Here is a 110427-nt window from a genome sequence, read left to right as displayed (position 1 = left end):
CGCTCCCGATACCTTCGCGGGCAAGAAGGTCCGCATCGGCGACCGGGTCTTCTCCTCGGTCGCGACCGCCTCCGGCGCCTTCGTGGTCGCACTCATCGCCGCCATCGGCGTGTTCCTGCTGATCCGTGCCGTCCCGGCGCTGCAGGTCAACCAGGTGAACTTCCTGTTCAGCCGGGAGTGGAACACCGCGAACCCGAGCCACCTGAGCTTCGGCATCATCGACCTGGCCTGGATCACGGTGGCCAGCTCGGTCGTCGCACTGGTCATCGCGATGCCGGTGGCCTGCGGTATCGCGCTGTTCCTCACCCAGTACGCGTCGCGCACCCTGGCCCGCCCGTTCGCCTACATCGTCGACCTGCTGGCCGCGGTGCCGTCGGTGATCTACGGCCTGTGGGGCTACCTGGTGCTGGGGCCGGTGCTCAAGCCGGTCGCGGTGTGGCTGAACGAGAACCTCGGCTGGATCCCGGTCTTCGCCAACGGCAACGCGCCAACCGACTCCGGCGCCAACGTCTTCACCGCCGGCATCGTGCTGGCCGTGATGATCCTCCCGACCATCACCGGGGTGAGCCGCGAAGTGTTCTCGCGGACCCCCACCATGCAGATCGAGGGCGCCCTGGCGCTCGGCGCCACCCAGTGGGAAGTGGTGCGCACGACGGTGTTCCCGTTCGGCCGCAACGGCTTTATCGGCGGTTCCATGCTCGGTCTGGGGCGCGCGCTCGGCGAAACCGTCGCGCTGACGATCATCCTGAGCATGAGCACCGCCCCGCCGAACTACAGCGTCTTCGACGCCGGTGCCACCTTCGCCTCCAAGATCGCGCTCGGCTCCGGGGAGTTCAACAACAACCTGCAGGTCGGCGCCTACATCTCGGCTGGCTTGGTGCTGTTCGTCATCACCTTCGCGGTGAACGCGATCGCCCGCTGGATCGAGAGCACCAGCGGTAAGGGGAAAGCATGAGGACCGACACCGCTGACGTGGAGCAGCTCGCCACCCCACCGGCGTTCCAGCGGATCAGCTTCGGGCGGAAGTTCAAGAACAACCTGGCCACCACGCTGTTCGCCGCGGCGTTCGTGATCGCGGTGGTCCCGCTGCTGTGGGTGCTGTGGACGCTGCTGGAGCGGGGCCTCAAGCCGCTGCTCAGCGTCGACTGGTGGACGCACTCCTTCAACGGGCTGCTGCCCAACGATTTCGGCGGCGGCGTCTACCACGCCCTGACAGGCACCCTGCTGCAGGGACTGGTGTGCGCGGTCATCGCGGTGCCGCTGGGCATCATGGTCGGCGTCTACCTGATCGAGTACGGCCGGGAGTCCCGGCTCGCCCGGATCGCCACCTTCATGGTCGACATCCTCAGCGGGTTGCCGTCGATCGTGGCCGGCCTGTTCATCTACGCGCTGTGGATCACCACCTTCGGCTTCAGCCGCAGCGGCTTCGCGGTGGCGTTGGCGCTGATGCTGCTGATGCTGCCGGTGGTCGTGCGGGTCACCGAGACGATGCTGCTGATCGTGCCGGATGAGCTGCGCGAGGCGTCCTACGCGCTCGGGGTGCCCAAGTGGAAGACCATCGTGCGCATCGTGCTGCCGACCGCGCTGTCCGGCATCCTCACCGGCGTGATGCTAGGTCTCGCCCGCGTGCTGGGCGAGACCGCGCCGCTGCTGATCCTGGTGGGTTACTCCAGCTCCATCAGCTTCAACCTCTTCGGCGGCGAGATGGCGTCGCTGCCGCTGGCGATCTACATGGAGCGCAGCACCGGAACCGTGGCCGGTGACTACCGGATGTGGGGCGCCGCGCTGACCCTCGTGCTCGTCATCATGCTGATCAACCTTGTCGCGTCGCTGCTGTCCAAGCTGTTCGCGATCAAGACCAAGTAGGGACCGAACCTATGGCCAAGCGTCTCGACATCAAGGACCTGAACCTGTTCTACGGCAAGTTCCACGCCGTGCAGGACGTGACCCTGCAGGTCCCAGCCCGAAGCGTCACCGCGTTCATCGGCCCGTCCGGTTGCGGCAAGTCGACAGTGTTGCGCTCGCTGAACCGCATGCACGAGGTCATCCCGGGCTCGCGGGTCGAGGGCAAGGTGCTGCTCGACGGCGAGGACGTCTACGCCGGCGACGTGGACCCGGTGCAGGTCCGCAAGACCATCGGCATGGTCTTCCAGCGGGCCAACCCGTTCCCGACGATGTCCATCCGGGACAACGTGGTGGCCGGGCTGAAGCTGGCGGGCGAGAAGAACAAGAAGAAGCTCGACGACATCGCCGAGCGGGCGCTGCGAGGCGCGAACCTGTGGGACGAGGTCAAGGACCGGCTCGGCAAGCCCGGCGGCGGCCTCTCCGGCGGTCAGCAGCAGCGCCTGTGCATCGCGCGGGCGATCGCGGTGCGCCCGGACGTGCTGCTGATGGACGAGCCGTGCTCGGCGCTGGACCCGATCTCGACGCTGGCGATCGAGGACCTGATCTCGCAGCTGAAGCAGGACTACACGATCGTCATCGTCACCCACAACATGCAGCAGGCGGCGCGGGTGAGCGACCAGACGGCGTTCTTCAACCTGCGCGCGGTCGGCGAGCCGGGCCAGCTGGTGGAGATCGACGAGACGGGCAAGATCTTCTCCAACCCGACCCAGAAGGCGACGGAGGACTACATCTCCGGCCGCTTCGGCTGATCGTTCGAAGCGTGCAGGGCCCCTTTCGCCGAATTGGCCGGAAGGGGCCCTGCACCTGTTTCTGCCGCTCCTCCGCCGACGGGCACGTGAAGCGAACGGCCTGCGAAGCCGACCAAGGAAGTGATTCTGCGGCTCAGCGAACACCTGGACGTTCCGCTGCGGCAGCGCAACAGCCTCCTGCTCGCCGCCGGGTACGCGTTGGTGCCGCTGCGCTTCCGCCACGGCGACCGGGAACTGTCGTTCTTCAGCATGACGGCGGTATCGGCACCCCGCTGGATGTCACGGTCGCGGAACCGGCCATCGATGTGTCGGCAAGCGACACATCGAATCCTTCTTCCCCGCAGACCAGACCACAGTGGACTGCGTCCGCACCCGCACACCGTTTCCGGACGAACCATCCACAGGTTCCGCCGACTTGTCCACAGGGGACTTCAATTTCAATGGAAATCGGACCTTCGATTTCCATTGAAATTGCGGACCTACGGCCGGCCTACGGCGGACCTACGCCGGGGATTCGCCGGACCTACGCCGGGGATTCGTCGGCGATGGCGGAGGTGAAGGCGCTGGAGTCCTTGGGGTTCAGGGCCCGGGTACAGACCTCTTCGAAGGACTTGAGGTAGTCCGCCGTGTCCTCGGCCTTGTCCAGGAACCGGGAGTTCGCCGAGTCGCCCAGGTGCACGACCTGCGGGTCGGCGTCGTCCGGGAACGAGAACACCGCGATCCGGTCGCCCATCAGCGGGTGCCCGCCGCTGAGGAACGGCAGCACCTGGATGGTCACGTTGCGCCGGTAGCCCAGCAGCACCAGGTGCTCAAGCTGCTGGCGCATCACCCCTGGGCCGCCGACCGCGCGCCGCAGCGCGGACTCGTCGAGCACCGCCCACAGCTCCAGCGGGTTCTCCCCGAGCAGCCGCTGCTGCCGGGTGGAGATCACCATCAGCCGCTCCTGCAGCTCGTCCGGGTCGTAGACCTGCGCGCCCGCGGTCAGCAGCGCCCGGCTGTACTCGGCGGTCTGCAGCAGCTCCGGCAGCGGATCCGCGCCGTAGCAGCTCACCGCCTTCGCCGAGGTCTCCAGGCCGAGGTAGGTCTGCAGGCCGGGCCGCTGCGCGGTGCTCGGGTACTGCTGCCACCAGCCGCGCTGCTTGGAATCTTGCGCGAGGTCCACCAGCGCCGAGAGCTGGTCGCTGGTGGCGCCGTAGAACTCGGCCATCAACCGCACGTCGGAGGTGCGCACCGGCACCCGGCCGAGTTCGATCTGGCTGATCTTGCCCTGGGAGCAGTCCAGGTGGGCGGCGACTTCGCGGTGCGTGCGGCCCGCGGATTCGCGCAGCCGCCGCAACTCGCTGCCCAGCCGCCGTCGATGCACGGTAGGACTCTTACGCACCGCACACCCCGCCGGACGCGGTTCGGAACCTTCTCACCCGAACGAGGATCGCACACGATGATCGCAACATCGAGTACTGAGACCGAGTATTAGTACTTCGCCGGTCGAACCGCCCGTCACCTGCGAGAACGGGCTCAGCCGGTCGGCATCTTTCCGGTCACGGTGAACACGACCCGGCGGGCCACCGAGACCGCGTGGTCGGCGAACCGCTCGTAGAACCGGCCCAGCAGCGTCACGTCCACCGCGGCCGCCACCCCGTACGACCACTCCGGGCTCATCAGCACGGTGAACAGGTGCCGGTGCAGGTCGTCCATCTCGTCGTCGTCTTCTTCGAGCCCGCGCGCGGTCTCGACGTCCTGCGTGCGGATCACGGTGCGGACCCGCCCGGCCAGCTTCACGGCGATCCGGCCCATCTCGGCGAAGTACGGCTGCACGTCCTGCGGCAGCACCGCGTTCGGGTGGCGGCGGCGCGCGGTCTTGGCCACGTGCAGCGCCAGGTCGCCCATCCGCTCCAGGTCCTCGGCGGCGTGGATGGTGGAGATCACCGTGCGCAGGTCGCCGGCCACCGGCGCCTGCAGGGCCAGCAGCCCGAAGGCGTGCTCCTCGGCCCGGGCGCGCGCCTCGTCGACCTGAACGTCTTCCTCGATGACCTGCTCTGCGAGCTCCAGGTCGGTCTCCAGGAGAGCCTTCGTGGCGCGCTCCATGGCCGTGCCGACCATGGTCGACATCGAAGCGAGTTCATCGGCGAGCTTGCCGAGCTGTTCCTGGTAGACCTCACGCATGCCGTCCAGGGTACTTCGAGCCGGAATCGGACAGAATGACCCATGGTGAACCAGAGGTGAACGGACCCTTATGAAGCGGTTCGGCCGCCCGCCTGAGCCGGTTCGGCCCCTCGCCGGTCAGCCGCAGATGTCGGTACCCGCGTTCACCGTGGACAGACCGTTCGGGACGGCAGGCGGCTGGTTCGGGTCTGCGGGCTGCCGCCGAACGTCGTTCATCGTCGCCGCGGCACCCCCACCGCTGGGCGTGGTGAGGGCCGCAGGTCCGCCGCTGCCCGACATGATCGGGGCTTCGTCGAGGATCGCCTGGAACAGCGACTTGGTGTCGGCTTCCCGCAGGATCTCCATGCCGTTCTCGTCGGCGTAGCCGGTGGTCGGCACGGTGATGAAGGTGACGCGGCTGGCGTCCAGGCCCTGCATCTGCTGGCCGAGGTCCATCAGCCGGTCCACGCCGATGTTCTCGCCGAAGGTGTTCGCGCTGACCGCCTTGACGAAGTCGCCCAGCTTGCCCGGGTCGAGCAGCACCTGGCTGGACATCGCCTTGCGCAGCAGCGCCGAGAGGAACAGCTGCTGGCGCTGCATCCGGCCGTAGTCCGAGGTGGGGTCGCCCTTGACGTGCCGGGCGCGCACGTAGTTCAGCGCCTGCTCGCCGGTGAGGGTCTGCCGACCCGCCTGGGGCAGCACGGTGCCGAGGGTGGTGTCGATGATCGGCTTATCGGTGCAGATCTCGACGCCCTGCACCGCGTCCACCATCGACTTGAAGCCCTGGAAGTCGATGCCCAGGAAGCTGTTCACGCGCAACCCGGAGATCTGCTGGATGACCTTCGTCGTGCACAGCGGGCCGCCGACGGCGTAGGCCGAGTTCAGCCGCGCGTCCTTGCGTGCCGGAACCCGTTCGCCCGTGTACTTGCCGGTGGTCGAGTCCCAGCGCTCGCAGGCGGGCATGTCGACCTTGAGGTCGCGCGGGAACGACACCAGGACCACGCGGCTCCGGTCGGCCGGGATGTGCGCGATGATCGTGGTGTCCGCGCGAGCCCCCGGCTCGTCCTGCTCGCTGCCGACGCCGTCTTCCGCGCTGGCTCCGGCCCGGGTGTCCGAGCCGACCAGCAGGAAGTTCTGGTCACCGGTCTGCTTGGCGACGTCCTTGATGGCGTCCGAGTTCGGGTCCAGCGCCTGGACGGACGGTGGGCCCCAGATCGTGGTCGCGCCCCAGGCGATGCCGAGGGTCAGGAACACGGTAAGCGAGGCGGCCATCGCCACGGCCATCACGATCAGGTTCGTGCGGCGCTTGCGCTGCTTCTTCTTCCACTCCATCCGGGACTGGCCGTCCCGGCCCTCGACGAAGTCGAACGGGATGTCGGTGCCGAGCTCCGGCTCCCGGCGCCTGCCCAGCAGCCAGGCGTACTTCTTGCGCCGGGCCGCCTCCTCGGCGGCGATCTCGTCGTGAACGGCGGAGAACCGCGCCAGGGTGGCGTCGATCTCCTTTATGTCGTTCTTGCGCTCCTCGACGTCGTCCTCGGCCTCATCGGCGTCGTCCTCGAACTCGTCGAATTGCTCGAACTCGTCGTAGGCGTCGGCGCCGCCGGAGACCGCGGGCGCGACGATGGCGGTCGCTTCGGCGTCCGCGACCGGCGGAGCCACCGGCCTGGCAAAGGTGGTCTTCTCGTCGTCGGCGGGCTTGCGCTTGGGCCGCGCGACGATCGCGGTCTGCTCGGCCTGCTGCGGCCGCGCGACCATCGCGGTCTGCTCGGCCTTCGGCGGCTCGGCGGGAATGGCGGGATGCTGGGTGGTGGCTTCCAGGTCCGCTTCGACGGCCGGTGGCACCTGGCGCGCCGCTGGTGGTCGCGGCGCGAAGTGCGGCGGCTTCGCCGGGGCGGGCTCACCGGTCAGCGCCTGCGCGATCCTGGTCGGCTCGGCAGCTGCCGGTTCGGCGCCGTTGCGCATCGGCGCAGGAGCGCCGTTGCGGGCAGGAGGTTCGAGGAGCGCGCCGTTGCGCATGGGCGGCTCGGTAGGGGCGCCGTTGCGCGCGGCGGCTCCACCGGCGAAGGTCGCGGCGGCACCGGGATTCGGTCGAGCGCGGCCAGCGGAGGCGTCGGCGGGCAGTGCAGGCCCGTCGGGGAGAGCGCGGCGGCGGCCCTGCCGCGGCTTGCCGTTCGGCGCTTGAGCGGAGGGAGGGCCCGCCGCAGGCGGCGCCCAGCCCGGCGGCGTAGCCGGCGGGGTGCTTGGGTGGTTCGGCGGCGCGGAGCGGGAGCGGCGCGGAGCGCCCTCCGGCGCGGTCCAGTCGGACGGCGAAGCCGGCGGCTCGGGCCGGGCGGCCGGGCTGGCGGGGTGCTTGGGCGGTTCGGCGGCGCGGCGGGGTTTCGACGCCCGCGACGCCCGCGACGCCTGGGGCGGCTGCGGTGCCTGGGGGGCCTGCGGGGGTTCCGGTTCGGCGGCGCGTCGGCGGCTGGTGCCGCTGCTTGGGGCCTTGCCGTGCTTGGAGAGCAGGTCGATGACGCGGGTGCCGCCAGTGCCGTCGTCGCTCAACGCGCGCCGACGCCGACCGGTCGATGCGGAGGTGCCGCTATCGGCGGCGTCCTCGTCCGGGCGGGAACGCCGGTGCCCGAATTCACCATGCCGGGGGTCTTGCGGCACGCGTTTTCCCTCCCACCTGCGAAAGCCAACGGTCTACGAGTAAGCCGACGCGCTCGATACCCCCCGACGCGTATCGGTCGGCGCCTCCGAGATAGTACGGCCGATCGCCCGAATTGACGATAGTGAGCGACAATTTCTTCACAATCAGTGCACGATCCTACCTGATGTCTCGTCCAATACGACCATCTGTGCTAAGCCGGTTGACCGGCATAAACGAACTCAAATACACCCAGTGCTCCTGCGCGATCGCGATTAGTAACCGGCGACCGTCCGCGGGATCGTGCCGCGCCGCCCGGCCGCGATTCCGGCCAATCGGACGTCGGACCCCGTTCGATGCGCGACCGCGTTGCGCCCCGATTGCTTCGCGGCGTAGAGCAGCGCATCCGCGCTGATCAACTGCTGCTCGGCCGACACCGGCGCGGAACTGGCCGTGGTGTGCTCGTGCGCGACCCCGGCGCTGATCGTCACCCGCAACCCCGGTGCCATCTGGGCCCACGGGAATCGCTCCACCCGGGAACGGGCCGTCTCGCACACCGCAACCGCGTCCGCCGGCTCGATGTTCGGCAGGACCAGGACGAACTCCTCCCCGCCGTAGCGGGCGCAGAACGCGCCGGTCGGCAGCGCCTCCTGCAGCAGGTCGACGACGCGCTGCAGCACCCGATCGCCGAGCAGGTGCCCGTAGGTGTCGTTGACCTGCTTGAACCAGTCCAGGTCGACCAGCGCCACGGCCAACCCGTCGTTCGTTCCGGCGTGCTCGGCCAGCAGGTCGGCCAGTCGTTCGTCGAGGTAGCGGCGGTTGTAGCTGGCGGTCAGCGTGTCCCGCAGGCTCTGTTCGCGGGCCTCGGCGTGCTCGCGGCGCAGCCGGTTGACCTCGTGCCGCAGCTGCTCCGGCACCCGCGGGGTGTCCGTTGTGGACATCAGGTTCAAGGCCGACCGCAGGTGGTGGTACGCCTGCCGCCACTGGCCCTGCGACGCCAGCAGGCCCGCGATCGACTCGTGCAGCTCCGCCATTCCGGTCCCGTTGGCCAGATCCTGGCGGGTGCGCCGGCCGGGCGGCAGCACGGTTGGCGGGTCGTCGTCACTCAGTGGCTCCGGCCCGGCGAAACCGTTGCGCAGTCCGGTCATCGCACTCACCTCCCGTCCGTGGTGTCGTCGGGTGGGACGGATCGCTTGAGTTGGTCTGACTCGCGCGCCGCCCTAATTCGCTCAACCGGCTGACCCTGGCCTGGTCTGAATTGACGAGCGCCGCTCGAATCTTCAGCTGCCTAGGATGTGTACCGGGCGGAGGGGTGGATGTGGAAGCGAAACGGATCGGACCCACCCGCACGGACGAGCAAACCAGTATGTGTTTTTTATCACCGCATCGCAACTTTATCGGTTTCCCCGCACTTCGCGTTACGAGCCCTTGATCGCGCAACCAGTTTATCTGGTCGGGCGAGTTATCTGGTCGGGCAAGTTATCTGGTCGGGCAAGTTATCTGGTCGGGCAAGGCGCGAAACCGTGCATTCGACCGTCCAGCAGCACTAGGTGTAGCGAACCGATCTGATGTCCTGTGACGCTGCCCGCCGTTCGGGTGGTCACTTCCACTCCGATGGCCCAGATCTCGCCGCGCGGCCGGATTCCCTCCGGGGCGAATTCCGGATCCGGCCGTAGCGTCGGCATTGCCGGATCGATTTCGACGGTCGTCTCCCCGAGTTCGCAGTTCTCGTCCAGGAAATCGGGATGTTGCGTGCGGCGGAAGAACTTCTGTTGCGCTTGAGGTCCTTGTGCAGCAGCGGTGTTGTTGTCCGCGAAGTACTGCTTGGACAGTCGCAGTGGTTCGAATTCGGTTGCCGACGCGGCACATCCGGCCGCGAACAGCACCGCCGACACGCCGATGAGGACGGCCGGGCGGTGGCGAATTCGGCCCGTCGCAACGAGTTGCGGTCTCGCGGTCACTCAGCCGCCGCTGCTGTCGATCTCCGCGCCGGCGGGCACCGTGACATCGTCCGGGTCGTCCAGCCAGCCCTCCGGCAGCACAACCCGACCGGCCGAGCCCTGGCGTCCGCGCGGGCCCTCGCCGTCCGCCGGGAACGGCACGTCGGGGTCGAGTTGGGCCAGCAGGTCGTCGAGCTGGGCCAGGCTGGACACCAGGCCGAACTGGTGGCGCAGGTCGGAGCCGACGGGGAAGCCGCGCAGGTACTGCGCCATGTGCTTGCGCAGGTCGCGTAGCCCCTTCTCCTCGCCCATGTGGTCGGCCAGCAGCTCCGCGTGCCGCCGCAGCACCGCGGCGACCTCGCCCAGCGCCGGGCCGGCCGGGATGGGCTCACCGGCGAAGGCGGCCTGCAGGTCGCGGAACAGCCACGGGCGGCCGAGGCAGCCGCGGCCGACAACGACGCCGTCGCAGCCCGTCTCGGCCATCATCCGCAGCGCGTCGTCGGCGCTGAAGATGTCGCCGTTGCCGAGCACCGGGATGGTGCGGACGTGCTCCTTGAGCCGGGCGATGGCGGACCAGTCCGCGGTGCCCGAGTAGCGCTGGGCGGCGGTGCGGCCGTGCAGCGCGACCGCCGCGGCGCCGTTCTCCTCGGCGAGGCGACCAGCGTCGAGGTAGGTGATGTGGGCGTCGTCGATGCCGATGCGGAACTTCACGGTGACCGGGATGCCCGCCGGCTCGGCGGCGCGGACGGCGGCCGAGACGATGTCGGCGAACAGCCGCCGCTTGTACGGCAGCGCGGAACCGCCGCCCTTGCGGGTCACCTTGGGGACCGGGCAGCCGAAGTTCATGTCGACGTGGTCGGCGAGGTTCTCGTCGACGATCATCTGCACGGCCTTGCCCATGGTCACGGGATCGACGCCGTAGAGCTGCATTGAGCGCGGGTGCTCGTCCGCGTCGAAAGTGATCATCTCCAGCGTCTTCGGGTGCCGCTCGACCAGGGCCCGGCTGGTGATCATCTCGCAGACGTACAACCCGGCGCCGTACTCCCGGCAGAGCCGCCGGAAGGCGACGTTGGTGATCCCGGCCATCGGCGCGAGCACCACCGGCGGATCGACGGCGTAGGGGCCGATCTTCAGCGAGGGCGCGGCCGCGGAGGCCGAGGCGGGAGGCGAATCGAGCGCGGTCATCGCCGCCCATTGTCCCCGACGCCGGGTCCCGGTCGGCCGTGACCTGCGTTGCGGGCGCCGATCCGGGCGCCGAAGAACTGTGACCCCCATCGCATACGATCATCCTCGGCTGCCCGTCCGGCTGCTGACTGGGGAATGCATGGGGAAGTGGCACAACCACAAGTCGATCGACAAGGTGATCGATCAGTTGGTCCGCGTGGGGTGGACGCTGAACAAGCAGGGGCACATGTGGAACTTGTTGTGTCCCTGCGGCGCCGGCCGTATTCGGGTGGACGGGACGCCTCGCAACCCTGAGATGGCCGCGCGAATCATCGCCAGGCAGGCGAAGCGGTGTCCGGACAGGCACGAGCTCGACGGCCGCCCTCGGACCTGAGGTCAATCTCTTGACGTGGCCTGTTTCTATCTTGAAACGGAAGATGTTACGCTTGATCTAGATAGGTTTGCGGGGGCGAGATGGCTGATTTCGAGATCGGTTTCGAGGTTGACGAGTTGTCCGATGCGGCGCTGGTCCAACTTGCCGAACTGTTCGATGTTGTCGCGTCGGAGCATGCCGGAATGGCTCTCGTCACGGTGATCGCGCCTGGCGAGAATGCCGTGGCGGCCGCCAAGGCGGTGGTCGGCGCGCTTGATGATCTGGGGGTCGAAGCGCGACGCAGCCACCTGGATCTGGTGACGCGAGCCGACATCGCGCAAAGGTGCGATGCGACACCGCAGGCGATCGGTCAGTGGATCCGGGGGGAACGAATGCGACAGGTTCGGTTCCCCGCGCCGTTTCACGATGTCGCCGGCGGTGTGTGGCTTTGGGGGGAGGTCAATCGGTGGCTGGCGAAGGTGGGCAAGGACCACGATCCCGTTGGGTGCCCGTCGCGGAATGAGCACGTCGCGATTGATCACTGGCTTGCGAACCGCGTCGGTTCTAAACCGTTGGCGGCTGCGCTCTCTTGGACCCACCACGGGCGGATGGGGGCGACGATTCCGGTGCTGACTGGTGCTCGAACGTCCGGGGGACCTCGTGAATGGCGGGGCACCCGTGGTGTCGAATCTTGCTGGGGGAGGGCATGAAGAACGTCGCCTCGGCTCGTGACCTCCTGGATCGGGTTCGCCTCCGCGAGGTTCAGTTCTACGAGATCCACGCTCGGCTCAACGCAGGGTTCGCTGACGGCGGTGACGACACGGGCGCAGCGACGGAAGGACCCCAGAAGTGGGATTTGCAGCTCCAGTTGCGGGAAACTGATCTTGGGGTGCGATGCCGACTCGATGTCGGGGCACCGGATGCGAACTATGTGGTCGACGCCGCCATCTTCTACGACTTCGACGAGTCGCTGAAGATCGAGCCAGCCGCGCTTGCGGAGTTTGTCAATCGGGCTGCCTTCTTCGCCCTGTACCCCTTCGTCCGCGAGGCGCTGCACAGCGCCGGGCGAAAGATCGGGGCGCAGGCGCCGTTGCTCGGGATGCTCGACCCTGCGGAGAACAGGGTCGAGTTCATTTTTGATGGCACCGGCGAACAGAACTGAATCCGGCGGCACCGGCGGAGCGATCGAACGGCTGCCCCGCATCGCGGACTTTCCCGCTGCTGTGCTCCGGACGGCGTATAGGCGTGGTTGGTCTCCCGGTGCCAGACTGTCGTCGTCCGAGATCGTCTGTTCCTGACTCGGTGGCCGGAACCAGGGGGCCGGCCGGCCGTGGAGGTGCAGGCGTTCCTTCTTCTACGTGGCGAAGGAGGACGCGTGTCGCACGCTGCGGGCGTTTCTCCTCGTCCTTCGAGGGAGAACGCGCCATGTCCCCACTCCTCCAAGCGCTGCTCAGCGCTCCGCTACCCATCGCGACGGTGGCCCTGCTGCTCCGGTACGGGCCGTCGGCGCTGGTCTTCCTGCTCGCCGGGGTCGTCGCGGTGCTGATTCCGGGGAAGCGAGGCGAACGGGCTCTCGCAGTCCTCCGGTTGTTGTGGGCTGTCACGCCGCGGCGGGGCGTTGGGGGCTCGTCCCGCGGATGATCGCGGTCGCGCTCGAAGACCGAGCGGAACAGCGCTCGCTTGTCGGCGAAGTAGCAGAAGACGCTGCCCGAGCCGAGGCCGGCGGCTTTCGCGATCTCCGCTGCTGAGGTGTTCTCGAGCCGCGTTCCGCCAACAGCTTCGCGGCCGCCTGCGTGATCAGAATCGCACAGCGCGAAGGGCGCCCCCGGGTCCGTGCGGTCGGAGGCGCCCTTCGGGGTTGGTCAGAACGTGGCGTTGGTGCAGGCGAGGCGGTCACCCGCCGTGCCCGCCTTGCCGGGCTCGGTGTGCGTGTGCATCGAGTGGATCACAAAGGACTTCGCGTCCTGCCGGGAGTCGAACGACCAGTTGCCCTCAGCTGTGGCCGTGCCGTTGCCTTGGGCGTCGGTGTGGAAGTCCAGCCACACCTCGTTCTGCGGGTTCGCGTAGGCCGGGTCGACCGACGGCTTGACCGGGTCGGCCTTCTCCTGGAAGTGCGGGCCCGCGTCGTCGCCCTTGGGGCCGCAGGGCTTGGTGTGCACGTGGGCGCCGTAGTCGCGGTTCGGCTGCAGGCCTTCGGTCTTGACGGTGATCTTGGTGTGGCCGTTGACGCGCTCCGAGGACAGGTCGATGCGGGACCCGGGCTGCACCTGCGCAGGGTCGTAGGTGATCGCCGTGGCGCCCTCCTTGTAGGGCTCGAAGGTCGCCGAGGTCTGCCTGGCCGCGGCGTGCTGGCCGTGCTCCTGGGAAGCCGGCGGCTGCGGGCTCTGCTGGCCGGGGGCGGGGGTCTGGCCACCGCCACAGCCGGCGAGGAGTGCTGCGGCCGTGCACAGGCCGAAGATCGAACCGGTCAGTCGGGTGCGCTGGTGAGGCATGGGTTATCTGTCCTTCGTGGTGACTGTCTGAATCGACGCCGATTCTGCCGGTTATCACCGATTCGTCGAAACCGGCGTTCGGCGGTGGCCCGGATCGAGCGCATGACCGCGTGGGGGCGGTGTTGTCACGTGAACTGGGATACGACGGCCATTTCGCGCAGGTGTTCGGCGAACTGATCAGGGCGACGTCGTCCGTGGAACCAGTTCCGGGCAGCAGGAGTCCGACGCAAGGTCCACAGTGGATACCGTCGTTCGTGGCGATGTGCCCTCGGGCGACCTTGCCCGTACAGCAGGCATCACCATCCCCGATGACGTCATATCGGCATATCGGCGCGTTGAAAATCTGCCTGCCCAAAGTTCCGAACCCGGGGTGCAGACGGGCACGGCTCTTGTTGGCCACGTAGGCGAGCCATGTCCGTTGGTGCATCCTGCCCGTGCGCCGTCGGGCGGTGCGTGCCTCGGTCTTCCAGGGCGGGAGTCCGTTGGGCTGGACTTCTACCTTAAATCACTATATAACTAGTGAAAACATATTGGTATTCGATGGGGCCCGATGCCGTCCACTGATTCGCCGGGGCTCGTCGCGGGCAACGCGCGCGGGCTCGGCAAGCGGTACCGGCGGGGCTGGGCATCGCGAACCTGTGCGGGCGCCGGGGCGGCACGACAGGAGCCGCAGCTCAAAGACATCGCGCTCGCATACATGCGCACGGATGACATGGAGGTAGTGGTATGACCTGGCTGGCGTGGCGACAGCACCGCGTGCAGTTGTTGCTGATGGCAGCGGTGTTGCTGCTAGGCGCGGTCGCGGTACTTGTGCTGCACACGAGCATGTCGCAGCAGATCCAGGACCAGGGTCTGCAGCGGTGCCTCGCGGTGGGAGTCCGCGGTGCAGGCTGCGCGACCGTGGCGAGTGATTTCCGCGACGAGTGGTTTGACCTGCTCAAAGCCGGCCAACTCGGGATCGTGGTCCTCCCGGTGCTGCTGGGGGTGTTCAGCGCGGCACCGCTGTTCGCCCGCGAGATCGAGCACGGCACGCACGTGCTGGCGTTCACGCAGTCGGTCAGCCGGGTCCGCTGGATGGCGGTCAAGCTGGTGATGCTTCTGGTGCCCTCGTTGGTCGTACTGGTGGTCCTGCAGCTGCTGGTGAGTTCCTGGGTCACGGATGCCGGGCTGATGGGGCCGCTGGTGAGCGGCCCGTTCGCGTTCCTGAACTTCGAGAGCACGGGCTGGATGCCAACCGCACACCTGCTTCTCGGCTACGCGGCGGGCGCGCTGCTGGGGGCGGTGCTGGGGCGGTCGCTGCCGGCGATGATCAGCACCCTGGCCGGGCTGGTGGCGGCGCGCGGGGTCGTCGCAGTGGTGGGACCGTCGCTGGTGCCGTCGCAGCTGCGGACCTCTGACGACCCGATGAGCGCTGCCGCGTCCGGTTTGGACGAAGTTGTCCAGGTGGGTTACCTGGGTGCCGACGGGCGGGCCATACCGGAAGGCGGTTTCGATCCCGCGGTGTGCGGTGTGCGGGGCGGCGGTTCAGCCTCGACCTTCGACCTGGCTCAGTGCTATGCGCAGCACGGGGTGATCGGCAAGTACGCTGAGGTCGTTCCGGCCTCGTATGCCCCGATGCTGCAGCTGATCGAGTTCGGCGTTCTTGGCGCGGTCGCGGTCCTGCTGCTCGGAGGAACCGCGTGGGCGCTGCGCAGGCAGCATTGATAACGCTGCGTAGCTCGCGACTTCGGCGATGGCGGCCCTTATGCTGGGCGGTATGATCGAGTTCCGGATCGACCGTCGCTCCGGGGTCTCCACGTACATGCAGATCGTCCAGCAGGTCACGCAGGCCATGCGGTTGGGCCTGCTGGGGCCCGGTGACCGGTTGCCCACCGCGCGCGAGGTGGTGGAGGCCACGGCGGTCAATCCGAACACGGTGCTGAAGGCGTATCGCGAGTTGGAGCGGGACGGCCTGGTGGAGGCCCGGCGCGGGGTCGGTACCTTCGTGACTCGTTCGCTGGCCAGCGACCGCACCTCGGTCCAGGCCCCGATGCGGCGCGACCTGGCGGACTGGATGAGCCGCGCCAGGAGCGGCGGGCTCATGGTCGAAGAGGTCGATGCGCTCTTCGCTGCCGTCCGTGACGAGTACTTCCCGACCGGAGGACTGGAACGCCCATCATGAGCGCGCTGAGCACCATCGGTTTGTCCAAGCGCTTCGGAGACCGTCGGGGGATCGAGGACTGCACGGTCGAGCTCCCCGAAGGCAAGGTGGTCGCGCTGGTCGGTGCCAACGGTGCGGGCAAGAGCACGTTCCTGGCGTTGGCGGCGGGCCTGGTTGAGCCGTCGTCGGGTGCCGTGCGCGTGTTCGGCGACAGGGTGCGCGGCCGCATCCACCCGGACGCGGCCTACCTGTCGCAGCGTCGCCCGTTGTACGGCAACTTCACGGTCGCGGAGATGGTCCGCGCGGCGGCGAAGATGAACCGCCGCTGGTCGCAGGAGCGCGTCGAGGAGGCGGTGGCCGCATTCGGCGGGCTGGACGTCGGCGCCCGGGTCGACTCGCTGTCCCTGGGCATGCGCTCCAAGCTCGCACTGGCGCTGTGCCTGGGGCGGTTGCCGCGGTTGCTGCTGCTGGACGAACCGCTCGCGGACCTCGATCCGCTGGCCCGGGACGAGACCATCAGGCTGGTGATGGGCGACGTCGCGGACCGCGGGATGACCGTGGTGATCTCCTCGCACCTGCTTGGCGAATTGCGCGAGGTGTGCGACCACCTCCTGCTGCTGCAGGGGGGAGGCGTGGAACTGGACGGCGACGTCGACGAACTTCTCGAGGAGCACCGCGACCTGGTGGGGCCCGCCGATGCGGGGCCCCCGGAGGCCGGGACGGTCGTGCACGCGAGGAAATCCGGTCGGCAGCAGCGGATGCTGGTGCGCGACCCCGGGGTGCTCGCCCCAGGATGGGAGTCGCAACAGCTCGACCTGGAATCGCTCGTGACCGGTTACCTGCGCGCCGATCGCGTACTGCAGTGCCCGTGAGCGGTTTCGGGTGCCATAGCGCCCACAACCGTTCACGGTCCCTGACCAGCCTGAGTACCACTCGCCAACCCCGCTGACCCCGGCGCCGAGCCGGCGGTTGGCGGGGTTTCGCTGTTTTCGGGCATCTGGCGGCAGCTTCGCACGTGTGTTGCCGCGTCGCCCCGTGCGAGAGCCCTTTCGCGCTGCTGACGCGAATCGGCTCGTTCTGCTCTTGGTGAGGCGTCTGCTGGCGTGACGATCCCGTAGGTGCTTTATCCGCCGGATTTCCGGACCCCGGCCTTGCCAGCGATCCGCACCACTGCTACCTTTTAGGTATTCCACTAGATAACTAGTGAAAGATTTTAAGGAGTAGTGGACATGGACTTCACCTTCGGCAAGCGCGGAATGATCGCTGGACTGCTGGCTGCGGGAGCACTGGTCGGCACCGGCGCATTCGCCGCCGCAGCTCCCGCGGCGAATGCGCCGGAACTGCGGATCAGCTCGGCCGACTACGCACTGGAGTACACCGTGCTGAACGGCAACGGCGACGGCTTCTCCTCCGTCCTGGAGGCGAACTCCGCCCGCGAGGTGCAGGCCGAGGGCTTCACGACGGTGCAGTTCTCCGTGAACGGCAAGCTCGTGAGCGCATACGGCCCGCTCGAGGCTGATCGCACGCTGGTCTGCAACGCGGGAGGCACTGTGGCCGCGCCTGCCGTGACCTGCGCCTTCGCCTGACTCGGAACTGCGCGCAGGGCGAGCAGTATCGCTGGCGGAGTCCAAGAGGTGACCGCCACCCGGACTCCGCCAGCAGCGGTCGTTGGCAGTTGAAGGCGGAGCTGGCGGAGCATTTTTCTCAAGCGGCTTAACCGCTTCGCGAGCAACTGTCTCTTTTGGATTGCCACATCGGGTGAGGCCGAAGGCGGCGGATGACGTTGTGTGCGGGTGCCTCGTGAGTTCTTTGGGCGGCTGTAGAGGCTGTTTGAGAACTCGTTCCGCGTGCATTGAGACGGCGGCCCTACGGCAGCGCCCTACGGCAGTGGCGGCGATTTCGCGCGAAATCGCCTCCAGCCACGCCTGCAAGGTGACGATTTCGCGCGAAATCGCCCCCACCCACGCGACCGTCACGCCGTTTCGCCGCGTCGACAGGATCGGCTCGTCCCGAACACATCCCGGCCTCGCCACATCCCTGACTGCTCCCTGACTGGCCCAAAGGCGCCCTTCACCCTTGACCCGACTGGGCTGGGGTCGGGATCTCGCCGGTGTGGCTGTATTCCAGGACCGCGTCGAGATATTCCGTTACGGCGTCCCTGTTCCGGGTCAGGCACCTGATTCGGTCGGTCATCCTGTCGCGTTCGAGTTCCAGGGTGGCGATCATCTCCGGTGTCGCGTCTGGGAAGTAGATAACACGGGGTTTGTCCAGGCACGGCAGGATCTGCTTGATGATGCGGGTCGGCAGCCCGGCGTCGAGCAGCCCGCGGATCTGCAGCACGCGGTCCACGTTGTACTCGTCGTAGTCGCGGTAGCCGTTCGGGGAGCGGTTCGCGACGATCAGGCCCTGCTCCTCGTAGTAGCGCAGCAGTCGGCGGGATGTGTCGGTGCGCTCCGACAGCTCTCCGATGAGCATGTGCTCGACCTCACGTCCAGTCGCTTTGACCTTCACATCAGTGTGATGGTTTGAGCATATGCGGCATGACTGATCGCAGCACGCAACTCCTGGATGCTGGACGACTTCCGCTGCGCGCGCTGCTGGCGCTGGCCACCGCCGCTTTCGTCACGGTCCTGACCGAGGCGCTGCCCGCTGGTGTGCTGCCCGCGATGAGCGCCGGCCTCGGGGTCGGCGAGTCCGCGATGGGGCAGGCAGTGACGATTTACGCGATCGGGACGGCCGTCGCGGCGATCCCGCTTTCCGCGGCCACCGCGGGGTGGCGGCGCAAGCGCCTGCTGCTGGTCGGGGTGGCGGGGTTCGCGGTCGCCAATACGGTCACGGCAGTCTCGACGTACTTCCCGCTGACCATGGCGGGCCGGTTCGTCGCCGGCGTGGCGGCGGGCGTGGTCTGGGCGCTGCTGGCGGGTTATGCGCGCCGCGTGGCGCCGGAACACCTGCGGGGCAAGGCGATTGCGGTGGTGATGGCGGGAATTCCGCTCGCGCTTTCGCTGGGCGTACCGGCCGGGACCTTCCTCGGCGGTTTGCTGGGCTGGCAGGTGACGTTCTCGGTCATGTCGGTGCTCGCAGTCGTCCTGATCGCCTGGATCGTCGCGCTGGTCCCGGATTTCCCCGGGCAGCGGCAGGGCGGCGCGATCCCGATCCTCAGGACCCTCGGCGTCCCCGGCGTGGCACCGATCCTGTTCGTGACCTTGGTCTTCGTGCTGGCCCACACGATCCTCTACACCTACATCGCCACTTTCCTCGCCGGGCTGGGCATGGGCGGCTCCGTCGACCTGGTCCTGCTGATCTTCGGCATCGCATCGATGGTGAGCATCTGGATCGTGGGCGCCCACATCGACCGCCGGCTGCGAACCCTGACGATCGCCAGCACGATCCTGGTTGCGCTCGCGGCCACGTTCCTGGCGCTCATGGCGGAAAACCCAACCCTGGTCTACGTCGCGGTGACGCTGTGGGGCCTGGGCTGGGGAGGCGTCCCGACCCTGCTCCAAACGGCGGCGGGAAACGCCGGAGGGGAAGCGGCGGACGCGGCCCAAGCGATGCTGGTGACCCTCTGGAACGCGGCCATGGCAGCAGGCGGCGTGATCGGCGGCCTCATCCTGGCCGGACTGGGCCCCAAGCCTTCCCCTGGGCGCTCCTGGTCCTCCTGCTGCCGGTACTGGCAACCACGATCGCGGCCCGCACCAACGCCTTCCCGTCCAAAGCCCGGTGAACCTTCCGAGGTGAGGGGCACCCTGCTCAAGGGTGCCCCTCACCTCGGTTCAGGCTCGGGTTCGGCGGGTTTCGGCTGCTTGTTCCAGCAGACGGTCGAAGACCTGCTGCAGCAGTTTCGGCTCAGGGCTGGGCAGGCCGGACAGCGCGCTCAGGTACAGGCCGTCGCCGACCAGGCGGATGGTCTCGGCGAGCACCGGGTCGCCGATGTAGTCCGTGAGCAGCTTCGACCAGTGGGCGAAGACCCTGGCCAGCACCTCGGTGTCCGCCTCGCTGAGCTCTTCGGTGCTGCGCAGAGCCGCTATGACCGACCAGTACAGCGCCATCTCCTCGTCCGAGGCGGGCTGCGAGGCCTCCAGGAAGTACCGGACGACGTCCACGCCGACCCTGCCGGCCTGCTCGAACTCGGCTTCGGCGGATTCGCCGAGCCGCTGCACGAGTCCCTGCAGCATCGCCTGCTTGGAGCGGAAGTGGTAGAGCAGGCCGCCCTTGGACACGCCTGCCTCGGCGGCGACCGATTCGAGGGTCACCGCCCCCGTGCCTTGCCGGACCAGGATCCGCTGGAGCGCGTCGAGGATGCGGTCGCGGGTGTTGGTGGCTGACATGGGTGGTACTGTACCGTCCGGACGGTTACTATACCGTCTGGACGGTATAGATGAACTCGAGCAGAAGATGATCAAACTGAATTCGCCTCGGATTACCCGCAAGCAATGGGCGGCGCTCGGCGCCCTCCTGCTCCCGGTGCTGCTGATCTCGGTTTTCTTCATGACCCAGTACCTGCAGCTCGTGCTGGGCATGAGCCCGCTGCGCGCGGGGTTCGCGCTGCTGCCGGGCATCGCGCTGTCGGTGGTCGGGTCGCTGCTGGCCGTCCGGCTGATCCGCCGGGTCCGGCTGGCCGAGCTGCTGGGTGCGGCGATCCTCGCGACGTCGCTCGGCTACCTGCTGATGGTGCTGCTCCCGGCGCAGGACGGGGTCTGGTTGGTGGTCGTGGCGTTCATGGTCGTCGGCCTGGGCGCGGGCATCACCGAGACCGCGACCAACGACACGATCATGAACAGCGTCGCCCCCGAGAACGCGGGCGCGGCGTCGGCGATCTCGGAGACCGGCTACGAGCTGGGCGCCGCGATGGGCACCGCGATCCTCGGCAGCGTGCTGACCGCCGCCACCGGCGGGAAAGTCGATCTCGCCGGGATCCCGGAATCCATTGTGGACACAGTGCGGGACACCCTGGGCGGAGCGTTGTCGGTGGCGAACGAGCTGCCGGTGGAGCAGGGTATCGCGCTGCAGGAGTCGGCGGCGCACGCCTTCACCTTCGGCGTGCAAGTCACCAGCGTGGTCGGTGCCGCGATCCTCGTTTTCGCCGCCGTGCGGGCGTGGTGGGTGCTGTCCCGGCGCTGAGGCCGTGTCGGTCGGTGCCTGGGGAGGGGGCGCACCGACCGGCCCGCAGGGCTCGTCCGCCGCAGGTCGGAGCATCGGCGTTCGGGCCCGGGGCAGGTGCCGCTAGAGGTGGCGGAGGGCTTCCGGGATGCGGCGCTGGAGTTCCGGGAAGTGCGGTGCTGCAGTGTCCGATGTGGACTTCGACGTTCGACGAATCGCAGAACCGGCGATCACGCTGCGTCGCCTGCACCCCAACCTGATCCGACGGACAAAACGAGGCACCCGCGACGGATCGCCCGGTCGCGGGTGCGCCTCGCTGGTGTCATCGAATCAGAACGCGGTGACGCCCTGGGCGACGGGCTGGAGGGTACCGACCTTCAACGACTTCAGCGGGATCTGGGGATCGACGCTCTTGCCCGCGGTGTCGAGGAAGCTGGCGTCCACCGTGCCAGCGGCACCCGGCACGGTGACCTGGAAGCCGGTGACGGTCACGTCGGCGCCCTTGTCGCCGAGGTTGAGGAGCACTCCGGCGAACGCGGTTTTGCCCGGGGCGAGCTCGAACTGCGTCGGGCCGCCCGGGATCTTGACCTTCTCCACCGGGATCTTGGAGTCCGCGCCGGACATGTTGGTGGGGGTGATGTCCGCCCAGCCGCTGACGTCGCAGGTCTTCTCCGACTTGTTCGTCACGGCCATCAGAAGGACGCCGGGGCGGCTCGGCTGGGTCTGCAGGTCGACCTTCATGTCCGACGCCGTGCAGTCGGGGTTGTCGATCTGATGGCCGCCCGCGTGGGTCCAGGGAGCCGGCTCGTTCGCCGGCGTGCTGCTCGAATCGCCGGCGGGGATTCCAGCGGCCGGAGCGGGCGTGCTGACGCCGCCCGAAGAAGGCACGGGAGCCTGCGTCGACTGACCACATCCGGCGAGTAGGAGCGCCCCGGTGAACAGTCCGGCGATTGCGCCGATCGTCCGAGTCTCGTTGAGTATCATGGTGAATCCCTTCGTAGTGCGCACCGAGCGCTTCGCAATCTCTCATCCCTGAAGACGTGCATGCCATAACGTGGTTGCGAATCAACATATCGACTTGCCCTTTCGGGCAAGTGCGGTGACGCCGAAGGCAGTTTGTGATGTTCATGGTTCGGGCCTGTTTTCGCCGGCAACGAATAATCCATTGTGGACAATGTTGATGTCTTGAGTGGAGCCTAGTCCAGGGCTTCCAGGATGCGGCGCTAAAGTTCCTGCGAGGGCAGGGCTCCTGCAGACACCGGAGTACACCCGCGCTGTCATGGTCGACTGGTCCCCGAGCGAACTCGAAACGCGTGTTGCGATGCGTGCTTCCAGACGAGATATCCTCAGCTCGCGGAAGGCTCCTACCTTTGAGGCCCTGATTTTGGAAAGTGCCTTGACCGCACCAATCGTGGGTCCCGAGGCGATGGCCGACCAGTACCGCCACATGCAGAAGATCGCGGAACTCAGCAACGTGACCATTCGGATCGTCTCGATGCTGCCGCCGCGATGGACGCCAGCGCACAGCGGCCAGTTCATGCTGTTCGAGTTCCCGAAGGCGCCGCCACTGGTGCATCTTGAGCACCTCGGCTTCGCCGCGTTCCTCACCTCACCTGGTGTCGTAACCACCTATTCGGAAGCACTGAGTACCCTCCGGGCTGCATCGATGACTCCCGGCGACTCGATGGAGTTAATCGCTGCATGCACCGTTAGAGCCGAGGAGAACGCACAGTGATGGAACAGCCGACTGGATGGCGCAAGTCCCGTTACTCCAGCAACAACACTGCGTGCTTAGAGGTTGGCCGGATCCAAGACGGCGCGGCGGTCCGGGACAGCAAGGACCGCGCCGCCGGGTACTTCACCGCCGATCGCGCGCAGTGGTCGACGTTCGTCGCTGCCGTCAAGGCCGCCCGGTTCCAGCAGTAAGGTCCTGGCCGTCGCCACGTGCGATGGGGTCGTGAGTGCGAAAACCGGTTCTTGCCGGATCAAGCACTCACGACCCTCAACGGCGTCAGGTGGCTAGCGGTTCAGCGCTTCGATGGTTTCGCCGGTCCAGGCGGTCCAGTCCTCCTTGGGTGCTCCCGGGAGCTTCGGCGGTTCCGATGTCGTCGGGACCGGGGTGTTGGGGCGGGACGGGGATTCGCTCGGGTTCGGGCCGGGCTGGGACGTGTCCTTGTCCCGCCATGGGATGTTCAGGGCTTTGTCCAGGTAGACGCCTGTCGACGTGGAGAACTTCCCGTGCGGGTTGAACGATCCCCTCGCCGCGTCCACCGCTCCGATGAACGCACCGTTCTCCGCGCCGTACACCTCGTCCCCGCTCGCGCCCGATGCGGCGTCCTGCGCTGCCGCTTCCGCCGCGCCGACGGCCGAGCCCCATGCCGCGTGCACCGGCAGGTTGGCTCCGAACCTGGCCGTTGCGCCTTGCCAGGTGTTCGCGGCCGATCCGTCGAACAGGTGCGTTCCGGGTACCTCGCCGCTGAGCGCCTTCGCACCGCTGACCTTGATCGCGTTGCCCAGTGCCCCCGCGCCGACGCCGACCGCTCCACCGACCGCTCCGTTCTGCGCGGCGATCGCCAGCATCCCGCCGTCGAAGCCCTTCCGCTTTCTCTGGCAGATCTGGATGAACTGTGCGAAGAAGGTGACCGCGACCTGGTCGAACACCGAGCTCGCCAGGTGGGCCAGCAACTCGGTGATCGCCTTTCGGAGAACAGTCGTGAGCGTCGTCCGGGTGGCGGCCATCTTCGCCGGGATGAGGGCCATCGAGGCGCCGAAGGTGACCACCGCGGCGGCGATCAGCGCCGCGATATCGATTGCCAGGATGACCAGCAGCTCGATGATGATGATCCGCAGCGTCTCGATCGCCAGCGCCATCCCTTCCAGCGCGTCGGCGAAGCCGGAGGCTGCCAGAATCATTTGCGGCAGGTAGCCGTCATCGCCGAGGAACGGCGCGATGAACGCACGGAACGATTCCGCGGTCTCCCCGGTCAGCGCGAGAGCAACCCGCGCCGCGCCTTTGTTGACGAAATCGACAACGCCGTTCAGGTGCTCGGCGACCTCGCACCAGCTGGTGGCCATCGCACGCAGGTCGTCCGGGTCGCCTTCCGGCCAGTCGTTGCCGACCAGGACCTCCAGCAGGCGTTGGACATTGGGCGGTACCTCAGTTGCGGCCATCGACCTGCGACTTCTGGGCGAGCTCGACGCTCTGCGCTTCGGTTTCGGCGAAGTTCCGCCCGACGGCGGCGAGCCGATCGACGACGCCGTCGAGCAGGTCGGACAGTTCGTCCAGGGCTGTGCAGGCCTGTTCGGCCGGGTCCTGGTAGTTGCTGCCGAACGCTGACCCCAGCGGATCACCTCCCCACGGAGACAGGCCCTGTCCTGCGACCCGCGGCGCCTTTCCGGCTGCGCTTCTGGCAGATGCTGCGGCTGCTTGGAACAACGCGACCGCGCGCCGCAGCTGGGTTCGGTCGAAGGAAAGCACACCACCGGCAGGTGGTGTCCACGCCGACGGCGTTACCGACTCGTACCCGACTCCCGGTGCCGCGGTGGGTGCGTTGCGGTAGCCGCCAGTCGGACCGTCCAATGGGGAAAGTGCCATGCGTCAAGATGAACCGATTCCGCCTGCGTCGCGCCACACCCCGCCCGGAACCCTTGCGAGTTCCGAACACCGAGGCGCGCTTTCGTTGACGCCTGTCCCTGTATTGGGTTACTTGTCCTGCCGCTTGATCTTGACGACGCTCAGTGCAAGGCCTGGTGGCGATCCGCTCCGACTAGACGGCTCCGCAGCGCGAACCGCGCATCCCGACCCGGCGGAAGTGGCTGGCGATGGTGCGGGTGGGAAGACTCAACCGATGGGAAGCGAGAGATGAGCCCGAGCGGCAGCGAAGATCAGCCCACTGACGGTGACCACCCTGCGAAAAGGCCTACGGCGCCAGCGAGAGCAGCGTCGCCTACCTGGCCGAACGCGAGCTGTGGAAATCCAACGCGGACACCGAGATGATGCCCGCCGTCATGGAATTCGCCCTGGCCGAGCCGGTCGCCGACGCCGGGGCCGGCGAGGCCACGGCCGGTCGAGGCGGAAACCGCGACGGCGACCGCGACCAAGACGCAGGCCAAGCCCGTAGCCGCGGCGAAGACCGCCAAGTCCGCCGACGTCCCGGCACGTCCCGGAAACCGGGTGTCCAAGCCGGTCGTGGCCGCCGCGGGCGTGGCGGGTCTGGTGCTGTTGTGCGTCCCGCTGCTGATCGCCGGCCTCCTCCAGAACGACGACGACACTCCTGCGCGGACGGCACCGAGGGCTGGTACATCCGAAACGGCGGCGCAGGCGACCGGTGGCTGCCGGGACACCTTCGACGCGAAGCCCATGTCCTGCCAATGCTGGCACGTCCGACACCGGCACCTTCGCCAAGCGGTCCTTCGACGTGTCGGACAGGGCGACGGTCGGCAGCTGCAAGCCCTCGGTCTACATCCCGAACGACAGCGACCGCCGCAACGTCGGAGCGACCGCCGCGCACACTACTCGAGTCTTCAACTCCTTCGAGCAGGGCGGCGCGAACGTCGTCGGGGTGGAGGACATCAAGCAGGTCGCCAACCGGGGCAAGTGGGTGGACCTCGGGGAGTATGCCATCGACCAGGGCAAGCTGTCGGGCAAGCCGCACAACTGCGGCAAGGACTGGCGGAGCCGACGGCGAGGGCGCCCACATCGCGGCCTCCCAGAGCCGCGCCACCTGTACGGCCGCCTGACCGAAGTGAGGCGCCCCCGGCCGGGCAACTCGACCGAGGGCGCCTCGCACCGTTCGGATCAGTCGAAGACGGTGACGCCCTGGGAGACGGGCTGGAGGGTGCCGACCTTCACCGCCTTGACCGGGAACTCGGCGTAGAGGCTGCCGTTGCCGGTCTGGGTGCCGTCCGTGCCGATGATGTTCGCGTTCACCGGCCCGCCAGCGCCCGGCAGGGTGACGTTGAAGCCGGTCGCGACCACGGTGTCCGGGTCGGCCTTGTCACCCCGCTCGATGAGCACCCCGGCGAAGCCGGTCTGGCCCGGGTTGAGGCTGAACTCCGTCGGACCGCCCGGGATCTCGACCTTCTGGACCGGTACGTCGGTGTGCGGGGCGCCGGACATGTCCACGGGCGCGACGGCCGCCCAGCCGTTGAGCTTGCAAACCTTTTGGGACGTGTTCGACACGGCCATCAGCAAGACGCCGGGCCGGCTGGGCTGGACGTTGAGGTCCACCTTGAAGTCCTTGGCGGAGCACTCGGTGCCGGTGGGCTGACGTGCGCCGTTGGTGCTGGTGGGCTGCCGGTTGGCGTCGGTGCTCGCGGTCTGGCGGCTGTCGTCGCCGTCGGTGCGCTGCTGATCGCTGTGGGTGCTGGTGGAGCCGCCGGCCTGGATCGGTGATCCACCGGGTGCGACCCCGGCGGCCTGGGTGGCGCCGTCCTGCGCAGCCGGGGCCGCTGCCGGCTGACCACATCCGGCGAGCAGAGCACCGCCGAGCAGTCCAGCGATCGCGCCCAACGTCCGAGTCCGGTTGACCAACATGCTGTTCCCTTTCGTCTAGCCCTTGAGCGTTTCTCGCTTTCGTCCTGAAGACGTGCGTCTGGAGCCGAGGTTGCTCCGAGCGATGTGGAGAAAAATCAACCATGTTCTGACCTGCAGATCAGATGCCGACCGATCTCGTTCGGTCGGGTCGGCAGCGCTGTCCGGGGCCTTCGGAGGGCACCGCGCCCCACCCCGCCAGTGGACGATCTGCGACATCAGCCGGGAGTGACTCGCCCGGCGGGTCCGCCGCGCGGAACGGGCGGAGGGAGGGGAAACCCTTACGCGCCGACGGGTGATCCGCCCGCAGTGTGATCTTCATCGGCGAAGAAGCTGCGACCATCACCGCACAAGATCGACCGGACCTTGTAACCTTATACACGCGGGTCGTTAGCTCAACTGGCAGAGCAGCGGACTTTTAATCCGCGGGTTCTGGGTTCGATCCCCAGGCGACCCACCAAAACCCCAGGTCACAGACCTGGGGTTTCTTGTTTGGGGATCGTCCGGTGCACTTTTGGTGCACCTTTCGAGCGGGCCTAGCTCCGGCCTAGCTCTCCAGGGAGCGTTCCAAGACGTCCGCCGTCTGCCTGCTGACGGCCTTCCTGCCCATGTACACATCCTGCGTCATAGACGGCCGCGAGTGCCCGAACTGGTCAGCGATCAGCCGTGCTGACAACCCCGCCTCGTCCAAGATCGTCGCGGCGGTCTTGCGGAACACGTGCGAAGTCACCCGGGCGAAGCCCTCACTGCCTCGGGTCTCACGCAGCACCCGCCGGGTGTTCGACGGGTCACGAAGACCGCCGAGACTGTCCGGGTACACCGGGCCATCCTGTGCACCGGTCTCCGCGAACCGCCGACGCAACATCTCCACAGTCCAGGAGGCCAGCGGTAGCGTTCGCTCCCCGAATCCGGTCTTGGTGGACTTCCTGATCAACCCCTGGCCTTTGACTCGGACGACGGCGTAGTCAACCGAGCACAAACCTGCATCGAGGTCAACATCATGCCAGTAGACCGCCAGCGCCTCACCGATACGCACCCCGGTGGCGAGCATGAAGCGCGACAGATCAGGAAGGTCCCAACCGGAAAGTTTTCTGATCCGATTCGAGCTGAGAGAGCCATTGAACGCGTTCCTCCAAGGTCAACGAACGAGGAGCCTTCTTCCCGATGCGAGCTGTGTCCCGCGTGGGATTGACCTCCAGCGCCCCAACCACCGGGCCGGTGTACAACCACGAGCGCGGACGAGGGAATCGACCCTTCAGCGCTCAAACCTTTCAGCGCTCAAAGTGTTCGGCCCCGTCCCAACTCTCCCGCACGATGTCCTTGGCACGAGCAGCCAGGTCAGGCGGACCCGAGAAAGCGCCCATCGACCGGAAGCACCGACGAGGCTCTGCCACTTCCTCCTAGAGTTCGAGCCACTGCACGAGCAATAGGTGGACTTCTTGCCGCTCGTCGAGGATCAGGTAGATCACCTGGCCCGCTTGGCCGGGGCCGAAGTCCCAGCGCCGAACGGCGCCATCGGGATTGGCCTCGTGCAGTGGCTTGCCGTTCCAGGGAGTGAGCTGCAGGACTTCAAGCACGTCGGCGTAGGCGGCCAAGGCGTCATAGGGCAATGCGGCGACCTGCGCCACTACGGCGCTATCGGGAACGAGTTGATACACCTAGCGGCCCAGCCGTTGCCGGATCACGGCCTGCATGTCCTCCAACGGCGCGGCATCGGGATTCTGGCCGGTACTGGTGATCTGCTCAGATTTGGCCAGCAGCCGAAAGTAGGAGCCAGGGGCAACTTGCTCGGCATGGGCGAGGTGCCGCCACTTGTGCAGCAGCTCAAACACCTCGGTCAGATCGTGTGATTGCTTCGCGCGATCGAGAACGTGCCCCCATTCCGCGTCAAACTCGGCAGCCACTCGTGGCGTCAGGCACGCCCGGATACCCGCAGCGTCAGCTGGCGGCGGAGCCGGGCTCGCGTTCGATGCTGGATGGGGAGCAGCCACGTGACCACCATAGCCGTCGGCGTCAACCAGAAGCCTGCGCCGAGACCACCAGGACTCAGCTCACGTGTGTTTAAACTTTCGCTACTTCATCAAGGCGGCCCCTGCGGGGCCGCCTGCCTGCTGTATGCGAGCCAGGACGAGGCCGCTGACCTTCCTGTATGCGAGCCCGGTCAAGCCGTCGATGGCCGACCGGGTGTGCGGCCCGCTGCGCTCACCGGTCCCGACCGCCCAACGACGGCGGCCTGGCGAGAGCGGAAAGGCCGGCAGCCCCGGCCTGGCGCGAGCGGAAGGCAGGCAGCCCCGCAAAAGCCGCCGACATGGTGATCTGGACCTCGGATGTCCTGACTCCACTGGTCGCCTGGGCGAGCCATTGAGAAACGGTGCTGGGCCCCGCTGCGTGCGTGGTCGCCCGCTTGTGGTTACGTGCGAAGCGCGAGGCAGTCAGTCCATCGGCAATTCGCGCAGCGCAATGTGCCTCGGACGCGCATGGGGCACATCCGGGGCACGCGGGGACCAACACCAACGAAGAACAACGGCAACTAACCGCAAGCGGCACGTCGACCAGCGAAGTTCGATCAGCCGCTGAGGTAGACGAGGCACTTGATCGCCTTTGCAAGGCGGGGGTTAGGTTCAGGGTTAGGTTTCCTTTAGTCGGTTCCACTCCTCAAGGACGCGGGCGCTTACGCTCTTCACGGTCGACGCGCTCGCTGCGCCCGTGACCCGCTCTACAAGCGTCTGAGCCACGTCACGCATGTCCGTACCGGTGTCGTGCGACATCCCGGCGAGCAGCTCGAGTGCGTCGTGGTCATCGAGTCCGAAGGCCAGCTTCAGCATGCCCTTGGCCTGCTCGATCGCCGGATGGCCCTGTAGTGCTGCGTCGAGGTTACCGAGGCTGTCGCATGCCCTAGAGCTTCCCCACGGCTGCTGCTGGTCGGAGGTGCCGCGACCTTGCATAAGGACCACACCCGATCTCTCTGATGTCCAGTATGTCACTTTTTGGGCAAACTGGGACCGACGAAACGATGTCCGGTGCGTGGTCGCGGCATCCGCCACAGCGGGCGCTGGGATTGGGGTGCGAGCGGCTCGTAGGTCGGTGAAACCAGGATGAAAGCCCCGGGAAGAGATCGCGCTCCGGGCGCAGTATGGGCAAGGTAACGATCGGGGTTCCTGGTGAGCCTGGAACCAAGCTTGGAAGTTGAGGGGGCGGCCACGTCTACGAATCGCCGCTACGCGATCTTCGCGCTCGATGCGGACGGCATGGTCACGAGTTGGAACGCGGATGCCGAGCGCATGAAGGGTTACCTGCCCGATGAGATCATCGGTCGGCACTTCTCGGTTTTTTACCCGGCGGATCTGGTCGCTGCCGGGTATCCGCAGGCGGAGCTGGAGCAGGCCGCCGAGGCGAGCTTTTATGTCGATGACGGCTGGCGGGTGCGTAAGGACGGCACCCAGTTCTGGGCGCACGTGGTGATCACAGCCCAGCGCGATGCCCAAGGGGTTCTGACCGGATTCATCAAGGTCACCCGAAACGACAGCGACGTCGGCGGCCTACTCTAAGCGGCACGGTGGCTCCTCTCATGGGGGCGAGGCCGCTGCCGCTGGAGACCGCGGTGGTGGTCGGCTGCGGGGTGCCCAGCGGTTGGGGCACCGCGCGTGGCGGAAGTACACCCGTGAGTGTTTGTGGGTGCTATAGCGCCCACAAACACTCACGGCGTCCTGCGGCGCAACGCCTTGCCTCCCGCCTTCGGAAGCTCCACCCGGGCCACGTGATCAAGGCCGACTAGGAAGATCTCCACGAGTGATGCTCCGCCCGGCAGTGCCGAAGCTCCAGGTGCTGTCCGGGGGCAAGCATCCACTGGGACCCCGTACGTGGTCCTGAACCCGGTTGCCAAGTAATTGGCAAGAATCATCCGCAATCAATGTCAAAATTCAGCAGGCAAAGCAAAGTACGCATCTGAGATTCGTGCAGGTAACCAAAGAGCGTTATTCACGAGCGTTACCACCCAAGGCGGTAGAATTCGAGCGCTGCGATAATGCGGATGATGGTAGGCAGTTCGGCGAGGCGTCCCCGATAGCCGGTGGCGAGTATTTTCCAGTTCTTTACGTGGGCGATGCATCGCTCGACGGCAGACCGTATTGAGGAGATGGTCTTGTTGTTCGCCTTGTCGTTTGTGGAGAGTTCACCGCCCTTGGGTTTCTTGCGTGGAGTGATCGCGTGAGTCCCTTGGTATGCGGGGTCGGCGATAGTAGGGGTGTCCGAGAGGCGATCTTCCCAACCGCACTCGTCGAATGCTTTGCGGTCATGCATCGAGCCGCGCATCGGCGCGGATATTCCCAACAGGTCACCATCGGTATCTGCTGCGATCTGGATGTTGAGGCCTGCGCGGCGGCGCTTGCCGGAGTAGTTGACCTCGTGACCAGCGCGGTTGCCGGTCGGGACATCGGTTCCGTCGACCAGGACGAGTCGGCCACGGATGGCATCCTTGAGATCTGGAATGTGCAGACATAATGCCTCCCCGATCAAGGGAAGAATCCCTCGATAGATCCGCGATACAGTCGGCTGGCTCAGACCGAATAAATCGCCGACAGCTGCCTGGTTTAAATTCTGTCGGACATACACCAAAGTGATCACGATAGCCCGATACAGTCCCACCGTCAGAGGCAGGGCTAAGGCAAGATCGCGCGGAGTGATCAACTCGGCTCGTAGGGTAGCCGGCCGGGTTGGCGTGCTGGGCCGGGAGATGGAGGATGGCCTCCTTCTGGGATCATGGAAATCGCGAAAAACCAAACTCCAGAAGAAGGCCATCCGTTGTCATTTTCTCATGGCTCGTCATGGGCGTCGTTTCCGGGTAGCGCCGACGGTGACGATGCCGATCTGGCGGAACTGATGAAGTTGCTCGGCAAGGTGCCGGATCGCCGTAAGCGGAAGGGCCGTGTGTACAGTTTGGCGTTCCTTCTCGCGGCGTCGTTGATCGCAGTGCTGGCGGGCGCGTCGAATTTCCGGCAGATCGCCGACCAGGTCGCCGATCTGCCGGCGTCGTTACTGCGGAAAATAGGTGGACGATGGTGCTGGTTCCGCGGGTTTTTCCGTGTCCCGGATACGTCCACGATCCGGCGCGCACTGGAAAATGTCGATGTAGCGAAGCTGGAAGGACTGATCGGGCCGTGGCTGCTGCGTCATGCCCGGCCTATCCCGGGCGGCACGTTGCGACTGGCTATCGACCGTACACGAACACTCCCCGTCCTGTCACTCCAAGTTGCGGGGCGCAACACACAGTGATCTTGCCTTTGCCCTGCGTCAGAGGCCACGGTTGCTTGCCGCGACCCTGGACGATCTGCCAGATACGCACGACAAGCTCCTCGATCTGGTCAGCAGCAAGCCCTGTAGTAGACTGATAACGCAACGGCCCTACCTTTAAGTCGTCTTCTTTGGGAGAAAACGATCTTACCTGGTTGGGGTCGTTGCTCTATTTTGGGGTGATCACCCGCTGCCTGAATAACGCTCAAAGATGTTGGCAGACAACGGAAAGCCTTGTAGATCAGGGAAACGAGATCCGCGGGTTCTGGGTTCGATCCCAAGGCACTGCAATGTTGCTCCGCCGGAAGCGGCGTTAGTAAGTGGGTGAGCCGTGACGGAAGCCGTCACAGTGTGAAGTTATACCAGTGGCCGGGGCCATCTCCGTCGGGAGGAAAGTGTTTGAGTGCCGTGGCGGCGCCGAGTGCCACGAGTTCGGGGGCTCCGCGTCCGAACCCAGGGCGGCTGTAGTGCAACGACAGCACACCGAGCGGCTGCGGTCCCCCGTCCAGTAGCGGGTACGAGGCGACGGAGCGGATCCCGGCGTCGAGAATCGGGGCCAGCGTCGGCTGTCCGACGAAGATCGGGCTGCGGGTGACATCGTCGACCAGAACAGGCGTGCGGGTGACCAGTGCCTTGGCGCAGGCGGTGGGATGGCCGGTCGTGATGCTTGCGAAGAAGCTCAGGAACGCGGGCCTGAAGCCGTGCTGTGCCCGGATCCGCAGTGCACCCTCTTGCCGATCGTGTACTTGCAGATCACAGAAGTCAGCACCGCCGACCGTGAGCGCAGCCCGCAGGATCGCTTCCATAACCGTCGGCTTGTCGGCATCGCCCAAGAACTCAGTATCGAACAGGACAGCTGCGTGGTCTCCGCCACGCCGGTATGCTTCGCGCAGCAGCCTCAGGCGGGTGTTCCGGAGCTCGGCAGGGTCTAGCCTTCGGTGACACGGCGCACCGTTCACATTGTGTTGCGTGGCATCAGGCATACGGTACTCATGACGGGTTTGGCCGGTTTGTTACACAAGGGTAACCGACTGAGTGTCATCGCGAGAAGCGCGATGGAGATCGCCTTTAGTCACGATGAACCGAAGCCCGCGCCCGGGTCGCCCACGGCGAGCACTCGAACGCATGTTCAACATGGTGGGTGTTCGGCGGTAGGGGAAGCTGCCAGGCCACTCGGGTTGATCACGAGTACCCCAACGTGATGCGGCCCGCCTCAACGCGCGCGAGTTCCAGCGTCGGAGGCTCGTCGGCGCAGTCTCCTCCTCCGGCGGCCGGTCCGCTGCGGTCACCGGTCGTCCTCGGTGCGGGGAGTCAGTTCGGCGAGCAGGTCGCGGACGCGGCGGTCGATGTCGTCGCGGATTTCGCGGACGTCGTCGACGCCTTTTCCGGCGGGGTCGTCGAGTTGCCAGTCCAGGTAGCGTTTGCCGGGGAAGATCGGGCACGAGTCACCGCAACCCATGGTGATCACCACGTCGGCAGCTTCTACGGCGTCGGTGGTGAGCTTCTTTGGGAACTCCGCCGAAAGGTCGAGACCGAGCTCGCCCATCACTGCGAGAACAGCGGGATTGAGGGTCTGCGCCGGGGCTGATCCGGCCGAACGCACGGCTACTTTGCCCTGGGCGTGGTGCTGCAGCAGGGCGGCGGCCATTTGGGAGCGTCCGGCGTTGTGGACGCAGACGAACAGGACTTCGGGGGTGCGGGACACGATCACTCCAGGATGTTCAGACGGTGCGGGCGCGCTCGGATTCGGTTGGGGCGGTAGGCGTGGTGGTGAACCATCGGCGGGCGGCCAGGGAGACGTAGACCAGGGCGACCAGCACGGGCACTTCGATCAGGGGGCCGACGACCCCGGCGAGGGCTTGGCCGCTGGTGACGCCGAAGGTGGCGATGGCGACCGCGATGGCGAGTTCGAAGTTGTTGCCCGCTGCGGTGAACGACAGCGTCACCGACCGCTCGTAGTTCAAACCGATGGCCTTGCCCAGCGCGAACGATCCGGCCCAGATGATCGCGAAGTAGGCCAGCAGCGGCACGGCAATCCGGGCGACATCGACCGGTCGGCTGGTGATCTGGTCGCCCTGCAGCGCGAAGAGGATCACGATGGTGCACAGCAGCCCGTACAGCGCCACGGGTCCGATCTTGGGCAGGAACCGGGTTTCGTACCAGTCCCGGCCTTTGGCGCGTTCGCAGAGCTTGCGGGTCAGGTACCCGCCGATCAGCGGGATGCCGAGGAAAAGCAGGACGGACTTGGCGATCTGCCACGCCGAGACCTCCAGCCCGACCTGTGGCAGGCCGAGCCAGCCGGGCAGGACCGAGAGGTAGAACCAGCCGAGACCGGCGAACGCGACCACCTGGAACACCGAGTTCAGCGCCACCAGGACGGCGGCGGCTTCCCGGTCGCCGCAGGCGAGGTCGTTCCAGATGATCACCATGGCGATACAGCGCGCCAGGCCGACGATGATCAGCCCGGTGCGGTACTCGGGCAGGTCAGGCAGGAACACCCAGGCCAGCGCGAACATCACCGCCGGGCCCACGACCCAGTTGAGCACCAACGAGGACACCATAAGCCGCTTGTCGCCGGTGACGGTGTCCAGCCGGTCGTAGCGGACCTTGGCCAGCACCGGGTACATCATCACCAGCAGGCCCAGCGCGATCGGCAACGAGATGCCATCGACCTGTACCGAGTCCAGAGCCGGGCCGAGACCGGGGATCCAGCGCCCCGCCAGCAGACCGGCCGCCATGGCTGCGCCGATCCACACCGGCAGCAACCGGTCCAGCGTCGACAAGCGCGCGACCACCGGCGCTTCTGCCGCCCGGGTCACGCGGTGACCGTCCCGGCGTCGGCGGGCACCAGCGCGGACGAGACGGCCCGCAGGGTCTCGGGGCGCACGCGGTAGTAGATCCAGGTCCCGCGTCGTTCGCCCTCGATTACCCCGGCCTCGCGCAGCACCTTGAGGTGGTGCGAGATCGTCGGTCCGGACAGCTCGAACGCCCCGGTCAAATCGCACACGCACGCCTCCCCGCCCGCGTGCGAGGCGATCAGCGACAGCAGCCGCAGCCGCACCGGCTCACCGATCGCCTTGAACACCCGAGCCAGCTCCGCCGACTGATCTGCGGTCAGTGGCTCCCGCATCACCGGCGAGCAGCACAAGGCCGCGTTGTCGACCGGCGTCTCTTGTTTCGACATGCTTCTATCTTGACGCGCATCGAACTAAGAGGGCAAGCTGCGGTCGTCATCTGGTTAGACAAACATCTAAACAAGGGGATGAGATGTCTCGCATGCAACTCGCCCTTCGGGTCGGCGACCTCGAAGGATCGATCACGTTCTACTGGCTTTCCTGAAGATCGTGCGTGCACTTCAGGTGCATAGAACGATCGGGCCTAGCTTTCCAGGACGCGCTCAACGGCGTCGGCGGCCTCCCGGCTCCACGTCCTGAGCAATCGAGGGCTCAACCACAGCGATGACCTCCGCCTCTGCCTTCGCCGCCGGGCGCGATGCTGCACTTCGACCACGGCACCTCGCAGGCAAGGAGGTGGTGGCGACGGCACCCGCGGCGTGGGGCGGGGTAGCTGACTTTCCTCACCTGGAGGTCCGTGCACGCGTTTTCCGAAGCCCCGTTCCCCATCAGGGAGGTCTTTCCATGTCGGACATCGAGTCGACGACCGCCGGGCAGAAGCCACGATCGGACGGGTGGCAGTCGGCGATCACCGTGCTGCAGGAGGCGGAGCCGCCCTTCATCCCGGCGGGTGCGCACGCGATGACCATCGTCGTCGAGTTCCCCCCGGGCGACCCCGGCAACCCTCCGCACCGGCACTCCGGCCCAGCCTTCGGCTACGTGCTGGAGGGCGAGATGGTGTTCGAGCTCGAGGGTGAGCCGGCGCGCGTCGTCCGGGTTGGCGAGGCGTTCTGGGAGCCGGGCGGCGACGTCATCCACTATCAGGACGGCAACAACCGCGCCGACATCCCGGTGCGCTTCACCGTCACCATGCTCTGCGAACCGGGCCAACCCATGCTCACCTTCGTGGACGACGAAGAGCTCGTCCGGCGCGCGGACCGCCGGGCACCGCGCGCGGACTGAACTCGCGCTCAGCCGCACCGCGAGAACAGGGAAGGTCGGAGAAATGAAGATCGCTGTCATCGGTGGGACCGGGCTCATCGGATCGCAGGTGGTCAAGATCCTTAACGCGAGCGGGCACGAGGCGGTGCCGCACTCACCGTCCACCGGTCTGGACCTGCTCAGCGGGCAGGGCCTGCCCGAGGCGCTGGAAGGGGCCGACGTCGTCGTCAACCTGACGAACTCGCCGACCTTCGACGACGCCTCGCTCGAGTTCTTCCAGAAGACCATGGACAACCTGATGGCGGCTGCCAAGGCAGCCGGCGTCGGCCACGCGGTCGTCCTCTCGATCGTGGGGGCCGATCAGGTGCCGGACCTGGTCTACTACCGCGCCAAGGTGCTGCAGGAAGATCTCCTCAAGGCCGGCCCGGTGCCTTACTCGATCGTGCGCGCCACGCAGTTCTTCGAGTTCATCGACGCAGCCCTGTCCTGGACCGCCGACGAGAGCACGGTTCGCCTGCCCACCACGCGCGTCCAGCCCATGGCCGCGGCCGACGTCGCCCAGGCCGTGGCCGACGTCGCCGTGGGTGCTCCGCTGCTGGGCACCCGCAACGTCGCCGGGCCCGAGGTCTTCGCGCTCGACGAGTTGGGCACGATCACCCTCGCCGCCCGTGGTGACCACCGCACCGTCATCACCGACGACAGCGCCGGCATGTTCGCCGCCGCCTCGGGCGACGCCTTGATCGCCAAGGACGACACCGTCATCGCCAAGACCACCTACCGGGACTGGCTCGCGCGCTGACCCGGCTCGACGACGACGCAGATCGGTTACCCGAGTTTCCGAGGGTGCGGGTGCTGACGTGATCGTGGAGGCGGCCAGCCGGCTGTTCTTCGCGCCCGCCTGAGCTGCTTACCGGGATCGCGTTGGAGCGGCTGCTCACCCCGCAGTTGCCGCGCGAACCCGACCGGACCGGGGCCGATCTGCTGCGGGCGACCGTCGGCACCGTGTTCTGCGGGGCGATCCGTTCGGCACACCCCGGCATCGGTGAAGACGGTCCTTCGCCGGAGCAAGATCAGCAATGATCCGCCGAACCCCGCTGCTCGTGCTGGTGCACCCGCGGTGCAGTGCGACCTGGTGGCGGCGACTGGGGACCGGCGGGTGCGGGCGGTGGAGATCACGCCAGCAACAAGTGCCGCAAGCGGAGTCTTGCGGCATGGTCTGCGGCACCGATGATTGGCCGGTTCCTCGAACAGGCGCGGGAAGCGGCGCAAGGCAAGGACGTCCGGCTCGGCGGCGGGGCCACCACCATCCGGCAGTTCCTCGACGCCGGCCTCGTCGACACCATGCACGTGGCGGTCTCGCAGGTGGAGCTCGGATCCGGGGTGCGGCTCTGGGAGTCGCCCGAGGAGCTGCTCGACCGGTTCCACCTCGAGGTCGTGCCCAGCCCGAGCGGCGTGACCCACCACCTGTTCTGGCGAAGGTGACACGAGGGCCCGCTCTGGGCGAAAACCGGCGTCCACAACCGGAATCCGTCGAGGTCACGGCGAAGACCCCGGAAATGGCCGTAAGCGAAGTCTCCCAGATCGGACCCGAATCCTGCCGTGGAGCGAGGCTGACGGACGAGCGGGGGCTGGCCCAGTTCGAGGGCGTGTGCCGCTGGTGGCAGGGCTTCCATTCGTCCAAGCCGGGTGGTGAGCACGGCGACGATAATGCGGTGATGATCAGGAGAATCCTTTCCTACGCCGACGGGGACGATCTCGCCGCGTCGCGCGATTTCTACGTCGGGGTATTCGGTCTCGAGATCGCGATGGAAGATCCCGTCCTCTGCCTGAGGTCGCCGGACAACCCCACGGCTCAAGTGATCATCTCGCCACGCGGCATGGAAACCCCCGCGCCGCGCTTCGGGATCGACGTCGGCGACCCGGCGGCAGTTGATGCGGCGCACGCGGAGTCCGTCCGCCGCGGTTTGCGCGTCGTGTATCCGCTCACCGACGAGCCGTGGGGCGTACGTCGCTTCTTCGTGGAGGACCCCAGCGGCACGGTGGTCAACGTGCTCGCGCACCTGCCCTGACCCGGCGGGCATCCAACATCGTTCGAGCTCAAGCCCGCCGGAAACAACCTAAAGCGGGTGTCCGCGAATCCTGCCGGGGGCGCAAACCGCTGACGAACAAGCGGGGGCTGATTCAGTTCGAGATCAACCCCCGCTCATTCCGGTCGCGTACCCGAACAAGACCGGAAGGCACGGACAGTTCATGGACCAGGGGAGCGGGATCATGCGTTGCCGACCCGCGCGGGTGGCAGCTCTCAGCAGCAGTTGGCAATGTTGATGTGGAAGGCGGAACCGTAGCCGCCACCTCCACCACTGCCGGTGTTGTGCTTTGGCCTCCGCTGCTTTGCCCGGTATTGCCACTCTCGCCGCTATTGCCACCACAGGGTGAGCACGATCCCCCTGGCCGCCCTGCTGGCCGTTGCTGCTCGGGTTCTGATTCCCGTTGTTGTTCGGGTTGTTGTTGCTCTGTTGCTGTTGTTGTTAGGCCAGCGCATCAGCTTGCGCAACAGCCACTCTCGAAGATCGTCCTCGATCACAGTTCGGCAGCCTGGCGCGCGACGGGACGGTTCGAGCGCAGTCAGATTCGCCGGGCAACCGCGGATTCTGCCGCGTCGAGGATCTGGAGCCAGGGGATCTCCTGCTTCTTCCTGGGATCATGCAGGGGCCAGTAGTCGTCGCCGGTCAGGAGTTCCACCCCGGCTTCGCGCAGGGTTTCGGTGTGGGACTTCCACGCCGGGTGGCGGACCTGGGCGATGTTGATCTTCGGGAAAATCACCACCGGGATCTCCGGGGTTCCGATCGCCTCGCCGAGCGTGGTCAGGGCCTGGTTGTCGGCGATGCCGAGGGCGAGTTTGACGACCGTGTTGGCAGTCGCCGGACATGCCAGGTAGCAGTCGATCGGCGGGTGCGGGCGGCCGTCGCCGGGCAAGCGGGACTCGACGCGGCACGGCAGGCCGGTCACCTGCTCGATCCGCTCGGTCTCGCCGAACTCCCGCAGCCACCAGCCCGCGGTCGGAGTCAGCGTCGCGGCGACCCGCCAGCCCCGGGCGATCGCGGGTTCGATCAGCGCCGGGCGGATCTCCTCCACGCCACCGGCCGCCGATCCGATCAGTCCCAGGGTCCGCTCGCTCATCCCGCCAGTATGTCGCGGGAGGGGCGGATTGCCGCCAGGGCATTCGAGAGCCGCCGCGTTCCCGCAGGTCAGGTCTCGTGCATTTTGGGCCGCCATGGCCTCTTGAGTCCGATGAGTTGTGTCATTGGTCATGTCTTCGGTGAGGTGTCGCTTGATCACGCTTTGGTTTGGTGCCATGGCGAGGAAGCAGGCGATGATGCGCCTTGTGGACGCGTTTTCGCCGGCCGCGTACACCTGCCCGGCCGGGATCTTGTACTGCAGCGGCTTCACCCGCTGGCCGGTGGAGGTGGTGCGGGCGCGGCCCTGGCCGAGCACGTCGTAGACGCCGTCGGCGAGTCTGCTCGCCGCTGGCCTGCGGGCTGCCGCTGAGCTCCGCGATCGCTGGGCACCAGCCGAAGGCCTGGGACAAGTGTCCTCTGTGGAGAACCAGGCTTCCCTTACCATTGAACGGGAATCTTGGGGCATTGCTTCCGAGGTGGCAATACCCGGTGTTGGTGAGGGCTGCATGATTGGGCGATCGCTGCCGACCGCGCCGAGACCAGGACAGCGCGCCCGGCTCCCGGCCGAGCACTTCGAGCACCACCCGGATCACGATGCTGGAACACCGCGGGCGGCGGGCGCTCGCGCTTTGTCGGTGCCCGCGCGTACTTTTGGCGCGATAGAGGCCGTTTTGGAATGTGCTGGTGTGGAGCGAACGGACCGTTCGTGCCGTCTAGTGAGGTGTACAGGCCGTTCCCTTCACACCGCTTGGCGAGGCGGCACCAGACCGCTCCCGATGGGGCTGCCGCCGGAACCGCCAGGCAGCACGAGCTCCCAAACAGCCTCTGCACCAACAGGACTGCTCCCGGCAGCTGACCGGCGGAGTTGTAGGAGGGACCATGGGTTTCGCGAAGCAGCGCTTGGCGCGTTTGCACGAGGTGATGAACGGCTACGTGGCCCGGGGCGAGTTGCCGGGCGCGGTGGCCGCGGTGAGCCGAGGCGGCGAGACGCACATCGAGGCGTTCGGCACGCTGGCGGTCGGCGGGACCGAGCCGATGCGCCGGGACGCGATCTTCCGAATCGCCTCGAACACCAAGCCGATCACCGCGGCGGCGGCGTTGATTCTCGTGGAGGAGTGCGTGCTGCGGCTGGACGACCCGGTCGACGAGCTGCTGCCCGAGTTGGCCGACCGCCGGGTGCTGGCCCGGCCCGACGGGCCGCTCGACGAGACGGTGCCCGCGAACCGGCCGATCACCCTGCGCGACCTGCTGACCTTCCGGTTCGGCTTGGGCGTCGTCCTGGGCAACCCACCGATCTTCCGGGCGCTGTCGGAGGCCGGTCTGGCACCAGGACTGGACGTCGTCGACCTGTCGATCGACGAGTGGATGCGCCGCCTCGGCGAACTACCGCTGGCCTACCAGCCGGGCGAGCAGTGGCTCTACCACACCGGATCCGACGTGCTGGGCGTGCTGATCGCCCGGGCCTCCGGGAAGTCGTTGCCGGACTTCCTGCGGGAGCGGATCTTCGAGCCGCTCGGCATGCGCGACACCGGCTTCCACGTGCCCGCCGACCAACTGCACCGGCTCGCGCCGAGCTACCAGGCCGGGCCGGGCGGCGAGCTCGTCCGGCGCGACGATCCCGTGGACAGCCCGCCGAAATTCCCCGGCGGCGGTGGCGGCCTCGTCTCGACCGTCGACGACTATCTGGCCTTCTACCGGATGCTGCTGGACGGCGGGCGCTACGGGCGCGAGCGGATCCTGTCCCGGCCGGCCGTCGCGCTGATGTGCACCGACCAGCTCACCGACCAGCAGAAGGCGGATGCGCGGCCGATCCTCGGCGAGAGCGCGGGCTGGGCGTTCGGCCAAGCCGTCGTCACCCACCGCGTCGACCTGTCGACCACGCCGGGCCAGTTCTGCTGGTCGGGCGGCCTCGGCACGACCGCCTTCGGAGATCCGGCGGAGGACCTGATCGGCATCCTGCTCACCCAGCGCGCGATGGCCTCCGCCGCGCCGTCGCAGCACTTCACCGACTTCCGCACCACCGTCTACCAGGCCCTCTCCGACTGATCCGCGCGATCCGCCGACCGCCCAAGATTGACCACTGTGGACGGTCGGCGGCCAGGCGCGAGATCCCGCCGCGGGAAGCCGGCACGAGCCAGTCGAAAGATCAGTCCTGGCGCCGCCATTCGGATCGCAGGATCGCGTAGACAAACTCCTCGTGCCAGGCACCCTTGATGATCGAGCTCTGCATGAAGTGGGCCTCGCGGCGCATAGCGAGGCGTTCCATCAGCTTCGCCGAGGCGGTGTTCAGGGCGTTGCACCTGCCGACGATCCGGTGCAGGTCGAGCTCCTCGAGGCCCAGGCGGAGGACTGCGCGGGCAGCCTCGGTGGCCAGGCCCTTGCCCTGGTGGTCGGGGTTGAAGACGCTCCGCCGGCCACTGGTCGATACCCGCGAGCAGGGCCAGCCCCGCCGGATTGAGCGCGGCTGGGCTGCGCGATGTGGAGTAGGGCCGCGTGGTGCGACCCGCACCCCACTGGCCGCCACTAGCCGGCATCGGTAAGAACGCGCCGGGTGGATAGCGCACCCAAGCCTCGATTCGTCACTTCGACCTGAGACACCTCGGTCGCTCCGCCGGATCGAGGAGCTCGCGGACCTGGCCGAGCAGGTCGCAGGAGCTGTGCCAGTCGCCGTCCACGGCGAACGCGATCTTCTCGATACCCACCTCGGCATAGGCGGCGAGCTGCTCCGCGACCTGCTCGGGCGTCCCCGCTACGACGTAGTCACGGGCCACATCGACCGGAATCCCGAAGAGCTCCGCCAGATTCCCCGCGCAGCGGTCGAGCAGACCGGCGTCCGGACGTTTGACCAGGCTGCCCTGGATCGCGAGGCCCAGGCGCGGAGCCGGTCGACCGCGCTCCTCGGCGAGCTCGCGCAGCCGCGCGGCCTTGGTGCGGATCCCGTCCGGCCTGTGCATCTCGGCGATCCAGCCGTCGCCGAAGCAAGCCGCGCGGCGCAGCGCGGCAGGCGCGGAGCCGCCGATCCACAGCGGCGGCACGGCGGCAGCCGGGGCGAGCTGCGCGGTAGCGCCGTGCGGCAGCACGGTCGGCTCGCCGGCCAGCAGCGACGGCAGGAGCTGCAGGAACTCGTCGGTGCGTCGGCCGCGCGTAGCGGCGTCGAGGCCCACGGCGGCGTAGCCGCTGTCGTGGTCGCCGACGCCGATGCCGAGGTGCAGGCGGTCGCCGCCGGTGAGGTTTTGCAGCGTCGCGATCTGCTTGGCCGCGCACACGAGTGGCCGCAGCGCGGGGAGATAGACGGCGAAGCCGATGTCGATGCACTCGGTCACGGCGGCCGCCGTGGCCAGGGCCAGCATGCCGTCCAGCGCCGGAACCCCGTTGGCGAGGTGGTCGCCGCTCCAGATGGCGTCCAGCTCGGCGTCCACGGCATGGTAGGCCGCCTCGCGGATCTCGGCCTCCGCCGCGCTGGGCAAGAAGATTCCGACTTCGACCGGCATGGTTCGCTCCCGAGGTCTGCGGGATCAGTGCTGGTCCCAAGCATCGAACCTCCAGCGCGCTGGAGGTCAAGCCGCCGCGGTCGGTGTTGACCTCCACAACGGCTGGCCGACGGCGTTCGCGGACGGCGCCCTCACCTACCGGCAGCGGATCTCCCACGACCCGGAGCCGGTGTCCCCGGCGGTGGAAAAGGTGACGGGCCACCCACCAAGAACCTTCCGGGAATGGGTAGAAGACCTCGCCACGCCTTCCGCTGACCCCGCCACGCCTTCCGCTGACCCGCCGCAGACTTCCGCTGACCACTCCGTCTTCCGCTGACCACTCCGATTTCAATGGAAATCGAAGACCATCGGCGTGTCGGGTCACGACACACCGATGGCTGTGGACAACTTCCGCAATTTCAATGGAAATCGGACCTCTGATTTCCATTGAAATTGCGGTCAGAACGCCGGGTCCAGGCGCTGGGTCCAGGCGCTGGGTCCAGGTGCTGGGTGATGGGAGCAGGTGCTGGGTGATGGGAGCAGGTGCTGGGTGATGGGAGCAGGTGCTGGGGTCAGGGGCGGGTGCAGATCGACGGGATCGCCCGGGTCAGGCCGAGCTGGTGCAGGCAGTTCAGCCGCAGGTCGGTCCGGGTGTGTTGGAAGGCGCTGGTCAGCCGGCCGCCGCAGGCCGGGCGTTCGCGCAGTTGCCGGGTATCGCGCAGTTCCAGCAGGATCTCGTCGTTAAGCCGGTCGATGATCGGCCGGATCTCACCCAGGTCGGGGCGTTCGGCCGGCCGCTCGTCGGGGTGCGCCGCCCAGCGCTCGTGCAGGGCGCGTTGGACAAGCTTGCTGGCCTCGATCTGGTCCCGGAAGACCCGCTTCGCCTCCTCCGGGTCGGTGCCCAGTTCCAGCGACTTGCGCGCGACGGCGTCAAGCACCTGCTGCTCCCGGCCCGGGTCGTCGATCGGCTGGCCGGTGCCCCACTTGGCCTTCGCCACCGTGTCCGATGTGGTGACGCGCTCGGCGGCCGACCGGAGCAGCAGATCCAGCGACTCCCGTTCGCTGGCGTGGGCCGGGGATGCGAGCGTGGCGATGATGGTGCTGACGAGGAGAAGTGAACGCACGACTGCCTCCTAGTCGATGATCCGGCCGAGTCAGGGTACGCGCACCAACCGCCGAAAAGCGGGCAAAGACAGCAACTTTCAACCGCCTCACCGCACATGTCCACACCGTCGCGCAACCCGGGATCACGATCCGTAGCCAACGGGGCGGCCGTCGGGGTCACCCGATGCTGCGTCGATTTCGCGCGAGATCGCGCCACCCGGATGTCGGGATTCTGCCGAAAGTAAGGGTGACAGGACGAGCCACCACAGCACGTCCCGTTTCGGCGCCTTCACCGCATCGATGCTATCGGCTGGTCGGTAATGTCGGATTGGTGCGGAGTCTGCTGGAGCTGAGCGCGGAGTGGTACCGGGCGATCGCGGAGTGGGCGATTTCGACACCGCACTGGGTGCACGCCTTCGCGCTGTTCGGCACCCAGGCGCTGCTGGCGGTGTTCGCTCTACTGACGCTGGTCGCGTGGTGGCGGGCGGACCGGCGGCTGGCGGTGCTGGTCGCACCGCTGCTGGCGGGCGGGGCCGCGTGGGTGGCCGCCGGGTTGGTCAAGGACGTCTTCCAGCAGGACCGGCCGTGCCGGGCGATGACGATCCCGGGCGGCACGATCGAGAACTGCGCCGACGTGAGCATCTGGTCCTTGCCGAGCGGCCACTCGGCGACGGCCGCGGCCTTCGCGGTGGCGCTGGCGATGCTGTGGCACCGCATCACGGCGATCGTGGTGCTTCTCGCGCTGTTCGAAGGGTTCTCGCGGATCTTCATCGGCGTCCACTACCCGCACGACGTCTTGGCGGGGTACCTCCTCGGCGCGGTCCTGGGAGCGGTGAGCGTCTTCGCCTGCAACGCCCCGCTATTCCAACGGAACTCGGCGGAGATGTGACTCGGGCGGTCGGCAGCGTCGCAGCGCAAGGTTGGCCTGGTCACCCCGGCCTTGGTCTTTTGGTTGCTATGGCTGCAGGTTGCTATGGCTGCCCGCAGACTCACGGCCCCACCCGGACTTCGGCCCGCGTCGAGGTGAGCCGCGGCGCTGGTACTCCGTGACGCATCCGGCGCACTGGGGATCGGGACGGTGGGACGTTAGCCGTGTCTCGGGGGCTTGGGTGCGGTTAATTGCTGCTGTGAAGGTGGACCGCTTCCGTAGCTGACGGACGTTTTGGCTGGTCAGGGCCCGTGAGTACTTTGTGTTGCTATAGCACCCAAAACCACTCACGGGGATCTGTCACCGAGGTCTCGATGGTCTACGTCCATGGCTCGCTTCAAACTCGCGCCTATTCCCGGGCGATCTTCGAGGTCGGCAGCAAGACCATGACTGAGATCGATGAAGCCGTGAACGTTCGACCGGCGCGGCAAGAAGTGCTCTACAAGTCAGAACCCGCAAAGTTGGCAGTGCTCCTGGACGAAGGGGTGCTGGCTCGGCCAGTGGGTGGGCCGCAGGTGGCCGCAGAGCAGTTTCGGCACGTGCTCAAAGCGATCGAGCTGCCGAACATCACGGTCCGTGTCGCGCCCACCAGTCTCGGCGCGCACCTGGGGCTGGACGGCGGCTTCTCGCTACTGGAGTTCGTCCGGGGCAACGCGAACATATATGTCGAGGCGCACAACTCGGGATTGCTGCTGAACGACCCTGCCGAAGAGCGTCCGTTCCGAGCGACAATCAGCAAGCTCGGAGACCTAGCGAGGAGCCCGGAGCAGTCGGCGCGGCTCATCGCTAACTACGCGGTGAGATTCGAAAGCGAGAAGGCATGACATATGCGTTTGCAAGCTGGCGCAAGAGCACCTACAGCGGCCACAACACGGGTTGCGTCGAGGTCGGTTCGGCCCCGGGGCTGGTGGGCGTCAGGGATACGAAGGATCGGGACGGTGGGACGTTAGCCGTGTCTCGGGGGCTTGGGTGCGGTTAATTGCTGCTGTGAAGGCGGATCGCTTCCGTAGCTGACGGACGTTTTGGCTGGTCAGGGCCCGTGAGTACTTTGTGTTGCTATAGCACCCAAAACCACTCACGGGCATCTGTCACCGTTGGGGTAGGCGGTAGGCCCAGTTCCAGGCCGCTTCGAGGGGGCCTCGTTCGAAGTGCCGGAGCCACCACGTCGACAGGGCCATGAACGTTGCGCAGATCGCTGCCCAGATCACCAGGACCCACCACGGGCGGGCCCAGTCGAAGCGCGTTGCCAGGCCGAATCCCCAGCCGTAGCACAGGATCGTCGCCACGAGGTTCTGAAAGACGTAGCAGGACAACGCCGTTCGGCCGACCGAGGTCAGTCCCCGGTGCAGCGGCCCCGGGGCACCGCGCATCGCGCCGACCACCGAGGGGATCAGTCCGAGCATGCCCAGCGCGATGATCGGCGGCAGGATGTAGCGGTCCACCATGAACCAGCCGTGCCCCGCGTAAACGGTGACCAGGTTCAACGGCACGCCGACGCCGAACCCGAATAGCATCAGCCGGTTCCGCAGCCGTTGCCCCTCGGGCGCGAACACACCCGCGCGGTACAGCCGGGCGCCGATCAGGAACAGCGCCGTGGACATCGGGATGATGAAGATCGATTCGCTCCGATAGGTCCCCCAGTCGGCGATCCGCGACGAGAGTTGGTCGAGGTAGCTGCCGGAGGCGTACAGCTGCGACGGCTCGCCACCACCGCCGATCGATGCGTGTCCGCTCAGCAGGCCGAACGTGCATACGCCGATGAACGCGACGTGCAGCGAGGCCATCGCGATCGTCCAGCCCCTGATCGCTCGCTCGCTGCGGCCGATCAGGTACGCGACCAGCATCGACGTCACCGCGTAGCTCATCAGCACGTCGAACTCGAAGATCAGCACGTAGTGCAGCAGGCCCTCGATGAACAGCAGCGCCGCCCGCCACAGGTACCAGCCGGGCCAGCGCCCGCGCCGCCGCAGCGCCGACCGGTACTGCAGCTCCAGGCCGATGCCGAACAGCAGCGTGAGCAGCGCCAGGAACTTGCCGTTGGCGAGGAAGCGGATGGCCGCCTCGATGTTCGCGGTGATCGTCCCGGTGGCCACCGCGGTCAGCGAGCCGGCGGGTCCTTCCGGGTCGGTAAAGATCCAGACGTTGGTACCCAGCGTGCCTAGTATGGCGACGCCGCGGATGACGTCTATCGCGGTGATCCTTCTGGAGGTGGGTGCTTGCTGTAGGTCGGTCATGGATTCCCCAGTCGTATGAACTCGCCTCCGCAAGCACGGAGGGTTACGATGCAAGTGCATGGTAAACCGTTGGCTGGCAGATTTGCAATGCGGGCGCATTGGAAAGGTGCAGGAGCGTGCCCAAGCAGGTGGACCACGAGGCCCGGCGAATCCAGATCGCCGAGGCGCTGATGCGGCTGGCCAGCCGAGGCGGCCTGGAAGCGGTGAGCCTGCGCGACGTCGCGGCTGAAGCAGGCGTCTCGATGGGCGCGGTGCAGCACTACTTCAAGTCGAAGGACGAGATGCTGACCTTCGCGATGAACCACGTGAACAACCGTGCGGAGCAGCGGATCGTGGGGCAGCTGACGAGCATGCCGACGCGGCCGGAGGCGCGGGTGGTGATGCGGACGCTGATGCTCGAGATGCTGGCGCTGTCCGACGACAGTCGCATGGAATACCTGACGCACGTGGCGTTCTTCCTGCGAGCGCTGGCGTCGCCGGAAATGGCGGAGCTCTACCGCCAGCAGTGGCCGCAACTGGAAGCGTGGGTGGCCGGCGAGCTCCGGTTCGCGCAGGAATCCGGAGAACTACCGGCCGACCGGAACCCGGAAAGAGAAGCCGAAGCCCTGCTCCTGATCCCGGACGGCCTATCGGTGGGCCTGCTCCTGGGCCAACGCACGAGCGAAGAAGCGATCAGATCGATCGACTACCACCTGGACCGCCTCTTCGGAACTTACACAGTGGACTGAGCGACTTGCTGGGAGGAACAACCCGCGCTGCTCGAGGTGTTGAACGTTGCGTTTCAGCCAGGCGGGTGTGGTCAGAGCGCTTACTGCCGGGTCTCGCCACCAGCGTGCCCCTGATCCCGGTCCGGTCCGGTGAGGGGGAACGGCTCGAAATTGCTGTCCAGCCCGATGGGGAAGTTTTCCTTGCTCCACGACTTCAGCACTTCACCCTTGTCGATCTTCTCCTGGGTGTAGCGCTGCGCTTCCTGCATGCTCTCCCAGACTTCGGGGCTGACATCTTCCCTTTTGGTCGTGTACTGATCCATCAGCGCGGCGAACTCGTCCGGAGTCATCGCTTATCTCCCTAGGTCTCGCGTGTAGATGTGGACTTCGTCGCCCACTTGTTGAACACCTTGCACCAGGAAACGGTTGCCTTCCTGCCACATGACCTCCAGCTCGTCCGGATTCGTCATGGACAGATCCCGGGCGTTCCTGGGGTCTTCGATGATGAACCGGACCACATGGGGTTTCTCCTCACCGTGCTCGGCAAAATGCCGCGGGGGAATGTCCTTTGATGCCGATGTGAACGCCGGTTCTTCTATTTCCGCGCCGGGCTTGTAGCGCTCCAGCAGCCCCGGCAGGTCCCGCTCGGAGACGCCGATGTCGCGGTAGACTACCGGCGTCTGGACGGCGTCGACACGCGGCATCTCTTCGAGCGCGCTGCGTAGCACGTTGGCCTCGGGGCTGACGTAGTCGCGGTCGATCGCGTCTCCTTCACGCAAGATGCGGTTGAGGGTGTTGGCGTCTTCGCCGATGTATCGGCGCAGACCCATCGCTTTCTCGTCGTCCAGGTGGGCGAGTTCGGGGTGTTCTTCCCGCAGCCGGGCCACGCTCTCTTCGAACGGGACTCCGGTACGCGCCTCGACTCGCTCACGGTAGGACTGCCGGTCCTCGTCGGGCAGCTCGTGGCGCGGCTCGCCGTGCGGCTCCGGGTCGGGTGCCCGCGGCGCAGGTTCCGGTGCCTCGTCCTGGTCCCGCTGCCCGGCTGGATCCGCCTGGCGCTGCGCGTCCGCCTGGCGCTGCGCGTCCGCCTGGCGCTGCGCGTCCTGCTGGCGCTGCGCGTCCTGCTGGCGGTCGGGGTGCCCGTCGGGCTGCTCTGGGATTTCCCGCGATGGCGGCTCCTCGCCGTATTCCCGCGTGCTGCGTCCCCCGACGTCTTCCCACGGGTCACCCCAGTCGAGGTCATCGTTCCTGTTCGTCCCGCGTCCATAGGCCTGGCGCGGCTGATCCTGGTTGCCCGGCTGGGCGTCCCGTGCGGGCGCGTCGTGGTCGGGCCCGCGGTCCCACCCGCTGCCCTGCGGTCCGAACGGTTTCCCGTTGTCCGGGATTGACTGCAGTTCGGGCGAGGGGCGCATTGCGGGCGAAGGGGGTGCGTCGTTGTGGCCCCAGGACGCGATGGGTGGTTGTGACGGTGGTTCAGGGGTCCAGTTGCTGGGCGTGGAGCTGAACGAGTTGCCGATGTCGTGGGGCTGCGGGGGCGGGTAGCCAGGGTTTTGGGGCGCCAGGTGCGAGTTCGGCTGGGTTGGTGGGGGTGTGTGGGCATTCGGGGCGGCGTCCGGATGATGAGCCGGGATCTTGCTCTTGTCGCCGAAGAAGTCCGTGACCGTGTCGAGCGCGCGCCGACTCATGGATCCCGCTGTGCTGCTGCCGCCGGTTGCGAGGCCGGCGGCTACCTCCGGGGCTAGCTTTCCGAGGGTGCCGAAGGGGTCTTTGGTGAAGCTGTCGATTCCGGCACCGATCATCGCCTTGCCGGTGCCGATCGGGTCGCTGATGAATGCTTTGCCTGCCGCGACGGTGCTCGCTGCCAGGTTGCCGATGTTCTCGGCGTACTGCGACGGGTGGGTCAGGTTGTACGGGTCGAACGGGTTGAGCACTCGGGCTTGCTGGAGCATGCCCAGGGCTCCGTCGAAGCTGCCCTCCCAGAAGTCGCCTGCGGACTCCGCGACGTTCTGGAAGATGTCTTCGGCCGCGGACTCGAGCATGGTGAGCGGCCCCGGCTGCGGCGGTGCTTTCTCGGCCGCCTGCATCAAGGTCTTCGCGAGGTTCTTCGCGGCCTCCTCGACCTGGGCCTTCGCCGAGTCCAGCGAGGCCTGGGCCTGGTTGCGGGCGGCCGCGCCCGGGTCCTGGAACGGCTCGGTGGCGTTGCCCTGGTCGGCCGCCTTCTCGTACTGGGCCTCGGCCTGCGCAGTTCTCCGCTCCGCCTGCTCGATGTCGGCACACGCCTTCTCGGCCTGCTGCTGAGCCCAAGCCAGCACGTCGCGGTACCGCCGCATCGCGTCGGCGGCTTCGGTGAAGGCGTCGGCCGCGCGGAACCACTTGGGCGGTTCCTGCTGGAAGTACTCCTGGAACCTGTCGGCGGTCTGGCCCTCCCAGCCGGTGGTGTTGATCTTCTGGAAGCCCTGTCCGGCGTTCTCGAACGCGGTGCCTAGCTTCGTCATGGTGGCCAGGGTTTCCTCGATGGCGGGAAGTTCGCCGGGAATCTCCTCTTTGGGGTCCGGAGCCATCAGCCGTCCACCTTGGTGTTGTGGCCGGCCTGGTTCAACACGTGCGAGGCGGCCTGCTGCGGCAGTCCCTCCGGCGCGATATCGACCCCGAACTGCGCGAACGACTTCTGCGGGGCGGCGTCGAGGTCGGCGGTGGGGTTGTCGAACCCGGCACCCAAGACCTTCTTGAACGCGTCGATCGCGGCCTGCTCCATCTTCTCGTACTCGGTCCGCGTGTCGGACAGCGCTGATGCTGCGGCGGCCCCCTCCTCGACCAAGAACTTCACCCCGTATTCCCACTTGCCGCAGAACCTCTTCAGCGCCTCGGTGACCAGCGCCGAACCGGACTGCTCCGCACCGAGGGTCATCATGGTGACGCCGTGGCCATCGTTGCCCAGCTTCTTCACGGGAAACGGAAGTTCGTTCTCCAACGCGGCGATGGCGTCGTTGACGCCCTGCGACGCCTGTTCCAGAGCCCCCAGGTCGACGCGGAATCCATCGTTGCCCACTTAAAGCGTCCCTCCCCAAGCACGCTTGACAGGTGTTTCGTACGGCGATTGCGCGGCCACCGGGCGATCATCCGGTTGGTCGCGGTCCACTGCGATCGACTCGGGCAGGATCCCGCGCAGTGCGGGCAGGGTCACGGTGTGTTCCTGGAGCGGGTCCAGCAGCACGCTCGTGCCCTTCGGCATGCCGGGCAGGTAGCCGTCCAGCAGCCGGGCGCCGGTGAGTAACAGGTACTCGGCCGCCTGCTCGGCCTCGCCGCGCTGCCGCCGGTACTCGGCGAAGTAGCGCAGGTCGGAGAACACCGGGAGCCACGGGATCCCGTCCACGTGCACCACCGGCACGGTCGGCGGGCCGGACACGCATTCCAGGTAGACCCCGGCGCTGCGGAAGGTCGCCACCAGATCGGCCGGACGCTCCACGGTCCGCCGGAACCGAAGCGCTTCCCGAACCAGCGGTGGCCCGTCCGGAATGGACGCTGCTGAACCCATGTCCCCCCACATGCGCGTAGTAATCAGAACACAGCGGGGAGTGACGTTATCCGATCGATCCGCAGCGGAAAAAGCGGCCAAACCACGTGGCGTGCACCGTACAAAGTATTAGGCCGAACGGCGGTACGGGATCAGGGTTCCATTTCGGCGTAGGTGAGGTCGCCCAGCTCTGGTTCGGCGGCTCCGCCCGTGGCTTCCGCCAGCCAGGTCCGGAAGGTGTCCACTTCGGACTCCGGGACGTTGATGCGGAAGCGGACCTCGGCTTGGTAGTCCGTGTCCGCCACCTGGTAGCCCGCCGAGCGCAGGTCGTTGTCCAGCTTTCCGGCCAGCAGGTAGTCCATCGTGGTCGTCACGATGCGGACCGGGCGGCGTTCGAGCAGGCCCACGTGGTCCAGGGCGGCCGACACCGCGCCGCCGTAGGCGCGCACCAGGCCGCCCGCGCCGAGCAGCACCCCGCCGAAGTAGCGGGTCACCACCGCGACCGCGTTGGTGATCTCGTTGCGGCGCAGCACTTCCAGCATCGGCACGCCCGCCGTGCCCGCCGGCTCGCCGTCGTCGCTGGACTTCTGGAACTCCCCGGAGTCGCCGAGGACGAACGCGGTGCAGTGGTGCCGCGCGTCGTGGTGCAGCCGGCGGCGCTGCTGGATGAATTCCCGCGCTTCCGCCTCGGTGGTCACCCGTGCCAGCGCGCACCGGAAGCGAGACTTCTTCACCTCCAGCTCGTGCTCACCCGGCCGCTTGATCGTCCGCATCGGTCCCCTTTGTCCAGTGGCGCCCGCCACCGCCGCGCAGCGCCTCCGGGCCATCCTCCCATTCCGGAAACGGTGCAGGTCAGCGCGGTGATCCGGGCTGGAGTAGGCGGCGATTTCCGTTGTGGGCCGCGGGCCCGTAACGTCCCCCCTCATGGAGCAGTCATCGAGCCCGTTTGAACCAGGCACGCGGGTGCGCGCCACGTTCGGCCGGTTCCGTGATCGGGTCGGCACGGTGGTGGAGACCGCCACCGGTCTCCCCGAAGTCTTCGACGGTCCGGTCCTCTGGGTGCGGTTCGACGGAGCCGACGATCCCGGCCTGGTCGCAGGCAGATTTCTGGAAGCCGCCTGACCCCCGCGTCGGCGGCGGGTGGTCCCCGGTTTCAGTTGAAACCTCGCGGACCACCCCGGGATCCACAGTTTCAATTGGAACTGTGGAGTGCCCCAGCCGGGCCGAGCGGGCTCAGCCCCAGACCTCGGCGACGGGCGGAGCAGGCTGCCCACGTGGTCGGCGCGGAGCGGGGGTGCGACGCGCGGCCTCATGCGCGCAACGTGGTTTGGCGAATGCGATCGCGCCTAGTCGTGATTTCAACCGTCTTCGCCGGCCGGGAAACCGGGGTGTTCGCTCTGTGTGAGCAAGGACAATTCGGTATATCCGGTCGAGTGGATAAAATCGACTCGACAATCGACGTCGGGGATGACGGATGGAGACGATGCGGGTTCTCGTGATCGGGGCCGGAGTCGGGGGACTTGCCATCGCCAACGGATTGATCGACAAGGGCCACCACGTGCAGGTCTTCGAGCACGCGAACGCCCTGCGGACCACCGGCGCGGGCATCACGGTGTGGAGCAACGGCACCGCTGCGCTGCGCGAACTCGGCGTCGACATCGAGGAGGCGGGCCGTCGGCTGCACAGCCTCCGGTCTGTCACCGAAACCGGTCGGCTGCTCTGGGAGGCCGACCTCGGCGAGGTCACCGAGCGCTTGGGCTCGCCGACGGTGCAGATCCCCCGCCGCACGCTGATCGCGGAGATGGCCGCCGCGCTGCCGCCGGGCGTGCTGCACTTCGGCCGCCGCTGCGTCGGCGTCACCGAGCACCCGGACCACGTCGTCGTCGAGTTCGCTGACGGCGGCTCGGCCGCCGGGGACGTGCTGATCGGCGCCGACGGCCAGGGTTCGGTGGTGCGTCGCGAGGTGCTGGGCGGTGACCCGGCGCGGCCGACAGGCTGGGCCAGCTGGCAGGGTATGACCCGCAGCGACCTGCCGATCGCGCATGGTCACCAGACGCTCAACATCGCCGGCCGCAACGCGCACTGCGGCCTCATCCCGACCGGCGACGGGTTGCTCCACTGGTGGTTCGACATGCCCTGGAAGGACGGCGACCCGGTGCTGTCCGTCGCCGACCTGCGGCAGGTCTTCCGCGGCTGGCCGGGCCCGGTCGAGGAACTGCTGGCCTCGGTCACCGACGATGACCTCGGGTTCTTCCCGCACATCCGGCACAAGGTGCCGCAGGTCTGGGGCGGCCCGCGCAGCACGCTGCTGGGCGACGCGGTGCACGCGATGCCGCCCGCCGTGGCGCAGGCGGCCAACCAGACGTTGGAGGATGCCTGGTTGCTCACCCAGTTCTTGTCCAATGTGGACCGCGAACCGGCGGAGCTGCTGCGGGCCTACGAGCAGGAGCGGCGACCGCGCGCGCTGAAGGTATCGCGCACCGCGGCGCTGACGTCGGCGCAGCGGAGCACCCCGTTGCAGCGCCTGGCGAGGTTCCCGAGGTGGCTGGCGACCCGCAGCCAGGTGGCCTCGCTGCGCTCCGGCAGCAACGTCCTCCGCCTCGCCCGGCAACCCCAGGTCCAGGTCGCCTGAACCTCCCGCGGCACCGCCTCGGCGGACCCGGTCAGTCCGGCGATTTCGCGGCGGCAAGAAGCCCTCCCCGCCAGGTCGGCGAGGAGGGCTTCCAGGCTGCGGGTCAGCCGCCGAAGACGTCCGGGTCGGGGCCGACGCGGATGCCGGTCTTCAGCGCCGTGATGCCCGCGACGTCGTCGTCGGCGAGCTCGAAGTCGAAGACCTCGATGTTCTCCTTGATCCGCGAGGGCGTGGCGGACTTCGGGATCGCGATGTTGCCCAGCTGGATTTGCCAGCGCAGCACGATCTGCGCCGGGCTCTTATCGTATTTTTCGGCGAGCGAAGCCAGCGACGCATCGTCGAGCAGGCCCTTGCCCTGCCCCAGCGGGCTCCACGCCTCGGTGGCGATGCCGTGCTCGGCGTGGAACGCGCGCAGTTCGGCCTGCGGCAGGTTCGGGTGCAGCTCGATCTGGTTGACCGCGGGCACCGCGTCGGTCTCCTCGAACAACCGGCGCAGGTGCGGGATCTGGAAGTTCGACACCCCGATCGCCTTGGCGCGGCCGTCGGCGTGCAGCTGCTGGAACGCCTTCCAAGTCTCGACGTAGCGGTCCTTGGCCGGGAGCGGCCAGTGGATCAGGTAGAGATCGACGTAGTCGAGCCCGAGCTTGGTGAGGCTCTCGTCGAAGGCCTTCAGCGTGCTGTCGTAGCCCTGGGAGTCGTTCCCGAGCTTGGTGGTGACGAACAGTTCCTCGCGCTTGAGGCCCGATTCGGCGATCGCCTTGCCCACGCCCTCCTCGTTGCCATACACCGCGGCCGTGTCGATGCTGCGGTACCCGGCCTGCAGCGCCGCCAGCACCCGCTCGACGACCTGGCCGGCCGGGACCTGGAAGACGCCGTAACCCAGCTGCGGCATCGCTGCGCCGGTGTTGAGCGTGATGTTCGGAACCTGTGTCATGAGGGTGTTTTCCTCCACCGATGTCGAATTGTTCGTCCCGCGAATCGCAGGCTGGTGTCCGCCTTGCCGGTCACCGTATTCGGTGCGGTAAGCCCCGGCTAGCCGATCTGCCTAGCGGGAAGCCTCAGCCGACCTCGATCGACTCGGTGGGCTGCGCGGCGCGGTGCGAGACTAGGACCTCGGACCGCTGGGGCCGCCGGTCCAGCCAGCCGGAGACCAGCGCGAAGCCTAGGCCGACCACCGCCAGCAGGGCTCCCACCCAGCTCGGCGCGGTCAACCCCAGGCCGGCGGCGATCACCACGCCGCCGAGGTAGGCCCCCAGCGAGTTGGCGATGTTGAAGGTCGACTGGATGCTTGCCGAGCCCAGCGCCGGGGCCTCCTTGGCCTGGTCCAGGATTCGTGCCTGGATGCTGGGGATCGCCGCGAACCCGGTCGCGCCGATCAGGAACACCGTGATCGGCGCCAGCGCCGCGCTGTGTGAGGTGACCACGAACAGCGCCAGGCAGGCTGCCAGCGCGCCGAGGAAGACGTACAGCGTCTTCATCGGAGCCCGGTCGGCGAGCCGCCCACCGACCGCGGTGCCGACGGTCATCCCGACGCCGAACAGCGCCAGCAGCAGGGTGACCGCGGTCGGCGTGTAGCCGGTGACGTCGGTCAGCACCGGCTTGATGTAGCTGTAGAAGGAGAAGGTCGCGGCGAAGCCGAAAACCACGACGGCGAACGCCAGCCAGACCTGCGGGCGGCGGAACGCGCGCAGCTCGCCGCGCACGCTGACGTCGGTGGGCTTGGGCTGGTCGGGCACCAGCGCCGCGACCGCGGCCAGCGCGATGACGCCGATCACCGCGACCAGGCCGAACGCCCAGCGCCAGCCGAGCGCCTGGCCGAGCAGCGTGCCGACCGGGACGCCGACGATGTTCGCCACGGTGAGCCCGATGAACATCATCGAGATGGCCTGGGCGCGCTTGTCGGTGGCGACCAGGCTCGCGGCGACCACGGCACCGATGCCGAAGAACACGCCGTGCGGCAGGCCCGCGAGGAACCGGGCGCCGAGCAGTAGCTCGTGCGTCGGCGCGAACGCCGAGCACAGGTTCCCGACGGTGAACAGCACCAGCATGCTGAGCAGCATCGTCTTGCGCTTGAACCGCATGCCCAGCATGGTCAGCAGTGGTGCGCCGATGACAACGCCGAGCGCGTACAGCGAGATGTAGCCTCCGGCGTCCGGGATCGACACCTGCAGGTCGGTGGCGACTTCGGGCAGCAGGCCCATCATCACGAACTCGGTCGTACCAATCCCGAATGCGGCGATGGCCAGGGCCAACAGGGCAATGGGCAAGGTGACGTCTCCCCTTGAAAGCCGGACGGTTTGTCGCGTTCTCGCCGACCGGGCGCACAGCGGTGCGCGTCACATTCCGGTGTTCGAGAACGATTCAGGAAGACGGCGATCACTGGCGCTCCCCAGACGTGTTCAACAGTAGTCCGGTGCCCCGCTGTTCCCGAAGCGGTTATGAACCGCGCCACGTCGGGAACCGCTCGTTCTGCCGAGCAGGCAAGGGAATCTTTTCATCCACAGTGGACTTGGAAAGGTGCGCGGTGCACATCCGCGAGGCGGTTTCACTGTGCACTCTGGCGAAAACCGAACGTGGAAACCACGCGTCTGCTCTGGGGCGTACTGGTCGATACCGCGCTGGTAGTGCGTCAGCGGATGGTGCGGTAACCAGGGTGGACACCCGGGGCCAGGCCGTGGCTCTCGGTCAAGCGTTCCAGGAGTGCCTGGAGCCGGGCGCGTTCGTCGGTGTCGAGGGCTTGGCAGAAGCCGGCCTCGTGCTCGGCAGCCACCGCGCGGATCTTGTCCAGCAGCTCGGTGCCCTCCTCGGTGAGGGTCAGCTCGTGGACGCGGCGGTCGCGGGTGCTGCGGGTGCGGGTGACCAGGCCGCGACCCTCCAGGTCGTCGACGAACGTGACGACCTTGCTGGGCAGCATCCCGAGGTTACCGGCCAGCGTCTGCTGGCTGAGCCCCGGCCGCGTGGCGATCATCCGCAGCATGCCGACCTGGGGCGGGGTCAGGCCGAGCGCGCCGACGCGCTCGGCGAACTTCGTCGCGGCCTGCGTGCCCAGCTGGGTGAGCAGGAACGCGACGCCTGTCTTGGGGATCTCTGCTGTCACACCAAATACTTTACCAGTCACGAATCGTTCAAATCACGAATGATTTGCGCCGCGGCGCAGGCTTGCGTGCGCCTCGATGCCCATGCGCTCGGTCATGTGCGGGTAGTGCAGCTCGAACGCCGGCCGGACCGACCGGATGCGCGGAAGCGCGGTGAAGTTGTGCCGCGGAGGAGGGCACGACGTGGCCCATTCCAGCGAGTTCCCGTGTCCCCACGGGTCGTCCACGGTCACCACCGCGCCGAAGCGGTAGCTGGTGAAGACGTTGTACAGGAACGGCAGCATCGAGGCTCCCAAGATGAACGCGCCGATGGTCGACACCACGTTCAGCGTGGTGAAGCCGTCGGAGCTCAGGTAGTCGGCGTAGCGCCGCGGCATGCCCTCGCTGCCCAGCCAGTGCTGCACCAGGAATGTGCCGTGGAAGCCGATGAAGGTCAGCCAGAAGTGCAGCTTGCCCAGCCGCTCGTTCATCATCCGGCCGGTCATCTTCGGGAACCAGAAGTACATCCCGGCGAACACCGCGAACACGATCGTCCCGAACAGCACATAGTGGAAGTGCGCGACCACGAAGTAGGTGTCGGTGATGTGGAAGTCCAGCGGCGGTGACGCGAGGATGACGCCGGTCAGCCCGCCCAGCAGGAATGTCACCATGAACCCCACCGCGAACAGCATCGGTGATTCGAAGGTCAGGTGGCCGCGCCACATGGTGCCGATCCAGTTGAAGAACTTGATCCCGGTCGGGATCGCGATGAGGAACGTGGCGAACGAGAAGAATGGCAGCAGTACCGCACCGGTGGCGAACATGTGGTGCGCCCAGACGAGCATCGACAGGCCCATGATCAGCAGCGTGGCGAACACCAGACCGGTGTAGCCGAACAGCGGTTTCCGGCTGAACACCGGGAATATCTCGGTCACGATGCCGAAGAACGGCAGCGCGACGATGTAGACCTCTGGATGGCCGAAGAACCAGAACAGGTGCTGGAAGAGGATGACCCCGCCGTTGGCCGGGTCGAACACGTGCCCGCCCAGGTGCCGGTCGATCAGGAGCCCGAACAGCGCGGCGGCCAGGATCGGGAATGCCATCAACACCATCAGGCTGGTGGCCAGGATGTTCCAGCAGAAGATCGGCATCCGCCACATCGTCATACCTGGACAGCGCAGGCACACCAGCGTGGTGATCATGTTGACCGCGCCCAGGATCGTGCTCAGGCCGCTGAGGATCAGCCCGGCCGCCCACACGTCGCCGCCCGGGCCCTGGCTGAACATCCCGCGCGACAGCGGCGTGTAGGCGGTCCAGCCGAAGTCGGCCGCGCCGCCCGGCAGCAGGAACCCGCTGAGCACGATCAGCCCGCCGAACAGGAACAACCAGAACGACAGCGCGTTCAACCGCGGGAACGCCACGTCCGGCGCTCCGATCTGCAGCGGCAGCACGATGTTTGCGAAGCCGAACACGATCGGTGTGGCGAACAGCAGCAGCATGACCGTGCCGTGCATGGTGAACAGCTGGTTGTACTGCTCCTGCGACAGGAACTGCAGGCCCGGTTGCGCCAGCTCGCCGCGGATCAGCAGCGCCATCGAGCCGCCGACGATGAAGAAGAAGAACGAGGCGATCAGGTAGAGGATCCCGATGTCCTTGGGATCCGTGGTGTGCAGCCACGGGATCAGGCGCTGACCTTTGAGCGGGCGCCTGGTGGTCCGCGACCGCGTCGGAACCGCGGTGGGTTCGATCCTGACAGTTGCCATGCCAGTCTCCTGCGGCATCGCGAGGGCATCAGAGCCGGGTCCACCCAGTCTCAACCCGGCCCCGGCGGGCCGCAATCGGCATCCCCCGTCACCCGGAGAGGGCGCAATTTCGTGAGAAATTGGCACGGCCTCGGGTGACGCCAGATGTCACGCTCCGTCCTGGTTCGCAGTGCGTTCCCCCAGGTGGCGGTCAATTTCTCGCGAAATTGGCACGGCGCCTGGTGATGCGGGCGTCAGCTCGGCGCGCTTTCGATGGCGCCGTGCGCCATCGAGCGCAGCAGGCGGGACATCGCTTCGGCGTCCAGGTGGGCGCTATAGGGGGTCGAGTTGATCAGCCCGAACACCGCGTGCGCGGCGGCGCGGGCGGTCGGGCGGTCCAGGTCCGGCCGGATCCGGCACAGCACGTCCACCCACACCTCGACGTAGCTGCGCTGCAGCTCGCGGACCTTGTGCCGGTCGGCGTCGGCCAGGCTGTCCAGGTCGCGCATGTGCACGGTGATCAGCGCCGGGTTGGACAGCGCGAACTCGACGTGCCAGCGCACCAGCCGGTCTAGCGCGTCGCGCGCGTCCGCGGCGGCGCCCACCCGGTCCTGGCCGCCGAGCAGCAGCCGGTCGCTGATCCCGGTGAGCAGTTCCGCGAGCATCGCGTCCTTGCTGCGGAAGTGCCGGTACAGCGCGGGCCCGGAGATGCCCACGGCCGCGCCGATGTCGTCGATACCGACCCCGTGGAAGCCGAAGCGTGCGAACTTCTCCGCCGCGGCGGAGAGGATCTGCTCGCGGCGCGACGGCTTGGCTGCATCGGTGGACATCGACGTCGATGCTAGACGAAACGCGTTAGTCGTCGTTAACATCGGTCGCGTTAACGACGACTAACTCCGGTGGAAGGTGTGCCCGCATGGATGCGCCCGCCCTGCGCACGGCCGTGGACCCGGACTCGGCGGACTTCGCCCGCTACGCCGAGCAGCACGCGAAACTCGTCGACGACCTCAACACCCAGCTCGGCCGCGCCCGGCTGGGCGGGCCCGAGAAGGCCCGCATCCGGCACGTCGAACGGGGCAAGCTCCTACCCCGCGACCGGGTGGACGCGCTGCTCGACCGAGGCTCGCCGTTCCTGGAGCTCTCGCCGCTGGCCGCGCACGGCCTGTACGACGACGAAGCTCCGTCGGCGGGCATCATCACCGGCATCGGCCGGGTGTCCGGGCGGGAATGCGTGGTCGTCGCCAACGACGCAACCGTCAAGGGCGGCACGTACTACCCGATCACGGTCAAGAAGCACCTGCGCGCGCAGGAAGTCGCGCTGCACAACAACCTGCCCTGCCTGTACCTGGTGGACTCCGGCGGGGCCTTCCTGCCCAGGCAGGACGAGGTGTTCCCGGACCGCGAGCACTTCGGCCGGATCTTCTACAACCAGGCGACCATGTCCGCCCGCGGCATCCCGCAGATCGCCGCCGTGCTGGGCTCGTGCACCGCGGGCGGTGCCTACGTCCCGGCGATGAGCGACGAGGCCGTGATCGTCCGCGAGCAGGGCACCATCTTCCTGGGCGGTCCGCCGCTGGTGAAGGCCGCGACCGGGGCCGAGGTGACCGCCGAGGAGCTCGGCGGCGGCGAGCTGCACTCGCGCACCTCCGGCGTCACCGACCACCTGGCCGCCGACGACGCGGACGCGCTGCGCATCGTCCGCTCGATCGTCAGCACGCTCGGCTCCCGCGAGCCCAGGCAGTGGGACGTCGCGCCGGTGGAGGCGCCGGCGGTCGACCCCGAGGAGCTCTACGGCGCGGTCCCGACCGACAGCCGCACCCCTTACGACGTGCGGGAAGTCATCGCGCGGATCGTGGACGGCAGCCGGTTCGCGGAGTTCAAGCACGACTACGGCCAGACGCTGGTGACCGGCTTCGCCCGCATCCACGGGAACCCGGTCGGCATCATCGCCAACAACGGCATCCTGTTCAGCGAGTCGGCGCTCAAGGGCGCGCACTTCATCGAACTGTGCGACAAACGGTCCATCCCGCTGGTGTTCCTGCAGAACATCTCGGGGTTCATGGTCGGCAAGGAGTACGAGGCGGGCGGCATCGCCAAGCACGGCGCGAAGATGGTCACCGCCGTGGCCTGCGCCCGCGTCCCGAAGTTCACCGTCGTCATCGGCGGCTCGTTCGGGGCGGGCAACTACTCGATGTGCGGCCGGGCGTACTCGCCGCGCTTCCTGTGGATGTGGCCGAACGCCCGGATCTCGGTGATGGGCGGCGAGCAGGCGGCGTCGGTGCTGGCGACGGTGCGCCGCGACCAGCTGGACGCGCGCGGTGAGCACTGGTCGGTCGAGGACGAGGAGGCGTTCAAGCAGCCGATCCGGGACCAGTACGAGCACCAGGGCCACCCTTACTACGCGACTGCCCGGCTGTGGGACGACGGCGTGATCGACCCGAAGCAGACCCGAACGGTCCTGGGCCTGGCGATCTCGGCGGCGGCCAACGCCCCGCTGGAACCAATCTCCTACGGCGTCTTCCGGATGTGAAAAACAGGCCGTGAGTGGTTTTCGGTGCTCTGGCGACCAAAAGCGCTCACGGGTGTTGACCAGGCGAAACGTTGTGATCTGCCGTTTGGCAAGGCGAAGGGGTGACGATGCAGCACTTCGACACGGTGCTGGTGGCGAACCGGGGCGAGATCGCGGTACGCGTGATCCGGACGCTGCGGCGGCTGGGCATCCGCTCCGTCGCGGTGTTCAGCGACGCCGACCGCGGCGCGCGGCACGTCGCCGAGGCCGACACCGCAGTCCACATCGGACCGAGCCCGGCCACCGAGAGCTACCTCGACGGCAAGCGCATCCTGGACGCCGCGCGCAGCACCGGAGCCCAGGCGATCCACCCCGGCTACGGGTTCCTCGCCGAGAACGCCGGCTTCGCCGAGGCCTGCGCGCAGGCGGGCATCGTCTTCGTCGGCCCGCCGGCCACCGCGATCGAGTCGATGGGCGACAAGATCCGCGCCAAGCAAACGGTTTCCGCCGCCGGCGTCCCGGTGGTGCCCGGCCGCAGCGAGCCGGACATGACCGACGCCGACCTGCACGCGGCGGCGGTCGAGATCGGTTTCCCGGTCCTGTTGAAGCCATCCGCCGGCGGCGGCGGCAAGGGCATGCGGCTCATCAACGACGAGTCCACATTGGACGACCAGATCGCCTCCGCGCGCCGCGAAGCCCGCTCGGCGTTCGGCGACGACACGCTGTTCGTCGAGCGCTTCGTGACCCGCCCGCGGCACATCGAGGTCCAAGTGCTGGCGGACGCGCACGGCAACGTGGTGCACCTCGGCGAGCGCGAGTGCAGCCTGCAGCGGCGGCACCAGAAGATCGTCGAGGAGGCCCCGTCGCCGCTGCTGGACGCCGAAACGCGCGCCGGCATCGGTGCCGCCGCGGTGGACGCGGCGCGCTCGGTCGGTTACGTCGGGGCGGGCACCGTCGAGTTCATCGTCTCCGCCGACCACCCGGACGAGTTCTTCTTCATGGAGATGAACACCCGCCTGCAGGTCGAGCACCCGGTCACCGAACTCGTCACCTCGGTCGGCGGGGAACGCGGCGTCGACCTCGTCGAACAGCAGGTCCGGGTGGCCGGGGGAGAGCCGCTGCCCTGGGCGCAGGAGGACCTGTCGATCGACGGCCACGCCGTCGAGGCCCGTGTCTACGCCGAGGATCCGACCCGCAACTTCCTCCCGACGGGCGGCGACGTCCTGGCGGTGCACGAGCCGTCCGGCCCCGGCGTCCGGGTCGATTCCGGGGTGCGCGCGGGCGGGCGCGTGGGATCGGACTACGACCCGATGCTGGCCAAGGTAATCGCGTGGGCGCCGAGCCGGGCCGATGCGCTGCGCCGGCTGGACGCCGCGCTCGCCGACACGGCGGTCCTGGGCCTGCACACCAACGTCGCGTTCCTCCGCGCACTGCTGAGGCACGACGACGTCCTGGCCGGCCGCCTGGACACCGGCCTCGTCGAGCGCGAACTCGACTCGCTCGTCGCCGAGAGCAACACGACACCGGACGACGCCTACGTCGCCGCGGCCCTGGAGCGGCTGCTCGCCGCCGAACCGACCGAGCCGGTCGTCGACCCGTGGGACATCCCCGACGGCTGGCGGGTCGGCGAACCTGCCTGGAGCACCTGGCGCTTCGCCGGCCCGGCCGACGAGGTCCGCGTCCGGTTGCGAGGCCGCGCCCGGGACGCCGGGGTCTCAATTGAAACTGTGCCCAAGGGTGACCCGACAACGGCAGTTTCAATTGAAACTGCGGTCCACCGGGCCTCGGTCGAAGCGCACGGCGACACCCTGACCGTCACCTACCAGGGCCGCACCCGTCGCTACCGCTACGCGCACGTCGACGGCACCACCTGGCTCGCCGCGGACGGCCACGCCTGGGCGCTCGCCGAGCACCGCCTGCTCGCCGAGCGAGGCGGTGCCGCCGGTCGGTCGGACGGCGTGGTGACCAGTCCGATGCCGGGCACCGTGCTGGTCGCCGAGGTGAGCCCCGGCCAGGAAGTCCGCAGCGGACAAAGGTTGTTCGTCGTCGAGGCGATGAAGATGGAGCACACCGTCACCGCGCCGATCGACGGCGTCGTCACCGAAGTGCACGCCAGGAAGGGGCAGTCGGTCGGACTCGACCAGCCGCTGGCTGTCCTCGCCGCTCAAGAGGAGGCCTGAACGATGGTGGATCACCGGCTCAGCGAAGAGCACGAAGCCCTGCGCGAGAGCGTGCAGACCTTCGCCCGCAAGGAAGTCGCCCCGGTCATCGGCGACTACTACGAACGCGAGGAATTCCCGTACCCGCTGGTGCAGACCATGGGGCGGATGGGTCTGTTCGGGCTGCCGATCCCCGAGGAGCACGGCGGCATGGGCGGCGACTACTTCGCGTTGTGCCTGGCGCTGGAGGAGCTGGCTCGTGTCGACTCGTCCGTCGCGATCACCCTGGAGGCCGGGGTCTCGCTGGGCGTCATGCCGATCTACCGGTTCGGCAGCGACGAGCAGCGGCGCACCTGGCTGCCCCGCCTGGCGGCCGGGGAGATTCTCGGCGCGTTCGGCCTGACCGAGCCCGGCGGCGGCTCCGACGCGGGCAGCACCCAAACCACAGCGGTGCTCGACGTAGGGGGTACCTCGCGCTCGAGCGAACCCGAGAGTGAGGGAGAGTGGGTGATCAACGGCTCCAAGGCGTTCATCACCAACTCCGGCACAGACCTCACCGGCCTCGTCACGGTTACCGCCGTCACCGGGCAGAAGCCGGGCGGCGGCAAGGAGATCTCCACGATCATCGTGCCCGCCGGAACCCCGGGCTTCACCGTCGCGAAGAAGTACTCGAAGGTCGGTTGGAACGCCTCCGACACCCATGCGCTGTCCTTCGATGACTGCCGGGTGCCCGCCGCGAACCTCCTCGGCGAGCGCGGCCGCGGCTACGCCCAGTTCCTCGCGACGCTCACCGAGGGCCGGGTCGCGATCGCCGCGGTCGGCGTCGGCCTCGCCCAGGGCTGCGTCGACGAATGCCTGCGCTACCTGGGTGAACGAGAGGCCTTCGGCCGCAAGATCGGCGAGTACCAGGCCATGCAGTTCAAGGTCGCCGACATGGAGTTGCGCGCGCACACCGCGCGGCTGGCCTACTACGACGCGGCATCGCGGATGGTGCGCGGCGAGCCGTACAAGAAGGAGGCCGCGATCGCCAAGCTCGTCTCGTCGAACGCGGCGATGGACAACGCCCGGGACGCCACGCAGATCTTCGGCGGTTACGGGTTCATGAACGAGACGCCGGTCGGGCGTTTCTACCGGGACGCCAAGATCCTGGAGATCGGCGAGGGCACCAGCGAGGTCCAGCGCATGCTGATCGCCCGGGAACTCGGCCTGCCGGCCTGAGAGAAAGGGACGGCGGAGGCCTCGGGGGGCGGCCTCCGCCGGCCATCAGGTCAGTGGTCGGGGATCGGGTCGGGGGTTGGGTCGGGTTTCGGGGGGATCAGCGCCGGAACCGCTCCTGCGGCACGGTGATCTCGTCGGTCTCCTCGATGCCGGGGTAACCGGCCGGCACGTCGTAACCGGCCGGAGCGTCGTAACCGGCCGGCACGTCGTAACCGGCCGGAGCGTCGTAACCGGCCGGAGCGTCGTAACCGGCCGGAGCGTCGTAACCGGCCGGCACGTCGTAACCGGCCGGCACGTCGTACTCCGGCGCGGGCCGGAAGCCCTGCTGCGTGTCCTCGCCGGGCCACACCGGCCCCTGGCCGCTCGGTGCCGGGCCGCTCTGCACCGGCTCCTCGTCGGCTTCCGCCAAGTGCTGCATCACCCAGTCACGGGCCAGCGCTGCCGGCGAGGTGCCCTGCTTGAAGGCGAGCTCTCGCAGGCGTTCGTTGGCCATCAGGGGGAGCCGCAGCTGGTAGACCTGTGAGGCGCCGAAGCGGCGTCCGGACCCGGTGGATTCGACGCTCTCCTCAGGGGCCAGCGCAGCCAGGTACGACTCGAACTCATGATCCGGTTCGGCCGGGTGGGCAGACTTCTGCTGCCGTCGGCCGGTCTTGGTTCGTCCTAGAGCCACCGGCACACGATAACGGTTGTGTTGCGACCCGCGAGTCGCTGTGAGCCCTATCACCGCTCGCCGAGTCGCAGAAAAGCGCTCCCACCTGCGCTTTTGTGATCGTGATGAGAAAGCGGAGGGCCCCCGCGCCAGGGGGAGGAACGCGGGGGCCGGAGGGGATCTCCACAGGTGCTGACCGGGGGTCTGTCAGCGGACCGATTGTGGCACGTCGCAGGACGTTGTGGGGAGCTTTCGCCGCAGGATTGCTGCATCCCGGTCGCTGCTCAGTTCGCGCCGGGCCACCCCGCGATCGTGTACCCCGCCTCGGTGATGGCCGCCGCCACCGCGTCCCGGGTGAGCTCCTGCTCGCTGGTCACCGAGACCTGCCCGCTCTCCACCGAGACCTGCACGCCGCTGACGCCGGGCAGCTCCGAGAGCTCCTCGGTGACTGACTTGGCGCAGTGGCCGCACGTCATGCCGCTAACGACGAACGTCTGACTGCTCATGAAAGTTCCCTCCTGGCAGATTTCTGCCACGACTCGATGCGGGTTCCGCCGCAAACTGTCCCGAACGTCCAGTGTGGACGATCGTGGCGGGGGGTGGCTCAGGGGGGTGTGACCAGGGCAATATTCGAAGTGGATCGAGGTTCCCCACGCGATTACTCTGCGTCGAAGTCAAATCACTCTCTGGGGGGCTGCGGGTGTTGACGACCTGTGGATAAATTGCGCCCGGAACCCGAGGCCGGGGAGGCGTCATGTACGGGTCACTGGACGTACGGAAGTTCTTGTGGCAACACGAAGACGGGTCTTCGCGGCAGTCGTCCGCGGTGCCCGCGCCGCGCACCGGCGAGCCCTCGCGGATCTCGTCGGAGCAGGTGCACCGGGCCCGGATGGCGGTCGCCCGCAGCGCGGAAAACGCCGAGGACTGCAAGCTCCTGCTGGACATGCTGGGATTGGCGCCCGACGACGACGGACAGCCGCCGGTCACGCGCTGACCGGGCGTCCGCCGTGCCGCCGAGGTGCGCTTTCGGGGCGTTCGTCGAGCGGCGTCGGCAAGTCGGCGCCGGCTCGAACCCGGCGGGCGGGATGGTCGGATTCGCGGTAACTTCCGGTGGCGTAGTTGATCATCCGTTCGTGGACCGCGTCGCTCGGGCGGCGGATCGCGGACGACCTCGTCTTGCCGGATGGGCTGGCCGACCGCTTCGGCGAGACCTGGCGCGTGGTGCTCGCCGGGATCGCCCGGGAGAGGACTGGCGCGCGAACCCCGAACCGACGGGTCGATCTTGAGGCGCGGATCACAAAATCGCCATCTGTCTGATTTGTGCGCTTTTCGGGTTCGGGACTCGCCTCGTGGGGTGCTGGGTGCTCGCCACCCTGCGTCGGCGATGGGGTGCCAAGATCCAACAAAGCGGCAGGTCAAATGGCTATCATCGGAGGCTGTCCCGCGTCGGATCGGTGTCGCGAGGGGGTGTCATGCGGCTTAAGGGACCCCCCGCCTTGGGGGCGCTGAAGGCATGTCGTAAGCTTTCATCACTGCCAACGGGGCGCTCCGAAAAGGGGAAAGCCGGTTGGAGGCAAGGCCGGGTCGGTTTCGAATCGGCCAAGCCCCCATCGTCTAGCGGCCTAGGACGCCGCCCTTTCAAGGCGGTAGCGCGGGTTCGAATCCCGTTGGGGGTACGAACAACTGAAGATAGAAGCATGGCCCAGTGGCGCAGTTGGTTAGCGCGCCGCCCTGTCACGGCGGAGGTCGCGGGTTCGAGTCCCGTCTGGGTCGCCAAGGCGAACGGCATTGAGCCGACGCTATCGGCCAGGTAGCTCAGTTGGTACGAGCGTCCGCCTGAAAAGCGGAAGGTCGGCGGTTCGACCCCGCCCCTGGCCACCGCTCGTAAGCCGCGAAAACAGCCCCCGTCGGTTTCGGCGGGGGCTGTTTCGTTTCAGTCGGTCTTCCGGGGTGTCAACGGCGTTCCGTCGGGCGGCGAGGTCGCTTCGGAGGGCGTCCGTCACATGCTGGCGCTGCGGTCCAGCTCCCGGCTCTAGCTGCGCTCTAGTCGCGCTCTAGCCGGGCGCCTCCTCGCTGCGTTCGTGCAGCGAAGACATCTGAGCGTCGAGTCCGGCAGCGGCCTCGGCTCCGCGAGGTGATGTGCTCGATCGGATCGTGCTCGTGGGCGTAGTCGAACTCCTCGCTCCAGATCCGCAGCTTGGTCATGAGCTCGTCGACGCCGAACTTGTGCACCATCAGCAGGTCGCCGGTCCGGCGCATGAAGGCGAGGGCGTCGTCGCGGTCCATGTCGCCGAGCTGCTCGATGGCGCTGCGTTGCGGATAGGGCCACCCGCGCGAACCGCCGCGCGGTGATATGTCCCCGGAACCCATCGACGCTCCTTCCCCGCTGCTCGATTCCAGCCTAGGCCGGGCCGTATGACCGGGCCTGCGCTCAGGAGCGGGGCGAGAGGATGAAGACATGGATCTCCCGGTCTCCGGCGCGTTCGCCGCAGGTGTCGTAGAAAAGCGGGAGGCCGGCGGTTCGACCCCGTCCCTGGCCACCGCGAGAACCAGTCAATTCGACCCTTACCGGGATCGGTAGGGGCCGCCTGCTTCCGCGGGGGCTTCCGGGGCTGTTGTTATTCTCGGCGGTCTGATGTCTGCGACTCTCGTTGCCTCTGATCTCGCCGCCGGGCACGGCGACCGCTCCCTGTTCACCGGGCTCGACCTCGTCGTCGCGCCCGGCGATGTGATCGGGCTCGTCGGGGCCAACGGCGCCGGGAAGTCCACGTTGCTGAAACTGCTGGCCGGGCTCGACGCGCCGGAGCGCGGCGAGCTGCGCCTTTCCCCCGCCACCGCGATCGTCGGTTACCTGCCGCAGGAGCCCGATCGCAGGCCCGGGGAGACGGTGAACCAGTTCCTCGCCCGTCGCACCGGCGTCGCTGCGGCGCAGCGCGCGATGGACGAGGCGACGCAGGCCCTTACAGAGGGCGCGCCAGGCGCCGACGACGCGTACGCCGCGAGCCTGGATCGCTGGCTGAGCCTGGGCGGTGCCGACTTGGAGGAACGCGCCGACGGCGTCGCGGATTCGCTTGGCCTGTTCGTCGAGCTCGACCAGGCCATGACCTCGCTTTCGGGCGGTCAGGCCGCCCGCGCGGGCCTGGCCTCGCTCCTGCTGTCCCGCTACGACGTGTTCCTATTGGACGAGCCGACCAACGACCTCGACCTGGAGGGCCTCGAACTCCTGGAAACGTTCGTGCGCGGGCTGCGCGCCGGCACCGTCGTCGTCAGCCACGACCGCGAGTTCCTCACCCGCACGGTCAACAAGGTCCTCGAACTCGACCTGGCCCAGCAGCAGATCAACCTCTACGGCGGCGGCTACGACGCCTACCTGGAGGAGCGCGCGGTCGCGCGCAGGCACGCGCGGGAGGCGTTCGAGGAGTACGCCGACAAGAAGTCCGCGCTGGAGGCGCGTGCGCACATGCAGCGCGCCTGGATGGACAAGGGCGTCAAGAACGCCCGCCGCAAGGGCACCGACAACGACAAGCTCGGCCGCAAGGCCCGTTCGGAGACGACCGAGAAGCAGGCCTCCAAAGCACGGCAGACCGAGCGCCTGATCGAGCGGCTCGATGTCGTCGAGGAGCCGCGCAAGGAGTGGGAGCTGCGCATGGAGATCGCGGCGGCGCCCCGATCCGGGGCGGTCGTCGCCACCCTGCGCGAAGCGGAGGTGCGGCGCGGCGACTTCACCTTGGGACCGGTGACGCTGCAGGTCGACTGGGCCGACCGCGTGGCGATCACCGGTGCCAATGGTTCGGGCAAGTCGACGCTGCTCGGGGCGCTGCTGGGGCGCGTCCCGCTGGATGCGGGGTCCGCGGCGCTCGGCTCCGGCGTCGTCGTCGGCGAGGTCGATCAGGCACGCGCGCTCTTCCACGGCTCGGAGTCGCTGCTCGACGCCTTCTGCGCGGCCGTGCCCGACACCGAGAACGCCGAGGTCCGTACGCTGCTCGCCAAGTTCGGTCTCAAGGCCGGCCACGTGCTGCGTTCGGCCGCCACGCTGTCGCCCGGCGAGCGCACCCGGGCCGCACTCGCCCTGCTCCAGGGGCGCGGGGTCAACCTCTTGGTGCTGGACGAGCCGACGAACCACCTCGACCTGCCCGCCATCGAACAGCTGGAGTCGGCCCTCGATTCCTATGCGGGCACGCTCCTGCTGGTGACCCACGACCGCCGCATGCTCGATGCGGTGCGAACCACCCGCCGCCTGGAGATGTCGGGTGGCAAGCTAGCCGAGACCTCGCCGTGAGTGCTCCCGTCGTCAGCCTGTGACGTTGGAGCATTGGTCCGGAAACGTTCGCCGCCGCCGGGCTGGAGACGGCGTTCGACCGACCTGATGACTGTCGTGCCTCGGCGGTAGCTTGATCGACGGCATCGATACGGAAGAGCGGGCTGCAACAGGGATGGTGGCCTACCCGGCACGATCGCCGCGATCTGACCGCGAGCCGGTCGCGTTCGCGACCGTGGAGGGATCGAGGCATGCCGGACAACGACGAGCCCGCGCGCTGTGCCTCACCTGCGGCGGACTCCGGAAGCTCGGCGAGCCGCGGGTGTACGTCGTGCAGGCCACCGAGGACATGCGGACCGGGATGACCATGACCGAGTGGCGGACCCGCCCGCAGTGCCAGGGCAAGCGCCACCTGTCAGGCCTGTATCCGCCTGCCTGACCTGCACCGCTGCGCAAGACGAGGCGGAAACCAAGTAGGGACGCCCCCGCGCTCAACCGGCCTGGGGGTTACCGGGAGTGCGGGGGCGTCAAGGTCCACCCCTGGGGGTCAGGTGGACGGCGTCCATGCTACTTCGTGGTATCCCGGATGTCTCTAGGGGCAGAGATCTTTTTTCTCCCGGACCGCCGCGAATCGCAGGAAGAACTGGGCCAGCGGCCCGATGGCGAGCGCGTAGAGCACGGTGCCGACGCCCACCGTGCCGCCCAGCAGCCACCCGGCGGCGAGGACGCAGAGCTCGATCAAGGTGCGGACCAAGCGCACCGACCAGCCAGTTCGGGCGTGCAGGCCGGTCATCAGCCCGTCCCTCGGACCCGGTCCGAGCCGCGCGCCGACGTAAACTGCCGTCGCGAAGCCGTTGAGCACGATGGCGCCGATCATCACCGAGATCTGCCCCGGTAGCGCGTCGATCGGTGGGGTGAGGCCCAGGGTGATGTCCACCGCGATGGCGATGACGACAACGTTGGCGACCGTGCCGATGCCGGGCCGTTGCCGCAGCGGCAGCCAGGCGAGCAGGACCGCGACGCCGGTCAGCGCGGTGACCGCCCCGAAGCTCCAGCCGAGGCGTTGCGCCAGGCCCTGGTGCAGCACGTCCCACGGGTCCAGGCCGAGTTGCGCCCGCACCATGAACCCCATGCTGGCGCCGTAGAGCACCAGACCGCCGATGAGCTGCCCGAGCCGGAGCAGCGGGCGGGTCCGGATGGAGAGCGGTGAGAGGTCCACAGGGATCGAGATCGAGGCCATGAGGACTTTCTAGAACAGAATTGGACTTAAAGTCGATAGCCAATCAACTACAATTGGACTTATGGTCTTCGCCCCGTCCGCGCACGTCCCCGGCCGCAAGCTCGTCGAGCTCCTCGGTTCCTGGGACGGAACAGCACGCCCGTCCTCCCAGACGCTGGCCGCGGCGCTGCGGCAGCTGGCGTTGGACGGCCGACTGCCGCCGGGGACTCGACTTCCGGCGGAACGCGAGCTCGCTGATGCCCTCGGGGTCAGCCGGACCCTGATCGCGCGGGCGCTCGACCGGCTCCGGGAGGACGGTTTCGTGGCCAGCCGGCGCGGCGCCGGGTCGTGGGTGAAGCTGCCGGACCAGGAGCGCGACAACGAATCCCACGGCGGCTGGTTCCCTACCGCGGGCACCGAGGTGCTGAACCTCGCGCAGGCCACGCCGAGCGCACCGCCGGAACTGTGCGCTGCGGTGGATCGGGCGCGCTTGCGGTTCGCAGAGCACCTGTCCGGTCACGGCTACCAGCCGCAAGGCCTGCCGGTGCTGCGCGAGCGGATCGCCGAGCGCTACGCGAAGCGGGGACTACCGACAGGCCCGGATCAGATCCTCGTCGCCAACGGGGCGCAGCACGGCTTCGCGCTCCTGTTGCGGATGCTGGTGTCGCCGGGCGAACGCGTGCTCGTCGAGCACCCGACTTACCCGAACGCGCTGGAGGCGATCCGCGGCCTCAACGCGACCCCCGTCGCGGTGCCGATGGTCGAGGACGGCTGGGACGTGGAGCTGCTCGCCGCGAGCCTGCGGCAGACATCACCGCGGCTGGCGTACCTGATCCCGGACTTCCACAACCCGACCGGCGTCCGGCTGGATGCGGGCGGCCGGGCCCAGCTCGCCAGGGCGCTGGCCCGCACCTGCACAACAGCGGTCATCGACGAGACGCTCGCCGAGATCGACCTCACCGGCGCCGAAGCGCCGCTACCGATGGCCGCGTTCACCGATCGGGCAATCCTCGTCGGGTCGGCCAGCAAGTCGTTCTGGGGTGGCCTCCGGCTCGGCTGGATCCGCGCGTCCCAGGACTTCGTGCAGCGCATGGTGATCGGCCGCGCCGCGATGGACCTCGGCAGCCCGATCCTCGAACAGCTGGCGCTGGCGGAGCTGCTGCAGGACGCCGACCAGGTGCTGGAGCGCCGGCGCGTCGAGTCGATCGAGCGCCGCGACTGCCTCATCGCGGCATTGCGCGAGCACCTGCCGCATTGGCGCTTCCGCGTCCCCGACGGTGGCCTGGCCCTGTGGTGCGACATCGGAGCACCGGTCAGCAGCCGGCTTTCGGTGGCCGCGGAGCAGCACGGTGTGCGGGTGGCACCGGGGGCGCGTTTCTCGGTGTACGGGTCGCTGGAGCGCTGGATGCGAGTGCCGTACACGTTGCCGGGCGACCAGCTGGAAGAGGCGATCCGCCGCCTCACCGCGGCGACGGCATCGGTGCCCGAAGGCCCCGGCAACACCATCCTGACGGCGCCGATCGCCTGAGAACAGGTTTGCGCAAATTGGCTTGTGTGGCGGTGCGGGTGGCAGAACCCCGGACGCCGTCTGGACCCCGGAAGCCCCCACTCGCGAATGTCCAATACGCGGCATTGGGGCTGGCCTCGCCAAGAACCCCGACTGGGCGGGCACTGAGAGCCTGTCGGCGAATGCCGTCCGCGCCTTTGGAAGCGGCGTAGCCGCTTGCATTCACCTTGCCAAGACGACCATCGGCGGGTTCTGAGAGGTTTTCTGGCGAGGACGGCCCCTCCGCCGCGTATTGGACATACATCAGGAGGGGCACCCGCAGTCCAGGGAAGCTCTCAGGTTCCGCTAAGCGACCACCCACCCAGACCATTCACCAACAGGCTCTGAGAACCCGGGGCGGTGCAAGTTGTGAAGGGGCGGGAAGCGGCTTCGCCGCTTGCCTGACGCCCACCTCACCACACAATTTGCGCTACCTCTAAAACGGCGGACCGCCCGTCGGCACGGCCCCTCGTCGTGCCGACGGGCGGTTTCGGGCGCCGCCCCGGTGCCGCAGGGGCATTGCGGCACCGGGGCTTTGGGGACCGGGCCCGGTCCTCGGCGTTGCGTCTGGTCATTGACGTTGCCGGGGATGGGCCGGGGCGCCCCCGATTCCGATCCGGCCGGGCGCAGACGGCCGGCTCGGAGCTGGTGGGTGCGGATGTTTCCCAGCATTGCCGCCGCAGCGGCTCGGCGCAGCGTCAGTCGGGCGATGTCGATGGTTCGAAGGACAAGATGCCGGTCGTCGGCCGGGTTTCCCGGTTGTCGACGCCGGTGGACACCGGTCCGGACGGGCTCGGGTCGGCTGGCAGTATCACCAGCAGGCCGCGCAGCCCGCCGCCCCAGGAGGTCGATCCTGCGGACAGCGTGGTGGCCGGTGCGGGGGACACCGGAGGCTCCGGTGCCGGTTCGGTTGGCGGGGTGACGCGGGACGGGGCTGACTCGTCCGGGCCCCTCGGCTTCGGGATGATCCGAACGGTCGCATCGGGGACCGGGGACTGCTTCGGCCGCAGCGCGGCCTGGTCGTTGCTGGTCGGCGCGGCGGTGCGCTGCTGGACCGGCAGCGGGTGTGGCGGCGGCACCGGCGGGGCGCTGTCGGTTTCGTCGGTGACCGCGCCGGGCTGATCGGGGTTGGCGTTCGGCAGCGCCGGGGCCTCGATGCGGGGCGGTTCGATCTCGGGTTTCTCGACCATGGGCCGCGCGACCGGGTCGAGTTCGGGCCACGCGGGGGCGGGGTTCGCGGGGTCGGGGTTCGCCATCGGGTCGAGGACGATTTGCTCCACCTCGACCCGGAGGTGGTCGTTCTCGGGCAGTTCGACGGCATCGGCCGCTGCTGCCGCACCGAGCCATCCGGCGATGCTCAGGCCGCCGATGAACGCGGCCCGTACCGCGAGCGTGCTGAGCCGCGACCAGGGACCGCGCTGCGCGCAGGTTCCCGTCACGGTTACCACCGCCTGTCGGTCGGGTCCGCGCGGCAGTGCGCGGCGTCGGGCGTCGGGCGCGCCGGGGGTGATCGGCGCGGTATGGGCATTCAACCACCTGCGGTGGCCGTTTCGGGCCACCTACAGCGACGAGATCGGTGGTTGGTCTTGCATTCTCCACGCAATCGGGCTAGTGGGAAAGATCTCACGCGCCGTCGGACGGGTGAGTCGGCTACCGACGGCGGCGTGTCCGCTGTGGACGGACGGGCCGCCCGGCACAGTGTCCGTTGTGGATCAAGAAGCTGAAATTCGGCTCAGCGTAGGCGAACTCCAGCAGGTGTGGGCTGCTTATGGGCATGATCTGCTGCTGCACGATCCCGGTGGGAGCGGCGAGTGCCTGGTGCGGCGGGGCGAGTTGATCGCGCCGGCCAGCGTCCTGGATCCGGTGCTCGACCGGTACCGCCGTTGGGTCGACTATGTGCAGCACGACGACGAGTTGCTGCTGGCCAGGGTTCGGTTGCGCGGCGCGGAGCGGGACCGGTGCGTCGACCTCGCCCGGGAGGCCAGCGTCGCCGTCAACCACGTGCACTTCGGTTGTCCGGTCATGTTCGGCACGCCGGTGATGTTCGGGACCGGGGCAGATGCTCTGCCCGGGCCGGTGCTCCCGGAACCGCCGGTGGGGCAGTGGGATCCGCCGGTCGTGGTCGGCGTGCTCGACACGGGGTTCGATCCGCATCCGTGGTTCCGGGATCGGCCCTGGTTCGAGGCCGTGCCGGAGGAATTGGACGCCGACGGCGACGCCGGTCAGGACCGCCAGGCGGGGCACGGCACGTTCGTCAGCGGTGTGGTGCTGCAACATGCGCCGGGCGTGGTGATCCGGGCGCGCCGGGTGCTTTCTTCGCTCGGGTTCACCGACGACTACACCGTCGCGGCAGGGCTGCGTTCGTTGCGGCGTTCGGCCGAGGCCCGCGGCGAACGCATCGGTGTCGTCGTGCTGACGGCCGGATGTCACACCGCGGATGACGGCTGCCCTCCGATCTTGCGCGGTGAACTGCGCAACTGGCGTGGCACCGTCGTGGTCGCGGCGGCCGGGAATCACGCGCAGAGCAGGCCTTTCTGGCCTGCCGCGCTGCCGTCGGTGATCGCGGTGGCGGCGACCGGTGACGACGGCGCGGTCGCCGGGTTCTCCAATTCCGGGACTTGGGTCGATGCCGCCGCGACCGGGGTGGACGTGGCGAGCAGCTTCGTGCGGCTGGCCCCCGGTGGTGGGCGTCGGTTCGGCTATGCGCGTTGGAGCGGAACGTCCTTCGCCGCGCCGCAGGTGGCTGCCGCCGTTGCGAATGCCTTGCGTGAGGGCCGCGATCCGGACGAGGCACGCGATCTTGCCCGTCGGCATTACCCGTTCGAGCGGTAATTGGCGCGAAGTGAATCTGTAAGCACCTCGACGCCGAGCTCATGGGCCCGTGGAAGGACGGCAAGCCGTCCGCCTGGGGCACGCTCACCGGCCCGCGGACCGTGGTCGCGATGCTGGTGGACCTGCACGACGCACTGCTAGCTGCGCAGCCCAGCCGCTACCCCGGCAAGCAAGGTTCGGGTGTCTGCGGTCGACGCGATCCGCGACAACAACGGTTTGATCTTCCAACTTCCCCGCTGATCGCCGCCGCGGGCAAGACCGACCGGGCCGCAGTCGTCTCCGCGCTGCGCCCGGTGCTCGCCGACGTCGTTGGCCCGGTCATGGCCGAGTCCGTCCGCGCCGCGCTCGGCGCAGACAACCAGGACCAGGCCGACGCGATCGTCACCGAGCTGGCGCAGCGCCTCGCCGGAAAGGACGCTGCCTGATGCCCGACCAGCTCACCGCGTGGCTTCGCACGATCATTCCCACCGCCTGGTCCGCAGCCCCCGCACCCTTGGCGGGTGCGGGGGCGCGTTCTGCGTTGCGGCCTACGGCGCGAGCTCATCGACCAGGCGGCGCAGCGGTATCGCGAGTTCGGGATGGTCGCCCATGTCGACGCGGCGCAGCAGGCGGGCGGCTACGTAGAGCAATGCGGTGGTGCCGGTCGGGATGTCGAGCACGTCGGCGAAGACTCCCCACACGGTCGCCGCGGTGCGGGGTGCCAGCAGGCTGTAGCAGTACAGCGAGGCCGCGTCGGTGCCGACCGGACCGCGGCCCCAGAGCTCCCAGTCGAGGATGCCGAACTCGGGTTGCAGCAGGTTCGCCCAGTGCAGATCACCGTGCACGGTTTCCCACTCCCGCACCTCGATCGACAGGCCGAGCGCATCGTGGACTGCCGTGTGGATGGCTGGTTCGTCCTTGCGCATTCGCGTGGTCGGAGTCGCCCGGATCACGTCGAGGCTGCGGTGCAGCTCGCCCCACCACGCCGACGGCAATTCGACCTCGGCCCGTAGTGCGTCGGTGTCTGAGCACCGCCGGCCGGGCACGTGGGTCATCAGCTCGGCGCGCTGCCGACGCACCTCGGGGATCTCCCATTCGAGGACGTCGAGCACGTGGGGTTTGCGGATGCTGGTGATGGTGTTGGCGTCGGTGTTGCCGGTCCACCAGTCGCCGTCGGCCCACTGGATTTGTTCGGACACCACCCGCAGCCACCGGCGCCCGTCCGGGCCGTTGGTGGGGGAGCTGATCGACCGCAACCGCCACCCGAACACCGGCTCGCCGTCGACCTGCACCCCGAAGTGGTCGGCGGCGCGCGCGAGGTTGCTCCGCATCCACTCGGCGAACTGGCGGTCGGCTTCGGCGACCTCGGCAGCGGTCGGGTCCATCAGTCGATGATGTGCCGGAGGTAGCTGTCCGGGTTGGTCAGGTAGCGGCGCCAGTGGTCGACGAGTTCGAGTTCATCCCACTTGATCCGCCGGAACCCGTGCTCGCCCACCTCGATGATGTCCGCGCCCGGTGTGGCGGCGAGGATCGGCGAGTGCGTCGCGCACACCACCTGCGCGCCGGTCTTGCCGAGCTCGTGCATCAGCCCGACCAGCCGCAGGCAGGAGGTGAACGACAGCGCGGCCTCGGGCTCGTCCATCACGTAGAAACCGGGCTTGGCGAACATCGCCCGGAACATCGCGAGAAACCCCTCGCCGTGCGACATCTCCGCGGTGTTCTCGTCCCAATAGCCCGCAACCCCGCCGAGGTTCTCGGTCATCTGGAACGCGGTTTCAGCCCGCAGGAAAAAGCCTTGCTTCTTCGTGCGGGGCCCGCCGAGCATCCGCGACCCGGCCGCGGTGGTTTCCAGCGTCAGCACTTCGCCGAGCGGGGTCTTGGTCGGGTTCGGGCGGCCCCGCGCCGCGGCCAGTCGGCCGCCGTAGGAATCGAGCTTGAATCCCTCGGCGATCGCCTCGACGAGCGTGGACTTGCCCGAGCCGTTATCGCCAACGAAGAACGTCACCGGCGCCTCTAACCGCAGCCCCTCGTCGAGGAGCTCGGCCACGCACGGCACGGTGAACGGCCACCGGCCACGCTCGGCGCGGCCGGGCCGGTTCGCCTCCCTGACGTAGGCGCGACGGACGAACACAGGACTCCTAGCCGTCGTAGTTCGGCATGCACCCGCCGTTGGGGCCGCAAGGCCCGGTGCCGTGTGGCCAGCAGGACGGATTGCAGGCCGGACCGCAGTTCGGCCCGCACTGAGGATCGCACGCCGACCTCGGCCGAGTGGCGAAGGCGGTCCGCAGTGTCTCGCTGACCTCGCCCGCCCGTGGCCCGGCCAGGATCTCGGCGAGCGCACGTTCCCGCACGTTGCCCACCGGCATCCAGCGGGAGAACACGCAGGGCCACACCTGCCCGGTCGGTGAGATCGCGATCTTGCCATCGCCGCAGTGCCCGCACAGCTGATCGAGCCCGGCCGCGCCGGTGCGCACCCCGCGCCCGACCTGCCGCAACCGGTCGGTTCCGATCTCGGTAAGCCCGAGCGCGCGCAGCTCGGTCACCGCCTGGTCGCTACGCTGCCCCTCCCAGAGGTTCACCACGCCCACCCGCAGCGGGATCGAGCGCCGCAGCGCCTCGGTGATGTTGGCCTTGGTCCGGGCGTGCGTCGGGCGCCGGGTGATCGCGGCGTGCTCGCCGGGGTCGGTGGAGTAGTACGACGTCGCCAGCCGCACGCCCGGCTGCGTGAGCACGTCCCACAGCACCGGGTGGATGCTGACCATATTGGTGAACACCTCGACCTCAACACCGCGACCGAGCGCGTGGTCGATCAGCACCGGTAACGCCGGGCTCAGGGTCGGCTCGCCACCGATGAACTGCACCATCCCAGCGCCGAGCTCGGCGGCCTGGTCGACGACCCGCCGCCAGTCGCCCACCTGCATCAGCCCGTGGCCACCAGTCGGGCCGGACTCGGCGTAGCAGTGCGTGCACTCCAGCTGACATTTCCCCGTGATTTCCAACCACACGAATGATATTCCTGCGTCCACAGTGAACCTCCGAACTCGTTCTCGCGCTGTCCGTTCATTCCATGCGGCGACGGTTCCGTACACCGCTGATCGGGTTGGTCGACGTGCCCCGGTGCCGTTCAAGGTTCGGCACCGGGGCGGTTTCCTCGGGGAGCGCCCCCGGCGCGAGCGGGTCGGTTGCGGCGCGTTGCCGCGCGTCGAACCCCACGAGCCACAACACGAGTGCCGGGTGCTGTCGCGCGCCGGGGAGTTTGGAATCGGCGGGGGTGCACCGAGGGGCGATGCACCCCCGCCGAACGGTCTGGTGCCGGTCGGGGGATTCACGGCACCGGGCCGGGTCTACAGGCTTTGCAGGGCGGCGAGCAGCCGTCGCAGCATGCCGGGGTGCCGTGCCATCGCTTGCCGGTCATCGACCGGCAAACCTGACTCGACCAGTGGCAGGTGTCGGGTTTCCTCGAGGGCGAGCGCATCGGCCAGATCGCCGCGCATTACGACCGGCTCGCGGAGCCGATGTCGGCCATGTCCGCGCGTCTCGGCCTCCACCCGCGCGACCAGATAGGCGACCGTCAGCGCACCCTCGCCGCTACCGGCGTGCTGTGCCGGGGCGTAGTAGAACGTCGCCCACAGCGCGAGCCCGCTAACGCCGAGCAGGCCGCTCGCGACCATCGCGGCGATCATCGCTTTGCCTCCGATAGGTCGATAACAAGCGGTTCCGGCGGCTTTCCGTCACCGCGCAGCGCAGCGGTCACCATCGCGAGCTGGTCGCCGAGTTGCCGGATTTCGTCGTCGCTCCATCGGCCGCGCTCGACGTCGTCGGCGGCGTAGCCGAGCATGAACACCGTTGCGCGGATCATGCGCCCGATGTGGGCGTGCTCGGCGCTCACCGCGCACCCGCCGCCGGCGGCATGGGGCATTGGGCGAGCACGTGCGCCGCCGCGTTGCAGTCCGGGCACGTGTCCCAAAGCCAGGCAAGTTCGCTTGTATCGACGCGGATCGGCCGGTCGCACAACGTCAAGACCTTGTCGTCGTCACGCCATCCGCCGGCCGGGTGCTCGTCACTCGTTGCGTGCCGCAGGCCCTCGCTAGGTGTCCAGCTGAATGGGTGGGGTCGGTAGGGCATGATCGCCTCCGTTCGGTAGCGTCCTACCCAGCTGGCCCCAGGAGTGCCAACTGGCACCATTAACAATGGATCAGTGGTGCCAGTTGGCACAATGCACCGTTCGGTGGAACTCTCCGCTACCCACGGTGCCGCTATCCTGTGGCACATGGCTGGCACCACACCCAAAGCAGTGGCGATCGGCTCCGAGCTTCGGCGTGCTCGTGAGGATGCCGGACTCAGCGCGCGCCAACTGGCGGACAAGCTAGGTCTGTCTCACACGACCATCGGGCGTTGGGAGAAGGGTGAACGCTCGCCACGGCCGGTCGATGTCGCGACGGTGCTTTCAGCCCTCGGTGCGGACAACGGAATCCGCGAAGAGCTTGTCGAGCTGGCCCGCGACACCGACGGTTCGCATTGGGTGGCGACCACCCTGCCCGAGCAGCAACGGCAAATCGCCGCATTGCTCGAGATCGAGCGCGATGCAACCGCGATAACCGATGTCTCGGCGATGCTCATTCCCGGTTTGCTGCAGACCGGGGATTACGCGCGGGCGATCATGACCGCTGGCGGCATCCCTGACATCGACGTGGAGACCCGCGTCGCGGTTCGGCTCGGCCGGAGGGAGGCCATTACGCGAACCGACAGGCCAGCCCGCCTGGTTGCGTTCGTTGACGAGAGCGCGCTTTACCGCATGATCGGCGGCCACCATGTGATGCGCGAACAGCTGCGCTGGCTGCTCCATGTCGCCGAGTGGCCCACGGTCGACCTGCGGGTAGTGCCGGTGGGTGCGGGTTGGCATCCCGGGCTTGAGGGTGCATTCGTCATCGTCGAGCGCGGCGCGGACAACGCACCAGTGGTGCAACTGGAGACTCGGCGATCAGCCTTGTTCCTCCACGAAGCTGCCGACGTCGCCGCATACCAAGAAGCGGCGGCGAGGGTGGAAGAAGTTGCGATGAGCCCAGACGCCACATCTGGGCTCATCGCCGATCTGATCAACAGAATGGATGCGCAACATGACGGTACAGCACGAGCCGGATAACTGGCGGAAGTCCAGCCGCTCACAGAACGGCTCCGCTTGTGTCGAGGTCGGCAGCTTCGGGGACGGCGCCGCCATCCGCGACACCAAGGACCGGGCCGCCGGATACTTCACCGCCGACCGCGACCAGTGGTCGGCGTTCGTCGCCGCGATCAAGGGCGGCAGGTTCGACGCCTGACCCACAACAAAGAAGCGCCCGCCCCGGTAGTCCTGGTACCGGGCGGGCGCTTCCGTTTCCGCGGTCACCACCGCCAGTAGTAACGGCCGTGCGCTGTCCACCGGTTCGGGGCGTACTGGAAGATGTGGAAGGCCATGCCCTTGCCCTTGGCGATGAACTGGTCGCGGCGCAGCTTCTCCCGCAACACGCCGTCGTAGTGCCCGTTGTCGTCGAGCCACCGTTCGTACTGCTTTAGGCGCCGCTGATTGGAGTCGATGCCGCCGCGACCGGGGTGGACGTGGCGAGCAGCTTCGTGCGGCTGGTCCCTGGCGGTGGGCGTCGGTTCGGCTATGCGCGTTGGAGCGGAACGTCCTTCGCCGCGCCGCAGGTGGCTGCCGCCGTTGCGAATGCCTTGCGCGAGGGCCGCGATCCGGACGAGGCACGCGATCTTGCCCGTCGGCATTACCCGTTCGAGCGGTAATTGGCGCGAAGTGAATCTGTAAGCACCTCTCGTTCCTCTTATTACGCGGGAGGACGAAGATCGCGAACGGTGAGAGGTGCTTGGTCGTGCACGAGATCGGGGAGGACGGGACGTCCGCGGTGCTGCTTCGCCGCGCGGCGGCCGGTGATCAGCGGGCGTGGCAGGAGTTGGTGGATCGCAACGCGCCGGTGGTCTGGGGCGTGTCGCGGGCGTTCACCGCGAACACCGCGGACGCCGAGGACATCTACCAGGCAACCTGGTTGTTGCTGGCGGAGAACATGGGGCGGCTGCGCGAACCGGAGTCGTTGCCCGGATGGCTGGTGACCACCGCGCGGCGGGAGTCGATGCGATTGCGCCGGGCGCGGCAACGGGAATCGCCGGTCGGGCTGGATTCCGGCGACCTCGGGCCGCCGGACTACGCCGAGGATCCGGAGCACAAGGTGCTGCGGGCGATGACGAATTCGCGGCTGGCGCAGTCGTTCGCCCAGTTGCCGCAGCGCTGCCAGCAGTTGCTGCGGGTGCTGGCGGTCGCGCCGGAGACGAGTTATGCGCAGGTCAGCCAGGCCCTGGGGATGCCGCGCGGGACGATCGGGCCGAAGAAGAGCCGCTGCCTGGCGGAGTTGCGGCGACGCATGCTGGCCGCCGAGGTGCCGGAGGAGGTGGCGGGATGAACCAGCGGATTCCTGCGGAGCTGCGTGGGTTGCGCGACCTGTTCCAGTCCTGCGACCCCATTCCTGAGCAGGCCCTCGCGGGCGCGTACGCGGCCATGGCCCGGCGCTCGCCGATCGAGGACCCGGTGGTGTTGAAGCTCGTCGGCGACTCGGCGGAGTCGCTGGCCAGGGTCCGGTCCGGGCAGCCGGAGCCGCGGGTGCTGACCTTCGCGATGCCCGGACGGGTGCTGGAGGTCGACCTGGTCCCGACCGTGGACGGCCTGTACCGGGCGTCCGGGATGGTGCTCAACCGGGCGGGCCAGGCGCCGCCGGTCGGCGAGGTCGTGCTTCGCCATCCCGCCGGGGAATGCGCGGGTTCCCTGGACGAGCACGGCGCTTTCCGGGTGGCCGACGTGCCTCGCGGTCCGCTCAGCGTGGTGTTCCGACCGGTTCGGTCGGTGCCCGCCGTTGCCGATTGGTTGGTCTGTTGAGCGCCGGGACGGCGGTGGCACCGCCGGATGCGATCACCGCGGCGCTGTGGTGGCGGGACAACGCCGACGCAGCTCCGGAGATGGCCATGCGCAAGGCAGAGCAACTGCTGTCGGACACCGGCGACGCCGAACTCCGGGTGCTTGCCCGGCACATCGCGGCGGTGGCAGCGGTGGAGCGCGGCCGGGTCCGGCAGGCGCGGCGGCACGCCCGCCTCGGGCTGGCCGCTGCGAACCGCGCCGCGAAACCGGAGCGGGCCGCGCAGCTGCGGCTGACGCTCGCGTGGATCGAGTTGGAGCGAGGCGCGACCGGTGAGAGCTGGGCGCACCTGGTGGCGGCCGAGCCGCTGCTGCCCGCGGCGGACCGGGCGCGGGCGGCTTGCCTGCGCGGACTCCTGCACTGCCAGGGCGGTCAGCATTGCGAGGCGCGAGCGGAGCTGACCCGGGCGTTGCGGAGCCTGTCGGCGGATGACGATCGGCGCTGGATGGCGAACGCCCTGCTGGGGCGAGGGCTGGCGAACCTGTACACGAACAGGTTGACCGCTGCGGAGGCGGATCTGGCCGCCGCAGAACAGGGTTTCGCCTCGGACGGCCGAACCGCGCGGGCGGCGGCCTGCCGGCACAACCGCGGTTGCGTCGCGTTCCGGGCAGGTGATCTGCCGCGGGCGCTGCGGCTGTTCGAGGAGGCGGTCGCCGCCGGGCTGGACGTCAAGTCGAACCCGGAAGCGCTGGTGGACCGGGCGGAGGCACTGGCGGCGGCCGGGTTGATCGGCGAGGCGCGGGCGACGATGGAGCAGGCGGCCGACCGGCTGGTCGCCTGCGGCCGGGCCGGTCAGCTCGCCGAAACCAGGTTGGCGCTGGCCGGTTGCGCACTCCGGGCCGGCGACGTGGTCGCCGCTGCGGAGGCCGCCGGTAGCGCACGACAGCTGTTCCGCGCGCAGCGACGGCCAGCATGGGCGGCGTTGGCGACGGCCATCGGGTGGCAGGCGAAGCTGCGCGGCGGGCAGTGCTCGCGCTACGCGCTCGGAGCAGCGCGGCGAGCGGCTGCCGCGTGCGAAGGGTCCGGGTGGATCGGGCCTGCGGCAGAGTTGCGGCTCACGGCTGGTCGGTGCGCTGCACAAGCCGGGATGCGCACGTTGTCCCGCAAGCTCCTCGCGTTGTGCGTTCCGCTGCGCGACGAGGTCGCGGCGCCTCCGCAGCACCGTGCGTTGGGGTGGCTGGCCGCGGCCTTGCTCGCCGATCAGGACGGGGATCCGGATCGGGTGTTCGAGGCGTGCCGGGGTGGGTTGCAGGCCATGGACGGCCAGGCGGCTGGCATGGCGGCCTTCGAACTGCGCGTGCATGCGCTCGGTTTGGCGGCCGAACTGGGTGACACCGCGATTGGTGCCGCACTGCGAGTCGGTGATCCGCGATTGGTGCTGCGCTGGACGGAGCGGTCGCGGTGCAGCGCGCTGCACCGTCGGGTGCTGCAGCCACCGGCGGATCCGAGGCTGAACTCGGCGTTGGTGCGGCTGCGGGCTGCGGTGCTGGAAGCGCAGGGCAGCCGTGATCCGAAGCGGGCGTTGGGGACGATCGCCGAGCTGGAAGAGCAGGTGCGTCACCGCGCGATGCTGGTGGGAGGTCGCACCAGCGGGCTGCGGGTGCCGGGAGGCGTCGACGACGTGATCGCGGAGCTCGGCGATTCCGTGCTGCTCAGCCTCTTCGCCCGCGGTGATCGGCTGTTCGCGATATCCATTGTGGACGGTGATGTCCGGCTGCACGTGCTGGGCCCGGTGGCGAACGCGGAGGCCCACACGGCCCGCCTTCGGCACCTGCTCGCGCGGCAGGCGATGGGCGTCGCGCGGCACGCAGCGCCGATCTTCGAGACGGGTGTCCGCCGCGCGGCCGAGGAGTTGCAGGCGCAGCTGCTCGCGCCGGTGCTGCCGGCGCTCGAACGAGGCCGGTCGCTCGTCGTGATCCCGACGGGGTGCCTGCATGTGCTGCCGTGGGCGGCGTTGCCCGCGTGCCGTGGGCGCAGCGTGACCGTGAGCCCGTCGCTGCGGTGCTGGCTGCGCGGTGCATCGGATGCCCGGGCCGCGGATCGGGTCGGTGCGCCGGTGTGGGTGGCAGGCCCGGGCCTGGACCACGCCGAGCGGGAGGTCCAAGGGCTGCACGCGGTCGCGGGCGGGCGGCTGCTGGTCGGCGCCGACGCCACCTCGAAGCGAGTGCTATCCACTGTGGACGGGGCGGGGGTCGTGCACATCGCCGCGCACGGCCGGTTCCGGGACGACCAACCGCTGCTGTCCTGCCTCGACCTCGCCGACGGTCCGCTGTACGCCTACGACCTGGACCGGCTGCACCGCGGCCCGACGACGGTGGTGCTCTCGGCCTGCGACGTGGGTCGGTCGGCGGTCAGCCGAGGCGATCAGCTCAGCGGCCTGGCGACGACCTTCCTCGGGCGCGGCACCGCGACGGTGATCGCCAGCGTGGTGCCGGTCCCGGACGAGCGCACGGCCAGCGTGATGGTGTCGCTGCACCGAGCGCTCCGCGAGGGCCGCCCGGCGGCTGCGGCGCTGGCCTGGGCTCAAGCGGAACACGGCGAAGCCGGATTCGTCTGCCTCGGTTACGGAGGTGATCGATGACAGCAACCGGCCACCTTAGCTGAGGCGCTCACCCGCACTTGCCTGATCGGGAAGCCTGCGCGCACTGCGAATCGGAGCCGCGCCCGGGCACCGCCGCAGGACGTCGGGCGACCTACTCATGCCGCGTGGCTACCGCTCTTCAGCGTGGCTACGGCCAAGGGGGGAGCCGGGAGGACTTCGGTCGCGTCAGCGGAGCTTGTGGAGGCGGCGGATCGCTTCGTCCAGGACCTCGTCGCGCTTGCAGAAGGCGAACCGCACCAGGTGCTTGGCGTCTTCCGGGTTGTCGCAGAAGACCTGCACCGGGATCGCGGCGAGCCCGATCCGTTCCGGCAGCGAACGGCACAGTTCGGCGCCGTTCTCGAAGCCGAGTGGCCGGACGTCGGTGCAGACGAAGTAGGTGCCCTCACTGGCGAGCACGTCGAAGCCAGCCTCGGCCAAGCCCTCGGAGAGTCGGTCCCGCTTGCGCTGCAGGTCCTTGCGCAACCGCTCGACCCAGTCGAGCTCGTTGCGCAGGGCGTGCGCAACCGCAGGTTGAAACGGTGCGCCGCCGACGAAGGTCATGAACTGCTTCGCTGCGCGCACGGCGGCGACGAGCTCGGCCGGACCGCAGATCCAGCCGATCTTCCAGCCGGTGGCGCTGAAGCTCTTGCCGACGCTGGAGATCGACAGCGTCCGCTCGGCCATGCCGGGCAGGGTGGCCAGCGGGTGGTGCTCGCGGCCGTCGAAGATCAGGTGCTCGTAGACCTCGTCGGTGATGGCGATCACGTCGTTCTCGCGGCAAACCTCGGCGATCACGGCGAGTTCGGCATCGGTGAACACGGTGCCGGTCGGGTTGTGCGGCGAGTTCAGCACCAGGGCGCGGGTCTGCGGCCCGACGGCGGCGCGCAGCGCCTCGACGTCGAGCTCGAAGCGGTGGTCGGGGCCCTGCCGCAGCGAGACGGTCCGGCGCATCCCGCCGGCCATCGCGACGGCGACCGGGTAGGAGTCGTAGTACGGCTCGATGAGCACGACCTCGTCGCCGGGCTCGACCAGGGCGAGCATCGCGGCGGTCAGCGCCTCGGTCGCACCGACGGTGACCAGCACCTCGTCCTCGGGCCGGTGCTCGACGCCGTAGCGCGCCAGGCGGTGCTCGGAGATCGCGGCCCGCAGGTCCGGTTCACCGGGGCCCGGCGGGTACTGGTTGACGCCGTTGGCGATCGCCTCCTGCGCGACGCGCAGCATGCCCTCGGGGCCATCGGTGTCCGGGAAGCCTTGACCGAGGTTGACCGCACCGGTCCGCCTGGCGAGCTCGGTGATCTCGGCGAAGATCGTGGACGTGAAGGGCCGCAACCGGCTGGTGAGGGCAGGACTACGCACGCCTCCAGAGGGTAGTCGATTCGTGGCCGTTTCCAGACTCACCTAAATGGCCGGTTCCGGTAGCGGAACCTCACAGTCCGGGCTTGTGCGTGGACCGGGGCTGTCCTCGCCAGGCGACCTCTGCGAACCCCCTGACGGCGCGAGTTGCGAGGACGAGCCAAGCGGCCGTGCCGCTTGCGGCTGCCTCTGACGTGCAGCGTTCCGCGTCGCGGTGGCGGTCATGCGCGTGTTTGGAAGGGTTGGAAGGGACTGTTGATCGCGTCCTCCCATCTGCGCATCGCTCGTCCCGGTGGGCCGGTGCGAGGTGGCCGGGGCGGACGGTTTCCGGGATGTCCGGTTCGGGGCGGCTTCGGTGGTTTCCGGACGCTGCCACAATCGGTATGTGCAGCCGACAGCCGTTTCCGACAGTGACAAGCGCCGTGGTCTGCGGCGGATGAAGGCGGTGGCCGGCGGATTCCTGCTGGTCGCGACCCTGATCTACGTGATCGCCAGCTGGCAGGACAACGCTGGCGCCGGTGCCTGGGTGGGGTACGTGCGGGCCGCCGCCGAGGCGGGCATGGTCGGCGCGCTGGCGGACTGGTTCGCGGTCACCGCGCTGTTCCGGCGGCCGCTGGGCCTGCCGATCCCGCACACCGCGATCATCCCGACCCGCAAGGACATGATCGGCCGCAGTCTCGGTGACTTCGTCGGCTCGAACTTCCTGGCCGAACAGGTGGTTCGGGACAAGCTGCGCCGCGCGGAGGTCAGCCGCCGGCTCGGCGGCTGGCTCGACGACGCCGACCACGCGGAGCGGGTCACCTCGGAGCTGGCCACCGCGGTGCGCGGCGTCGTGCAGGTGCTGCGGGACGAGGACGTGCAGGCCGTGCTGGAACAGGCGGTCGTGCGCAAGGTGCTTTCGCAGCCCTGGGGGCCACCGCTGGGCCGGATCCTCTCGCAGGTCTTCGCCGACGGCTCGCACCACAAGCTCGTGGACCTGATCTGCGACCGGGCCTACGACTGGGTGCGGGACAACCACGAAACGGTGCTGCGGGTGGTCAGCCAGCGCGCGCCGTCGTGGTCGCCGAAGTTCTTCGACACCATCGTGGCCGACAAGATCTACGTCGAGGTGCTGTCGTTCGCGTGGGCGGTCAAGACCGATCCGGAGCACCCGATGCGCAAGGCCGTCGACCGGTTCCTGGTGGAGTTCGCGGCCGACCTGCAGCACGACCCGAAGACGATGGCCAAGGCCGAGCAGATCCAGCAGCAGGTGCTGGAGCACCCGGAGGTGCAGAACCTCGTCTCCTCGGCGTGGGGCACGGCGAAGAAGATGCTGCTGGACGCCGCGGAGGACCCGTCGAGCGAGCTCCGGGTCCGGGTGCGCGAAGGACTGCGCTCGCTCGGCCGCCGGTTGGTCGAGGAGCCGGAACTGCAATCCAAGGTCGACGGTTGGCTGGAGGGCGCCGTGGTCTACGTGGTGTCCAACTACCGCGACGAGCTGACCACGCTGATCACGGAGACCGTGGAGCGCTGGGACGCGCAGGAGACGTCCCGCAAGATCGAGCTCCAGGTCGGCCGGGACCTGCAGTTCATCCGCATCAACGGCACCGTCGTCGGTGCCCTCGCCGGCCTGCTGATCTACACCTTCTCTCAGCTGCTGCTCTGAGAACCGGCCTCACCCGAGGAAAACGGCCCGTTCGCCCGCGGCGAGCGGGTCGTTTTCGCTGTTCAGGCGGTGGTGTGGCGTTCCCGCCAAGAGCGGGCCTTCTCGCGGTTGCCGCACACGCGCATAGAGCACCAGGTCCGGGAGCGGTTGCGGGAGCGGTCGTAGAAGGCCCAGAGGCAGTCATCGGCCGGGCAGATCTTGATCCGATCCCACCGCCCGGTGTGCACCAGGCGGGCCGCCGCGACGAGCACGCTGCCGATCGCATCGCCGCCGGTCAACGTCGGAATGCCGTTGTGCAACCGGACCTGCACGGGCCAGGCCGTTTCGAACACCGCATGCGGTCGGACGCCGCAGGACACCGTTGTGCGCATGGCGTCGCGGATCTCGCGCGCCGCATCTACGCCGGGGGCTTTGCCGAGGTCCTGGTCGATGCACCACTGCCGCCACTGCCCGGGATCGTCGAGGGTCTCGGTGCCCTTCTCGGCGTCGCAGGTGTTCAGGAAGGCCAAGACCAGCGCGATGTCGTGGTCGAAGTCGAGTTCGACGCCGTCCGGGGACGACGGGCGATCCACCTCCGGAGCGACAGCTCTGCTGTTCACGAACACCATCGTAAGTCAATAGGGGGTTGTGTCGGGTTGATGTAACCAACATAATCACAACACCGGTTAGTAACCTGCAATCCTGTTTGACAGGTTAGGGTTGTGGTGATGAATCCGATCCGGATCGATCCGTTCGGGTACTCCGCGAGCAGCGGCGAGCCGACCGTGCGGGCGCTCCGGGGTGCCGAGATCGACCGAGCGCCGCGCAAGGGGCAGGCTCCGCCCGGAGCGGCTCGGCCGGTTCGCCACTGATGTGCCTCGGCGACGGAGGCGCTGCGGCCCGGCGCTGCGGTGGACTCCGGTCCGGCTCCGCGCGGTTGCTTCAACTGATCACGAGAGGAATGACGATGACGACGACCTTGCGATTGGCTGCCTTCGCGATCGACTGCCCGGACCCGCGGGCGCTGGCAGGCTTCTACGGGCGGTTGCTGGGCTGGGAGCTCGACCCCGAGTCCGATGACCACTGGGTCGAGCTCGTGGACCCGGCCGGCGGCGCGCCACTGGCCTTCCAGCGCGACCCGGGCTACCGCCCGCCGACCTGGCCGAGTCGGGATGTGCCGCAGATGATGCACCTGGACATCAGGGTGCAGACGCTCGCGGAGGGGCACGAGCGGGCGATCGCGGCGGGTGCGACGCCGCTGCCGCAGCCGCCCGACCAGCAGGGCGCGAGCTTCCGCGTCTACGCCGACCCGGATGGTCACCCGTTCTGCATGTGCGCCTCCAAGGAGTGATCGGAGTCTCCGGTCAGGGTGCAAGCAGTCCGCTTGCAGGAGCTAGCGCTCGTGGTTATCGTGGTTGGTGACCGGAGAGGTGCTAGCCCGATGGATCGTGTGGACAAAGCCGTCAACAAGGCCGTGAACCAAGCGGTCAGCGACCTCGGCAGCTACATCCGGGCGCAACGCAACAACGCCCAGATCTCGTTGCGGCAGCTGGCGAAGCTCGCCGGCGTGTCGAACCCGTACCTGAGTCAGGTGGAACGCGGGCTGCGCAAGCCGAGCGCGGAGATCTTGCAGCAGATCGCCAAAGGGCTGCGGATCTCCGCCGAAGCGCTCTACGTGCAGGCCGGGATCTTGGAGCGCCGCGAGAGCGGGCCGGTGGTGGACGCGATCCTCGCCGACCAAGAACTCAGCGAGCGGCAGAAACAAGTACTTCTGGACATCTACGCCTCGTTCCGGCGGGAACGCGAAACCGCGGCGGACGGGGACACCGAGCAACCCGAGGAGTAACCGCCATGCCGGCATTCCCGAAGACCGAAGACGTGACCAAGGTGCGCGAGCAGGCAGCGCAGGCCCTCGGCGAAGCCGTCGAGCAGGCCCGCACCCCGCTGCTCGCCGCGCTCGGAGCCGGCGACCTCGCCGCCCACGCCCTGCTGGAGGCGGTCAACAAGGTCCGCAGCCAGCTCAACGAGCGCGCCGAGGCCGCGCGCCAGGAACTGCCGGGCGACCTCGGCGAACTGCGCGACAAGTTCGACCCGGCCGAGCTGCGCAAGCGCGTCGACGCCTACAGCCAGACCGCGAAGCAGCTCTACGACTACCTGGCCGAGCGCGGCGAGGAGACGCTGCACCGGCTGCAGGACCAGCCGCAGGTCAAGAAGGTCTGGGACCAGGTCGGGACGGCGCAGGGCAAGGTCGAGGAGACCGTCGACGAGGTCCGCGACCTGGCCGACGACGTGCTCGGCAAGGTCAGTCGCCCGTTCGGCAAGACCGAGGAAGAGCCCGCCGAGGAGTCCAAGGCCGCCCCCAAGGCCGCGGACGAGCCCGCCGCCAAGCCCGCCGCCAAGCCTGCGGCGAAGAGCACCACGGCCACGGAGACCACTGCGCGCAAGACCACGACCAAGTCGGCCGCCGCGAAGAAGCCCTCAACCAGCAAGTCCACCGAAAGCTGACCGTCCGACCGGATGCCCGCGGTCTCGGCGACCACGTAGGGTAGACGACGTGGAGCTGGCGCTTTGGATCCTGACGATCATCTGGATTGCGGGCATCCCGGTCGGGGTATTCGCTTTCGCGCACGCGGCGCTGCAGCGCGCGGACGCTTTCACCGCCGTCGACAAGCTGAACAAGCTGGCCTGGATGGGCATCACGGGTGCCGCCGCGCTGGTGCTGATCTTCAGCATGCAGGGCCCGTACACGATCATCTGGATCGCTGGGCTGGTCGCTTCGCTGGTCTACATCGTCGACGTCCGGCCGAAGGTGAAGGAAATCCAGGGACGGTCCTGGTAGTGGGGGCTCGCTGGGCGGCGCACGGCCGCGGGTCCCCGGTGACCCTCGTCGTGCACGGGCTGGGCGCGACCGAAGGCGAAGCGCGCATTCCGGCCTCCGGCCTTCCGGGAACGCGCGTAGTGATCACGCTGCCGGGCCACGGCAGCGCCCCCGATGCGCCCCCGAGCTACTGGAACTACGCCTCGGTCGCGGCAGACGTCCTCGCCGTGGCTGATGAGGTCGAGGCGACCCGCGCCGTCGGTGTCTCGCTCGGCGCGGGCGCGTTGACCCGCATCGCCGCAGATCATCCGGGCCGGTTCGAGCGGTTGGCGCTGCTGCTGCCCGCCGCGTTGGACCGGCCTCGCGAGGTGGCCGCGACCTGGGCGTTCGAGCGGCTCGCGGCCGCAGTCGCCGATGGACCCGAGGCGCTGCGCGAGATCGTCGCCGCGGACATCCCCGCAGGCATCGAGGTCGGCGACTACGTCGACCGCCGGGCCGAGGCCTTGCTGCGGCTCGAAGACGCGCTTCGCGAACTGCCCGAGCAGGTCCCGGTCCCGGACCCCGCCGCGCTGGCCGCCGTCCGGTCGGAGGTGCTGGTTATCGGCGCCACCGACGATCCGCTGCACCCGGCCGAGGTCGCCAAGGCGGTGGCTGCGGCCTTCGCCCGTGCCCGGCTGGAGATCCTGTCCTCGTCCGCGCCGATGCTCACGCATCGCCGGGAGCTGCGTCGCCTGCTGGCGGACTTCCTGCGCTGAACCCGCGTCCGGCGAGTTCGGGCGGGTTCGTATTGTCGGGGGCATGGGTGTTGATTGGTCTGTGGCGGCCGGAACGCTGGACGTGAGCTCGGCGCTGGAGCACCTCGATCTGCTCGCCGAGCCGGTTGCGGCGGCGGTGCGCGAGCTAGACGACGAGCGGGTCGGGGTCACCGAGATCGACCCGGAGCTGGCGGACACCGCCGCGTTCTGCGAGCAGTACGGCTCGCCCCTGGAGCTGTCGGCGAACTGCGTGGTCGTCGCGGGCAAGCGGGCCGGCGAGGTGCGCTACGCCGGGTGCGTCGTGCTGGCCACCACCCGCGCCGACGTCAACGGCGTGGTCAAGCGGCGGCTCGACGTGCGCAAGGCGTCGTTCGCGCCGATGGACGACGCGGTTCGTCTCAGCGCCATGGAGTACGGCGGGATCACGCCGTTCGGGCTGCCCGCCGACTGGCCGATCCTGGTGGATCCCGAGGTGGCCAAGGCCCCGGCGGTGGTCGTCGGCAGCGGGCTGCGCCGCAGCAAGATCATCACGCCGGGCGAGATCCTGGCCCAGCTCCCGCGAGCGGAGCTCCTGGAGGGCCTAGGCCGGTGACGCTCGTGAGTGCGAAAACGGGCTCCAACCCGCTTTCGCACTCACGACCTCTGGAAGCCCCCGCCCTTGACGGCGGCAACGAAGTCGGCCCACCGAACTCGGGAAACGGTCAGCACGGGACTGTCGTTCCCAAGCTTCGAATCCCGCATCCCGACCAGGTCAACAACCTGCCCGACCTCGACGCAGCTCCCGGACTGCCCGCTGTAGTTGGACTTCTGCCAATTCTCGAAGTTCGCGACCTCGATGCAGCTCCCGTTGGCAGCCGAGTAGCTGGACTTGCGCCACCGCGATGTCCGCACGACCCTGTTCACGATGACCTCCGAAGGTCTAATGCTCGCCGATCAGTGACGTGATCAGGGCGAGTGAATCCCGCTGCGAAAGTGCAGCGTTCCGCAGGCTTTCAGCCGACAGTGTATAGGCACGCACTTTGTCCGGTTCCGGCAAATAGACCGCTGTCTCCATCAGTTCGACGTACACGACGTCACGGAACTCGTCGAAGCCCAGGAGATCGAACTTGCCGGTGAACGCAGCATGTACCCCGACGTTCGTCGGGATTACCTGAAGTGTCACGTTGGGTCGCTCGGCCATCTCGACCAGATGGCGGAGCTGATCCTGCATCGTCAGCTGATCACCAACTGGTCGGTGCAACACCGACTCCTCGATGATCGCGTGAAGTTTCAGAGAGTCCTCATCTGAGAAAAGCCGTCGCTGGCGTTCGATCCGCAGACTCACGACGCGTTCGGCGGCATCCCGCCGAACGCGCGGCGAATCTGTTGTGGCAGCAGCGTACTGAGCGGTCTGGAGGAGTGCTGGCATAACCAACGGCTCGTACGTGAAGAGTGATGTTGCAAACCCTTCCAGCCCGATGAAGGTCTGCAGCCATGGCGGCACGACATCGTGCCACGGTTGCCACCAGGCACGCTCGCCTTCCCTTGCGATCAGGGCGAGCACGTGGTCCGCATCCTTCCCAGGAACTCCGTAGAGATCCAGGAGGCGTCTGACATCGTCTGGAGACTGGTAGTACCGCCCGCTCTCCATGTTGCTGACTTTGCTCGGCGACCCGTCGATGGCGGCAGCAGCCTGAGCAATTGTCTTGTGCACCTTGTTCCGGCTGTCTCGCAGCATGATTCCCAAGAGCCAACGCAACGCTGACGAGTCTCGTCGCGGAGCCATCGAACCAACCTCCAAGGCTTTCGGTGGTTCCATCTTCTCTCCTACATGGATCTTCGCCTACACCTACCTTCACTCGTTTTGCTGAAGTGACAGTTGTAAGACGCGGCAAAATTTTTGCCGTAATTTCAGCTGGGTCGCCGGGAGGTCTCCGCAAGTTTCGTCAGAGGTTGTCGAGTGACGTCACGACCTCCCTCCCGGCTGGTTTTAAGCGTCACTGTTGAGGAGAGCTCCATGAGTGAGTACCTGACCTACATCTGGCGGCCGGTTACCGGTGGTCGGCACGCTTTTCCCATCGCTGCGAAGAAAGCTGCGTCCGGAGAGACCGTCACTGCCTACTGCAGGGTGGAAGCCGACGCGGCGGAGTTGCACGATCGGTCCGAAGTGGACTGGATTCGCGAGGAATCGTGCATGCGCTGCTGGCGCATCCTAGCCGATCGTGACCGTGCCTGATTTACCTGAGACCGCTACAGATTTCGGAAGGAATACTTCATGTTCTGGCTTCAGCTGGCCACTTTCGTCCTCTTCAACCTGCTGATCCTGGCCATGCTGGTCAGTCGCGTTCCGGTGCCCGGGTTCTCGCTGTCCGCAGCCCAACACGGCGGAGGCGGCGAAGGTGGGTACACCATCTGGCACTTGATCGCTGACGTCGAAGCCGAACGCCGCGCCGAACGGGAGCCTCCGCCGATACCGGCGTTCCCGACGCGCGACCCCGACGAGCCCACCGGCCGACACCACCTGCGCACCTGATCAATACCCCCCAAGAACGGGCCGCTGCGGTCCCCCATCCCCCGACCCCGCCGCAGCGGCCCACCCCGGTGGCCGGGCGCGAGCCTCCCCCTCCCAGCGCGCCCGGCCACCGGATCAGAAGACGACGGTGCGGCGGCCGTGGACCAGGACCCGGTCTTCGAGGTGCGCGCGCAAACCCCTGGCCAGCACGAGTTTTTCGGCGTCGCGACCCTTGCGGACCATGTCGGACACGTCGTCGGTGTGGTCGACGCGGATCACGTCCTGCTCGACGATCGGGCCGGCGTCGAGCTCCGCGGTCACGTAGTGGCAGGTCGCGCCGATGAGCTTCACGCCGCGCTCGTAGGCCTGGTGGTACGGGCGGGCTCCGGCGAACGACGGCAGGAAGCTGTGGTGGATGTTCAGTGCCCGACCGGCCCACACCTCGCACAGCTCGGGCGGCAGCACCTGCATGAAGCGGGCGAGCACGATCGCGTTCGGGTCGTGGTCGTCCACCAGCTTCCGGACCTCCTGGAACGCCGCGGCCTTCGCCTCGGGGGCCTTGGGGAACGGCACGTGGTGGAACGGGATGCCGTGCGCCTCGGTGATCGGGCCGAGATCTGGGTGGTTGCCGATCACCGCGCGCAGATCGACATCGAGCTCGCCGGAGCCGATGCGGCCGAGCAGGTCGTGCAGGCAGTGACCTTCCTTCGACACCAGGATCACCACGCGGCGTCGCTCGCCGGTGTCGGTGACCCGCCAGTCGGTGCGGCTGCCGAGTTCCTCGGCGACGGTGGTGAAGCGGCGCCGCAGCTCGTCGATGCCGAACGGCAGCGAGTCCGCCAGGACCTCCTGTCGCGTGAAGAACCAGCCGGTGTTGGTGTCGGTGTGGTAGCCGGCCTCGACGATCCAACCGCCGTGCTCGGCGATGAAGGTCGCGATGCGGGCGACGATCCCGGTGCGGTCCGGGCATCCCAGGCTGATGACGAAACGACGTTCGGAAGGGCTCACGGTCGGTCATTATCGCAGGTAGCAAAGGCCGTACCGGAAACCGGCCGCACCGTGGCACACCCGCTGGGACGCACTGTTTCACCTGGTCAGGTGCTATGAATGCTTTCGTGCGCTGGAGTGGCTGGTTTGGATGTGGCGCGGCGTTGTTGTGGGGCCGCTCGTGTCTGTTGACAGTCTGTGAAGCGCCCAGGCTCGTCGGGTGCCCTCATCGGCCGGGGAGCCCCGAACTATCCAGGGCATAGCCGGTATGAGCGAACGGAGCGTTCCGTTCGCTTCACACCAGCGAAGCCAGGTACACGCACAACGAGTTCTCAACACACGCTCCATAGCAGCCAAGCATTCACGTACTACAGCAGTGGAAACGGTGCTCCAGAGTGCGATGTCAGAGACCGGAGGTGAGGGCTGCGAGGGCGGCGTCACCGGTGACCAGGGCCGTGCTCGGGCGGCCCCAGGCCCGCCGGTACACCGCGTCTGCGGTGCCCGCCACGGTCGCGTCGACCTCCAGTGCGGCGTCCGTCGGCGCCCCGGCCAGCGGCGGCAGGCCCGGCCGGTACTCGACCAACCACGCGCGGCCCGCGTCGGGAGCGTGGTAGAGCACCCTCCCCTTGCTCTCCCGCTCCGCCCAGCTAGGCACCTGCAGCAACACGGTCAGCAGCTCGTCGATGCCGTCGGCGGCCAGCTCCGGATCGAAGATCAGCTCGTGCACGTGGTCCGGGCCGAGCCTGGCGAGCGCGTGCTCCGCGTCGAGCCGGTGGATCGCCGTCTCGTGCGCCATCCGCCGGGCCCAGGTACGCGCCGTGCCGCCGGGGAAGAACGCCCGCACCGGGCGATCGGGGTCCGAAGTGGACAGTTCGTGACGCAGCGCCGCCAGCTGGTCTTCCCACCAGGCCAGCGCGTCGTCGAACTCCGCGGGCGGACGTGGGGGTTGCGGCCGGTCGCTGTCCGGTCCCAGAGCCAGTGAGAGGCGCGCCATCGCGTACACCCGGGCGAGGTGCCGCACGAGCTTCCGGACGTCCCAGCCCGGGCAGGTCGACACCTCGGCGTCGGGACCGGCCTGCATGACGGCGCTGCGGAACGCGGCCGCCTGGTCCTGGAACGCGCGGAGGTGGAAGTCGCTATCCATGCCTCAACCGTAAAAGCTCCGAGCGTGATCGGACGAGAATTTTCAGGGCGCGATCGCGGCCCAGTCGACGGTGAGCTCCCCGAACCGCCACCGCCGCCGCCGGTCCAGCACCGGCCAGCCCAGCTCCGCGAACAACTGCGCGGCGTGCGCCCACCGGGCGCGCGGCCCGAACGGTGCCATCGGGGCCGCCTTCGCCCAGCACACGTCGAGGTCGCCCAGCATCGCGTGCACCTTCTCGCCCGGCACGTTGCGGTGGATCAAGGTCTTGGGCAGGCGCTCGGCGAGGTCCGAAGGCCGTTCGATGTCGGCCGGCCGGCAGGCGAGCGTCAGGGTCCGCGGCCCGCCCCGGTCCAACGTCACCCAGCAGCAGCGCCGCCCGATCTCGTCGCAGGTGCCCTCCACCAGCAACCCGTCCGGCGCGAGCCGGGAGCACAGCTCGTCCCACGCCTTCCACGCCTCGGGCTCGGTGTACTGGCGCAGCACGTTCAGCGCCCGCACCAGCGCGGGTCCGGGGAAGTCGCGTACCCCGGCGGCCAGCCCGGCCAGCTCGAACCCGCCGCGGCGGAACTCCAGCGCAGGCGGGTCCGCGACGAGCTTGCCGGCCGCGACCCGGTCCGGGTCGATCTCCAGCCCCACCACCCGCGCGTCCGGGCGCAGCGGCCTGAGCCGGGCCGCCAGTTCCACGGTGGTCACCGGGCTGGCGCCGTAGCCGAGGTCGATGACGACCGGCTCGGCGGCGTCGCGCAGCGCGCGAGCGACCCACGGGGTGCCTGCGATCCACCGGTCGATGCGCCGCAGCCGGTTCGGGTTGGTGGTACCCCGGGTGGGCATGCCCAAGGCGCGGGCCCGACCGGCCGCGAGCCGGGGCGCCCGCTTCTTCGGGACCGAATTCATCCCCGGCGGGCCAGCCAATCGGTGGTGAAGTTCTCCTCGTCGGACAGCAACTTCTGCACTTGGTCGACGATCAGGTCTTCCAGCTTGCCGCCCAGGAACGGCACGTTGACCCGGACGCTGCCGGACACCACGAACTCGCTGACCGCCGACCCTGCCGGTTCGGCCAGGTCGCGCAGCCACATCGAGCCGGTGATCGAGCAGGGCGCTCCGGCGATCTCGGCGGCGATCTCGCCCGTGTAGCTCCCGTCCTCCCGTCGCCGCCACGACTCGCTGCGGTCGATCTTCAGATCATCGCCGACGACGGTGCGGGCCACCGACGGCAACGCGTCGGCGTGCGCCCCCTGGCGCACCTGGAATCGGGCGCCGTCCTCGGTGGTGACGTGCTGGAGCAGCGCCGCGTTCGAGCCGCCGATCTCCGCCAGCCGGTCGGTGAGGTAATCGATGTCGATCAGCGCCTCGTACACCCGGGCGGCGGGCCACTCGGAGGTGCTCCGGTGCTCGATGCGGCGTGCCATGCAGCGGAGGTTACCGTTGGCAACCGTGAACCCCTCCACGTCCGGTGCCGAAGAAGTGCGCGACGACACTCTGTTGTCGGGCGCGCACGCCGGTGAACGCGGTGGTGACCTGCCGCTGGCCGACTACACCACGCTGCGGCTGGGCGGCCCGGCGACGGAACTGGTGATCGCCCGCCGCCCCGAAGAGCTGACCGCCGCGGTGCGGGCCGCCGATTCGGCCGGGCAGCGGCTGCTGGTGCTCGGTGGAGGTTCGAACGTCGTGGTGGCGGACGAGGGTTTCGCCGGGCACGTGGTGCGGATCGCGACCAAGGGACGCCAGTACGACAGCGTCGGCGACGGGCTGGTGCAGCTCACCGCGGAGGCCGGCGAGGACTGGGACGAGGTCGTGGCCGACACGGTCCGCCAGGGACTGGGCGGGCTCGAATGCCTGTCCGGCATCCCCGGCCTGACCGGGGCGACGCCGGTGCAGAACGTCGGCGCCTACGGCGTCGAGGTCTCCGAGCTGCTGGTCTCGGTCGACCTGCTCGACCGCAGTACCGGACGCGTGCGCACGGTCCCGGCCAGCGAGCTCGGGCTGACCTACCGGAACAGCGTGCTCAAGCACAGCGACGTCGCGGTCGTGCTGCGCGCGCGGTTCCTGCTGCGCGACGGCGGCCGGTCGGCCCCGATCCGCTACGCCGAGCTCGCACGTGCGCTCGACGCTGAACCCGGCTGGCAGGTCGACGTGGCCAGCGCCCGCGAAGCGGTCCTGGCGCTGCGGCGCGGCAAGGGCATGGTGCTCGACCCGGCCGACCACGACACCTGGAGCGCCGGCTCGTTCTTCACGAACCCGATCGTCGGCGCCGACGAGCTGCCCGAGGTGCTGGCCCGCATCGTCGCCAAGGTCGGTCCCGACCAGCGGATCCCGCAGTACCCGGGGGACGACGGCCGGACCAAGCTGTCCGCGGCGTGGTTGATCGAGCGGGCTGGGTTCGTCAAGGGGCATCCGGGCCCCGTCGGTCGGGTGAGGTTGTCCACCAAGCACACCCTCGCGCTGACCAACCGCGGCGCCGCGACGACCCGCGACCTGCTACTTCTTGCGCGTGAAGTTCGGGACGGAGTACGCGTGGCCTTCGGCGTTTCGCTGGCACCCGAGCCTGTGTTGGTGGACTGTTCGCTGTAGCAGCCGAAGAGCCGAACGGCCGTAAGAGTGACTCTTCGTGACTGATACGTAACCCTGAGTGTTAAATGGTGTAGGTGGAGGGGGCCACCATGCTGAGCATCAGGGAGCTTAGAGACCGGGCGGTCATACGTCCGATCAAGCGGGCGGTCGAGGACCAGCTCCTGGACCTGCCCGGGGTGACTGCCGTGGACATCGGTGTGCAGCACCGCGCGGGAGAGCCCACCGGTCAGCAGGTCATCGTGGTGTCGGTGATCCGCAAGATTCCGCGCGAGCAGCTGGGCGCGGGCACCTGCGTCCCGAGTGACATCTTCGGCATCCCGACGGACGTCATCGAGGAGCAGCCGGTCCTGCAGCACATCCACTGCGCCCGTGACAAACCGCTGGCGTCGTGCCAGCCGCGCAGCGAGCGCGCCGGGGTGGTGCGTGGCGGCAGCGGGATCGTGCCGTGCCGCGCCGTCCACCTGTCGCCGCCCGCGGTGCCGAACGCCGGCGAGTACCGCCGGATCGGCACGCTCGGGGCGATCGTCACCGGCACCTCGCCGACGGTGGTGCCGATGGGGCTGACCACCTTCGACGTGGGTTGTCTGGACGACGCCTGGGCGGTGGGCGACCGGATGGCCGACCCGGAGGGCGGCCGGATGCACACCGAGCTGGCGCGGGCGGCGCTGTCCGGCCGGGTCGACGCGGCCGCGGTCGCCATCGCGCCCGGTTCGGAGACGTCGTGCGTGGTCGACGGCATCGGGCCGGTCACCGGGCACGCCACGGCCTACCCGGGCGAGCGGGTCCGCAAGAACGGCTTCGGCACCGGCGTGACGGTCGGCATCATCACCTCGGTCGATGCGACCGTACGACTTGACCACGGCGAAGCCCTGGGCGTCCGGGTGCTGCGGGAGCAGATCCGCATCACCGCCGCGGACCTGCGGTTCTGCGGTCCGGGGGACGCCGGGGCAGCGGTGATCGATCCGGGCGGGCGGATCATCGGCCTGCACGTGGCGGGCAGTCGGGGTGGCGCGTTCGGTTTCGCCAGCCCGATCGCCGATGTGCTGGCGGAGCTCGACGTGGAACTCTGCACCGAATACCAACGGATCCGCGTCTGAGACTGAACTGGTGAAGGGCACCTTCGACCTGCCAAGTCGGGCGGATTCGACGGATCTCGAAACCCATCACATCCCCGAAGTCCGGGTGTTGCGACAACCCCTAGAACCGAAGACCGGAGTTGCAACGAACCCTTGAACCCGCCCCTTCGATTTCCATTTGAAAATTTGAAATTGCGGACGGTCTGGTGGGTCACTCGTGGCGGTGCATTCGGGTCGCCGAGTGCTGGTCGCGTGGCTTGACCTCGATGTAGTCCAGGTTTACGTGCGATGGGCGGGTCACCACGAAGGTGATGATGTCCGCGATGTCGTCGCTGGTCAGGGGCGTGATGCCCTGGTAGACCGTCGCCGCGCGCTCCTTGTCGCCGCCGAAGCGCACCTCGGAGAACTCGGTCTCCACCGCACCCGGCGCGACCTCGGTGAACCGCACCGGCTCGCCCAGGTGCTCGCCGCGGAGCGTGCGGTGCAGCGCACCCTGGGCGTGCTTGGCCGAGGTGTAGCCCGCGCCGTTGTCGTAGACCTGCGAGGCGGCCACCGAGGTCACCGTCACCACGTGCCCGTCGCCGGAGGCGATCAGCTTGGGCAGCAGCGCCTTGGTGACCCGCAGCGTTCCGAGCACGTTGGTCTCCCACATCCAGCGCCAGTCGTCCTCGTCGGCGGCGGCGATCTTGGCCAGGCCCTTCGCGCCGCCGGCGTTGTTGATCAGCACGTGGCATTCCGGAACCTGCGCGACGAACGCCGCCACCGAGTCCGGGTCGGTGATGTCCAGTGGCAGCGCGGTGCCGCCGATCTCCTCGGCCAGCTCGGTCAGCCGGTCGAGCCGCCGGGCGCCCAGCACCACGCGGAAACCGGCGGCGGCGAGTTGGCGCGCGGTGGCTGCGCCGATGCCGGAGCTCGCCCCGGTGACCACGGCCCAGCGACCTGCAGAGTTTGTGCTCACGTCTTCTTCCTCCCGGGAAACGGCCGATTGCCCGCTCCCATCCGACCACGTCCGGTCGGCGCACGTGGACGGCGGTTTCGGCGGGGGCTCTCGTTCGCCCCACGATGTGACACGACACACTGGGGGCTCAGGACATCTTTTCCGCCCCTCGAGCGTCTCTGGGTACGAGGGGTCATTTTCCGACGACGGTCCTTGCGTTCGGGGCAAAGGGACGGTCGTGCGGCAATTTCAGAAGGGATCGGGGTCAGAAGGTGAGTGGTTCCAAGCTGCGGTCGCTGTGGGCTGCGCTGGCGGGGGCTTTGGCTGCACTGCTGCTGATTTCGGGCTGCGGTTCGCCCGCGCCGCAGGATCAGGAACCCGCGGACCCGGTAGCCAAGGTGACTTTCGAACCGGGCGTCGGTGCGGGCGAGGTCAACCCGACGGCGCCGATCAAGGTCACCGTGGACCGCGGCAAGTTCGACTCCATCGCGCTGACCAACGCCGACGGCAAGCAGGTCGCCGGCGAGTTGTCCAAGGACGGCAGGACCTGGCAGGCCACCGAGTCGCTCGGCTACGGCAAGAGCTACTCCTGGTCGGGCCAGGCCGTCGGCGAGGACGGCCAGCAGGTGCCGGTGCAGGGCCAGTTCAGCACGCTGCAGCCGAAGAAGACGGTCCGCGCCACGATCAACCCGACGGACAACGCCGAGGTCGGCATCGCGATGCCGATCAGCGTGAAGTTCGACGAGCCGGTCAAGGACAAGGCGGTGATCCAGCGCGCGCTGACCGTGCAGACCTCGGTGCCGGTGGAGGGCTCCTGGGCGTGGCTGTCGGACCGGCAGGTCGACTGGCGGCCGAAGGAGTACTGGCCGGCGCACACCCACGTCAGCGTGAACGCCAAGCTCTACGGCCAGTCCTACGGCGACGGCGCGTACGGACTGGCGGACCTGAGCACCGACTTCGACATCGGCCGGTCGCAGATCGTGAAGGCCGCCGTGGGCACCCACCGGCTGGTCGTGATCCGGAACGGCCAGCAGGTGGCCAATTACGCGGCGAGCTACGGCGAGGAGTACGACCCGGGCCGGAACACCCCCAACGGCATCTTCATGGTCATGCAGAAGAACCCGGTGGAGATCATGGACAACCCCCGGTACGGGTACCACGACGTGCGCAAGACCTGGGCGGCTCGCTTCTCGAACCACGGCGAGTTCATCCACGAGAACCAGGAGAACGCGGCCGCGCTCGGCAAGGTCAACAACTCGCATGGCTGCATCAACCTCAGCGCGGCGGATGCGAAGGCGTACTACGACAGCGCGCTGATCGGCGACCCGATCGAGGTGACGGGTTCGGCCAGTTCGATGCCGCCGCAGTTCGACGTCTACGACTGGCTCCTCAGCTGGGACCAGTGGACCAAGAAGTCGGCGCTCTGACGCGAGGTTTCAGCAGGTGGGTGCCCGTGAGCGTTTGTGGGTGCGATAGCCCCCAGAAACGCTCACGGGCCGGTCGACGGCGGTGTGAGTAGCGCCACCCGGGGCCGTAGGGCCGTCCGGTTCGGCGGCCCCAGGGCGGTAGCGTCGAGCGTCGGCCCGGACGGGGTCGTGAGCAGTGTGACCACCACCGCCCGCGAATGTCGTGGTTTCGGCACCGTGGCGGGAATGTTTCCGCCACGGCGGGTGTCGGGGTTGACGTGCGTCCGAAAACTTCGGGCCGACCGGCTTGCGATGGGCAGCAGATGACCTCCAGAACGTTACGCATGCGGCCACGCCGCGCCGCCGTCTTCTCGTTGCACACCTCCCCGCTGGAGCAGCCGGGCACCGGCGACGCCGGGGGCATGAACGTCTACATCGCGCAGACCGCCAAGCGGCTGGCCGATGCGGGTACCGAGGTCGAGATCTTCACCAGGGCGACCTCGTCAGACATCCCACCGATCGCGGAGCTGGCACCCGGGGTCCTGGTCCGGAACGTGGTCGCCGGCCCGTTCGAAGGGCTCGACAAGAACGACCTGCCGTCGCAGCTGTGCGCCTTCGCCGCCGGTGCGCTGCGGGTGGAAGCCCGCCACGAACCCGGCTACTACGACATCGTGCACTCGCACTACTGGCTGTCCGGGCAGGTCGGCTGGCTGGCTCGGGAGCGCTGGGGCGTCCCGCTGGTGCACACCGCGCACACTCTCGCCAAGGTCAAGAACGCCAACCTCGCTGCGGGCGACAGCCCTGAGCCGCGGGTCCGGGTGCTCGGCGAGGAGCAGGTGGTCGCCGAGGCGGACGTGCTGGTGGCGAACACCGAGTTCGAGGCAGCCGACCTGATCACCCGCTACGGCGCCGATCCGGACGAGGTCGTGACGATCCCGCCCGGCGTCGACCTCGAATGCTTCACCCCCGGCGACCGCCAGGCCGTCCGGGCCGGGCTGGACCTGCCGCCGGACGCCGTGGTGCTCGCCTTCGTCGGCCGCATCCAGCCGCTGAAGGCCCCGGACGTGCTGCTGCGGGCCACGGCGGAACTGCTCGCGCGGCACCCGGAGTTCCGCGATCGCCTGGTGGTGCTGGTGGTCGGCGGGCCGTCCGGCAGCGGGCTGGAGCGCCCTCGGGCGCTGCAGGAGCTCGCGGTGCAGCTGGGCATCACCGACGTGGTGCGGTTCCTCCCGCCGCGCAACGGTGTCGCGCTGGCCGACGTGTACCGGGCGGCCGACGTCGTGGCGGTGCCGAGCCACAACGAGTCCTTCGGGATGGTCGCGCTGGAGGCGCAGGCCTGCGGCACGCCGGTGGTGGCGGCCGCCGTCGGCGGCCTGCCGGTCGCGGTCGACGACGGGGTTTCCGGGCTGCTGGTGGACGGGCACGGCACCGGGCAGTGGGCGGACGCCCTCGGCTCGCTGGTGCTGGCGCCGAAGCTCCGCGCCCGGCTGGCGGCGAACGCCCCCGCTCACGCCGCGCGGTTCTCGTGGGAACGCACCACCGAGTCGCTGCTCGACACTTACGCGCAGGCGAAGATGGCCTTCCACGCGCAGTTGCGCATCCGGGAGGTGACGGCGTGAGCGTCGATGAAATAATAAAGTCCACATTGGACGCCAGCGGGCTGGAGTACGCCTCGAAGGGTGCGGGGCGGTTCTTCGTGACCCTGCCCGGCAGCAAGAAGCTGCAGACCAACTGCTGGCTCATCGTCGCCGAGCACGCCTTGGTCGTCGAGGCGTTCGTGTGCAGGCAGCCGGACGACGCTCACGAGGACGTGTACCGGTTCCTGCTTCGCCGCAACGCCCGGCTCTACGGCGTGCACTACACGATCGACGGCAACGGCGACATCTACCTGGTGGGCCGGATCGGCCTGCACGCGGTGACCTCCGACGAGCTCGACAGGGTGCTTGGCCAGGTCTTGGAGGCCGCCGACGGAGACTTCAACACCCTGCTGGAGCTCGGCTTCGCCACCGCCATCCGGCGCGAGTGGGGCTGGCGCGAGTCGCGCGGCGAGTCTCTGGCGAACCTCCAGCCGTTCCGGCATCTGGTGGAACGCGACGGCCCGGTCCAGCCCCTCCACGACCGGCCGTAGGGCCAGGCATCGCCGCTGATCCGCATGAGCTGACCGGCTTCGTCGCCCTCGGTGCAACCGGAAGATCGCTCTCCGCCGTCTCCGTCGTGTTCACACCGACGCGGAGGAGCACGGAATGGGCAAGCGGCGATTATGCGGGCGGGTCGTGGCGGTGGTCGCGCTCGGGTTGCTGGGTGGATGTTCCTCGGGGGCGGGGGATTCGGCGCTCTCGGCCGGAGATTCGCGCGCCGTGGCGCCTGCCGCCCCGCAGGAGCGCAGCGCCTCGGGCAACGCCGACGCGACGTCCGACGACACGCAGCGCAAGGCGATCGGCCAGCGCGAGGTGATCCGCACTGCGGAGCTGGACCTCGAGGTCGACGACGTCGAGCGGGTCGGCGCCGAGGTGCGGCTGCGCAGCGAAGACGTGGGCGGCTACCTGCAGCTGGAGGACGCCTACCGGTCGGGCACGACGATGACGGTGCGAGTTCCGGCGGAGCGGTTGGACCAGGTGCTGGGCGAGCTATCCGCACTGGGGCGGGTCACGGCGCGCAGCCAGCAGACCCAGGACGTCACCGACCAGCTCGTCGACACCCGGAGCCGGATCGATTCGCAGCGCACGAGCGTGCAGCGGCTGCGCGTGCTGATGGACCGCGCGGCGACGGTCGACGAGATCGTGTCGATCGAGAGCGAGCTGACCTCGCGGGAAACCGAACTGGACTCCCTCGAACGGCGCGCGGCGGCCCTTTCCGGCCAGGTCGAGCTGGCCACGGTCACGGTGCGGCTGGAGCGCCCGAACGCGGTCGCCGCCGACGACACGGGCTTCGTGGCGGGACTCTTCGGCGGCTGGCGGACCTTGTCGTCGATCGGAGCGTTCCTGCTGACGGCCTTCGGAGCGGTCCTGCCGTTCGCCGCCGTGCTCGCGGTACCGGGAACGGCGGCCTGGCTCCTGCGCCGCCGCCTAAAGGCCCTCCGCAGGCCCAGCATCTGACCAGAGCCCGCAAGTCCCGTGCGCGTTTCTCGGCGCGATAGCCCCAAAAACCACTCACGGGTCCTGGCCTAAAAAGAGGGACCGCGCGGGGCGGCTCGGGAGAGAGGGGGAGTCACGAGCACGAGCCGCCCCGCGTGGGGGTCCCGCTGCGGGCCGGTGGGCGGGGGACACCCTGGGCCCGGCGGGGCGCGGCTCTTTGGGGGATGTGAGCCGCGCGGACGCTCTCGCGAGATCGGGGAGTGCGTGGGAGCCGATCAAGGAGAGCGTTGACAACTTCGCAGAGTCCGGCAGCGGCCACAAGACCGCCGCATTCCTCCATTAGTGTGATGTTTTCGGCGAAAAGTAACGCATAGGAGTCGAAAGGCCTTCGTTTCGTGAACGTGGGTGATTGTCGCCACTTTCGTGTCACGGACCTGCGGTGATCACATAACTGTCGGGTGAAGCGCACAACGAAAACTGCGGATCGCTGCGCGCTGCGGGAGGGTGTACGCGGCGGAGGGGAGCGGCCTCCGCGCACCGATGAGGAGCGGCGAGATGACCGATCGCAACGCCACCACGCAGTGGACCGGAGACCTCAAGAACGGTTCCGGCACCGTCACCCTCGACTCGTCCAACGTCGGCGAGTTCCCGGTCACCTGGGCTTCCCGCGCCGAGGACCCCGACGGGCGCACCAGCCCCGAGGAGCTGATCGCCGCGGCCCACTCGGCCTGCTACTCGATGCAGTTGGCCGGTCTGCTCACCGCGGCAGGCACTCCGCCGGAGCGGATCGACACCAGCGCCGAGGTCGGCTTCGGTCCGCGCGGCGAAGGCTTCGCCATCACCGGGATCGCGCTCACCGTGCGGGCGAAGGTACCGAGCATCGACGCGGATGTGTTCCACCAGACGGCCCTGAAGGCCAAGGAGATCTGCCCGGTCTCGGCGGCCCTCACCGGGACCACGATCACCCTCGACGCCGTCCTGGACTGAGGCGGCCGCCACGCAGGACAAGTCTGGAAACAGGGCTTATATAGCCTGGGGTTATGACTGCGACCCTGGTGCTGCTGCGGCACGGTGAGAGCACGTGGAACGCCGAGAACCTGTTCACCGGCTGGGTGGACGTCCCGCTGTCGGAGAAGGGCGAGACCGAGGCGAAGCGCGGCGGTGTGCTGCTGCGCGAGAGCGGGGTGCTGCCGGACGTGCTGCACACCTCGCTGCTGCGGCGAGCCATCTCGACGGCGAACATAGCCCTCGACGTCGCGGACCGGCACTGGATCCCGGTCCGCCGCGACTGGCGACTCAACGAGCGCCACTACGGCGCGCTGCAGGGCAAGAACAAGAAGCAGACCCTGGAGGCCTACGGCGAAGAGCAGTTCATGCTCTGGCGCCGCTCCTACGACACGCCGCCGCCGGAGATCGAGCTCGGCAGCGAGTTCAGCCAGGACGCCGACCCGCGCTACGCCGACCTCGGCGCAGGCCTCCCGCGCACCGAGTGCCTGAAGGATGTGGTGGCCCGGCTGCTTCCGTACTGGGAGTCGGCGATCGTGCCGGACCTGCGGGCCGGCCGGACGGTGCTGGTCGCCGCGCACGGCAACTCGCTGCGCGCCCTGGTCAAGCACCTGGACGGCATCTCCGACAGCGACATCGCGGGCCTGAACATCCCCACCGGCATCCCGCTGCGCTACGACCTCGACACCGACTTGAAGCCCACCAACCCGGGCGGCACCTACCTCGACCCGGAGGCCGCCGCCACCGCCGCGGCAGCCGTCGCCAACCAGGGCCGCTGACCCGAGCGGTTCTGCGATGAGGAGCACCCGCGACCGATCAACCGGATCGCGGGTGCCCTTCTTTCCGCACCTAGATGGGTGATGGGTGGCGAGAATTCGCCGGGGTGGCGAACGGAGCGCGACGGTCGACCGGGCGGTACGTGAACTGGCTCCCAGCAGGGAGTGAAGCAGAGGTGAAGAAGCCCCCTTTTCGTGTCGCGGGTATCACTGAACGCCCTCGTAGACTGGCCTTTCCCCACCCCGGCTTGCTTACGATGCTGACGTGACCGCATTGGGCTGTACCGCCCTGATCATTGGCGCGCTCGTACTGGGCGCGGTCGGCGGCTTCGTCGCAGCTCGGGAATCCCGGCGTCGCGCCAGGCCCGAAGGCCCGACCGTCGCCGAACTGCTCCAGCGGCTGGTGCACACCAGCGACAGCGGGGTGGTCGTGCTCAACAAGTTCGGCGACGTCGTGCTGCACAACCCGCGGGCCGACGAACTCGGGCTCATCCGCGACCACCAGGCCGACCCCCGTGCCCGCAAGGCCGCCGAACGGGCCCTGCTGGCCGGTGAGTCGGTGCCCGTCGACCTTTCCCCGCTTAACCGAGCAGGCACCGCGCTGCGCGGTCGCGGTCCGGCCGCGGTGCTCGGCGAGGTGCGCCCACTCGGCGACGGTTTCGCCGTCGTCGACGCCGCCGACGAGTCCGATTCGGTGCGCCTGGAGGCCACCCGCCGCGACTTCGTCGCGAACGTCAGCCACGAGCTGAAGACCCCGGTCGGGGCGCTCGCGCTGCTCGCCGAGGCGGTGCTGGACGCCGCCGACGACGCCGGCGAGGTGCGGCGGTTCTCCACCAAGATCCTGCACGAGTCGACCCGGCTCGGGACGCTGGTCTCCGAGCTGATCGCGCTGTCCCGGCTGCAGGGCGCCGAGCGGCTGCCCGAGCTGACCACGGTCGACGTCGACGCCGTGGTCGAGGAGGCGCTGGGCCGTTGCCGGCTGGCCGCCGAGTCGGCCGGGATCGAGATCGCCGTCGACGAGCCCACCGGCTACCTGCTGGACGGTGATCGGACCCTGCTGGTGACCGCGCTGAGCAACCTGATCAACAACGCTGCGTCGTACTCGCCGCCGGGCAGCCCGGTGTCGATCAGCCGTCGGCTGTCCGGCGACTTCGTGGAGATCGCGGTCACCGACCGGGGCATCGGGATCGAACCCGAGTACCACGAGCGGGTGTTCGAGCGGTTCTTCCGGGTGGATCCGGCGAGGTCCCGCGCCACCGGTGGCACCGGGCTGGGCCTGGCCATCGTCAAGCACGTCGCCGCGAACCACGGCGGCGAGGTCAAGCTGTGGAGTCGCACCGGTACCGGCTCCACCTTCACACTTCGCGTGCCCAGGCACGGCACGACCGACGGCCAGCCGGCCACAGCAGAGCCGGTGACATCAGCGGACCGCGCGGCGGGCAGTGCCGCCCGCTCCGGGACTGAAAGTGCGGACGGGGTCGCAACCGTCGAAACGGGAGGAGTCCGGTGACCAGGGTGCTGATCGTGGAGGACGAGGAGTCCTTCGCCGACCCGCTTGCTTTCCTGCTGCGCAAGGAGGGCTTCACGGCGGCAGTCGCCGCGAACGGGCCGGAGGCGTTGGACGAATTCGACCGCAACGGCGCGGACATCGTGCTGCTCGACCTGATGCTGCCCGGTATGAGCGGCACCGATGTGTGCAAGCAGCTCCGCCAGCGCTCGTCGGTGCCGGTGATCATGGTGACTGCCCGGGACAGCGAGATCGACAAGGTCGTGGGCCTGGAGCTCGGCGCCGACGACTACGTCACGAAGCCGTACTCGGCGCGGGAGCTGATCGCGCGGGTTCGCGCGGTGTTGCGCCGCCGCGGCGAGGCGGAGGAGCTGCAGCCACAGGTGCTGGCGGCTGGGCCGGTGCGGATGGACGTGGAGCGCCACGTGGTGACCGTCGACGGTGTCGACGTCAACCTCCCGCTCAAGGAGTTCGACCTGCTGGAGTACCTGCTGCGCAACGTCGGCCGGGTGCTGACCCGCGGGCAGCTCATCGACCGGGTGTGGGGCGCGGACTACGTCGGCGACACCAAGACGCTGGACGTGCACGTCAAGCGGCTGCGCTCGAAGGTCGAGCCCGATCCGGCGGACCCGCGCTACCTGATCACGGTCCGCGGCCTCGGCTACAAGTTCGAGGGATAGCCGAGCCGACAGCGGCGAGGACATCGCGCAGTCGGAACGAGCCCCCAGGGACGACCCTGGGGGCTCTTCTGTGCCTCGAGGTGCTGGTCAGGCAGCTTCTGCGCGCGCCGACTCCGGTACCGCCGGACGTTCGGCCGAGTGTGGAGCGCTGATGATCAACCGATCGGCCGATGTCGGCGAGCTGATCGGCCAATGTGTGGATTCGGGCGGAATGGGCAATCTTGATGCCGTGAACCAACCGATCTCGAACGCCACCGCAAGCGTTCCGCACCCGACTCAGCTTCCCGCCGCCAGATCGGCACGGAGATTGGCTTCCGCGCCGACCGGAATTCCGCCGCCGGTCGACGTGCACGCAGAGTGACAGAAGGGTTCGACAGTTCGAGGAGGTGAGGTTGGCCGCGTGACGTGACGCACTACTGCCGTGGTCGGCCAGGTCTGCGGCGTGCGCGGGGACGTCGAGTAGGCCGTTTGTTGCCCACCTCGCCCCCGGCCACGTGCGCAGCCGGTAATTTGTCGGGCATGCGCCTAGGGGTGCTCGACGTCGGATCCAACACGGTCCACCTGCTGGTGGTGGACGCGCATCGTGGTGCCCATCCGACCCCGATGACATCGGAGAAGACTGTGCTGCGGCTGGCCGAGCGGATCGGTTCGCACGGCGGTCGGCTCGCGGAGGAGGACGCTGTGGAGCTCATCCGCACCGTCGCCGACGCGCAGGAGGCGGCGATAGCGGCCGGTTGCGAGGAGCTGATGGCGTTCGCGACGTCGGCGATCCGCGATGCGGACAACGCCGCCGAGGTGCTGGCTCGGGTGCGCGCCGAGACCGGCATCGAGCTTGAGGTGCTGCCCGGCGAGGACGAGGCCCGGTTCACGTTCCTGGCGGCCCGCCGGTGGTACGGCTGGTCGGCGGGCAACCTGCTGATGCTCGACATCGGCGGCGGTTCGCTGGAGATGGCGGTCGGCATCGACGAGCAGCCCGACCTGGCGGTGTCGCTCCCGCTGGGGGCCGGTCGGCTGGCCCGCACTATGCTGCACGACCCGCCGAAGCAGGACGAGGTGAAGAAGCTGCGCGAATGGCTGCAGGGGCAACTGGCGCCCACTGCGAAGCGGTTCCGCAAACTGGGGCGCCCGGACCGCGCGGTGGCCAGTTCCAAGACGTTCCGGTCGCTGGCCAGGCTGACCGGCGCGGCGCCGGCTTCCGCGGGACCGCGGATGCCGCGGACCCTCACCGAAACCGGCCTGCGGCAGCTGCTGGCGTTCATTACCCGGATGTCGTCCTCCGATCTGGCCGCGCTCGATGGGGTGAGCGGCGCGCGGGCGCACCAGCTGGTGGGCGGCGCGCTGGTGGCTGAGGCCGCCATGCGGGCGCTGGAGCTGAAGGAGCTGGACATCTGCCCCTGGGCGTTGCGGGAGGGTGTGATCCTGCGGCGACTGGACCACACCAATGGAGACGGTCACACTGCCATTCAGGCCCGCGAAACGCTCGGGCTCGCGGAGGCGGGGTCCGCGAACGGAACTGGACGCCAGACGCGGCACGGGGCACGGTGGGAGCGATGAGTCGGGACAGCGGGGCCGATCAGCCCACCCAGCGCACCGTTGCGGAGCTGCTGGCCGAATACGGCGGCAGCTCGCAGAAGAGTTCCCGGCGTCGGCGTCGGCGCGCCGAGGACCCGACCGAAACCGCACCGCAGGCGATCATCGACCGGGTGCTGTCGGACAGCGGTCAGCTGCGCGCCGTGTCGCCGGACGGCGAGCCGCCGCAGCGCCGCAGCCACCGTCCAGGCGCGCCGAACACGCCGGGTCCGCAACCTCCGGCACCGCAGCCTCCAGCACCGCAGCCTCCGGCACCGCAGCCTCCAGCACCGCAGCCTCCGGCCGCTCAGCCGCCGACCGCACAAGCACCACAATCGGCGCCGCCTGCTGCGCCACCCGCTCCGGAACCCGCGCCCGCCGAACCGGCAGTCGCGCAGGAGTCCTCCGGCGCGAGCTACTGGGCACAGCGGTTCGCTGGCGCGGGCAAAGGCAAGGGCAAGGGCAAGACACCGGCCCCGCCGACCTCCGCGGTCCCGCCGGAAGGCGACGCCGAGGTGACGATCCAGCAGCCCGCCCTGCGACGCCCGGCACCGCAGCAGGACGTGCCGCCTCCGGTGCCGCCCGCTCCTGCGGCTCCACCTGCGGCTCCACCGAAGCCCACCCCGCCGGAGGGCGTCACGGAGCAGCTG

At 68.5% G+C, this 110427-nt stretch carries 123 protein-coding genes, 4 tRNA genes and 3 pseudogenes (2 of these 130 only partly in view); 73 read left to right on the top strand and 57 right to left on the bottom strand.

Annotated features, from left to right (window positions below; translation table 11 throughout):
* The 3 genes in view from pstC to pstB are tightly spaced (at most 11 nt apart) and all read left to right on the top strand, a layout consistent with a single transcriptional unit that may run on beyond the window.
* On the top strand, positions 1-955 hold the 3' portion of the coding sequence (gene pstC, locus FDZ84_RS10295) for a phosphate ABC transporter permease subunit PstC (protein WP_168585713.1). 101 nt of this gene lie to the left of the window's left edge; only the last 955 of its 1056 coding nucleotides appear in the window; the start codon falls outside the window, past its left edge; it ends in the stop codon at positions 953-955.
* The gene (gene pstA / locus FDZ84_RS10290) at positions 952-1866 is read left to right on the top strand and encodes a phosphate ABC transporter permease PstA (RefSeq protein WP_168585712.1); all 915 of its coding nucleotides are present in this window, start codon (positions 952-954) and stop codon (positions 1864-1866) included. Before pstC ends, pstA begins: the two co-directional genes overlap by 4 nt.
* An 11-nt stretch (positions 1867-1877) precedes the next feature.
* Positions 1878-2654 (top strand): phosphate ABC transporter ATP-binding protein PstB, encoded by a 777-nt coding sequence (gene pstB / locus FDZ84_RS10285; protein ID WP_168585711.1) that lies wholly within the window; start codon positions 1878-1880, stop codon positions 2652-2654.
* 523 nt (positions 2655-3177) lie between these two features.
* Here the strand turns inward: pstB and FDZ84_RS10275 are convergent.
* The 6 genes from FDZ84_RS10275 to dusB all read right to left on the bottom strand — a co-directional run bounded on the left by FDZ84_RS10275 (position 3178) and on the right by dusB (position 10550).
* Positions 3178-4035, bottom strand: a complete 858-nt coding sequence (locus FDZ84_RS10275) for a helix-turn-helix transcriptional regulator (protein WP_246868916.1) — start codon at positions 4033-4035, stop codon at positions 3178-3180.
* Positions 4036-4169: 134 nt separating this feature from the next.
* Positions 4170-4817, bottom strand: a complete 648-nt coding sequence (phoU, locus tag FDZ84_RS10270) for a phosphate signaling complex protein PhoU (RefSeq protein WP_168585710.1) — start codon at positions 4815-4817, stop codon at positions 4170-4172.
* A gap of 117 nt (positions 4818-4934) precedes the next feature.
* A complete protein-coding gene (locus tag FDZ84_RS10265; protein ID WP_246868915.1) occupies positions 4935-7448 on the bottom strand; it encodes an LCP family protein in 2514 nt (837 codons plus the stop codon).
* 252 nt (positions 7449-7700) lie between these two features.
* A complete protein-coding gene (locus FDZ84_RS10260; RefSeq protein ID WP_168585709.1) occupies positions 7701-8573 on the bottom strand; it encodes a GGDEF domain-containing protein in 873 nt (290 codons plus the stop codon).
* Between the two features lie 348 nt (positions 8574-8921).
* On the bottom strand, positions 8922-9386 hold the full coding sequence (locus tag FDZ84_RS10255; RefSeq protein WP_168585708.1) for a hypothetical protein: 465 nt from the start codon (positions 9384-9386) through the stop codon (positions 8922-8924).
* Entirely contained in the window at positions 9387-10550 is a 1164-nt protein-coding gene (dusB, locus tag FDZ84_RS10250) for a tRNA dihydrouridine synthase DusB (RefSeq protein WP_168585707.1), read from the bottom strand.
* A gap of 453 nt (positions 10551-11003) precedes the next feature.
* Between dusB and FDZ84_RS10245 the strand changes: the two genes are divergently transcribed.
* From FDZ84_RS10245 to FDZ84_RS10235, 3 genes are all read left to right on the top strand, one after another.
* Entirely contained in the window at positions 11004-11612 is a 609-nt protein-coding gene (locus FDZ84_RS10245) for a hypothetical protein (RefSeq protein ID WP_168585706.1), read from the top strand.
* Complete coding sequence (locus FDZ84_RS10240) at positions 11609-12064, top strand: hypothetical protein (protein WP_168585705.1); 456 nt, start codon at positions 11609-11611, stop codon at positions 12062-12064. The genes FDZ84_RS10245 and FDZ84_RS10240 overlap by 4 nt, the downstream gene beginning before the upstream one ends.
* Positions 12065-12327: 263 nt before the next feature.
* Positions 12328-12543 carry a hypothetical protein gene (locus FDZ84_RS10235; RefSeq protein WP_168585704.1) on the top strand — a complete coding sequence of 72 codons (216 nt, stop codon included), beginning with the start codon at positions 12328-12330 and terminating at the stop codon, positions 12541-12543.
* 221 nt (positions 12544-12764) lie between these two features.
* Here the strand turns inward: FDZ84_RS10235 and FDZ84_RS10225 are convergent, their stop codons facing one another.
* Positions 12765-13394: a superoxide dismutase family protein gene (locus tag FDZ84_RS10225; protein ID WP_168585703.1), complete on the bottom strand. Its 630-nt coding sequence runs from the start codon at positions 13392-13394 to the stop codon at positions 12765-12767.
* A 550-nt stretch (positions 13395-13944) separates the two neighbouring features.
* On the opposite strand from FDZ84_RS10225, the gene FDZ84_RS10220 reads away from it, so the two are divergent.
* The 5 genes from FDZ84_RS10220 (at position 13945) to FDZ84_RS10200 (ending at position 17120) form a co-directional block, all read left to right on the top strand.
* Positions 13945-14124, top strand: coding sequence for a hypothetical protein (locus tag FDZ84_RS10220; protein ID WP_168585702.1), 180 nt, complete (start codon positions 13945-13947; stop codon positions 14122-14124).
* On the top strand, positions 14121-15098 hold the full coding sequence (locus FDZ84_RS10215) for a hypothetical protein (RefSeq protein WP_168585701.1): 978 nt from the start codon (positions 14121-14123) through the stop codon (positions 15096-15098). The genes FDZ84_RS10220 and FDZ84_RS10215 overlap by 4 nt, the downstream gene beginning before the upstream one ends.
* Positions 15099-15150: 52 nt before the next feature.
* A complete protein-coding gene (locus FDZ84_RS10210) occupies positions 15151-15555 on the top strand; it encodes a GntR family transcriptional regulator (protein ID WP_210435500.1) in 405 nt (134 codons plus the stop codon).
* The gene (locus FDZ84_RS10205; protein WP_168585699.1) at positions 15552-16406 is read left to right on the top strand and encodes an ATP-binding cassette domain-containing protein; all 855 of its coding nucleotides are present in this window, start codon (positions 15552-15554) and stop codon (positions 16404-16406) included. Before FDZ84_RS10210 ends, FDZ84_RS10205 begins: the two co-directional genes overlap by 4 nt.
* 357 nt (positions 16407-16763) lie before the next feature.
* A complete protein-coding gene (locus FDZ84_RS10200) occupies positions 16764-17120 on the top strand; it encodes a hypothetical protein (protein WP_168585698.1) in 357 nt (118 codons plus the stop codon).
* Between the two features lie 484 nt (positions 17121-17604).
* Here the strand turns inward: FDZ84_RS10200 and FDZ84_RS10195 are convergent, their stop codons facing one another.
* On the bottom strand, positions 17605-18009 hold the full coding sequence (locus FDZ84_RS10195) for a MerR family transcriptional regulator (RefSeq protein ID WP_168585697.1): 405 nt from the start codon (positions 18007-18009) through the stop codon (positions 17605-17607).
* Between the two features lie 65 nt (positions 18010-18074).
* On the opposite strand from FDZ84_RS10195, the pseudogene FDZ84_RS10190 reads away from it, so the two are divergent.
* A pseudogene (locus FDZ84_RS10190) lies at positions 18075-19261 on the top strand (MFS transporter).
* A gap of 49 nt (positions 19262-19310) precedes the next feature.
* Here the strand turns inward: FDZ84_RS10190 and FDZ84_RS10185 are convergent.
* Positions 19311-19865 (bottom strand): TetR/AcrR family transcriptional regulator, encoded by a 555-nt coding sequence (locus tag FDZ84_RS10185; protein ID WP_168589941.1) that lies wholly within the window; start codon positions 19863-19865, stop codon positions 19311-19313.
* Between the two features lie 67 nt (positions 19866-19932).
* Between FDZ84_RS10185 and FDZ84_RS10180 the strand changes: the two genes are divergently transcribed.
* Positions 19933-20658, top strand: coding sequence for an MFS transporter (locus FDZ84_RS10180; protein WP_246868914.1), 726 nt, complete (start codon positions 19933-19935; stop codon positions 20656-20658).
* 309 nt (positions 20659-20967) lie between these two features.
* On the opposite strand, the gene FDZ84_RS10175 is transcribed toward FDZ84_RS10180, so the two are convergent.
* Positions 20968-21621: a DUF4232 domain-containing protein gene (locus tag FDZ84_RS10175; protein WP_168585696.1), complete on the bottom strand. Its 654-nt coding sequence runs from the start codon at positions 21619-21621 to the stop codon at positions 20968-20970.
* Between the two features lie 205 nt (positions 21622-21826).
* Here FDZ84_RS10175 and FDZ84_RS10170 point away from each other — a divergent pair, with 205 nt between their 5' ends.
* Positions 21827-22372: a DUF5753 domain-containing protein gene (locus tag FDZ84_RS10170; protein ID WP_256413675.1), complete on the top strand. Its 546-nt coding sequence runs from the start codon at positions 21827-21829 to the stop codon at positions 22370-22372.
* Complete coding sequence (locus FDZ84_RS10165; protein ID WP_210435499.1) at positions 22372-22563, top strand: DUF397 domain-containing protein; 192 nt, start codon at positions 22372-22374, stop codon at positions 22561-22563. Before FDZ84_RS10170 ends, FDZ84_RS10165 begins: the two co-directional genes overlap by 1 nt.
* A 93-nt stretch (positions 22564-22656) precedes the next feature.
* Here FDZ84_RS10165 and FDZ84_RS10160 read toward each other — a convergent pair whose 3' ends face one another.
* Both FDZ84_RS10160 and FDZ84_RS10155 read right to left on the bottom strand, forming a co-directional pair.
* Entirely contained in the window at positions 22657-23808 is a 1152-nt protein-coding gene (locus FDZ84_RS10160) for a hypothetical protein (RefSeq protein ID WP_168585693.1), read from the bottom strand.
* On the bottom strand, positions 23795-24232 hold the full coding sequence (locus tag FDZ84_RS10155; protein ID WP_168585692.1) for a hypothetical protein: 438 nt from the start codon (positions 24230-24232) through the stop codon (positions 23795-23797). The genes FDZ84_RS10160 and FDZ84_RS10155 overlap by 14 nt, the downstream gene beginning before the upstream one ends.
* Positions 24233-24965: 733 nt before the next feature.
* Here FDZ84_RS10155 and FDZ84_RS10150 point away from each other — a divergent pair.
* Entirely contained in the window at positions 24966-25514 is a 549-nt protein-coding gene (locus FDZ84_RS10150) for a hypothetical protein (RefSeq protein WP_168585691.1), read from the top strand.
* Here FDZ84_RS10150 and FDZ84_RS40350 read toward each other — a convergent pair.
* The gene (locus FDZ84_RS40350; protein WP_168585690.1) at positions 25436-26173 is read right to left on the bottom strand and encodes a DUF4232 domain-containing protein; all 738 of its coding nucleotides are present in this window, start codon (positions 26171-26173) and stop codon (positions 25436-25438) included. The two genes, FDZ84_RS10150 and FDZ84_RS40350, sit on opposite strands and share 79 nt — an antisense overlap.
* Positions 26174-26554: 381 nt before the next feature.
* On the opposite strand from FDZ84_RS40350, the gene FDZ84_RS10140 reads away from it, so the two are divergent.
* Positions 26555-26630 (top strand) — tRNA-Lys (locus FDZ84_RS10140).
* A gap of 87 nt (positions 26631-26717) precedes the next feature.
* Here the strand turns inward: FDZ84_RS10140 and FDZ84_RS10135 are convergent.
* The 4 genes from FDZ84_RS10135 to FDZ84_RS10120 all read right to left on the bottom strand — a co-directional run bounded on the left by FDZ84_RS10135 (position 26718) and on the right by FDZ84_RS10120 (position 29115).
* A complete protein-coding gene (locus FDZ84_RS10135; RefSeq protein ID WP_371812825.1) occupies positions 26718-27221 on the bottom strand; it encodes a site-specific integrase in 504 nt (167 codons plus the stop codon).
* A gap of 349 nt (positions 27222-27570) precedes the next feature.
* Positions 27571-27828 carry a hypothetical protein gene (locus FDZ84_RS10130; protein ID WP_168585689.1) on the bottom strand — a complete coding sequence of 86 codons (258 nt, stop codon included), beginning with the start codon at positions 27826-27828 and terminating at the stop codon, positions 27571-27573.
* Positions 27829-28161, bottom strand: a complete 333-nt coding sequence (locus tag FDZ84_RS10125; protein ID WP_168585688.1) for a DUF6247 family protein — start codon at positions 28159-28161, stop codon at positions 27829-27831. It lies immediately after the preceding gene.
* A gap of 636 nt (positions 28162-28797) precedes the next feature.
* Entirely contained in the window at positions 28798-29115 is a 318-nt protein-coding gene (locus tag FDZ84_RS10120; protein WP_246869149.1) for an ANTAR domain-containing protein, read from the bottom strand.
* Positions 29116-29349: 234 nt separating this feature from the next.
* Between FDZ84_RS10120 and FDZ84_RS10115 the strand changes: the two genes are divergently transcribed.
* Positions 29350-29718 carry a PAS domain-containing protein gene (locus tag FDZ84_RS10115; protein ID WP_246868911.1) on the top strand — a complete coding sequence of 123 codons (369 nt, stop codon included), beginning with the start codon at positions 29350-29352 and terminating at the stop codon, positions 29716-29718.
* Positions 29719-30157: 439 nt separating this feature from the next.
* On the opposite strand, the gene FDZ84_RS10110 is transcribed toward FDZ84_RS10115, so the two are convergent.
* The gene (locus tag FDZ84_RS10110) at positions 30158-30856 is read right to left on the bottom strand and encodes a transposase (protein WP_246868910.1); all 699 of its coding nucleotides are present in this window, start codon (positions 30854-30856) and stop codon (positions 30158-30160) included.
* A gap of 72 nt (positions 30857-30928) precedes the next feature.
* Here FDZ84_RS10110 and FDZ84_RS10105 point away from each other — a divergent pair, with 72 nt between their 5' ends.
* Positions 30929-31441, top strand: coding sequence for a transposase family protein (locus FDZ84_RS10105; RefSeq protein WP_168585686.1), 513 nt, complete (start codon positions 30929-30931; stop codon positions 31439-31441).
* Positions 31442-31803: 362 nt separating this feature from the next.
* On the opposite strand, the gene FDZ84_RS10100 is transcribed toward FDZ84_RS10105, so the two are convergent.
* The 4 genes from FDZ84_RS10100 to FDZ84_RS10085 all read right to left on the bottom strand — a co-directional run bounded on the left by FDZ84_RS10100 (position 31804) and on the right by FDZ84_RS10085 (position 34643).
* Positions 31804-32292 (bottom strand): GAF domain-containing protein, encoded by a 489-nt coding sequence (locus tag FDZ84_RS10100; protein ID WP_168585685.1) that lies wholly within the window; start codon positions 32290-32292, stop codon positions 31804-31806.
* A gap of 452 nt (positions 32293-32744) precedes the next feature.
* Entirely contained in the window at positions 32745-33164 is a 420-nt protein-coding gene (locus FDZ84_RS10095) for an arsenate reductase ArsC (protein ID WP_168585684.1), read from the bottom strand.
* 16 nt (positions 33165-33180) lie between these two features.
* Positions 33181-34278 (bottom strand): ACR3 family arsenite efflux transporter, encoded by a 1098-nt coding sequence (gene arsB / locus FDZ84_RS10090; protein ID WP_168585683.1) that lies wholly within the window; start codon positions 34276-34278, stop codon positions 33181-33183.
* Entirely contained in the window at positions 34275-34643 is a 369-nt protein-coding gene (locus tag FDZ84_RS10085) for a helix-turn-helix transcriptional regulator (RefSeq protein ID WP_168585682.1), read from the bottom strand. Before FDZ84_RS10085 ends, arsB begins: the two co-directional genes overlap by 4 nt.
* 454 nt (positions 34644-35097) lie before the next feature.
* On the opposite strand from FDZ84_RS10085, the gene FDZ84_RS10080 reads away from it, so the two are divergent.
* The 5 genes and pseudogenes from FDZ84_RS10080 to FDZ84_RS10060 all read left to right on the top strand — a co-directional run bounded on the left by FDZ84_RS10080 (position 35098) and on the right by FDZ84_RS10060 (position 37583).
* The gene (locus FDZ84_RS10080; protein ID WP_168585681.1) at positions 35098-35535 is read left to right on the top strand and encodes a cupin domain-containing protein; all 438 of its coding nucleotides are present in this window, start codon (positions 35098-35100) and stop codon (positions 35533-35535) included.
* Between the two features lie 43 nt (positions 35536-35578).
* Positions 35579-36313, top strand: coding sequence for an SDR family oxidoreductase (locus FDZ84_RS10075; RefSeq protein ID WP_168585680.1), 735 nt, complete (start codon positions 35579-35581; stop codon positions 36311-36313).
* 122 nt (positions 36314-36435) lie between these two features.
* A complete protein-coding gene (locus FDZ84_RS10070) occupies positions 36436-36594 on the top strand; it encodes a hypothetical protein (RefSeq protein ID WP_168585679.1) in 159 nt (52 codons plus the stop codon).
* A gap of 162 nt (positions 36595-36756) precedes the next feature.
* Positions 36757-36996, top strand: a pseudogene (locus FDZ84_RS10065) (dihydrofolate reductase family protein); the annotation flags it as partial.
* Between the two features lie 164 nt (positions 36997-37160).
* Positions 37161-37583: a VOC family protein gene (locus tag FDZ84_RS10060; RefSeq protein WP_371812822.1), complete on the top strand. Its 423-nt coding sequence runs from the start codon at positions 37161-37163 to the stop codon at positions 37581-37583.
* Between the two features lie 556 nt (positions 37584-38139).
* Here the strand turns inward: FDZ84_RS10060 and FDZ84_RS10055 are convergent.
* A complete protein-coding gene (locus FDZ84_RS10055) occupies positions 38140-38694 on the bottom strand; it encodes a flavoprotein (protein WP_168585678.1) in 555 nt (184 codons plus the stop codon).
* A gap of 175 nt (positions 38695-38869) precedes the next feature.
* On the opposite strand from FDZ84_RS10055, the gene FDZ84_RS10050 reads away from it, so the two are divergent.
* Both FDZ84_RS10050 and FDZ84_RS10045 read left to right on the top strand, forming a co-directional pair.
* Positions 38870-39016 (top strand): hypothetical protein, encoded by a 147-nt coding sequence (locus FDZ84_RS10050; RefSeq protein WP_168585677.1) that lies wholly within the window; start codon positions 38870-38872, stop codon positions 39014-39016.
* 556 nt (positions 39017-39572) lie between these two features.
* Positions 39573-40739 carry a serine hydrolase gene (locus FDZ84_RS10045; RefSeq protein WP_168585676.1) on the top strand — a complete coding sequence of 389 codons (1167 nt, stop codon included), beginning with the start codon at positions 39573-39575 and terminating at the stop codon, positions 40737-40739.
* 100 nt (positions 40740-40839) lie between these two features.
* Here FDZ84_RS10045 and FDZ84_RS10040 read toward each other — a convergent pair.
* The 3 genes and pseudogenes from FDZ84_RS10040 to FDZ84_RS10030 form a co-directional block, all read right to left on the bottom strand.
* Positions 40840-41097, bottom strand: a pseudogene (locus FDZ84_RS10040) (GNAT family N-acetyltransferase); the annotation flags it as partial.
* A gap of 175 nt (positions 41098-41272) precedes the next feature.
* Positions 41273-42184 carry an LLM class flavin-dependent oxidoreductase gene (locus FDZ84_RS10035; protein ID WP_168585675.1) on the bottom strand — a complete coding sequence of 304 codons (912 nt, stop codon included), beginning with the start codon at positions 42182-42184 and terminating at the stop codon, positions 41273-41275.
* Positions 42185-42735: 551 nt separating this feature from the next.
* A complete protein-coding gene (locus FDZ84_RS10030) occupies positions 42736-43287 on the bottom strand; it encodes a chorismate mutase (RefSeq protein WP_168585674.1) in 552 nt (183 codons plus the stop codon).
* A 311-nt stretch (positions 43288-43598) separates the two neighbouring features.
* On the opposite strand from FDZ84_RS10030, the gene FDZ84_RS10025 reads away from it, so the two are divergent.
* The 3 genes from FDZ84_RS10025 to FDZ84_RS10015 all read left to right on the top strand — a co-directional run bounded on the left by FDZ84_RS10025 (position 43599) and on the right by FDZ84_RS10015 (position 45174).
* Complete coding sequence (locus tag FDZ84_RS10025) at positions 43599-44156, top strand: phosphatase PAP2 family protein (RefSeq protein ID WP_168585673.1); 558 nt, start codon at positions 43599-43601, stop codon at positions 44154-44156.
* 290 nt (positions 44157-44446) lie between these two features.
* On the top strand, positions 44447-45019 hold the full coding sequence (locus tag FDZ84_RS10020; protein WP_256413674.1) for a DUF5753 domain-containing protein: 573 nt from the start codon (positions 44447-44449) through the stop codon (positions 45017-45019).
* Positions 45016-45174: a DUF397 domain-containing protein gene (locus tag FDZ84_RS10015; RefSeq protein ID WP_168585671.1), complete on the top strand. Its 159-nt coding sequence runs from the start codon at positions 45016-45018 to the stop codon at positions 45172-45174. Before FDZ84_RS10020 ends, FDZ84_RS10015 begins: the two co-directional genes overlap by 4 nt.
* Positions 45175-45283: 109 nt before the next feature.
* Here the strand turns inward: FDZ84_RS10015 and FDZ84_RS10010 are convergent, their stop codons facing one another.
* On the bottom strand, positions 45284-46429 hold the full coding sequence (locus FDZ84_RS10010) for a DUF418 domain-containing protein (RefSeq protein ID WP_168585670.1): 1146 nt from the start codon (positions 46427-46429) through the stop codon (positions 45284-45286).
* Positions 46430-46545: 116 nt separating this feature from the next.
* Between FDZ84_RS10010 and FDZ84_RS10005 the strand changes: the two genes are divergently transcribed.
* Positions 46546-47157 (top strand): TetR/AcrR family transcriptional regulator, encoded by a 612-nt coding sequence (locus FDZ84_RS10005; RefSeq protein WP_168585669.1) that lies wholly within the window; start codon positions 46546-46548, stop codon positions 47155-47157.
* Between the two features lie 80 nt (positions 47158-47237).
* Here the strand turns inward: FDZ84_RS10005 and FDZ84_RS10000 are convergent, their stop codons facing one another.
* The 5 genes from FDZ84_RS10000 to FDZ84_RS09980 all read right to left on the bottom strand — a co-directional run bounded on the left by FDZ84_RS10000 (position 47238) and on the right by FDZ84_RS09980 (position 51423).
* Positions 47238-47486, bottom strand: coding sequence for a hypothetical protein (locus FDZ84_RS10000; RefSeq protein ID WP_168585668.1), 249 nt, complete (start codon positions 47484-47486; stop codon positions 47238-47240).
* A 3-nt stretch (positions 47487-47489) separates the two neighbouring features.
* Positions 47490-49697, bottom strand: coding sequence for a putative T7SS-secreted protein (locus FDZ84_RS09995; RefSeq protein ID WP_168585667.1), 2208 nt, complete (start codon positions 49695-49697; stop codon positions 47490-47492).
* Positions 49697-50185 carry a hypothetical protein gene (locus tag FDZ84_RS09990; RefSeq protein WP_168585666.1) on the bottom strand — a complete coding sequence of 163 codons (489 nt, stop codon included), beginning with the start codon at positions 50183-50185 and terminating at the stop codon, positions 49697-49699. The genes FDZ84_RS09995 and FDZ84_RS09990 overlap by 1 nt, the downstream gene beginning before the upstream one ends.
* A complete protein-coding gene (locus FDZ84_RS09985; RefSeq protein ID WP_168585665.1) occupies positions 50186-50671 on the bottom strand; it encodes a hypothetical protein in 486 nt (161 codons plus the stop codon).
* A 131-nt stretch (positions 50672-50802) separates the two neighbouring features.
* Complete coding sequence (locus FDZ84_RS09980) at positions 50803-51423, bottom strand: YigZ family protein (protein WP_168585664.1); 621 nt, start codon at positions 51421-51423, stop codon at positions 50803-50805.
* Between the two features lie 190 nt (positions 51424-51613).
* Between FDZ84_RS09980 and FDZ84_RS09975 the strand changes: the two genes are divergently transcribed.
* Together FDZ84_RS09975 and FDZ84_RS09970 are read left to right on the top strand one after the other, a co-directional pair.
* Positions 51614-51772, top strand: a complete 159-nt coding sequence (locus FDZ84_RS09975) for a hypothetical protein (protein ID WP_223839832.1) — start codon at positions 51614-51616, stop codon at positions 51770-51772.
* A gap of 361 nt (positions 51773-52133) precedes the next feature.
* Complete coding sequence (locus tag FDZ84_RS09970; protein WP_246868909.1) at positions 52134-53282, top strand: FAD-dependent monooxygenase; 1149 nt, start codon at positions 52134-52136, stop codon at positions 53280-53282.
* Positions 53283-53385: 103 nt separating this feature from the next.
* Here FDZ84_RS09970 and FDZ84_RS09965 read toward each other — a convergent pair whose 3' ends face one another.
* From FDZ84_RS09965 to FDZ84_RS09945, 5 genes are all read right to left on the bottom strand, one after another.
* The gene (locus FDZ84_RS09965) at positions 53386-54216 is read right to left on the bottom strand and encodes an aldo/keto reductase (RefSeq protein WP_168585661.1); all 831 of its coding nucleotides are present in this window, start codon (positions 54214-54216) and stop codon (positions 53386-53388) included.
* 124 nt (positions 54217-54340) lie between these two features.
* Positions 54341-55549: an MFS transporter gene (locus FDZ84_RS09960; RefSeq protein WP_168585660.1), complete on the bottom strand. Its 1209-nt coding sequence runs from the start codon at positions 55547-55549 to the stop codon at positions 54341-54343.
* A 362-nt stretch (positions 55550-55911) separates the two neighbouring features.
* A complete protein-coding gene (locus FDZ84_RS09955; RefSeq protein ID WP_168585659.1) occupies positions 55912-56379 on the bottom strand; it encodes a MarR family winged helix-turn-helix transcriptional regulator in 468 nt (155 codons plus the stop codon).
* Between the two features lie 33 nt (positions 56380-56412).
* Positions 56413-58119 (bottom strand): cytochrome c oxidase subunit I, encoded by a 1707-nt coding sequence (ctaD, locus tag FDZ84_RS09950; protein WP_168585658.1) that lies wholly within the window; start codon positions 58117-58119, stop codon positions 56413-56415.
* A 233-nt stretch (positions 58120-58352) separates the two neighbouring features.
* Positions 58353-58928, bottom strand: a complete 576-nt coding sequence (locus FDZ84_RS09945) for a TetR/AcrR family transcriptional regulator (protein WP_168585657.1) — start codon at positions 58926-58928, stop codon at positions 58353-58355.
* 86 nt (positions 58929-59014) lie between these two features.
* Here FDZ84_RS09945 and FDZ84_RS09940 point away from each other — a divergent pair, with 86 nt between their 5' ends.
* From FDZ84_RS09940 to FDZ84_RS09930, 3 genes are all read left to right on the top strand, one after another.
* Positions 59015-60628, top strand: a complete 1614-nt coding sequence (locus FDZ84_RS09940; protein ID WP_168585656.1) for a carboxyl transferase domain-containing protein — start codon at positions 59015-59017, stop codon at positions 60626-60628.
* 107 nt (positions 60629-60735) lie between these two features.
* Positions 60736-62787, top strand: coding sequence for an acetyl/propionyl/methylcrotonyl-CoA carboxylase subunit alpha (locus tag FDZ84_RS09935; protein ID WP_168589938.1), 2052 nt, complete (start codon positions 60736-60738; stop codon positions 62785-62787).
* A gap of 3 nt (positions 62788-62790) precedes the next feature.
* Complete coding sequence (locus FDZ84_RS09930) at positions 62791-63984, top strand: acyl-CoA dehydrogenase family protein (protein ID WP_168585655.1); 1194 nt, start codon at positions 62791-62793, stop codon at positions 63982-63984.
* A 97-nt stretch (positions 63985-64081) separates the two neighbouring features.
* Here the strand turns inward: FDZ84_RS09930 and FDZ84_RS38725 are convergent, their stop codons facing one another.
* Positions 64082-64654: a hypothetical protein gene (locus FDZ84_RS38725; RefSeq protein WP_168585654.1), complete on the bottom strand. Its 573-nt coding sequence runs from the start codon at positions 64652-64654 to the stop codon at positions 64082-64084.
* Positions 64655-64917: 263 nt separating this feature from the next.
* Positions 64918-65139 (bottom strand): heavy-metal-associated domain-containing protein, encoded by a 222-nt coding sequence (locus tag FDZ84_RS09920; RefSeq protein WP_168585653.1) that lies wholly within the window; start codon positions 65137-65139, stop codon positions 64918-64920.
* A 248-nt stretch (positions 65140-65387) separates the two neighbouring features.
* Between FDZ84_RS09920 and FDZ84_RS09915 the strand changes: the two genes are divergently transcribed.
* The 5 genes from FDZ84_RS09915 to FDZ84_RS09895 all read left to right on the top strand — a co-directional run bounded on the left by FDZ84_RS09915 (position 65388) and on the right by FDZ84_RS09895 (position 66511).
* A complete protein-coding gene (locus FDZ84_RS09915; RefSeq protein ID WP_168585652.1) occupies positions 65388-65627 on the top strand; it encodes a hypothetical protein in 240 nt (79 codons plus the stop codon).
* 125 nt (positions 65628-65752) lie between these two features.
* Positions 65753-65950 carry a hypothetical protein gene (locus FDZ84_RS09910; protein WP_168585651.1) on the top strand — a complete coding sequence of 66 codons (198 nt, stop codon included), beginning with the start codon at positions 65753-65755 and terminating at the stop codon, positions 65948-65950.
* Between the two features lie 286 nt (positions 65951-66236).
* Positions 66237-66309: transfer RNA gene (locus tag FDZ84_RS09905), tRNA-Glu, on the top strand.
* Positions 66310-66332: 23 nt separating this feature from the next.
* A tRNA-Asp gene (locus FDZ84_RS09900) sits at positions 66333-66409 on the top strand.
* Positions 66410-66437: 28 nt separating this feature from the next.
* A tRNA-Phe gene (locus FDZ84_RS09895) sits at positions 66438-66511 on the top strand.
* Positions 66512-66676: 165 nt separating this feature from the next.
* Here FDZ84_RS09895 and FDZ84_RS09890 read toward each other — a convergent pair.
* Positions 66677-67003, bottom strand: coding sequence for a hypothetical protein (locus FDZ84_RS09890; RefSeq protein ID WP_246868908.1), 327 nt, complete (start codon positions 67001-67003; stop codon positions 66677-66679).
* Between the two features lie 265 nt (positions 67004-67268).
* Between FDZ84_RS09890 and FDZ84_RS09885 the strand changes: the two genes are divergently transcribed.
* Together FDZ84_RS09885 and FDZ84_RS09880 are read left to right on the top strand one after the other, a co-directional pair.
* The gene (locus tag FDZ84_RS09885) at positions 67269-68912 is read left to right on the top strand and encodes an ABC-F family ATP-binding cassette domain-containing protein (protein WP_168585650.1); all 1644 of its coding nucleotides are present in this window, start codon (positions 67269-67271) and stop codon (positions 68910-68912) included.
* A gap of 112 nt (positions 68913-69024) precedes the next feature.
* Positions 69025-69330 (top strand): hypothetical protein, encoded by a 306-nt coding sequence (locus tag FDZ84_RS09880; protein WP_246868907.1) that lies wholly within the window; start codon positions 69025-69027, stop codon positions 69328-69330.
* Between the two features lie 153 nt (positions 69331-69483).
* On the opposite strand, the gene FDZ84_RS09875 is transcribed toward FDZ84_RS09880, so the two are convergent.
* Positions 69484-70131, bottom strand: coding sequence for a YitT family protein (locus FDZ84_RS09875; RefSeq protein ID WP_168585649.1), 648 nt, complete (start codon positions 70129-70131; stop codon positions 69484-69486).
* 61 nt (positions 70132-70192) lie between these two features.
* Here FDZ84_RS09875 and FDZ84_RS09870 point away from each other — a divergent pair, with 61 nt between their 5' ends.
* Positions 70193-71638: a PLP-dependent aminotransferase family protein gene (locus FDZ84_RS09870; protein WP_168585648.1), complete on the top strand. Its 1446-nt coding sequence runs from the start codon at positions 70193-70195 to the stop codon at positions 71636-71638.
* Positions 71639-72354: 716 nt separating this feature from the next.
* Here FDZ84_RS09870 and FDZ84_RS09865 read toward each other — a convergent pair.
* Positions 72355-73095, bottom strand: coding sequence for a hypothetical protein (locus tag FDZ84_RS09865; RefSeq protein ID WP_168585647.1), 741 nt, complete (start codon positions 73093-73095; stop codon positions 72355-72357).
* A 268-nt stretch (positions 73096-73363) separates the two neighbouring features.
* Between FDZ84_RS09865 and FDZ84_RS09860 the strand changes: the two genes are divergently transcribed.
* Entirely contained in the window at positions 73364-74488 is a 1125-nt protein-coding gene (locus tag FDZ84_RS09860) for a S8 family serine peptidase (RefSeq protein ID WP_246868906.1), read from the top strand.
* Positions 74489-74529: 41 nt separating this feature from the next.
* On the top strand, positions 74530-74913 hold the full coding sequence (locus FDZ84_RS09855; RefSeq protein WP_168585646.1) for a hypothetical protein: 384 nt from the start codon (positions 74530-74532) through the stop codon (positions 74911-74913).
* A 102-nt stretch (positions 74914-75015) separates the two neighbouring features.
* On the opposite strand, the gene FDZ84_RS09850 is transcribed toward FDZ84_RS09855, so the two are convergent.
* The 6 genes from FDZ84_RS09850 to FDZ84_RS09825 all read right to left on the bottom strand — a co-directional run bounded on the left by FDZ84_RS09850 (position 75016) and on the right by FDZ84_RS09825 (position 78592).
* A complete protein-coding gene (locus FDZ84_RS09850; protein WP_210435498.1) occupies positions 75016-75852 on the bottom strand; it encodes an aminoglycoside phosphotransferase in 837 nt (278 codons plus the stop codon).
* On the bottom strand, positions 75852-76598 hold the full coding sequence (locus tag FDZ84_RS09845; protein ID WP_168585645.1) for an ATP-binding cassette domain-containing protein: 747 nt from the start codon (positions 76596-76598) through the stop codon (positions 75852-75854). The genes FDZ84_RS09850 and FDZ84_RS09845 overlap by 1 nt, the downstream gene beginning before the upstream one ends.
* 7 nt (positions 76599-76605) lie before the next feature.
* Positions 76606-77472: a radical SAM protein gene (locus tag FDZ84_RS09840; RefSeq protein WP_246868905.1), complete on the bottom strand. Its 867-nt coding sequence runs from the start codon at positions 77470-77472 to the stop codon at positions 76606-76608.
* 339 nt (positions 77473-77811) lie between these two features.
* Positions 77812-78150: a hypothetical protein gene (locus FDZ84_RS09835; RefSeq protein ID WP_168585644.1), complete on the bottom strand. Its 339-nt coding sequence runs from the start codon at positions 78148-78150 to the stop codon at positions 77812-77814.
* Positions 78147-78356 carry a hypothetical protein gene (locus tag FDZ84_RS09830; RefSeq protein WP_168585643.1) on the bottom strand — a complete coding sequence of 70 codons (210 nt, stop codon included), beginning with the start codon at positions 78354-78356 and terminating at the stop codon, positions 78147-78149. The genes FDZ84_RS09835 and FDZ84_RS09830 overlap by 4 nt, the downstream gene beginning before the upstream one ends.
* Complete coding sequence (locus tag FDZ84_RS09825; RefSeq protein WP_168585642.1) at positions 78353-78592, bottom strand: hypothetical protein; 240 nt, start codon at positions 78590-78592, stop codon at positions 78353-78355. The genes FDZ84_RS09830 and FDZ84_RS09825 overlap by 4 nt, the downstream gene beginning before the upstream one ends.
* A gap of 145 nt (positions 78593-78737) precedes the next feature.
* Between FDZ84_RS09825 and FDZ84_RS09820 the strand changes: the two genes are divergently transcribed.
* From FDZ84_RS09820 to FDZ84_RS40345, 6 genes are all read left to right on the top strand, one after another.
* Entirely contained in the window at positions 78738-79610 is an 873-nt protein-coding gene (locus FDZ84_RS09820) for a helix-turn-helix transcriptional regulator (RefSeq protein WP_168585641.1), read from the top strand.
* Positions 79585-79785, top strand: a complete 201-nt coding sequence (locus FDZ84_RS09815) for a DUF397 domain-containing protein (protein WP_168585640.1) — start codon at positions 79585-79587, stop codon at positions 79783-79785. Before FDZ84_RS09820 ends, FDZ84_RS09815 begins: the two co-directional genes overlap by 26 nt.
* A 271-nt stretch (positions 79786-80056) precedes the next feature.
* Positions 80057-80245: a S8 family serine peptidase gene (locus FDZ84_RS09810; RefSeq protein ID WP_371812821.1), complete on the top strand. Its 189-nt coding sequence runs from the start codon at positions 80057-80059 to the stop codon at positions 80243-80245.
* 86 nt (positions 80246-80331) lie between these two features.
* Positions 80332-80916, top strand: a complete 585-nt coding sequence (locus tag FDZ84_RS09805) for an RNA polymerase sigma factor (RefSeq protein WP_168585639.1) — start codon at positions 80332-80334, stop codon at positions 80914-80916.
* On the top strand, positions 80913-81386 hold the full coding sequence (locus tag FDZ84_RS09800) for a hypothetical protein (protein ID WP_168585638.1): 474 nt from the start codon (positions 80913-80915) through the stop codon (positions 81384-81386). Before FDZ84_RS09805 ends, FDZ84_RS09800 begins: the two co-directional genes overlap by 4 nt.
* The gene (locus FDZ84_RS40345) at positions 81383-84004 is read left to right on the top strand and encodes a CHAT domain-containing protein (protein ID WP_305852029.1); all 2622 of its coding nucleotides are present in this window, start codon (positions 81383-81385) and stop codon (positions 84002-84004) included. The genes FDZ84_RS09800 and FDZ84_RS40345 overlap by 4 nt, the downstream gene beginning before the upstream one ends.
* 186 nt (positions 84005-84190) lie before the next feature.
* Here FDZ84_RS40345 and FDZ84_RS09790 read toward each other — a convergent pair whose 3' ends face one another.
* Entirely contained in the window at positions 84191-85360 is a 1170-nt protein-coding gene (locus tag FDZ84_RS09790) for a pyridoxal phosphate-dependent aminotransferase (RefSeq protein WP_168585637.1), read from the bottom strand.
* 433 nt (positions 85361-85793) lie between these two features.
* Here FDZ84_RS09790 and FDZ84_RS09785 point away from each other — a divergent pair, with 433 nt between their 5' ends.
* On the top strand, positions 85794-87002 hold the full coding sequence (locus FDZ84_RS09785) for a DUF445 domain-containing protein (RefSeq protein WP_168585636.1): 1209 nt from the start codon (positions 85794-85796) through the stop codon (positions 87000-87002).
* 62 nt (positions 87003-87064) lie between these two features.
* Here FDZ84_RS09785 and FDZ84_RS09780 read toward each other — a convergent pair whose 3' ends face one another.
* On the bottom strand, positions 87065-87610 hold the full coding sequence (locus FDZ84_RS09780) for a CGNR zinc finger domain-containing protein (protein WP_168585635.1): 546 nt from the start codon (positions 87608-87610) through the stop codon (positions 87065-87067).
* 99 nt (positions 87611-87709) lie between these two features.
* Here FDZ84_RS09780 and FDZ84_RS09775 point away from each other — a divergent pair, with 99 nt between their 5' ends.
* The 7 genes from FDZ84_RS09775 (at position 87710) to FDZ84_RS09745 (ending at position 91146) form a co-directional block, all read left to right on the top strand.
* Entirely contained in the window at positions 87710-87853 is a 144-nt protein-coding gene (locus FDZ84_RS09775) for a hypothetical protein (protein ID WP_168585634.1), read from the top strand.
* A 95-nt stretch (positions 87854-87948) separates the two neighbouring features.
* Complete coding sequence (locus tag FDZ84_RS09770) at positions 87949-88332, top strand: VOC family protein (protein WP_371812820.1); 384 nt, start codon at positions 87949-87951, stop codon at positions 88330-88332.
* Between the two features lie 90 nt (positions 88333-88422).
* Positions 88423-88827 carry a helix-turn-helix domain-containing protein gene (locus tag FDZ84_RS09765; RefSeq protein ID WP_168585632.1) on the top strand — a complete coding sequence of 135 codons (405 nt, stop codon included), beginning with the start codon at positions 88423-88425 and terminating at the stop codon, positions 88825-88827.
* 5 nt (positions 88828-88832) lie between these two features.
* Positions 88833-89486, top strand: coding sequence for a hypothetical protein (locus tag FDZ84_RS09760; RefSeq protein ID WP_168585631.1), 654 nt, complete (start codon positions 88833-88835; stop codon positions 89484-89486).
* A gap of 49 nt (positions 89487-89535) precedes the next feature.
* Complete coding sequence (locus FDZ84_RS09755; protein ID WP_168585630.1) at positions 89536-89820, top strand: DUF2516 family protein; 285 nt, start codon at positions 89536-89538, stop codon at positions 89818-89820.
* A 38-nt stretch (positions 89821-89858) separates the two neighbouring features.
* Positions 89859-90554 carry an alpha/beta fold hydrolase gene (locus FDZ84_RS09750; RefSeq protein WP_246868904.1) on the top strand — a complete coding sequence of 232 codons (696 nt, stop codon included), beginning with the start codon at positions 89859-89861 and terminating at the stop codon, positions 90552-90554.
* 43 nt (positions 90555-90597) lie between these two features.
* Positions 90598-91146 (top strand): YbaK/EbsC family protein, encoded by a 549-nt coding sequence (locus FDZ84_RS09745; protein ID WP_168585628.1) that lies wholly within the window; start codon positions 90598-90600, stop codon positions 91144-91146.
* 41 nt (positions 91147-91187) lie between these two features.
* Here FDZ84_RS09745 and FDZ84_RS09740 read toward each other — a convergent pair whose 3' ends face one another.
* Together FDZ84_RS09740 and FDZ84_RS09735 are read right to left on the bottom strand one after the other, a co-directional pair.
* Positions 91188-91457, bottom strand: a complete 270-nt coding sequence (locus FDZ84_RS09740) for a DUF397 domain-containing protein (protein WP_210435496.1) — start codon at positions 91455-91457, stop codon at positions 91188-91190.
* A gap of 16 nt (positions 91458-91473) precedes the next feature.
* Entirely contained in the window at positions 91474-92271 is a 798-nt protein-coding gene (locus tag FDZ84_RS09735) for a helix-turn-helix transcriptional regulator (RefSeq protein WP_168585627.1), read from the bottom strand.
* 279 nt (positions 92272-92550) lie between these two features.
* Between FDZ84_RS09735 and FDZ84_RS09730 the strand changes: the two genes are divergently transcribed.
* Both FDZ84_RS09730 and FDZ84_RS09725 read left to right on the top strand, forming a co-directional pair.
* Positions 92551-92769, top strand: a complete 219-nt coding sequence (locus tag FDZ84_RS09730) for a zinc finger protein (protein ID WP_168585626.1) — start codon at positions 92551-92553, stop codon at positions 92767-92769.
* 39 nt (positions 92770-92808) lie between these two features.
* Positions 92809-93066: a hypothetical protein gene (locus FDZ84_RS09725; protein ID WP_168585625.1), complete on the top strand. Its 258-nt coding sequence runs from the start codon at positions 92809-92811 to the stop codon at positions 93064-93066.
* 114 nt (positions 93067-93180) lie between these two features.
* Here FDZ84_RS09725 and purU read toward each other — a convergent pair whose 3' ends face one another.
* The 4 genes from purU to FDZ84_RS09705 all read right to left on the bottom strand — a co-directional run bounded on the left by purU (position 93181) and on the right by FDZ84_RS09705 (position 96585).
* Entirely contained in the window at positions 93181-94053 is an 873-nt protein-coding gene (gene purU / locus FDZ84_RS09720) for a formyltetrahydrofolate deformylase (RefSeq protein ID WP_168585624.1), read from the bottom strand.
* Between the two features lie 382 nt (positions 94054-94435).
* The gene (locus FDZ84_RS09715; RefSeq protein WP_168585623.1) at positions 94436-95176 is read right to left on the bottom strand and encodes a maleylpyruvate isomerase family mycothiol-dependent enzyme; all 741 of its coding nucleotides are present in this window, start codon (positions 95174-95176) and stop codon (positions 94436-94438) included.
* Between the two features lie 42 nt (positions 95177-95218).
* Positions 95219-96070 carry a class I SAM-dependent methyltransferase gene (locus tag FDZ84_RS09710; protein ID WP_168585622.1) on the bottom strand — a complete coding sequence of 284 codons (852 nt, stop codon included), beginning with the start codon at positions 96068-96070 and terminating at the stop codon, positions 95219-95221.
* Positions 96067-96585 carry a DUF2505 domain-containing protein gene (locus FDZ84_RS09705; protein WP_168585621.1) on the bottom strand — a complete coding sequence of 173 codons (519 nt, stop codon included), beginning with the start codon at positions 96583-96585 and terminating at the stop codon, positions 96067-96069. Before FDZ84_RS09705 ends, FDZ84_RS09710 begins: the two co-directional genes overlap by 4 nt.
* Here FDZ84_RS09705 and FDZ84_RS09700 point away from each other — a divergent pair.
* On the top strand, positions 96572-97747 hold the full coding sequence (locus tag FDZ84_RS09700) for a UDP-N-acetylmuramate dehydrogenase (protein ID WP_371812819.1): 1176 nt from the start codon (positions 96572-96574) through the stop codon (positions 97745-97747). The two genes, FDZ84_RS09705 and FDZ84_RS09700, sit on opposite strands and share 14 nt — an antisense overlap.
* A gap of 89 nt (positions 97748-97836) precedes the next feature.
* On the top strand, positions 97837-98844 hold the full coding sequence (locus tag FDZ84_RS09695) for a hypothetical protein (protein WP_168585620.1): 1008 nt from the start codon (positions 97837-97839) through the stop codon (positions 98842-98844).
* 190 nt (positions 98845-99034) lie between these two features.
* On the opposite strand, the gene FDZ84_RS09690 is transcribed toward FDZ84_RS09695, so the two are convergent.
* Positions 99035-99781: an SDR family NAD(P)-dependent oxidoreductase gene (locus FDZ84_RS09690; protein ID WP_168585619.1), complete on the bottom strand. Its 747-nt coding sequence runs from the start codon at positions 99779-99781 to the stop codon at positions 99035-99037.
* Between the two features lie 251 nt (positions 99782-100032).
* Between FDZ84_RS09690 and FDZ84_RS09685 the strand changes: the two genes are divergently transcribed.
* From FDZ84_RS09685 to FDZ84_RS09640, 10 genes are all read left to right on the top strand, one after another.
* The gene (locus FDZ84_RS09685) at positions 100033-101187 is read left to right on the top strand and encodes an Ig-like domain-containing protein (RefSeq protein ID WP_168585618.1); all 1155 of its coding nucleotides are present in this window, start codon (positions 100033-100035) and stop codon (positions 101185-101187) included.
* Between the two features lie 302 nt (positions 101188-101489).
* On the top strand, positions 101490-102785 hold the full coding sequence (mshA, locus tag FDZ84_RS09680; protein ID WP_168585617.1) for a D-inositol-3-phosphate glycosyltransferase: 1296 nt from the start codon (positions 101490-101492) through the stop codon (positions 102783-102785).
* On the top strand, positions 102782-103294 hold the full coding sequence (locus FDZ84_RS09675; protein WP_168585616.1) for a YbjN domain-containing protein: 513 nt from the start codon (positions 102782-102784) through the stop codon (positions 103292-103294). Before mshA ends, FDZ84_RS09675 begins: the two co-directional genes overlap by 4 nt.
* 115 nt (positions 103295-103409) lie before the next feature.
* Positions 103410-104261, top strand: coding sequence for a DUF4349 domain-containing protein (locus FDZ84_RS09670; protein ID WP_168585615.1), 852 nt, complete (start codon positions 103410-103412; stop codon positions 104259-104261).
* Between the two features lie 534 nt (positions 104262-104795).
* Positions 104796-105227: an OsmC family protein gene (locus tag FDZ84_RS09665; protein WP_168585614.1), complete on the top strand. Its 432-nt coding sequence runs from the start codon at positions 104796-104798 to the stop codon at positions 105225-105227.
* A 53-nt stretch (positions 105228-105280) separates the two neighbouring features.
* Positions 105281-106024, top strand: a complete 744-nt coding sequence (locus FDZ84_RS09660; RefSeq protein WP_168585613.1) for a phosphoglyceromutase — start codon at positions 105281-105283, stop codon at positions 106022-106024.
* Between the two features lie 262 nt (positions 106025-106286).
* The gene (locus FDZ84_RS09655; RefSeq protein ID WP_210435495.1) at positions 106287-107531 is read left to right on the top strand and encodes a cell wall metabolism sensor histidine kinase WalK; all 1245 of its coding nucleotides are present in this window, start codon (positions 106287-106289) and stop codon (positions 107529-107531) included.
* Positions 107528-108208: a response regulator transcription factor gene (locus FDZ84_RS09650; protein WP_168585612.1), complete on the top strand. Its 681-nt coding sequence runs from the start codon at positions 107528-107530 to the stop codon at positions 108206-108208. Before FDZ84_RS09655 ends, FDZ84_RS09650 begins: the two co-directional genes overlap by 4 nt.
* Before the next feature lie 519 nt (positions 108209-108727).
* The gene (locus FDZ84_RS09645; protein ID WP_168585611.1) at positions 108728-109762 is read left to right on the top strand and encodes a Ppx/GppA phosphatase family protein; all 1035 of its coding nucleotides are present in this window, start codon (positions 108728-108730) and stop codon (positions 109760-109762) included.
* Positions 109759-110427, top strand: the 5' portion of a protein-coding gene (locus tag FDZ84_RS09640; protein ID WP_168585610.1) for a hypothetical protein. 510 nt of this gene lie beyond the right edge of the window; 669 of the gene's 1179 nt are visible here — the first part of the coding sequence; its start codon is at positions 109759-109761; the stop codon falls past the right edge of the window. Before FDZ84_RS09645 ends, FDZ84_RS09640 begins: the two co-directional genes overlap by 4 nt.

The sequence above is a fragment of the Saccharopolyspora sp. ASAGF58 genome (assembly GCF_012277335.1).
Taxonomy (GTDB): domain Bacteria; phylum Actinomycetota; class Actinomycetes; order Mycobacteriales; family Pseudonocardiaceae; genus Saccharopolyspora; species Saccharopolyspora hattusasensis.
This window is presented reverse-complemented; position numbering and strand designations above follow the sequence as displayed.

Coding starts and splice junctions, on each gene's coding strand:
- pstA (WP_168585712.1), top strand. CDS start 952: ATGAGGACCGACACCGCTGACGTGGAGCAGCTCGCCACCCCACCGGCG.
- pstB (WP_168585711.1), top strand. CDS start 1,878: ATGGCCAAGCGTCTCGACATCAAGGACCTGAACCTGTTCTACGGCAAG.
- phoU (WP_168585710.1), bottom strand. CDS start 4,817: ATGCGTGAGGTCTACCAGGAACAGCTCGGCAAGCTCGCCGATGAACTC.
- FDZ84_RS10260 (WP_168585709.1), bottom strand. CDS start 8,573: ATGACCGGACTGCGCAACGGTTTCGCCGGGCCGGAGCCACTGAGTGAC.
- dusB (WP_168585707.1), bottom strand. CDS start 10,550: ATGACCGCGCTCGATTCGCCTCCCGCCTCGGCCTCCGCGGCCGCGCCC.
- FDZ84_RS10245 (WP_168585706.1), top strand. CDS start 11,004: ATGGCTGATTTCGAGATCGGTTTCGAGGTTGACGAGTTGTCCGATGCG.
- FDZ84_RS10240 (WP_168585705.1), top strand. CDS start 11,609: ATGAAGAACGTCGCCTCGGCTCGTGACCTCCTGGATCGGGTTCGCCTC.
- FDZ84_RS10235 (WP_168585704.1), top strand. CDS start 12,328: ATGTCCCCACTCCTCCAAGCGCTGCTCAGCGCTCCGCTACCCATCGCG.
- FDZ84_RS10225 (WP_168585703.1), bottom strand. CDS start 13,394: ATGCCTCACCAGCGCACCCGACTGACCGGTTCGATCTTCGGCCTGTGC.
- FDZ84_RS10220 (WP_168585702.1), top strand. CDS start 13,945: ATGCCGTCCACTGATTCGCCGGGGCTCGTCGCGGGCAACGCGCGCGGG.
- FDZ84_RS10215 (WP_168585701.1), top strand. CDS start 14,121: ATGACCTGGCTGGCGTGGCGACAGCACCGCGTGCAGTTGTTGCTGATG.
- FDZ84_RS10210 (WP_210435500.1), top strand. CDS start 15,151: ATGATCGAGTTCCGGATCGACCGTCGCTCCGGGGTCTCCACGTACATG.
- FDZ84_RS10205 (WP_168585699.1), top strand. CDS start 15,552: ATGAGCGCGCTGAGCACCATCGGTTTGTCCAAGCGCTTCGGAGACCGT.
- FDZ84_RS10200 (WP_168585698.1), top strand. CDS start 16,764: ATGGACTTCACCTTCGGCAAGCGCGGAATGATCGCTGGACTGCTGGCT.
- FDZ84_RS10195 (WP_168585697.1), bottom strand. CDS start 18,009: ATGCTCATCGGAGAGCTGTCGGAGCGCACCGACACATCCCGCCGACTG.
- FDZ84_RS10185 (WP_168589941.1), bottom strand. CDS start 19,865: ATGTCAGCCACCAACACCCGCGACCGCATCCTCGACGCGCTCCAGCGG.
- FDZ84_RS10180 (WP_246868914.1), top strand. CDS start 19,933: ATGATCAAACTGAATTCGCCTCGGATTACCCGCAAGCAATGGGCGGCG.
- FDZ84_RS10175 (WP_168585696.1), bottom strand. CDS start 21,621: ATGATACTCAACGAGACTCGGACGATCGGCGCAATCGCCGGACTGTTC.
- FDZ84_RS10165 (WP_210435499.1), top strand. CDS start 22,372: ATGGAACAGCCGACTGGATGGCGCAAGTCCCGTTACTCCAGCAACAAC.
- FDZ84_RS10160 (WP_168585693.1), bottom strand. CDS start 23,808: ATGGCCGCAACTGAGGTACCGCCCAATGTCCAACGCCTGCTGGAGGTC.
- FDZ84_RS10155 (WP_168585692.1), bottom strand. CDS start 24,232: ATGGCACTTTCCCCATTGGACGGTCCGACTGGCGGCTACCGCAACGCA.
- FDZ84_RS40350 (WP_168585690.1), bottom strand. CDS start 26,173: ATGTTGGTCAACCGGACTCGGACGTTGGGCGCGATCGCTGGACTGCTC.
- FDZ84_RS10135 (WP_371812825.1), bottom strand. CDS start 27,221: ATGCTCGCCACCGGGGTGCGTATCGGTGAGGCGCTGGCGGTCTACTGG.
- FDZ84_RS10120 (WP_246869149.1), bottom strand. CDS start 29,115: ATGCAAGGTCGCGGCACCTCCGACCAGCAGCAGCCGTGGGGAAGCTCT.
- FDZ84_RS10105 (WP_168585686.1), top strand. CDS start 30,929: ATGGAAATCGCGAAAAACCAAACTCCAGAAGAAGGCCATCCGTTGTCA.
- FDZ84_RS10085 (WP_168585682.1), bottom strand. CDS start 34,643: ATGTCGAAACAAGAGACGCCGGTCGACAACGCGGCCTTGTGCTGCTCG.
- FDZ84_RS10080 (WP_168585681.1), top strand. CDS start 35,098: ATGTCGGACATCGAGTCGACGACCGCCGGGCAGAAGCCACGATCGGAC.
- FDZ84_RS10075 (WP_168585680.1), top strand. CDS start 35,579: ATGAAGATCGCTGTCATCGGTGGGACCGGGCTCATCGGATCGCAGGTG.
- FDZ84_RS10055 (WP_168585678.1), bottom strand. CDS start 38,694: ATGAGCGAGCGGACCCTGGGACTGATCGGATCGGCGGCCGGTGGCGTG.
- FDZ84_RS10050 (WP_168585677.1), top strand. CDS start 38,870: ATGGCGAGGAAGCAGGCGATGATGCGCCTTGTGGACGCGTTTTCGCCG.
- FDZ84_RS10045 (WP_168585676.1), top strand. CDS start 39,573: ATGGGTTTCGCGAAGCAGCGCTTGGCGCGTTTGCACGAGGTGATGAAC.
- FDZ84_RS10035 (WP_168585675.1), bottom strand. CDS start 42,184: ATGCCGGTCGAAGTCGGAATCTTCTTGCCCAGCGCGGCGGAGGCCGAG.
- FDZ84_RS10015 (WP_168585671.1), top strand. CDS start 45,016: ATGACATATGCGTTTGCAAGCTGGCGCAAGAGCACCTACAGCGGCCAC.
- FDZ84_RS10010 (WP_168585670.1), bottom strand. CDS start 46,429: ATGACCGACCTACAGCAAGCACCCACCTCCAGAAGGATCACCGCGATA.
- FDZ84_RS10000 (WP_168585668.1), bottom strand. CDS start 47,486: ATGACTCCGGACGAGTTCGCCGCGCTGATGGATCAGTACACGACCAAA.
- FDZ84_RS09995 (WP_168585667.1), bottom strand. CDS start 49,697: ATGGCTCCGGACCCCAAAGAGGAGATTCCCGGCGAACTTCCCGCCATC.
- FDZ84_RS09985 (WP_168585665.1), bottom strand. CDS start 50,671: ATGGGTTCAGCAGCGTCCATTCCGGACGGGCCACCGCTGGTTCGGGAA.
- FDZ84_RS09980 (WP_168585664.1), bottom strand. CDS start 51,423: ATGCGGACGATCAAGCGGCCGGGTGAGCACGAGCTGGAGGTGAAGAAG.
- FDZ84_RS09970 (WP_246868909.1), top strand. CDS start 52,134: ATGCGGGTTCTCGTGATCGGGGCCGGAGTCGGGGGACTTGCCATCGCC.
- FDZ84_RS09965 (WP_168585661.1), bottom strand. CDS start 54,216: ATGACACAGGTTCCGAACATCACGCTCAACACCGGCGCAGCGATGCCG.
- ctaD (WP_168585658.1), bottom strand. CDS start 58,119: ATGGCAACTGTCAGGATCGAACCCACCGCGGTTCCGACGCGGTCGCGG.
- FDZ84_RS09945 (WP_168585657.1), bottom strand. CDS start 58,928: ATGTCCACCGATGCAGCCAAGCCGTCGCGCCGCGAGCAGATCCTCTCC.
- FDZ84_RS09940 (WP_168585656.1), top strand. CDS start 59,015: ATGGATGCGCCCGCCCTGCGCACGGCCGTGGACCCGGACTCGGCGGAC.
- FDZ84_RS09935 (WP_168589938.1), top strand. CDS start 60,736: ATGCAGCACTTCGACACGGTGCTGGTGGCGAACCGGGGCGAGATCGCG.
- FDZ84_RS09930 (WP_168585655.1), top strand. CDS start 62,791: ATGGTGGATCACCGGCTCAGCGAAGAGCACGAAGCCCTGCGCGAGAGC.
- FDZ84_RS09920 (WP_168585653.1), bottom strand. CDS start 65,139: ATGAGCAGTCAGACGTTCGTCGTTAGCGGCATGACGTGCGGCCACTGC.
- FDZ84_RS09915 (WP_168585652.1), top strand. CDS start 65,388: ATGTACGGGTCACTGGACGTACGGAAGTTCTTGTGGCAACACGAAGAC.
- FDZ84_RS09890 (WP_246868908.1), bottom strand. CDS start 67,003: ATGGGTTCCGGGGACATATCACCGCGCGGCGGTTCGCGCGGGTGGCCC.
- FDZ84_RS09885 (WP_168585650.1), top strand. CDS start 67,269: ATGTCTGCGACTCTCGTTGCCTCTGATCTCGCCGCCGGGCACGGCGAC.
- FDZ84_RS09875 (WP_168585649.1), bottom strand. CDS start 70,131: ATGGCCTCGATCTCGATCCCTGTGGACCTCTCACCGCTCTCCATCCGG.
- FDZ84_RS09870 (WP_168585648.1), top strand. CDS start 70,193: ATGGTCTTCGCCCCGTCCGCGCACGTCCCCGGCCGCAAGCTCGTCGAG.
- FDZ84_RS09855 (WP_168585646.1), top strand. CDS start 74,530: ATGGGCCCGTGGAAGGACGGCAAGCCGTCCGCCTGGGGCACGCTCACC.
- FDZ84_RS09850 (WP_210435498.1), bottom strand. CDS start 75,852: ATGGACCCGACCGCTGCCGAGGTCGCCGAAGCCGACCGCCAGTTCGCC.
- FDZ84_RS09835 (WP_168585644.1), bottom strand. CDS start 78,150: ATGATCGCCGCGATGGTCGCGAGCGGCCTGCTCGGCGTTAGCGGGCTC.
- FDZ84_RS09825 (WP_168585642.1), bottom strand. CDS start 78,592: ATGCCCTACCGACCCCACCCATTCAGCTGGACACCTAGCGAGGGCCTG.
- FDZ84_RS09820 (WP_168585641.1), top strand. CDS start 78,738: ATGGCTGGCACCACACCCAAAGCAGTGGCGATCGGCTCCGAGCTTCGG.
- FDZ84_RS09815 (WP_168585640.1), top strand. CDS start 79,585: ATGACGGTACAGCACGAGCCGGATAACTGGCGGAAGTCCAGCCGCTCA.
- FDZ84_RS09800 (WP_168585638.1), top strand. CDS start 80,913: ATGAACCAGCGGATTCCTGCGGAGCTGCGTGGGTTGCGCGACCTGTTC.
- FDZ84_RS09785 (WP_168585636.1), top strand. CDS start 85,794: ATGAAGGCGGTGGCCGGCGGATTCCTGCTGGTCGCGACCCTGATCTAC.
- FDZ84_RS09780 (WP_168585635.1), bottom strand. CDS start 87,610: ATGGTGTTCGTGAACAGCAGAGCTGTCGCTCCGGAGGTGGATCGCCCG.
- FDZ84_RS09775 (WP_168585634.1), top strand. CDS start 87,710: ATGAATCCGATCCGGATCGATCCGTTCGGGTACTCCGCGAGCAGCGGC.
- FDZ84_RS09770 (WP_371812820.1), top strand. CDS start 87,949: ATGACGACGACCTTGCGATTGGCTGCCTTCGCGATCGACTGCCCGGAC.
- FDZ84_RS09765 (WP_168585632.1), top strand. CDS start 88,423: ATGGATCGTGTGGACAAAGCCGTCAACAAGGCCGTGAACCAAGCGGTC.
- FDZ84_RS09760 (WP_168585631.1), top strand. CDS start 88,833: ATGCCGGCATTCCCGAAGACCGAAGACGTGACCAAGGTGCGCGAGCAG.
- FDZ84_RS09745 (WP_168585628.1), top strand. CDS start 90,598: ATGGGTGTTGATTGGTCTGTGGCGGCCGGAACGCTGGACGTGAGCTCG.
- FDZ84_RS09735 (WP_168585627.1), bottom strand. CDS start 92,271: ATGCTGCGAGACAGCCGGAACAAGGTGCACAAGACAATTGCTCAGGCT.
- FDZ84_RS09730 (WP_168585626.1), top strand. CDS start 92,551: ATGAGTGAGTACCTGACCTACATCTGGCGGCCGGTTACCGGTGGTCGG.
- FDZ84_RS09725 (WP_168585625.1), top strand. CDS start 92,809: ATGTTCTGGCTTCAGCTGGCCACTTTCGTCCTCTTCAACCTGCTGATC.
- FDZ84_RS09715 (WP_168585623.1), bottom strand. CDS start 95,176: ATGGATAGCGACTTCCACCTCCGCGCGTTCCAGGACCAGGCGGCCGCG.
- FDZ84_RS09710 (WP_168585622.1), bottom strand. CDS start 96,070: ATGAATTCGGTCCCGAAGAAGCGGGCGCCCCGGCTCGCGGCCGGTCGG.
- FDZ84_RS09700 (WP_371812819.1), top strand. CDS start 96,572: ATGCGGCGTGCCATGCAGCGGAGGTTACCGTTGGCAACCGTGAACCCC.
- FDZ84_RS09705 (WP_168585621.1), bottom strand. CDS start 96,585: ATGGCACGCCGCATCGAGCACCGGAGCACCTCCGAGTGGCCCGCCGCC.
- FDZ84_RS09695 (WP_168585620.1), top strand. CDS start 97,837: ATGCTGAGCATCAGGGAGCTTAGAGACCGGGCGGTCATACGTCCGATC.
- mshA (WP_168585617.1), top strand. CDS start 101,490: ATGACCTCCAGAACGTTACGCATGCGGCCACGCCGCGCCGCCGTCTTC.
- FDZ84_RS09670 (WP_168585615.1), top strand. CDS start 103,410: ATGGGCAAGCGGCGATTATGCGGGCGGGTCGTGGCGGTGGTCGCGCTC.
- FDZ84_RS09665 (WP_168585614.1), top strand. CDS start 104,796: ATGACCGATCGCAACGCCACCACGCAGTGGACCGGAGACCTCAAGAAC.
- FDZ84_RS09660 (WP_168585613.1), top strand. CDS start 105,281: ATGACTGCGACCCTGGTGCTGCTGCGGCACGGTGAGAGCACGTGGAAC.
- FDZ84_RS09645 (WP_168585611.1), top strand. CDS start 108,728: ATGCGCCTAGGGGTGCTCGACGTCGGATCCAACACGGTCCACCTGCTG.